The following is a 115,343-nucleotide window of genomic DNA, read 5'->3' as shown; positions in this document are numbered from 1 at the left end:
ATCGCCCAAAGCATCCATAATATACCCGACCAGCGTAATCATCATTTTGGAGTTGTCCCCCGGCGGCCTGTAGGAACCGCCAAACAGAGCAATCACGCTGGCATATGAGCGGAAGGCAAAAATAACGGACGTAACGAAAACGAAGATGGTGGTAGGCGACAGCAGCGGCAGCGTGATTTTGCGGATAACGGTCCATCTGCTTACGCCGTCCAGGCTCGCCGCCTCGTAATACGAGCGGTCGATGTTTTGAAGTCCGCTGAGAAACAACAGGATATGGAGGGACAATCCATCCCACACGCTGTAGAGAAATAAGACGAACAGGCTGCGCATATAAGCTTCATTGTACCGATGCTGCGAGCCTAAAATCCCTTCCCCGCTGATCCAGGCGACCGGCTTCATCCCAAACCATCCAAGGATGGAATTCATAAGCCCAAAATGCGTGTCGAAAATATAAGCAAAAACCATGCCTGCAGCAATCACGTTCGTGACCTGAGGAAGATAAAAGATCGTCAGGAATCCTCCTCTGAGCCGTCTGATTGAATTCAGAGCAAGCGCCAAAGCAAGAGAAACAAGCATCGAGCAAGGGACGCAGACGAAAGCGATAAACAGCGTATTGATGAGCGCTTTACCGAATGTCGGATCATTTGCGACATCCACATATTGCTTGATGCCATAACCCGTATAATCCCCCGTAAGAAACCGGTAGCCCAGCTTGAAAGAGGTAATAAACGTATGCAGAACGGGATAAACCGTGAAGACTCCAAGCAGCAGCAATGCCGGAAGCAGATAGACATAAGCCGAATGGTCGTAACGCGTTTTAGAGGAACTTCGCTTCTGTTTGAACATAGCCGAAATTGATCTCCTTTTTGTTTTTCACTAGGATGGATTCCGGAAGTTCGGCGGACATTCCGCCCTGTTCCCGAATGGTTTGAATGGTGCGGTCACGTAAAAAAATACCTGTGTATCGTCGGTCAATGCCCGACGAGAAATCATAACCCATCTCGTTAGAATCCAGGAATTCATCGACGGCGATTTCATAATAACGGTCCGGCTCCAGCGGCTGGCCATTCTCCAGCAGGACGGATTCGATTCGTGCACCAAACGGTTTGTCATAATCGGCCGTAACCTTAAGCCCGCTAATCGCAATAGGCGAAGCCCGCTCAATGCTCAGCGTGCTGATGCCGTTTTCGATATTTCGGATCAAGTCCTCGCCTCTTAGCTTCATCGTGACGATCTCGTCGTTGAAATAAAACAGCTTGCGGAGCTCGTACAACGTCACTTCGCCTGCCGCAAGCCCCGGACCCATGCGGCCTGAATAAATAAGTGCGACAAGGCAGCACGTTTGTTCTCGCATGACGCCGGTCACGAGTCTCGTCAGCGGCGTTCCTTCCATGTCTACCTCAGCCGTGATCGGAGATTTGTGCACAATCTCCTGCTCCAGCCGTCCGATGACAGCACCCAGCGTACGCTCCGTACGTCTTTTGTATTCTTCCAGTTTTTCCTGTATCACAGGGTCCGGAGTTATTTCGCCAGCTGTCCCGCCGGCATCCAAATAATCAGGGATGACCTTGCTGACCCGATTATCGCGGGAAAATTCAATTGCCAGCCTGGCAAACCCTCGGCCATGGCTGCCTCCTTGAACAACGGGGACGCCATAAATTTCCGCGCTTATGAACTGGTGCCAGTGGGCGGTAAATACCCCCGCCAGCTCGGGAACCTGCCGGCAAAGCTCCAGGACCTCTTCGCCAACAAACCCTGAATGATCCGCCGTATACCGAAGACCAAAATGCGTCAACGCTATGATCGCATCCGGTTTGCCCAGCGGGTCAGCCCCTCTGTTTAAGTAATCCACCCATTTCCTTGCTTCACGAGCCCCGTCCGCAATTTCCAGAATACGCACATCCTGCTCGTATCCATGGCGGTCCAGCCTCTCCCGGGTAGACAAACCCAGCAGTGCAATCTTGGTGCCGGCTTCCTCCACCATGACATAAGGCCTGAAGCCCGAAGCAATCTCGCCGGTCCTGCTGTCCAGGACATTCGCGGCAACAAACGTGAAGGCTCCTTGCGCCGACCAGTTTCCAAGCGCCTTCAGCCCGTATTCGAATTCATGGTTGCCCACAGCCGAAACCTTTGTTCCCAGCTTTTTCATCAGATAGGCAACCGGCTCGCCCGACAGTTCTTCCGACATAGGGTCGCCTTTGAAGTTATCTCCTCCGAAGACAACGATTGTGTGAGGATTGTCCAGCTTCTGACGCTCAACAAGGGTGCACAGCTTGGCAGAGCCGAGTGCATGGCCGGTCTCGAAAAGTTCAGCATGAAAGTCGTTGATTCCGATAATCGATACGGTCTTGGTCACCATGTTGTCTCCGTCACTCCCTTAGTTTGAAATCTCTTAGCTTGCGAAACCGCTGGCCCTCCTGTGTATGCTCCACTTCATACAAATGGAACCCGCACACTTTGAAGGACAAGGGAGAGATCGTGCAGGAAGGGAACGCATCCGAAATGTCGGAGCGGCAGTGAAAAGCAAGAGAAATGTGAGGGTTGAACAAGAAACTCGCCGTTCCGATACCCATATCGGATAACCTGCGATCGACTTCCAGCTGCAAAGCTTGCAGGCGAGGTTCCTCTTGTACATTGCTCCATACTACGTTCCGGTCCGAATGCTCGAACAACCCCAGTTCGTGAAGGGTCAAGCTGAACCCCTCGCATTCGATCTGCTCCATTCTTTCGACAATCGCCCTGACCTCCGGTGATTCACCGATGTAACGCAAGGTGAGATGGAAATTTCCGGCAGGTTCATATGCACCCTTGGGATCAAACAACCGCAGCTGATTTTGCACCCGTTCCAACTCCCTTTTAATAGCTGGCGGAGTATCTAAGCCTATAAAAAGTTCCAACGTCTATCCATCCATTTCAGTCTTTATTAAGTAGCCGGACGTCAGATGATTTTGTAATCATGCAGCGCCTTCCAGATTCCGTCCTCATCGGCGCTCCCGGTCACCAATTCCGCTACCGACTTTAATTCGTCGGTTGCGTTGCCCATCGCAATTCCATGACCGACAGCTAGCAGCATATCCACATCGTTAAAGCCGTCCCCGAACGCAAACGAATGCTCTTGCGGGATTCCGGCTTCAGCCATAAGCCAGCGGATAGCCTGTGATTTGCCTGCCTGTTTCGAGATCAGGTTAACTAAATATTCATGGGACCAATTCGTTAAATAATCGTCTAAATATTCCCCCATATATCGCGCTTCCTCTTTTGTGATATAAAGATGCGCCTGATATAAAGGATAGCTAGCCTCGAACCGGGCCATTTCCTTCGGCAGCGGGGAGCTGAAATCGCTCCAGACAGCTTGCACCCGCTCGTTCACATGGTCTACAATCTCACCGTGCTCGCAGTGCCCTCCATAAGCAAAACCATGGGTTCTCGCTTTTTCCATCATCGATCCGACGGACGGCAGTTGTATAAATCGTTCAAACACTTTCCGGCCCTGGTGAAAGACAAGCTGGCCATTCAGAAAGGTTATGGTTTCGCAGGGAAGAACCAGTTGCTCCTGAATAAAAGCCATCGACTCCGGTCCTCTTCCCGTTGCGATCACCACCCTGTGGCCGAGGGACCGCAGCCTAGCGATCGCTTCGCGGGTACTCTTCGGCACGCTTTTGATCCGGTGACTATAAAGCGTGTCATCAAAATCAAAGAAAAACAGCTTGGATTGCATGGGATCCGCTCCTTTCGCGATAGATAAATCGTATTCCGTTCTATTCGCCCCTTGAGAAAAAGGGCATTACGCCAGCATACAAGAGACAGTTCGGCAGTTTATACAACTTTTCGTTATTTTTTCGTAAAATAAATGTAAAATTATCTGCTCCTTTCGCAATAGAGGAATCATTTGCATGCTGTTCCGCCTTTTGAGAGAAGGGCGATACACAAGCATACAAGAGACGTCCGGACGTTTATACAACTCTTCGTTAAAACTTTGTAAAAAAAACGTAAAACCAGATTGCTTTTTCTCCACGGCAAAAAGCGCAGTCCCCCAAGGGAAGCTGCGCTTTTCATTTTTTCCTATCTTGATTTCCAACAAATTAGCATTCTCTTTATCCAGATCCAAGGAAGGGATCAAAGATCTCTGGCCATTCCTAAAGCGTCAAACTTGACCGCCCTCCTGCGACTCCCCGTTTTTGCGGTACGAAGAAGGCGAGGTGCCTACGTATTTGCGGAATTTGCTGTGGAAATAATCCACGTTCGTGTAGCCGACTTTTTCGGCCACTTGATACACCTTCATTCCTTGCTGCAAATATTGTTTGGCATGCTCGATCCGGACCTTGTCGAGATAGGTGTTAAAATATTCGCCTGTGGCGTTTTTGAACATCTTCCCCAGGTATGCCGTGTTGTAATTAAAAACGCCCGCTAAAGTTTCCAGCTTAAGGTTGTCGCTGAAATTGCGGTGGATAAAATCCAGCAGCGCTTTGATATCCTGCCCCTGCGAACGGCTGCCGAGCGGTTCCATGACCTGGTTTAACAATTCATCCACATGCCGGTAAAGTCCTTGAAGATTGCGCTGCTGGTAAACCAAAGCGATCCGGTCCATATAATCCTTCAGGCAGCTGCCAAGGACGGAATGACTTAAAGACAGCCGGGACAGCAAGCTGCTCAGCAGTTCGGCAAAATAACGTTTGACCTCCGCTTCCGAAGCCCCCGAGACCTCCAGCCATCCCCCCGCCGCGCGGATCAGCGGGCCGATCGCCGGTTTGTTGCCGATATCCATCGCGTAATAAAGCTTGTCTTCAAGCCCTTCGGGCTCTTCATGTCCTTCAGATCCTTTGGCGGACTCCCCCCGGCTCACAGGAGACAGACTTCCATTTTCCAGACTTAATATTCCGTTTTCCTCCGCGAAAAACGAATGCTTTAGCAGCTCCCGCGCCGCTTCATAGGATCCCGTCACCTCATGGAGAGAACGGACCAGCGGCCCCAGCGCTATCGTCGCCTCTACGCCGCTGCCTTCAAGCACAGAAGAAATTTCATGATAAAGCTGCTTGCGCATCTGTTCCCCAAGCACGGACGTTTTCAGCAAAATTCCGGTTTGAAAATGAATGGAAAAAGACCATCCCTTTCCGGTTTGCTCAAAATAATCGTTGATCCGCGCCTCGGCTTCCTCAATCAGGCCGATATCGGCGGCTTTGCCGGCAAGGACATGGAAATCGATCAGCATCACCTGATATTCTTTCCAATTAAGCCCCAGGTTTTCGGCCCTCGCCTCCAAAGCGGTTTTCTCCATCTCGCCCTGCTTCGTCAGCAGGGATTGCACAAAGATATCCCGGTTCCATTTCTCCGATACATCGTCCCACTGCTGCTTCTCGTGGTTATGCTGGTGATCCTCCCGGATTTTCTCGAGATAAGAGACCATTTCTTCCTCGTCTACCGGCTTCAGCAAATAACCGTCCGCCCGGTGGGCAATCGCTTTTTTGGCATAATCAAAGTCCGCATATCCGCTTAAGATCAAGATGTGCAGCCGGCTATCCTTCTCCCTCAGGGTTTGAATCAGCTGCAGGCCGTCCATGCCCGGCATCCGGATGTCGGCAACAACAAGCCCCGGTTTGATTTCTTCATATTTATCTATAGCCTCAAGTCCGTTCGAGGCGGTTCCTGCAACGGTAAAACCGCATTCCTCCCAGGGAATGATCACCTTCAGCCCTTCCCGAACTTTGGGTTCGTCATCCACAATCAGCACTTTAATCAAAGCGGGACCCTCCTTCAGAGCAAACCCTCGGTGTTCTAAACGCGCCTTTGCAGCGCTTTCATATGTAGAGATAAGGCAAACCGCATTTCTATTAGCATTATACTGAGTTTCCCCGCTAAAATCTTTCAAAATATCGTGTCCGGATAACACTATTTTAACCTTGCAAACGTTTTGGCAGAAATCCGTACAAAAAAAGACCGATCCGGACTTCCGTACGCGTATGCTAGGGGGCATTTGCGTCGGGTCCGAAACCGGCACTCAAGAGGTGTATGGGAGGAAATGTCCTTCGGAGCGTTGCACCCACTCTTCCGAACAGTTCTAACAAAGCTTGCGGTCCTGCCGCCGGAGGAAAGAGGGTGGTTCGCATCCGGCAACTTCTGGACCCTACTCTGCTGTTCTTTGGCCGATGAACACAAGCGTTTCTCCTGACGGCCCCAACTTCCCCTTTTCCGGTTTGGAATCAAGGAAGGTCCTGCTTGGGGCGCCAGCCGCCGAATCATCTCCAATCCATTATGTTAGGATTTCTCCCGTCATAGTGAATTTTTTTCTAAAAACCGCTTCGTATGTGTTTAATTATAGCCTTGAAGGAGGTTTAGTCAAGTGTTTTCCATTAAAAAACACGGTTAAACTTAATTTTATGTAATGTTTCCTGACACTAACTAAGGTTTCTTGGTTCTTTCCTTCTTCTTGCTCCTTTATGAAAAAATAGGGCATACTGTTGAAGAATTCCTTGTGCTCGCAGCCGGACAATTGTATGCTTACATGTGCTGTTATTTTTATCGGCTAGAACGAATGGAGGTTTATGTAAGACATGAAACGAAATTGGCTGTCTGAAAGCCTGGGTTTTACCCCTGGCCGGCACAGCATTAGAAAAGAAATCGGCGCGGGGCTGATCTCCTATTTTGCCGTGGTCTATATCGTGATGGTAAACGCCGCGATCCTTAATGACGCGGGCATGCCGCTGCAGGCTGCCATGGTCGGGACACTGCTGACCTCAATGGCAGGTTGTCTGCTGATGGCCTTCTGGGGCAAATCCCCGATTATTGTGGTGCCCGGCATGGGGATCAACGCTTTCTTCACTTATACGCTTGTGCATTCCATGAAACTGAGCTGGCAGGAGGCGCTGGCGGTAACCACAACCGCGGGTCTTTTGTTTGCGGGACTGGCCTTCTCTTCTCTTTATAAAAAGATCAGCGACGCCATTCCGCATAACCTGCAGCACGGGATTACCGTCGGGATCGGCTTGTTCCTGACCTTTATCGGCCTGCAGAAAAGCGGCATCGTGATCGCACACCAGACAACTTTTGTGACCATCGGCCACTTCAGCGATCCCAACGTTATCACGGCCTGTATTACGCTGCTGCTGGCGCTTGTCCTGTTTGTGAAAAAGGTTAAAGGCGATCTGCTGATCGCCATTCTGGTCGGCACGGTGCTGGCCTACGTGCTCGGAGCCACCCACCCCTCCGCTTCCAAAATCGAAGGCAAACCGCTGCAGCAATACGGCGACTTGTTTGCCCATCTGTCCTTCGGCTCCATCGGCACTTTGGCTTTCTGGATTGCGGTGTTCCTGCTGCTGCTCATTATCGTCTTTGAAAATATCGGCCTGATCGGCGCACAGACCCGGATGATCGACCGGCCCGAAACGTTTACGGGCAGCCTTCGCGCCCTGGCGATCTCCAATGTTCTGGCCGGCCTTTTCGGCAGCAGCCCTACCGTGGCGGCGGCGGAAAGCTCCGCCGGTATTGCCGCCGGCGGGCGGACTGGCTTGTCGCCGTTTGTTACCGCCGTATTGTTCGGCGCTACGTTCTTTTTTATTCCGCTGCTGACTTATATTCCGGACAGCGCGATTGCGCCGATCCTGATCATCATCGGCAGCCTGATGGTGCAGAACATCCAGCAGATGGATTTCCGTGATTTTACGGAGGCGTTCCCGTCTTTTCTCGTTATGGTCATGATTCCCTTCACTTACAGTATCATCGACGGCATGGCGTTTGGCTTTATCGCCTACCCGGTTGCGAAGCTGGCTGCAGGACGCGGAAAAGAAGTCAAAGCCGTCATGTACGTCATCACGGTCCTGTTTGTCGCCAACTTTGTGCTGCATGCGCTGATGTAACTCTGCGGGCACCCCAACAGATCTCCAATAAAAAACTAAAGCCCATGCTGCGGAAGCTAAAGGATCTCCTTCCCTTTCGCGCATGGGCTTTTTTTAAAAATTCATCCTGTTTTTTTCTTCTTTAAGGTCAATTCGCTTTCGCTTATTTCTTTCTCTATTACTTCAGTTCACATGGCTTTCTTTCGCTTTGTACCGCCGGTTGTAAAGGAATGCCAGCCCCGCGTTTGTCCTCGGCTTTGGATGCGGCCTGTTTCCGGGATATCAGGTTAGCCGAAAGCAGCATCCCCGCGATTACGATTGCGCCCCCGATCATTTGCGAAAGCAGCAGCTGCTCACCAAACAAAACGGATAATACCGCAGTAAAAACCGGCTGTAAATTCATCGTGATGCTGGCTCTGCTTGCCCCCAGCTCCTTCACGCCCAGATTCCAGAACAGGAAAGAGCCGATGCAGGGGAACAATCCCAGATAAACGATTCCTGTAATTCCAAACGGAGTAACTTTCTCCGGATGAATCGGCTGTATAAACAGCAGGGGAATCATAAATAATACGCCGAGAATTGCCATAATTGCAATGAAGGTGATGGGCGGAAGATGCTGCGCCCGCTTGCTGGTTATGGAGTAAACGGCCCATATAACCATCGCTGCCAGCAGGATAGCATCGCCTGAATTATAAGCCGTACTGAACACTGACAGCAGCTGTCCTTTGGTCAAAACCGTCAAAACGCCGATTAAGGACAGAATTAAACCCGCACCTTGCCGGAAGCCGATTTTTTCTTTCAAAAAGAGAAAAGAAAGCACGCTCACCACGGCCGGAGTCAAGCTGTTGATCAGGCTGCCGTTGGTTGACGAGGTATACTGCAGCGCCGTATAAGTAAGCAGCGTATAAATGGTTATGCCGATCAGCGACATAAACAGCAGAAGGCCCCAGTTTTTTCTCCAGATCTGGATCCACGACGGTTTCTCTATCAGTTGAGCCATTGGAAGCAGCACGGAAGCGGCGATCACCCAGCGCAGAAAAGACGCCCATGCCGGAGGAAAATCCGCCGTAACCGATTTGCCGAACACCAAATTTCCCGCCCAGAATAAATTCGCCATTATTAAAAACAGCCATGCTTTGGTTTTCATGTGGAATCCCCTATCCCAAAAGATTTTGTCTTTATCTCTGCTCACAAAAAATGATACAATAAGCCTCAACATAAATAAAATGAATATAAATCATAAGGGAGATATCAAATTTGTTATGAACAGATCGCTATTGCAGCTGATTGTTGCCATTTCGGAGACCAAAAGCTTCACTGCTGCCGGGGAGAAGCTTAACATGACGCAGCCGGCCGTCAGCCGGGCGGTGACCTCTCTGGAAAAAGAGCTTGGTGTCACGCTGCTGATCCGGGACCGACGCAGCGGCGTTATGCTGACGCCCGTAGGCGAACGGATTGTCCGCATATACCGGGAAATTTTGCAAGGGTATGACAAAGTGGACCAGGAAATCGCCAGCGAAAAAGGGCTCGAAACCGGCAGCGTGCGGATCGGCACTTTTCCGGTTGCGGCTTCTTATTTTGTACCCCAAATCATCAGCCGGATCAAAAAGCAGTATCCGAAGCTGGAATTTTCGATTTCGGAAGGCACGGTAGCGGATATTCACAGCCTGCTCGACAACCGCGAGATCGATGTAGGGCTGGTCATCGCGTCCGGACAAACGGAGCGTCCGTCGATTCCGCTCTACCGGGAGGGGATTTTTGCCGTAATGAGGGAAGATCATCCGCTGACGGCCAAAACGATCATCCGTCCGGAAGATCTGCGGCAGGAACCGATGATGATCTGCAAAGCCGGCTACGAGCCGCCGGTGATGGCCTGGTTCGAGCGCGCCGGGGAGACTCCCCGGATCGAATACGTCTTGTACAACTACAGAACGGCCCTGCAGATGGTGCTTGTAGGCGAAGGCCTGGCCGTCATGTCCGAACTGTCGCTGCTGGACCTCCCTCCAGGCCTGAAGGTGCGCCGATTGTCGCCGGAGGCCTACCGGGATATCCATATCGTCGCCGCTCCTCTGGACGAAAGATCCATCGCCGTAAAGCTGTTTATCGAAACCGCGCAAAAGCTTTTTCCTTTCCGGCCGGAGCATGAACCTCTGATTCGGATATGAGGCGCAGGCATTAAAAAGAAACCGTCCCGGTGTGGGGACGGTTTCTTTTTGGAGTCCAAAACCAAAAGCGGGCTATTTCCCCCTTTTTCCGCAAACCTCCGTTTAGGGGATCGATTAAGCGCTAGGATCACCGTTAGCAAACCGTATTCCGTCATAGCCGCCCTGTCATTCTGTCATTCTGCCATTCTATAAACGTTAAATCCGTTACCGTCTGCGCCAAACCCGCAAATGAACCAGCTGGTATACCAGCCAGGCTGCAGCGGTAATCAGCATCATGTCGAAGCAAACGTTAAACATAAACTGGTGTTTGGCCATATCCGCCTGTCCGTCGCCGAGAATCGGCACCAGAAAGCTGAACAGGCCGACCAGCCCGACCAGCATCAGCAGCTCGTTCCGGATTCGGCTGGCCGAATCGGAATAACGGAAATATTCGAACAAGGCGACGCCGTAATAAAGCACGTAAATTAAAACGACAAACCACAGCGCATGCGGCACATGTTTATTTTTAAATTCGCTCCAGCCGCTGTAGGTATAATCCAAAGCTCTTGGCGGTTTATTTTCGCTTTTGAGGTAGTTGCCCAAATAATAAGGACGGATGCTCATGCCGTTGGAAGCGGCAAACTCCATTTTGCTGACAAACCGGGACGGGTGTTTGAGATAGAACAACAAAACGTCCCCATGGGAAACCCGGCTGTAGAAATCGCCTTGGAGTGAAGGGTCGTTCTGCTTGATCGCCGTTCCCGCCTGAAAATAGTTCGTCCCGGCCAGCACTTCCAGCCGTTCCGGCAATCCCAGCTCTTTCAAATCGCCTTTGACGTCCGGCGAGCCGTTCAAAACCCCGAAAAACACCGTCTGGTACAGGTTGATGTGCTTAAGCTCCTTCGGCGCCGTCACGTACAGCACGATCGAGATGACGCACAGCCCGGCGGACAGCCACAGGGTCAGCCTGCGCCAGCTGAAATCGTCGCGCAGCTTCATAAACCGTAGACCGATCAGTGCGTACGCAATGCCGATCGGAGCATTTTGCAGCTTCGAGGTAGTAAGAACAAACGCGGCGATAAAAAACAGCCACAGCAGTTTCTTCGAAGGGCGCTTCTGTTGGGTGAGCCAAAGCCCCAGCCCGATCGAAAGCAGCATGGACACCATCGAAACCGGTTCCCCGAACAGCGAGTTGAAATAAGCGAGATAACCGATATCGAAAAAAACGAACAGCAGGCAAAGCGCCAAAAATACAGCCAGAATTTGAGAGCGGAATTTGCCGCCGCGCACGAGGATCCAGATGGCCGCAAGCAGCAGAAGACCGTACAAAAGCCCAAGCACACGGATATCGAAGGCATCCGGATGGAATATGGCCGCGACCAGACGCGCAACCGCCACGATCAGGAGCTGCGAAGAAGGATAAAATCCCCGAAAAAAAGTATCATACGCAAAATACTGGTGCGCGAATCCGAAAAATCGGTCGTCGTAACTTTCCGCCCCGTCATAATAATTAAGCCCGATGGAGCTCATGATCCGCTGGAAATCGCCGTTGTCGGCCACGCCCACAAAAGGGCTGCCGATCAGTATGTACAACAAAACACAAAAGCCCGCCAAAACCGCAAAGGTTTCGACGGTGAGCCATTTTCTCATAATAGGCTGGATTCCTCTCTTTCAGGGACACGGGTTTCCGGTTCGGCGGACACAGCGCTTTTTTCCCTGACCGCAGTCCTGTTCGCGCCTGCGCCCTTGCCCGTTCCTTTGTCCATCCCCGTGCCCTTGTCCGCAAAAGTAATTTTCTTCTGGCCGAAGTAATTCAGAATCGTATACAACCCGCTGCCGACCAGGGCAGCCGCGTTGTCCTTAAACCGGCCGCTTGCTTCCGGCAGCACCAGGTCCAGCCCGATATCCGCCGCTTTGCCGGCGATCCAGTAGGCCGCGAAATAGCAGACCGCCGTAACCAGCATAAACTTCCAGACCGTAGCCCCGATGCTCGCCGTGGATCTAAACGTAAAACTTTTGTTCATAAAATAGCTGTTTACGGCTCCCACCGCATTGCCGATGAGCGTGGAGGCCCAATAATTCAGCCCTAAAGCGTTCAGGCAGATAAAGGTTACGGTCAGTCCGATCACGGTATTCGCAACGCCAACGATAATAAAACGGATCAGACCGTTCTGAAACAGCCGTTTCAGTTTAGTGCTCATAACGGGCCACCCGGTCCCCCGCCATTCCTGCCTGAGCGGATGAACCGGAGGCGTTTTGCGCCGGCAGATCGCGTTCGATTAGGTACAGCGGACGGCTTTTGACTTCTTTATAAATTTTGCCTACATATTCTCCGATCAGCCCAAGCGAAATCAGCACCATGCCGCCGATAAACCAGACGGACAACATGAGGGAGGTCCAGCCGGATACGGTATTCCCCATCAGCTTCGAGATCAGCGAATAAATGCCCACGATCAGGCTGATGCCGAAGCAGAGAAAACCGGAGCCGGTCACGAACCGGATCGGTTCGACGCTGAGCGAGGTGATGCCTTCCAGCGCAAAATTGATCATTTTCTTAAGCGGATATTTGGATTCTCCCGCAAAACGTTCCAGCCGGTCGTAATAAACCTCCGCGGTTTTCAAGCCGATCAAAGGCACAAGCCCGCGCAGAAACAGGTTCACCTCCCGGAACTTGGACAGGTGCTCCAGCGCCGTCCGGCTCATCAGCCGGTAATCCGCATGGTTGTAAACCACCTTCAGGCCCATGCTTTTCATTAGCTTGTAGAAACCAACCGCGGAGTTCCTTTTGAACCAAGTATCCGTATCCCTTTTTCGACGAACCCCGTATACGATTTCATAACCTTCCCGGTATTTCAGCACGAAATCGCGGATGACCTTCACGTCGTCCTGCAAATCCGCATCGATGGAGATCGAGCAGTCGCAGCAGTCTTTGACCTGCATCAGCCCTGCCAGCAGGGCGTTCTGATGCCCCACGTTGGCCGCCAGCTTGAGCCCCGACACCCATGGATAACGCTCATGAAGCTGTTCAATCAGCTCCCAGGTCCGGTCCGCGCTTCCGTCGTTCACAAACAGCAGAAAGCTGTCCTGCGAAATCAACTCCTCCCGCATGAGAGAAGTCAGCACTTCGCTCAGCTGCCGTACCGTTTCTTCAATCACAGGTTCCTCATTATAGCAAGGCACCACGATGCCAAGCTTTGGTCTTTGCCGATTCATCCACTAACCACCTTATTTTCTCTTTCTCATGTTTTCTCCTGCGGTCCTTTTCCGGATCACGTTCATAAAAACTCTAGCAAATATGAATATTGTATCATTTTCAGGGGGGACGATAAAGTTCGGCTCCTCCTTCTTTTTCCGGATTGTAACGAAGTCGCTTCGGCGCCCGTCCGGTATGTTTCTAATTGGCGGCGATCTGTCACATGCTGCTTTAGCATAGATAAAAAAAGAGCACAGCGGAACAAGCCCGCCGTGCTTCTTTTCGTTAACTTTTATTGGATTCCGGCCTTCCCGGCCAAAGCCGCCCGGATATCGGTCTCCTTCATCCAGTCAGCGATCGTTTTGAAGTCGGCCGACAAAACGCGGTCTTCGTCCACAAACGGGACGCGGGCGCGGCATTGCTCATACAGCCATCTTGTGCCTTGGCCCAGCTTCAACGGATCACGGAAATCGGCTGCCTGCGCACCGCACAGCAGCTCGATGGCGAGAACGGCATAAGCATTGTCTACGATCTGCGCCGCTTTGCGGGCGGCAATCGTGCCCATGCTGACATGGTCCTCCTGGTTGCCCGAAGAAGGGATGGAATCGACGCTTGCCGGATGGGATAAAGCTTTATTTTCCGAAACTACGGCTGCGGCCGCATACTGGGCAATCATAAATCCCGATTGCAGGCCTCCGTTCACGGCCAGAAACGCCGGCAGCCCTTCGTTCAGATGCGGATTGACCAGCCGCTCAACCCGGCGTTCCGATATGTTGGCCAGCTCCGAAGCGCAGATCGAAAGATGGTCCATCGGCAGCGCAATCGGCTGCCCGTGGAAATTTCCGCCGGAAATGACGCGGTCTTCCTCCACGAAAATCAGCGGATTATCCGTCGCCGAATTAATTTCGATCTCCAGCTTATCCTTAATGTAAGCCAGACCGTCGCGGCTTGCCCCATGCACCTGCGGCGCGCAGCGCAGGGAATAAGCGTCCTGCACGCGGATCTCCCCCTGCCGGGTCATGTGGCGGCTGCCCGCCGTTAAGTGGCGGATATTTTCGGCGGACCGGCTCTGTCCCGGGTGAGGGCGGATCGTATGCGTCAGCGGATCAAACGCATCCTTCACGCCAAGCAGCGCTTCGGCCGTCAACGCGGCCGTGCAATCGGCCCAGCGCGCCAGATTGATCGCGTCATAGCAGGCCAGCACGCCTACGGCGGTCATCACCTGAGTTCCGTTGATGAGCGCCAGCCCTTCTTTGGCCTGCAGCGCGACCGGCGACAGGCCGGCCCGCTGGAGCGCCGTGCCCCCCGGCAGGCGTTCGCCCTCGAAATACGCTTCGCCTTCGCCGACCAGCACCAGCGCCAGATGCGCAAGCGGCGCCAGGTCGCCGCTTGCGCCGAGCGAACCTTTTTCCGGAATGACCGGCGTGACTCCTCTGTTCAGCATCTCGGTCATCAGCACAATGACCTCCGGGCGGATCCCCGATACGCCGATCAGCAGCGCATTGACACGCAGCAGCATAATCGCCCGCGCCACTTCGACCGGAAAAGGGGCCCCGATCCCGCAGGCATGGCTGCGGATTAAATTAAGCTGGAGCTGCTGCACGTCGCTGCCGGAAATGTAGGTGTCGCTGAATTTTCCGAACCCTGTCGTCAGGCCGTAAACCACCTTCTGATCCCTCAGCAGCTGCTCCACATAGACCCGCGACTTGTTGACACGGACCAGACCGGCCGGATCGACTGCAACCTTTTGTCCAAAGCGGGCAACCTCGACCACTTCGTTAATCGTAAGAGAACCTCCGCTTACCGTCAGCATTTTTTCTGCCGTCTGATTCATGTTGTCTCCACCTGTTCTTTTTGGAATAAAAAAAGCCCATACCAAAAAAAAGATTGGTATCGGCTTTCTAAAGAAACTATTCGCTAAACGGCCGCTTCCGCTGCCCTAAAAATGCCCCTTGCCTGACTTACTGAATCAAAAAGGAATTCATTTTCTCCTATTATGTGCCGCCTGATCCGGATATGTGCCAAAACGGCAACAGCGGCAAATCTCATTAAATATGGTTAAATCCAAAACCTACCGCTTCGTGCTCGAACCCTTTTTTCGGAGCGCCGATCGTGCCGTACACGCTGACCGCAATCCATTCGCCTTCGTGTTTGACCGAACCCTCCAGCTTTCCCCGTACAATGGCAAAGGTCAAGCCCACCGTCCGCAAAATCTCCCCGAACTGCGTGACGCCGCGCCCCAACGCCTGGATGGCTTCAATAATCGCATGATAAACGGCGTGAACCTCATGGTAGGAGCTGCTGTCGATGATGTTGTTGTTTTTAGCCGCCGTTTCCATGGCTGCCACAACCTTCGTAATATCCATGGCGCCGACGCGCCCGATCGTATATTTGTAGCCCTGCTCGGTCAGCTGCCTCTCTACTTCCTCCCGCCACTCATGCTCCTGCAGGACGGCCAGCAAAAGGGACAACTTGCCGATTGGAAAAACGTTTGGTGATCCTGCCATTGTCCTGATTCTCCCTTATCCTTAAATAAACCCGATAAAAGCGGGGTTTTGCGCTAAAAAAAATGCGCTAAAAAACAAGAACCTCACGGTTCCTCTTTAAAGCCCATTCTTAAGACTAAATATCTATTCGGGTGATTTTCTATAAGCTTACTCAAATATAACGCGGCGGGAGGTTTAAAGTCAATTGATCTATAGCGCCGCTCACAACCCTTAGATAAACCCCCTAAGCAGGCAGCTAATATCCGGCCGCGATACCACGTAAATTGGAGACATCCCTTTTAACAAGGCCGCCCTCTCCCCTCCTGCAACCTTCAGCGTCCCTTCCCCGTTTAGAACCTGAAGCCGCACAATCAAAGATCCTGCCAAGAAAGGACCTGAAACCATGACTAAACTTACCGTAAAAATATTCGCATTAAGCGCTGCGCTGCTAACCGCAGCCATCCCGGCAAACGCGGGCCTGCCCCCCGCCTATGCTGCCGAATCCAGCGTAATCCAGCAAAACGGCGGTACGCCCGTCGTTAAAACCTTCACTTATACCGGCGGGGCCGGCTCTTCGGTCCAGTTAACCAACCATACGGCTTTAGTGCCGGTCCGCGAGCTCGCCGAAGCGCTGGGCTGGAAAGTGACCTGGAAGCCGGGCGGAGCAACGATGTTGACGAACGGCCGGGATACCCTGACGGTCCAAATCGGCCAGTCCTCCATCGTCAAAAATGCTCAAACCGTTAAGCTGCCCGCCAAGGTGCAGGTTATAAACGGAAAAATTTACGTTCCTGCCCGCCAGACGGCAGAAGCGCTTGACGCTCAAGCCGGCTGGGATGCCCAGGCGAAGTCGGTCGTGATCCGCCAAACATCCGATCACACAGACACGCTGCGCATTCTTTCGACATTCAAGCAAAACGCGGCCGAAGGCTGGTCAGCCGGATTTGCCGATTTGCCGGCGGATCACCGGGATCAGGATTACCAGCTGCAAAGCGGGCCTGCCGCAATTCCGGCAAATTCAGGAGCAAAACCTCAAAACGGCTTCAAGCTCAGCGGCATGAACCGCAGCGACGATCTGTTTATGTTCATTTCCCGAAAATTAGGCCCCGCTGACGGTCTTAAACCGAATACGGCTTATACCGTTAAGCTTGGATTTGACCTGGCCGCTTCCGAAGCGAACGATTCGGTGGGAATCGGCGGTTCGCCGGGACAATCGGTTTACGTAAAAGCCGGTATCACCAATACCGAACCTAAAGCCGTAGAAGTTAAAGAAGACGCTGCTTACTACAGGCTGAACCTGGATAAAGGCAACCAGTCTACCGACGGCAAGGACCTGAAGCTGCTGGGCAATATTGAGCAAGAAAGCGCAGTCGTTTTTGAAGCTGAAGCTGCGCCCGATTCGGGGCCAAGCTTTTATCTCAAGCATTTCGAAAAAACGTTCACCGTCACCAGCAGCGCAAGCGGCGAGCTTTTTGTCATCCTCGGCACCGATTCCGGTTACGAAGGTTTAACGACGGTTTATTACACCAACATCGACTTGAATCTGGTCCCGAGCAAATAGTTCCAATTCAGGAACACCGCCTCCATTCAACCTGACAAAAATAAATGCCTTGACTTTTGGCAGGCTTTCCGCTGGCCCTTGACATCTCTATGCTATAGTGGAATGGACAAAAGGGGGAGTTTCATGTTTCAGCACAGCCACCAGCATTATGAGGAAGTCAACTTCGGCGGACAGGATCTGCGGTACGGCGAGTTGATTTCCTGCACCTTCGTCCGCTGCTCTTTCCAGAACGGATCCCTGGAAGAAATCATCTCCAGCCAATGCCGTTTCGTGGAATGCGACTTCCGCGGCGCGGCCTTGAACGGCTCCATCCATAAAGAATCGGCTTTTGAAAACTGCAGGTTGATTGGCGCCAATCTTTTTGTGTCCAAATTTGAAGCCTGCAAAATGACCGGATCGGACTTCTCGGGAGCCAATCTGGACGGCATCACGATCGAGGATGGCGACTGGTCCTACACGAACCTCAGGCTTGCCAGACTGGCGAAGCAAAACTTGCGCGGAATCAAATTTCATGAAGCCGACCTGTCCGGCGCGGATTTGGAGAAAGCCGATTTAAGGGATTGCGATTTGTCCATGTCGATATTGGCTCAAGCAAACCTGCAGGGGACCGATTTAAGAGGGGCGGACCTGGAAGGCGTCGATTTCAAAACGCTGACCCTTTCCGGCACTAAATTAGACCGGGAGCAGGCCGTTTGGTTTGCACGCTCCTATGGAGCCAAAATTGGTTGATTTGGACCAATTGGCGGAATCAATGAAAAAAGCCCATCCTCCGGGAGCCGAAACAAGGCTGTTTACAGGCCTTGTTCCGGATTCCAGCGATGGGCTTCTTCTATTTTTTACGCAGCCCCGAACAGCTTCATGATGCCGATGATCAGGGTGCCGACGACCCCGAAATCGGAGTCCCCGAAGGTCGTGCCGCCAAAGCCGAGATCGCCCATAAACACGAGCAGGATCGCTGGCAGGAAGCTGATGATCAGGCCGTTGGCGAATGCGCCGAGCGCCGCGCCGCGGCGTCCGCCGGTAGCGTTGCCGAATACGCCCGCTGCGGCACCGGTGAAGAAGTGCGGCACCAGTCCCGGCACGATTACGGCCAGACCGACGGCCGGCAGAATAAACATCGAAATAAGACCTGCCACAAAGCTGGAAATAAACCCGATGATAACCGCGTTAGGCGCAAACGGAAATACGGTCGGGCAGTCGAGCGCCGGTTTGGCATTTGGCGCGATTTTTTCCGCGATGCCTTTGAAGGCCGGAACGATTTCCGCGATCAGCATCCGTACGCCAGCCAAAATGATGTAGACGCCGGCCGCGAATGTAATCGCTTGCATTAAGGAGAAAACAATAAAGTTGGAGCCGCCCGAAAGCTCGCCTTCGATATACGAAGGACCGGCGAACAACGCCACGACCACAAAAAAGATGGCCATGGTCAGCGATACCGCTACCGACGTGTCGCGCAGAAACCCAAGCGATTTCGGCACTTTAATCTGTTCGGTCGTCTTTTCCTTGTTGCCGAATTTACGGCCGATGGCTGCCGAGGTGAAATAACCCAGCGAACCGAAGTGGCCGACGGCAAAATCGTCGCTGCCCGTAATCTGGCGCACGTACGGCTGAAGCAGCGCCGGGGACAGCACCATGCACAAGCCGAGGATGACGGCCCCGATCAGCACCAGCGGCGTTCCGGAAAGACCGGCAACGGACAAGGTTACCGCGATCAGGCAGGCCATAAAGAGCGTATGGTGCCCGGTCAGGAAAATGAATTTGAAGCGGGTAAACCGCGCCAGCAAAATGTTTACGATCATCCCGAGCACCATAATGAGCGCGGTCGAGGTTCCGAATTTGCCCTGTGCCGCAGCCACGATAGCTTCATTGTTCGGAATGACGCCGGAGACGGAGAAGGCATGGTTGAACATTTTGCCGAAAATATCGAGCGCTCCCGTCAAAACGGTGGCCCCTGCCCCCAGGATGACAAACCCCATGATCGTCTTCAACGTGCCCGAAACTACGTTGGCCGCCGATTTTTTTTGCAGCAGAAGCCCTACCAGGGCAAACAGGCCAACCAGAATGGATGGAGTGCCCAAAATATCATTCATGATCAGGTCCAGCATAGCTGCCACCCTCTTTCTTTTTCATAGGATTTAGAATAAAGTTGCGTTTCCATGTTTTAAAGGATCGGTCAGGACAAATGAGGCTCCAGCTTGGATTTGATCTCCGGAATGCTCATCATGTTCTCCAGCGTCACAATCGTGCGTGTGCCGTCGTCCAGCTGGTCCACGATATCGGCCGCGCCGATGTAGATGTCGGCTTTGACCGTTCTGGCCGAGGCCAAGTCGGTGTGATCGACTTCCGCCGTTTGACCCAGCTCATCCAGCGCTTTCTTGACGTTGATCTCCATAATAAAGCTGCTTCCGAGCCCATTTCCGCATACGACCATGATGTTTTTCATTTTGTTTCCTCCTTGGAATATTGATGAATGTATTCTAAGAGCACCGATTTATCGGGGCTTTGCAAAATATCTTCGATATGAGCCGGGTTGCCCAGCAGGGCCGTCAACTGGACAAGCGCTTTGAGATGCGACGAGCGGTCCGCCGCAGCCAGCACGATGATGAGCCGGACCGGCTTATCCGGCCCGAATTGCACCGGTTCATCCAGCCTGAGCAGGCTCATGGACAAGGAATTGACGCCCATGTCCGGCCGGGCATGCGGGATGGCCACCCCCGGCGTAATCACCACGTAAGGCCCGTTGGCTTCAACCGTCTCAATCATGGCATCCACGTAACGTTCTTCGATCGTCCCTTGTTCAAGCAGCGGTACGGCCGCCATCCGAATGCCTTCGCGCCAATCCTCCACCCGGGAGCCGAACTGGATCGTCTGTTCCGTAATTAGTTGTTCCAACACAGGTTTCTCAGCTCCTTCCAATGCATATCTGTTAATGTGCTGGGTTTGTGCATAAAGATGGGATTGCAGCGCCTTCTCGAGCTGCTCCGGTTCACGGATCGTCGCGTGGCCGGCGATGAGCTTCAGCAGGGCGCCCACGTCAAAATGAGGCACCGCATAACCGTACAGCTCCTGCATCACCTGCTGGCGCAGCTTCTGTTTGTCCGGCAGGTCCAAAATCGCCGGAATGACGAACAAAGTTGCATCCGTACGCAGGAAGACGGTGGAGAACACCAGATCATAAGCAAGCGGATAATGCGCCGCTTCCCTGACCGACAGGGCGTCCAGGAACAAAATGTCCGGAAACAGCTCGCGCAGCGTCAGGATCAGGATCCGGCTGATGCCGATCCCGCTCGGGCAAACGACGATCGCCCGCTTGCGGTCGTCCAGCACGGTCTGCTGCCTGCGCAGCCAGCCGCCGAAATGAATCGCAAAATAAGCGGCTTCATTGTCGGGGATCGCCCCGCCTATGGCTCGTTCAACGGCCTGCAGCGATTTTTTCGTCAAATGGAACAGCTCCGGGTACACCTTGCGGATCCGCTCTGTCATCGCATTGGCGACTTCGATTCCGTACAGCAGCCGGTAGTAGGCGGGCCGGAAATGCACATACAGCTGCTCATGAAACAGCTCCTTCTCCTGCAGCTGCACGCAAGCCAATCTTTCAAATTCGGCTACGACCTCCTGCAGCAGTTCCTGGATCACCAGATCCTCCTGAAGCGGAGAGAAATCATCCCGGGTCCGGTTCGTGCCCAGCACATGGAGCGCGGCGTACAAGCATTCCGTCTCGCTCCAGTCCGCGGGAAACGCCATGCGGTCCTCCTGCGTCATCCTGCGCAGCGACTTGAATTCGCGGGTCCTGGTGAGCGGCAGCCAGCTGTCCGTCTCCGGCAGCCCTTCGCCCTTGGCAATCAGCCGGTCGGTGCAGAGCAGCAGATAAGTCAGCTCCTGAAAACGTTCATCGGCAAAAACAGTGCCAAGCTCCCGCTCCAGGCCCTCAAGGTTCTGCCTGATCCGGGCCAGCTGCATCTCCCGGCGGGGATCGCCCCATAACGCGGTTACGACCGGTTCCCGGCTAGTTCCGTGCAGCAGGTCAAACAGCAGACGTTCAACGAAATACCGTTTAGCGCGGCTTTCGCCGGCAATGCCGTAACCTTCCTGCTTCGAATAACGAAGCTGGAGCCCTTCGAGCTGCAAATCCCGTCTGAATTTTTGAAAATCCTTTAATACCGTATTCCTCGAAACGCCCGTCGCCGATTGAAAATGGTAAACGGACAACGGTTCATCGGCCAGGAACAGCATGAAATAAAACAGCTGCTCCCGATCCTGCTCCGAAAATACGTAAGTCCGTTTGGACAGCTTTTCCGGAAAAACCTCCTCCCGGAGCCCTTCGGCCAGGTAATACCCGAGCTTCCGGTCATACTCCACAGGGCGGTAACCCTGAGACTGCAGCCAGTCGTTGGTTTTGCTTATGCCATACTGCACCTGTCTGCGGGTCAATCCCGTCTTGGCTTCAAGCTCCGACATTTGAAGAGAGGACGACTGCTGAAGCAGCTTCAGCAGCACAGCGCTACGTTCGTCTAAAATCATCCTGATATCCCCCTCTGCCCTTAGCATACAAGACTAAAAGGCTTAACGGTATTGTTTATAGGTCCCTTTCTTGTCAGGGAAACTGCACAACAATGTACTCTTACTCTACGAAAAAAGCCGGCGGTCCATTCCGTCTGCCCTTTGTTCGGCAGGCGGAAGGAACCGCTGGCTCTATCTGCATCGATTTTTATACCAAATCGCCCTCTCATTCCTAAAACCAATATCATATTCTATCTTGTATTCTGATATATATCTTGTTTGATGGGAGGGAGTCCATAATGAGTGAAGTCAACAACGTAGGTTGGGGTACTTCCACAGCCGCCATCCTCGTCTTGTTCATTTTGCTGGTCATCATCTCCAAAGCTTTCTGGTATTAATCAGCAGCTTCCAGGTGAGAACCTCTGCATCCCTTGCCAAACAGCGCTGTTCATATAACAGCGCTGTTTACGTCCGATTGAGCCCATTCCCCAATTCCATCAGGGCTCAAATCCCTTTTGGCTGACGAATACCTTGTCCTCGCCAAACGCCTTGCACATCCGTTCATAAACGGTTTTATAGGCGGAGGGGTGATACCAATCCTGTCTGCCGATTTGCGCATACAGCTCAGAGATGCCCAGCCGGCCGGTCCGTTTGCCGCCGCTGCCGTCGCCCATAAAATAGTCGTCCACGCATACCCGGTCCGTTACGCCGGCGAGCAGGCCGGCAAATGCCGGACTGCTCGGCAGCACCGGAGCGACGGTCGCCTGGGTGGCGATCCCGGCCTCTTTCAGCTGCTGAAGCGCTTTAAGACGCGCTGCGATCGGCGGCGCGGAAGGCGTAAAAAGGCGCCGTACCTGCTCCAGATCCGTTTCGACGGTCAGGCTGACCCTGACACGGCTTCCCAGCCGCTCCAGTAAATCGGCGTCCCGGGTCACCAGCGGACTCCGGGTTTGGACAAGCAAAAAATCCGGCGGCTCGGCGGCCATGACCTCCAGCAGCGTCCGCGTGACCCGCTCCTTGTATTCGGCGGGCTGGTAGGGATCGGTGCTGGAAGACATAAAAATCGTCACTTTGCCATTCTTTTTGGCTCTGGCCAGCTCTTTCGCCAGCAGCTCGGCTGCCCCCTGCTTGACATCCACCCAGCTTCCCCATTCCAGAGGCCGGAACAGGGAAACCGGCATCTGCCTTACATAACAATAAGAGCAGGCAAACGAGCAGCCGGTATAAGGATTGAGGGAATGGGTATAACCGGCCAGAAATCCTGTTCCTTTATTTAACAGGCTTTTCGGCTGTTTATACTGCAGTTCTGTTCCCATTGTGTTCCCCCTTTTCACGGCTCCCGTTTGATATTCGGATTATAATCGTCTACGACCAAAATGTCCAAATGTCTGGCAATCCTGAGCAGCTTTCGGGTAGTGATCCCTTCCCGGATCCGGCTCCGCCAATTCCGTCCGTTTGGGCCGATGATCAGCTGCGTCGCCCGGCATTCGTTTGCTTTAGCGAGTAAAACCTCGGCTTCCTGAAAGGGAGAGCCGGAGGTCGCGATTTCGAAAGTTCCGCCCAGACGTTCGGTCAGGCTTTGCAGCGATTCGATTTTTTTCCGCTCCTCTTCCCCGATGCTCCTGCCGGACTGGAGATAAGCGACCTTCCAGCCCGCCTTCAGCCGGTAGGCAATCCGGAATCCTCTGCGGATGAGCTTCTCGGCGCTTGGAGTCAGCTTTACGCAGACAAAAATGAATTCCCTTTTGTTCCACGGGCCGCGAAGCGAGCTTTTTCGTTCCCAGGCCTCCAGCCGTTCGTCCACATCATCCGCGATTTCGCGAAGGGCCAGCTCTCTCAGCGCGATCAGGTTCCCGATCTTGAAGAAATGCTCCAAAGCCTGCTGAATTTTCTCGGAGGCGTAAATTTTCCCGGCTTTCATGCGGGTTTGCAGGGCCTGGGGAGCCACATCGATCAACTCCACCTCGTCGGCCATGCGTAAAATCGAATCCGGCACGGTTTCCCGCACCCGGACGCCTGTAATTTGCTCGACCGAATCGTTAAGGCTTTCCAGATGCTGAACGTTAACCGTGGATATGACGGATATGCCTGCGTTCAAAATGTCCAGAATATCTTCGTAACGCTTGTTATGCTTGCTGCCCGGGACGTTGGTGTGAGCCAGCTCATCGACCAGCACCAGCTCCGGATTCCGCTTGAGGATCGCCGCCGTATCCATCTCGGTGAGATTAGCGCCTCCATAAGAAAGAATCATCCGTTCAATCGTGGGCAGGTCCGAAACCTGCCCGGCGGTTTCCGCCCGGCCGTGGGTTTCCAGGTATCCGATGACGACGTCGGTTCCCTTCTTCAGCAGGTGGTTTCCTTCACGCAGCATCGTGTACGTTTTGCCCACCCCCGGCGCAGCGCCGATATAAACCTTAAACCTGCCTCGGGTCATCCGGCCGATCCGTTCATCGACCTCCCGGCTGCTTAGCCGGTGGTACAAGGAGCCTTGCCGGGAAGCGGCCATTTTGGCCGGCATGATCCGCTCCCCTTGATGCGCGGCCCGGTCGGCCACAATAAAAATGTCCATATTCCGCGATTTTCTAAGAATCTGATAGACGACGGAACCCTGCAGCAGCTCCTGCCAAAACGTTTGTTTCGAATGGCCGATGAGAATGCGGGTCACACTGTGATCGAGGGCATACCGGATGAGCTGATCCGGCAGCCTCCGTCTGGAAAGCAGCGTCAGCTCCGCAAATTGGGCGCCCACCTTGTCGATCAGCTTGGTCATCGACTGTTTAAAGGCAAGCTGCTCCTTGCTCGGCCGCCGGTCCTTACGGACAAAAGTGACTACATGAAGGTCCCCGTTTAACCGTTTGGCCACCTGCTGCCCGCGCCGGATATAAATGGACCCGTTCCAATGGTATTGGGTCGAAACCAAAATGCGCTCGGCGGCTCCGGAAGGCCCCAGCATCCCCATTTCCTCCCGATGTTTCTCCAGGGAATCGTTGACGCCTTCGGCCACGAGCCGCAGGGCAAGCTCACGCAGCACGCCCAGGTTGCCCCGCTCAAACCAGGGAGCAGCCGAGCTGTTCTTCAGGTTGCCTTCCGAAAATCGCTGAAGCAGCGTCTCCGGGGTGACATCGATCAGGCGGACTTCGTCCGCCAGCTCCAGCAGATTGGCCGGGATAGTTTCCTCTACCTTGATATTCACATATTTTTGGGCAAGCTCCCGGACGCCTTCAAGTTCGTAGACGTTGACGGTAGTCATGACGCTGATGCCGCGGGCAAGCAGCTCCTGGATATCGTCCCATCGGGTCGGACGCTCCGCTCCCGGCCGGTTGCGGTGGGCAAGTCCATCCACCAGTACCACTTCCGGATTGCGCTCCAGCAGCGCCTCCATGTTCAGGTCCTTTTTCTTGATCCCATCCGATATCCACGGAATGCTGGGCACCCGCTCCAGCCCCCGCAGCTGCTCCATCGTTTCCGGACGCTGCAGGGTGGATACCGCGCAGATCACCACGTCGATTCCCTGATCCTTTAAGGCAGCGCCCTCCCGGAGCATATGATAAGTTTTTCCGGTGCCGCTCACGGCCCCGATAAAAATTTTCAGCCGGCCGCGATGCAGCTTGGAGATTGACAGCAAAATTTCCTCAGGGCTTTTCCTCCGGTAATTGTCCAAGCGACCATTTCCCCTTTGATCCGCAGCTTGTTCATGATCTGAACTCATTTTGAATGGCGGGCATGGAAGGCCCTTATTTCCCCGCTGCCGCTTTTTGCACATCAAGGTTCAGAAGCAGCACATTAACGACAGGTTCGCTGAACAGCCCAAGGTCTCTGCCCTTCGTATGCCGGTTGACCAGCTCCTGCAGCTGATCCGCCGGTATGCCCGTGTTGGCGCTGACGCGCGGAATCTGAACTTCGGCTGCGGCTACACTGATGTCCGGATCCAGCCCGGAACCGGAGTTAGTGATCAGGTCGATCGGCAGCTCGGAGACGGGAATCTGCGGATTTTCCTTCTCCCATGCCTGTACGGCTTCCTCGGTACGTTTGATCATGTCCGGATTGGACGGCGCGTAATTGGGCGTCCCGGAAGAAGCCGCATTGTAATCGATGCTGGAGATTCTTCCATGGAACAAGGCAGGCGAAGCAAACGATTGTCCGATCAGTTCGGAGCCGATCAATTGATGATTCGCATCATATACAAGACTGCCGTCTGCTTTATCAGGCATAAAAGCCTGGGCAATTCCCGTTACGACAAGCTGGTAAACCACCACAAGGATGATCAGGGCCAAACTTGTTCTTAAGGTTACCGTTAGGGTCTTCATCATTTTTCGCTCTTCCTTCCCTAAACCATGAATTGAACTAGCAGATCAATCAATTTGATGCCGATAAACGGCACGATGACGCCGCCCAGCCCGTAAACCAGCAGATTGCGGCCCAGAAGCCGGGACGAGCTCATCGGTTTATAAGCGACTCCTCTCATGGCCAGCGGAATCAGCAACGGAATAATGACCGCGTTAAAAATCAAAGCGGACAAAATCGCCGACAGCGGCGAATGGAGCCGCATAATATTCAGAGATTCCATCTCCGGAATCGCCATCATAAACATAGCCGGAATAATGGCAAAATATTTGGCGATGTCATTAGCGATGCTGAAGGTCGTCAAGGCCCCGCGCGTCATCAGCAGCTGCTTGCCGATGGAAACCACTTCGATGATCTTTGAAGGATCGGAATCCAGGTCGACCATGTTGGCCGCTTCCTTCGCGGCGACGGTGCCGCTGTTCATCGCAATTCCGACGTCCGCCTGGGCCAGCGCCGGCGCATCGTTGGTTCCGTCGCCGGTCATGGCAACCAGCTTCCCTTCCGCCTGCTCTTTGCGGATCACGGCGATTTTGTCCTCCGGTTTGCTTTCGGCGATAAAGGCGTCGACTCCGGCTTCCGCCGCGATCGTCGCCGCCGTCAGCGGGTTGTCGCCCGTACACATGATCGTTTTGATGCCCATTTTTCTCATCTGGTCAAAACGTTCGCGCATTCCCGGTTTTACCGTATCTTTCAGATAAATGAGGCCCAGTATATGTTGATCGACGGCAACGGCTAACGGCGTGCCGCCTGCCGAAGCGATCGCATCGGATTTCTCCTGCAAATCGCGCGGAATCTGTCCCCCCTGCTCGGCCGCCCACTTTTTGACGGCATCCACAGCGCCTTTGCGGACCTTGCGTCCATCCGTCAAATCCACGCCGCTCATGCGGGTTTCCGCTTTAAATTCTATAAAGGCCGCCCCATCGGCCAATTGCGGCTGATAAGAGAGGTTCAGCTTGTTCAGCAGTTCCAAGACGGATCGTCCTTCCGGGGTTTCGTCTTTCACGGAGCTGAGCGCCGCCCATTCCGCAACCTCGGCCACGCTGCGCTGCCCTGCCGGGACAAACTCGCTGGCCATCCGGTTCCCGTAGGTGATCGTCCCTGTTTTATCCAAAATAATCGTGTTAATATCCCCCGAGGCTTCTACGGCTTTACCGGACATCGCCAGCACATTAAACTGGGTGACCCGGTCCATGCCGGCAATGCCGATAGCGGACAGCAGCCCGCCGATGGTGGTCGGAATCAGGCAGACAAGCAAAGCGATCAGCACCGGAATTTCCAACTGAATGCCCAGATAATCGGACATAAACGGCAGGGTTACTACGACGATCAGAAAAATCAGCGTCATGCTGACCAGCACGGTATTCAGCGCAATTTCATTCGGCGTTTTTTGCCGTTTCGCCCCTTCGACGAGGGAGATCATCCGGTCCAGGAAGGATTCGCCAGGGTCGCTGGAGATGCGGACTTTGATTCTGTCGCTGATCACCTTCGTGCCGCCGGTTACGGAGCTGAAGTCGCCGCCCGCTTCTTTAATGACCGGCGCTGATTCCCCGGTGATGGCCGATTCGTCGACCGAAGCCAATCCCTCGATCACCTCGCCGTCTCCCGGAATCATTTCCCCTTGGGAAACAACAACGACGTCCCCCTTGCGCAGCTCCGTGGAGGGTACCAGCTTGATGCCGCTGCCGTTCACTTTGTTCGCCATAATTTCTTTTTTGGTTTTCTTTAATGAATCGGCCTGCGCTTTCCCCCGGCCTTCGGCCAAAGCTTCCGCAAAGTTGGCGAACAGCACCGTAAACAGCAGGATCAAAGCTACGGCCAGATTAAATCCGGATGAAACCGATCCGTAAAAAGCATCCGGCACAAAAACCAGAAACAAAGTGATCATAAACCCGATTTCAACCACAAACATGACGGGATTCCGGACCATGATCCGGGGATCCAGCTTGATGACGGATTGTTTTACTGCCTGCCGGACGATTTCGCCGGACAATGCACTTTTTTTCGTACTCATTTCTCGACTCCTCCAATATGCGCTAAGGTTTCAAGGTCAAAAATTCAGCAATCGGTCCAAGCGCAAGCGCCGGGAAAAAGGTCAATGCGCCAACAATAACAGCAGCGCCGACAAAGACGGTTCCAAAAAGCGCGTTATCGGTGCGGAAGGTTCCCGAAGATTCAGGCACGGTTTTCTTGACGGCCAGCGATCCGGCGACAGCCAGCATGGCGATGATGGAAAAATACCGTCCGAAGAAAATCACCAGTCCGGTCGATATGTTCCAATACGGCGTTGCGTCTCCCAGGCCTTCGAACCCGGAACCGTTGTTGGCGGCCGAAGAGGTGTACTCATACAAAGCTTGGCTGAGTCCATGGAAACCCGGGTTGGACAGCGTATCGGCATGCGCAAACAAAGCGATCGCGGTCGGCACCAGAACCAGCAGCGGGCTTATGATCAAGTTGACGGCGATGAGCTTCATCTCTTTGCCTTCGATTTTTCTGCCCAGGAATTCCGGTGTTCGTCCGACCATCAGCCCGGACAGGAAAACCGCAATCATCGCGTACATCAAAACGTTTATAAATCCGGCTCCGACGCCTCCGAACACAGTGTTCAGCATCATATTCGCAAAAGCAACCAATCCGCCTATAGGCGTCAAAGAGTCGTGCATCGTATTTACGGCGCCTGTCTCTGATGCGGTCGTCACGACAGCGTAAAGCGTCGATTGCGCCATTCCGAAGCGGGCTTCCTTCCCTTCCATGGAACCCTGGTCATGCTGAATGCCCATCGCATTCAGGACCGGGTTGCCTGCGCTTTCGCTGGCCAGGGCCACGCCGAGCAGCACGATAAACATCATCGCCATGGAGACAAACAACACGCGCCCTTGCTTGGCATTGCCCACCATTTTTCCGTAAGTAAACGGAAGCGCCGTTCCCAGCAGCAGCATGAGCAAAATTTGCAGCAAATTGCTGATGCCGTTCGGGTTCTCAAATGGATGTGCGGAGTTGACTCCAAAAAATCCCCCGCCGTTGTTTCCGAACTCCTTTATCGACAGGAATGAAGCGACAGGCCCGCGGGCAATTTCCTGTTTGGCCCCTTCCAGCGTTGTAGCTACCGCGGTCGGTTCCAGCGTTTGCGGAACGCCCAAAGCCACAAAGACAACCGCCATCACCAGGGATACCGGCAAAAGAATGCGGGTAATGCCCCTGATGAAGTCCACAAAAAAGTTGCCGAGCGGCTTGCCGGAAATGCCCCGGATAAATGCGATCGCCGCAGCCAGTGCGGAAGCCGGAGCGGCAAACATCAAGAAGATGATGGCCACCATTTGCGACAGATAGGAAAGCCCCGTCTCCCCGCTGTAATGCTGGAGGTTTGTATTCGTCATAAAGCTGATCGCCGTATTAAAAGCGAGCGTAGGCTCCATGGAGGCCACATGGCTCGGGTTCAGCGGCAGGCTGCCCTGAAACCGGAAGATCAAGTAGACGATCAGGATCATCACGCAGTTGCTGAGCAGCAAGGACAGTGCATATTGCTTCCAGCCCTGATTGTCCTTGCGTATGCCGCTGACATAATAGATAGGCTTCTCCAGCCAGCCAAAGCCGCGGTCCAGGCCGGTTGGTTCATAATTAAAAGCTTTCGCTATATACAAGCCCGCCGGACGGGCGAGCAATAGCGATATTAGTAATGTGATTGCTATGGCAATCCAGTTTTGGGTAGTCACAGGGAATCCCTCCTGAAATCGTGGCTAAAATTTTTCCGGATGAATAAGCGCATAAGTTAAATAAAGAAACAGCGCGGCTGTCAATGCCAGCAGTACCCAGATCATCGTGGTTCACTTCCTTCATCGACCACGGCCGAAGCCCAGGCCGTGAAGCCGATCAGCGAGAGAGCAATCAGCAGCAGGATCACGATCATATACAGGTCCATCATGGGTTTGGTCCTCCTCTTCAGTCCTTTTAAGCAAAAATGACAGATCATCACTTTGGCTTCGGATGACATAATTTGCCCCCAATGATCGGTAGACCATTGAAGGATAGTGATTACGGGTGATCACAAAAATGGTTGAGTTTCTGTATTTTCCAACAATTTTCAATACTTTACAGCATGTTTCCAAATCCTCCTCAAAAATATAAATCCGCGTCCATTCAGAACAGCCCCCTAAATTCGCCGCTTCGCCACCATTATCGTCAGGCTCCCAAGGTTTTAAAACCGGCTCAGGCTCCTTCCCCGGAATTTCGGAAATGCCGGGGATAGCGGTGTAGCTTTGCTGAAGTTCAGAGAGCCTTCGAACAAAAGCCTCCCCTGCTTTGCTGAACGGAAACACCAGTACTTTTGCTTCCTGCTTGCGCATAACCTTGCCTTCTTTCTCTGCCTTGTAAATCGTATCAGTTCCCCCGTTAACTTGGGATTAGAGTTTAGTTTCGAAGTATTAAGATCCTGTTAAGGCATTCATAGGTTCCTCCCCCTTGCGTTCCCTTTCAAGCTAAGGGTATCATTTCCGCCATTAGCATAGGATTAGAACTCGAACCGCTTAATAAAGATCAAATTAAGATAGCCTGGTTATTTATCTGAAGACATGAAGACAGCAAAAAACCATGCCTTTGGGAAGAAGCATGGTTCCGTTCGCGGATATGGGTATGGGTAAACTTTAGCTTTATTCTGCCTCATTTTATTCCTCGGAAAGCTGGAGCATCCGGTAGCCGACCCCGATATGCGTCTGAATAAATTTGTTCTGTGACGATGTTTTTTCGATCTTTTTGCGCAAGGTGGCCATAAAGACCCGGAGGGCCGGAATGTCATACGAATGACTGCCCCAGATTTCATTGATCATATAATTATACGTCAATACTTTCCCGGAATTTTTGGCCAGCAGGCACAGGATTTTGTATTCGCTTGGCGTCAGGTGCACCTCTTCTCCGGACAGCCAGACGCAGCCTGCGCTGTAATCAATTTTGAGGCTGCCGTTCGTATAGATGGAAGAGTCGCTCAGCAGCTTCGTGCTGTCGTTCCGGATTCTCCGCAGACTGACTCTAAGCCGGGCGAGCAGTTCTTCAACGCTGAACGGTTTGGTCAGATAGTCGTCCGCTCCCGCATCCAGCGCTTCGATTTTGTCGCGGTCTTCACTGCGGGCGCTGACCACAATGATCGGCAAATTGGACCAGGTGCGGATTTTGCGGATGATTTCCACGCCGTCCATATCCGGCAGCCCCAAATCCAGAATTATTAAATCCGGCGCCCTGGACAGCGTCTCCAGAATAGAGGCCTCTCCCGTATGCGCCGTCAAATATTTATAACCCTGGGTTTCCAGTGTCGTCGTAATGAGCTTCCGGATCGGTTTGTCGTCTTCCACGACCAAAATGACCGGTTTATTCATGAATATTCACCTCTTCCGCGTATAAAGTGAAGTAAAAGACGCTCCCGCGGGGCTCATGATCTCTCACCCCGATGGTCCCGCCATGCGCCTGGATAATGGATTGACATAAGGCTAATCCAAGTCCCAGCCCGCGCCGACCGTCAGCCGAGCTATTATTTCCCGTGTAAAACATTTCGAACAACCGTTTTTTGTCGGCATCGGAAATTCCCGGACCATCGTCCGAAACTTCAACGAGAATCCATTTTCCGCTTCTTTTCGCGCTTATTAGGATAACGGATCCGTCCTGCGTGTATTTGACGGCATTGTCTACCAGATTGATCAAAACCTGTACAACAAGCCGCGAATCCATTTTTGCCATTAAAAGCTCATCTTCCAGCTCGGTCTGGATTTCATGCTTCTGGCTGTTCCGAGTTACGTGGCGCATCGCTTCTGAAATGACCTCTTCCATCAGCTCCGCCTGAAGATCCAGCCTCATCGTTCCGTTGTCGATCCGGCTGATCGACAGCAGGTTTTCCACCAGATTGATCAGCCATATGGAATCGTCGTAGATATCCAAATACAGCCCGATCCGCTGTTCTTCATCCAGCACCCTGGAGTTGCTAAGCAAAATGCCGGCGTTGCCTGAAATGCTGGTTAACGGGGTCCGCAAATCATGCGAGATGGAGCGCAGCAGATTTGCGCGCAGCTGCTCCTGGCGAATTTGCATTGAACTTTCTTTCTGCTGCTCGTTTAAACGCTCCTTCTCCAGCGCAAGCGCGCATTCGCCCAGCATGGCGATCACCAGGCTTTTTTCAAAGGAGTCGAGCGGATCCCGTTCATCCATCGCTATGGCCGACACCGCCAGCACTTCCTCGCCTCCCCGGACGGCGTGATAGAGACATTCGGCACCAAAAAAGGTATCCGTCGTTGCGCCTGCTCTTTTATTGTTGGTAAACACCCAATTGGCCACGGCCTTTTCGTTGTCGCCCGTATACAGCGCCAGGTCTGCCGACTCTTCCCCGCCCGGGAACACAATCGGCTCGGACAGCTTGTTCTGATCCACGGGGTAAAAAATAACCGTCCGTCCCAGCAGCCTGACGAGCTGCCGGGCTGTTTCTTCAATAATCGCGGCCGCGTTGCCGGCCTGCTGCAATTTGCGGCTCGTTTCCAGCAAAATTTCGGTACGGTAAGCTTTCTGGGCGGCAAGCCGGGCCTGCTCCCGAACCCGCATCGTCAAGGTGCTGGTCAGGATCGAAGCGGCCAGCATGACCACAAACGTGATCAAATAACCGGAATCATACGTTTTAAGCGAATAATAAGGCTCCGTAAAGAAATAGTTAAACACCACAACGCTAAAAACGGACAAAAGCGCGCTGTACAGCCTGCCTTTGGTGATCATGGCATTCAATAAGACGCCCAGCAAATACACCGTAATGATATTGGCTTCCCGAAAGCCCAAATCTTTAAACCATATGCCCACGACTGTGCAAAAAAGCAAAATACACAGACTTTTTAACAAATCTCTAAAAGACAGCTCGGGAGGTTTAAGCTGGAAACCGAATTTCGCCGGGCCTTCGGTTTCCACGTACGGAATAATGTAAGTCTCTATATTGGGAACTAGCGGGATCAGTTTATCGATCAATGAAGACTTGTGCACCCCACGCTTCCGGTCCGGAGAACGTCCCAAAACCAGCTTGGTCACCCCGCTCATTTTGACGTATTCGGCAATTTGAACCGGGATGTCTTCCCCGTAGACGGTTGCGATCTGTGCCCCAAGCTGCTCGGCCAATTTCAGATTTTCCCGCAGCTGCGTTTTTTTCAAATGTTCAAAATCCCTCGCGCCTTTGTTCTCCCGTTCAGGCGCTTCTACGTATAGGGCTGTAAAGTGACTGTGGAAAACCTCGGCCATTCTCGCCGCTGTGCGGATGACCTTCCGGTTCGAAGGCGCGGAGGAAAGGCACACCAGAACGTGATCCTGGTACCGCTCCTCTTTTTTCGCCTGTTCGTTGATCTGGATCGCTATCCGTCGCAGCTGCTGAGCCGTAATTTTGAGGGCGATTTCCCGCAGCGCCCTTAATTTCTCGCGGACGAAAATCCCGGAGAAATCCCGGCTGTCCTGGGAAAGCTCTTCGGGATGCATCTGGCCTTTGGAGTAACGTTCGGCCAGCTCATCCGGGTCCGCATCCACCAGTTCAACTAGATCAGCGCGTTCAAACACGCTGTCCGGAATCCGCTCTTGGGCAGGGATCCCCGTGATCGAGGTCACGATATCGGTCAAGCTTTCGATCTGCTGGATATCAAGCGTCGTATAAACATGAATGCCCGCCCGGAGCAGCTCCTCCACGTCCTGGTATCTTTTTTTGTGCCGGCAGCCCTCCGCATTGACGTGAGCCAGCTGGTCCAGCACAAGAATATCGGGACTCCGGCGAAGCGCAGCGTCGAGGTCAAATTCCTTAACGGCCGTTTCTTGACCGGTTAAAGACGGAGCGGGCAGCGGCCTGAGCTTTTCAAGCCCGGAGGAAACCTCCAGCATAGGAACGCCGGCGTGGCCGAGAACGACGTCCATCCCGCTGCCTGCATCCCGCTGCGCAGCGCTGAGCATGGCGCTAACCTTGGCCAGACCGGGAGTAAATCCAAGAAAAATCCGCAGCTTGCCCCGTTTCTTTCTGGGTGGGCCCGGCGGCGAGCCCTCTTGCATCGTATCCCTAGGCATAACGGACCCACCTCCTTTAAAAAATGAAGTTAAACCGGAATCGTCTGATTCCTTATTTTACGCTAGTTTCCAAAAAAGACCGGACAACCTGATTAAAAAGGTCCGGCTGACATAAATTGCTTGGGGGCAACGAATCCGCTATCACGCCGAATTGGGCGTTTTGAAGCCGGGCCGCAAAGGCCTCCATTTTATGCCTTTCATATTCGGCGGAGTCTGCCGCCAAGCAAAGGACCGGTTTGCTGAACAGCTCCATAGAGACGGGAAGCTGCGCCAAGGCCATTGCTATTCTTTGTTTATATAATTCCCACGGCCGTTTTTCAAGCATGCACCGACGGATGACCTGATAAGCCGATCTCCAACGCTGATAGGACAAACGCATGGCGGGAAGCACCCATTCGCTGGGCGCGTAATAGGTGACCCAGCTGCAGTAGGCGGCTGCCAGCTGGATTTTTCTAATCGCCGCCGAGGTTTCGACCTCCGGAGCATAGCTGTCTACGAGAACAAGGGCTTTTACCCGGTTGGGGTATTCGGCGGCCAAATGCTGCGCTACGACACCTCCGTAGGAGACTCCGACAAAAACCGCGTCACGGATCTGCAGCTCATTCAGCAAAATAATCAAATCCGCGCATTGCGTCTCCAAAATGTCTTCCCTGGATTGCGACAGTTTGCCTGATTTCCCGTTGCCGCGCAGGTCGCAAAGAACGACGCGGTACCCTTCGGAGAAATAGGCCATCTGATGCTGAAACATCGAATGCGTAAGCCCGTGGCCATGAACAAAAACGATAGGTACGCCGCTCCCCTTCACCTCATAATATAATTTTGTTCCGTTTAGATTGGCTAATGGCATCCTAATCACCTCAGTCCTTCTCGAGCCTTGAAACAAAGCCGGCAAGCCGAATTCATCAAGCCAGTATAACATGCAAGGAATTAATGCCGTATTTGGATGTTGCTCAAAGATATTAAGATCGCATTAAGATTTCCTGCCCGCTCAAAAATGAAATCCGACATCGCCTTTGAGGCGGCATTCGGGAAGCATTAGGGACTTGTTAGAAGGTTTAAACCGAAATAAAGAGTCTGTTAAGATCGGCGAAAATGCAAGAATATACGAGTAAAACAGGGAAAAAGAGAGCTTTCGCGGCCTTTCCCCGTTCTTTTTCCCGGCTTCGCCTGTTGAACTCCGGTTATCGAAATTCCCCGGTTTTACACGCCGGAGGACTCTGTGCCACAATCCTTCCAGATATATATTTCAGGAGGTAGGTAATCTTGGACCGAAACATACTTTCAAAAATAGAGCTGTTCTCTTTTCAAACCCGTCCTTCTTTCTGCCGTCAGCCTCTTCCTCCCGGCCGCTGGTATCTCGTTCTCAGGCTTGAATGCGGGGACTGCGACAGCTATGGGGAATGTCAGCTCCTGCTCCCGCCGGGCCAGGCGCCGGATCTGATTGAATGGGGAATGTACTTACGGTCCTTTCTTTATGTAACGGCAGAAGAGGCGGCGGAATTGCTGCGTATACACGAAGGAGAATGGTCCGTGGAACAACGCGAGTTGCTGCACTCCGCTTTATCGGCGGTCCAGACCTCCTCTTCCCGAAACCTCAAGCTGGCGGCGGGCATATCCTCCGCGGGCTTCAAAAACGTCTCCCTCTACCGGAAAAAACCTCGACTGGTTCTAACCGATACGGCCTGTCTGATTGCAGAGTCTACGGCTTATTTTGCCCCGCTGTCCTAAAAAAAGAAAATGACCTCCGATGAATTCCGTTCATCAGGGGTCATTTCATTGCATACAAATTGTATTAATTTCCATTTAAATTCCCTCTAGTCCGGTTCTTAAACCGCCTCGTTCAAGTCTTTCCGTCTGTCCTTCAGGATGACATGGTCGCTGTAGAGCATCGAATCACTGCTGAGACGGAAGCTCGGGAAGGTTGGATGCCCTTTAAGCCGCACCGTTTGCTCGAAATAAATTTCCTGCTGGGTGTCTACCAGGAACGAAAAAGCTTCCGATTCCAGCGGTTTGTCGGTAGCTCCGGGTTCGCTCAGGATCAAAATGTTAAAAACCCCGCCGGTAGCGCAGCCTTCGTTCTCCGTAATCAGTTTAAAATAACCGGGTTGGCCTTTCAGCGCTTTCTCCAGTTTTTCTTTGGCCATCGAATCCAATTCAACATTTTTCATTTTGATCCTCTCCTTAACGTAAATGAGGTCTGTACCGTTCATGACAAATTTCTAAAAATTATATTGTCTACAATTTAGTTTTACAACATATCATTCGTTTTGTCAATACCTCCGGAGTATTAACCGAAAGTTAAACCTTAATTTACCCTGCCTGCAAAAAAAGAAACAGCCCCACCGGAGGAATCCGAGGGGGCCGTCTGAAATTTTGTCTATCCGATGGCAGCGCGGTCATCTTGAACATGAAGCGGATCTTTATGCGTCAGCTCTTTTGGTGCTAACGGTATTTCTATGGTAAAGCAGGTCAGCTCATCCGTGCTCTCAAGCAGCACCCGTCCGTTGTAGGTAGCCGTAATTTGTTTGACGATGGCCAGACCCAAACCGCTGTTGCTTCTCTTCGGTTTTGTGGAGAAGCCGTGCTCGAAAATTTGCTCCCGAATTTCCTGCGGGATCGCCTCCCCGTTATTCAGCACCTGCATAATGAGCGTTTTCTGCTCTACATAGGCCAATATGGTAACGCGGCGCTGGTTTTCCTCCAGGTTCTGCACCGCGTAAAAAGCGTTGTCGATCAAATTTCCCGCAATCCGCACCAGGTTGGTTATTTTTACGATATCCAGGTTCAGCTGCGCAAAATGGGTGAAGCGGTATTCGAAAGAAATCTTCCGTTCCAATGCCTGCGCCATTTTGGCCTGAATCAGCCCGTTAAAAGCCGGGATTGGAATATCGATAATATCGTTCAGGGACTTGTTAATATGTGACAAGCTTTGCAGATACTGCTCCAGCTCGTTGTATTTCTTGATCTTGGCCAAGCCCGACATGGCAAAAATATGGTTAACGAAGTCATGCCGGTATTCTTTGACTGTCTTGAACAAACTTTCGATATTTTGCAGGTACATGTTTTGCACGTCGTCCACAAGTTCGGTTTGTTTACGAATATAGCGGACTACGGCGACCAGCATCAGCGCGCCGATCAGGACAAATACCAGACCTACGATCGAAATGCGGATTTCCTTATGAATCAGATCGGAGGTCATCTTGTCCATATCTGAGGTAACGATAATCAGCATCCGGTCGAAGCCTTTATTCACGTTGTCCTCAAGCGTAATCGGCGAGTAGGTGCGAAGCACCATCCTTCCGTTGATTTCCATCACTTCATGCACTTTCTCCATCTTGTCGAAAGCCTTCTTGGCCAGCTTCTGATCCTGCGAAGAGGTATAGGTATAGTCGCCGTACAAGACCATCCGCTCCGAATGCCATTCCGGATTGTCGGGATTGGGCGCTTTCCATTCACCCTGCAGAATCTTGTCGTTCAGAATGCCAACCTCCAGCACCAGCGGATTGTTTTTCTCCTGGTCGGCAATATTAAATTCTACGCCCGCCTGATTATGAAAACGATTGATGATGTCCTCCGAAATATAAGGATCAATCAGATAATCCGTGGTTCCGTCATTATAATATCCCCACTTGCTGATCCGGGTCGGATCGGCGGTGGAGGTATCATAGGGGCCGGCCCAGAAATTCGTCAGGTTTTCGCCGAAATTTTCAATCGGGGTGGCCTGGTGTTTCTCCATCAGCTCGGCGAACACCTTGTTCCATTTGCCGCTGCCCCATGTTTCAGTGGTCAATCCGATCTCCTTCGGATCGCTGGATCTGGCGCCGACGAAGTTGTTTTCATCCTTTATATATTTGAACAGGGTAATGCCTTCAATGCCCAATTTATTTTTAACCTGAGTCAGCTGTTCGTTGGTAACGTCCTCCAGTTTATGAGGCAGCATGCCCTGAGCGCTGATGGCCGCGATGCGGAGCTTGTCCGCCAAAGCATCCTCGAACAGCATTTCGCCTTTTTGCGTAATTTCCAGAGACGACTTAATGTGTGAAGTCATGATTTCTATATTTTGCTTCTGGCCGTCCAGCAGAGTGTTTCTCATGGTGTAATAATAAATGCCGTTCAGCAGCAGCAAAAGCACGGCCGTAGCCAGTATATATGTGATCATTAACTTTCTAAACCTTAAATTCATTAAGCGATTCTCCTCTGGTGTTCTCCTCTAAAAATCCTTCTATAACCATCATACAAAATCTGTGTCATAATGACACGGTAAATTTCTGTAATCGGTTAATTTTTTCATAGAATAATAAGGTTCTAATTAAGAAGAAAAAACCTTGAGACTCTCTCCCAAGGTTTTTTCTTCTTAATAGTTTTATGGATTTCAGAGGAACCGATCAGCCTTCCAGACGGTAAAATTTTCCGTCCGGGGCCGCAACGGTCCAGCCCTGGTCGCCAGCCTGCTCCACGGTAAAAACCTTCCGCCAATCCTCAGGCCCGGCTTCCGTCCTGCCCGGCTGCCCGAATACCGCCGACACCAGCCAATGAACCCCCGGTTCCAGGCGGGTCAGCAGGCTGGGAAGAACGGTTCTCGGGTACAGCAGATTGGTGCTCGCATGGGGCTGCACTAGCTGCGGGCCCCCCGCCGCGGCTTCCCCGTTTATTCGTACGATGCCGCTTGTTCCGCCTGTACCGCTGGCCCAAGCCCAGCCCGCCTGCTCCTCCGTCTGCTGGTCCAGCCCCTCTTCCAGCTTCACGGCAAAACCGCCTTCGGCCGCGTCCAGCGGACGGCCCGTCTCGATGCGGTGAACCCTTAAATGCCAGGGCAGTCCGGCAATGATCCACGTCCTGATCTCCACGTTGCCCCAAGGTTTCCAGCGGGCGTAAAGCTTCTGTCCTTCCATCTTCGTTTCTTCGCTGCTGCGCCGGACCCGGAAAAGATTGTCTCCGCTTTCGCTTAGCGCAAGCATCGAATCAAAAGCGCCTTGGGCGAGGCCCCATTCGGCGCGCGGCACGCTGAATCCAAACGAGGTGGAGTAAACGAACTTTTCGTATTTGGCCGAGGCATGCGGGTGATCGTTCGTCGAAGGATGCCCCGTGTTGAACGCTGCCGCATGACCCGTCTGCGGGTCCCGGCAGAGCGCCAGATGCGGTCCCTGCTGCACGGACAGGGCCGGCAGCTCCGGCAAGGGCAGCTCTTCCGCCGCCCAGAACGGATGATCGTCCGGCAGCGCCAGTGGAAGGAACGCTTTCAGCGCCCAATAAGGCGATCCCGGCGCATTATAGTTCTCCGCCATAATCAGGTTGGGGTACGCATAACCGATCGCCAGCACCCCGTCCGGGCCAAAGATCGGCTGCCGGAACCACCAGCGGAGATGGCGGAGCAGCAGCCCCTTCAGCACGCCGTACGGCAAAACCTCCTCACCGGCAAAAGCAAGCGCTCCCCAAAAGGCCCCCTGCGCAAACCGGTAGGTCATGCTTCGCCCGTACGGAACGGCCGCCCCCTCAGGGGTGAACCAGTGAATGAACCGGGCCGCAAACTCGCGGGCCCTTTCCCTGTATTTTTGCGAGCGCACAGGGTCCTCCCGGTGCATAAGCTTGGCGTACAGCAGCCCGTAATATTGCATTCCAAACGGGACGTAGTAGTCGCTGTGCCCGTTTTCCCCGTCTGCGTACCAGCCTTCTCCCAAATAAAAATCATCGAGGCGCCGCAGGCTCTCCTCCATCTGTCCGGCCTCATAAGGAAGCCCGGCCTTGAGGAACCCGATATTGACCAGCACGCGGAAAAACAGCCAGTTGCAGTCATAGACGGGACGGGCATTGATTTGATTCAGCCAGTCATAAAGGTTTCGCCGCTGCTGGTCCGCAAGCGGGAGCCAAAGCCGGTCCGGCGCTAAGGCCAGCGCGTTGCCGATGGCCGCCATCTCCACCAGCCGCTGATCGTAATCGCTTGCCCTTCCCCAATAGCCGGGACTCTCGGGGTCGGTGCCGTTTGCGAGTCCCCGCACATACAGGCGCTGCCATTCCTCCGCTCCTTCGTATCCGCCGGCCCACAGCGGGACAAGGCCCCAAAGCACCCGGGAGAAGCCCTCCATCTGGCTGACCTCCGGCGAATGGCCGGCACCGCTGCCGACCAGCAGCAGCCGGGAGCCATGTTCGCTGTAGTAAGGCTTCAGCGGTTCGATAATCTGCAGCAGCGCCTGCCGGAGATCCTGTTTGGTCTGCAGCGGATTGTCCGCTGCGGCTGGCTTAACGGTTCCATGCATCTTAGCGTCCTCCCGGTTGTTTGACTTGCCCGCTTCCGCAGGTTGATTCATGGCTATAAAGCACATGGCTAAGGGGCCTTATTGCCAAGAAACTCTATTCCCAATAAATCGTCAGGCCGCCCTTCAGCCTTGCCAGGCCTTCCACGAAAAAATAATCGCCGTAAATCAGCGGCACATCGACGTTTTTGCCCTGCGGATAATGACTCGTTCCCCGAAGGATCAAGCCCTCTTCGTCCGGATTGTCCCACGCCCCGTAACGCGTGTACAGGGATTCCAGAATCCGCTCCCCGGCAACGCGGTAGCCCGCTTGTTCCCCGGCCGGCACCGTTTCAGCCAGCAGAAGCAGACCGCAGGCCGCGCAGGCGCCGGCCGAAGAATCCCGCAGGTGTTTGGTGTCCTCAGGCGCCCGGAAGTCCCAATGCGGTACGTGATCCTCCGGCAGCTGGGACAGGAAGAAGTGGGCTACCTGCTTCGCGCCGTCCAGATATTCCTCGCGGCCGGTATGATGATAAGCCAGCGCCAGCCCGTACAGCGCCCATGCCGTGCCTCTCGACCAGGCGGATTCAGGGGCATATCCCTGTCCGCCGATATATTCGGCCACTTCGCCGGTTTCCGGGTCGAAGCGGACAATATGCCGGACCGACCCGTCCGGACGGATAAAATGCTCCAGCACCGTGCGCAGATGGGCATCCGCCACATGGCGGTAACGCACGTCTCCGCTTTCCCGCGATGCCCAGTACAGCAGCTGCACGTTCATCGCGCAGTCGATAATGGCCACCCCGGCATTGTCGGAACGGGAATTCCAGTCGTTCCAGGCCCGGATAAACCGGCCTTGAAGGTTAAAGCGCCCGGCCAAATAATTGGCCGCTTTAAACGCCCGTCTGCGCGAAACCTCCGCTTCGTTCAGCTTATAGTTGGCCAGGCTGGTCAGAATCCACATAAAACCGAGGTCGTGGTCCAGCCGGTCAAAGCCGTCCAGCACCTCGTCCAGCCGCTCCTCGCACGCTTCGGCGATTTGCCGGAACTCTTCCCTGCCGCTTCCTTCATGAAGCAGCCATAGCAGCCCCGGCCAAAATCCGGCCGTCCACCAGGCCGGCTCTTCCAGCTGGTATTCGTCGTTTTGGCTCGCATGCGGGAAATTCGCCCCGATCCGTTTGCTTGTGCGCAGCACTTTGTCCACCGAACGGTTCCAGGCTTCTTCCACCCAGCCCAAACGTTCGTTTTGTTTTTGCTGAATTGTTGTTTCATTCATGTCGGTACACCGCCTTGTTGGAATTAAGATTTGAGGGACCATCGGGCGAATCCTCCTGCCCGGAAAGCTGCTCCCTTTGAATCGGAATTGACATTTGAATCGTGGTGCCTTCCGCCGGCCTGCTTTCGATATCCATGCGGAACGGCTCGCCAAACCGGATGCGGAGACGTTCGGCCACATTCAGCAGACCGATGCCCGATTGCCGTTCTCCGCCCAGAGCGGGACTTTCCCTGATCGTCTCCAGCTCCCGCCGCAAGGAAGCCAGGAGATCCGCCTCTATTCCGCTTCCGTTGTCGGTCACGTCAAGCTGGAGCGTAGAACCCCGGCAGACAGCCGTAACCCTGACGGTTCCCGCCTTTTGATGTAATCCATGGATCAGCGCATTCTCCACGAGCGGCTGCAAAATAAACCTTGGCACGCGGATAAAAAAAGCTTCGGCTTCTATATCCAGCTGCAGGTTTACCCTTTCCTTCTGCCTCAGATTCATCAGGTCCACGTAGTGGCCCAGCAACTCGATCTCTTCATGCAGCGTGATGGCGTCTTCCTCCCTGGAAATCGTCATGCGCAGCAGCTTGGATAAGGAGCCGATCATTTTGGCGCTTTCCTGATCGCCGTGTTTCATCACCTTCATCCGGATCGAATTCAGGACATTAAACAGGAAATGCGGATGAATCTGCGCCTGTAGCATGGCGAGCTCGGCTTTCCGCTTCCGCATCTGGGTGACGGAAATTTCCTCGATCATGCTTTGGACGCGGCCCAGCATCTGATCGAACAAAAAACCAAGCCGTCCGATTTCGTCGGGCCCGCGAATGCCGGTTCGAACCTCGAGATTGCCCCGCTGCACCGTGTTAGCTACCTTTCCCAGCCTTACGAGCGGATACGTCAGCTTCCGGATCATGGCAAGCAGCACCAGCAGTACAGCGGCAAACGAAAGAAGCTGGAACAGAAACACGCGGTTGAAAATCGTGCTGATGTTCACCACCGTGCTTTTATAAGGCTGAACGGAGACCAGGCTCCAATCGTTGGCCGCCAGGTCCGCTTCCGTAATGAGCAGCCTGCGTCCTTCCTTCTTCACGATCAGCGAGCCGGGCTGACGGGCATCCGTCAGCACAGGCCTTCCTTCCCCGAACAGCGTGTGAATGCCGCCGACCTCCGGTCCGGACAGCACCGTGCCCGATGCATTGACCAGCAGCACCTGGCGTTCCCCGGCCAGCTCCTTAAAAATCTGCCTGAATTTGCTCTCCATCATCGTAACGACGACATAACCGTAAATGTTGGAGTTATCCAGGCGGAGCGTACGGGCCATCGAAATCTGATACGGGCTGTCTTTTTGCTCATAAGGAAAAGTGGTCGGCGTCGTTCCGACCCAATAGGTCTGGAAGCCGTTCAAATCCTTAAGCTGCTGAAACCACGGCTCCCGTTCGAAGGAACGGGGATCGTATTCATCCGTGGAATAATTCGTAAAAACGGTTCCGTCCGTCAAAATCACGCTGATGTAGCTTTGCTCGCCGACCGCCGTCAGGCTGTCCAGCTGCTGCAGAATCCGGCTTGTCGCGGTAAATTTCAAATAAGGATCGGGTTCGCCGCCCGTGTGGCTTGCAAATTGCTTAAAATAGCTGTTCATATCGGGGTTGACCTGGATATGGTTGGCGATATTCAGCATTTCCTGCAGCAGATTGTTAACCGAACCGCTCACCAGCTTCATTTCGCTGGCCGAATTGGCAATCGCCTGCTCTTTCACGGCGTTTTCGGTCAGTGCGTTATAAATAAACAAAGTGGATACCGCGGGAATTAAAATGCAAACAACAACCGTCGTCATCAGCTTGCCGCGGATCGTCTGGACGGCTTGGGTCCACTTCATTTTCCTTCGCATGGGCGTCCCCCTCTTTCCTGCCGCCGCCGTCTGCACGGCGCTGCCTGCTGGCCTGCCGGCCTTCTAACCTGCTAGCCCTTTGCCGCCAGCCCGCCGGCCTTTGATCCGGTCGCGGCCGTCCGGTATTCGACCGGCGTTAATCCGCAGCCGGCTTTAAAGGTTTTGATAAAATAGCTCTGGTTATCGTAGCCGAGCTCCTCGCAAATTTCGCCGACGGTGCTGCCCGTCTGCTCCAGCAGCTCCTTGGCCCTGTCCATCTTCCGGCGGGTCACGTATTCGATAAACGTCAGCCCGGTTTCTTTTTTGAACAGCCGGCTGAAATAACTCGGGTTCAGGTGCAGCTCTTCAGCGACCTCCTCCAGGCTGATCCGCCGCTGCAGATGGAGGGAAACGTAACGGCAGGCTTCGATGACCTCCGTCCTGCGCCCGGTCCGGACCGCCGTTTCGCCCGGCAGGGCCAGAGCGGCCAGATGCGAAGCCAGCCACCGTTCCAAATCCCGCAGGGAGTCGATGTCCGCCACCTGTTTATGCAGCACCTCCGCCGAAGGATCGGGCTGTCCGACATGAACGGCATGCAGCTTCAGCTGGAGGTCGAGCAGCAGCTTCAGCGTCCAGTCCTTCACCCGGTTTTCGGGAAAACGGCGGCTGCGGATCCAATCCATCCATTTGCCGGTCCGCTCCCGTATAACGCCCCCATCCTTCCGCACGACCGCTTCCCACAGCTCGCCAGAGGCCTGGCTGTAGACGGCAAACAAATCTTCCTTGCCCGCAAAAAATTCCTTCAAAGGGGTTATCTCCCCCTCATTCAAATAAAACCGCTGCGGTGAGGCCGCCAACAGCTCCTTCAGCTTTTGTTTTAAACCATCCGGGGTTTGCGTTGCCCCGCTGCCGAGCAGAAAGGCCATCCGGATTTTGAGCACCCTGTATAATTCGGACTGAAGCCCTTCCAGCAGCCGCGCCGCCGTTTCATGCAGGCTGTATTTCAAGCCGGGCTGGCAAGAAAGCAGAATAAAATGCTGCCGGGCATTGTAACCCGCATAAACCGCTTGGGGTTCGGTCTGCCGCAGCAGCTCTTCGATCACGTTCCCGACGGCAAAATGGAGCGTTTGCTCGGAATAAAAGCGGGTTTTGATCTCCCGGTAATCCTCCATGCAGCCGAGCACCGGATAACAGGCCGTCCCGTCCGCCAGCACGCCGTATGCCTCCGCTTCCCGGCGCCACTGCTCCTCCCCGAGCAAAGGCTGATGAAGCAATTGGTGAAAAAATTGCTCCCTGCGCAGCTGCTTCGTCTCCTCTACCAGATGGCGGATGCGGGTTTGCTCCCAGTTGGTCTGCTTCTCGGCATCCAGCGATGTCTTGAACTGCAGCAGCAGCTTCTCCAGATCCGCCGGCTCAAACGTGTCCTTCACGATATATTCCTGAATGTTCAGCCTCAGCGCCTGTCTGGCGTATTGGAATTCCGTATGGCAGGACAGCAGCGCGATCCGCACCGAGGGGTTAAGCGTTTTCAAATGACCGGCCAGCACCAGTCCGTCCATCTTGGGCATGCCGATGTCCGTAATCAGGACATCCGGCTGTTCCGTCTGCGCCAGCTCCCACGCTTCGGCGCCGTTTTCGCAGGCCCCGCACAGCCGGAACCCGAGCGCATTCCAGTCCACGGCTTCGGACAGCAGCTCCAGAACCGGGTAATCGTCATCCGCAAGCAAAACCTTATACACGGGGCAACCTCCTCGCTTCAAGATTCCCTTACAAACGGGAAAAGAAGGGGGAGAATCCCCCTTTTTCCGCATCCCTTCCTATTTCTTATTCGCCGCTATGATTTCCTCTACCCGGGACTGAGAATTTTTGACGGTGGTATCGATGTCCTGATTGCCGAGAATCAGCTTTTCGTATTCTTCGTTCAGCGCTTTGTATATCTCCGCCTGATAGGAGACCGGGGCCACGATTTGAGAGGCCTTGGAATTCACCAGCGTGCGGACCAGCGATTCTTTATCGACCATCTCCGGCGTTTGGGTGCCGGCCAGGATCGTATCGATCGTCGAGGCGACTTGTTCCTCCTTAACCCCGTTCCAGGATGGAACGTTGGTGCCCTGCACGACCTGGCCTTCCGTCGTATACCAGCGGACGAATTGGTAAGCCTCCTCCTTATGTTTGGAGGACTGGGATACGATTACGTAATCGGTGGTCACCGGGGCGAGCCCGCTTTCGTCGCCCGGGTTGTTTTTCGGAAACGGAGCCACCGCCACATGGAAGTTCACCGGCACTTTATCGGTCCCGCCGATCTCCGAATTCATCCAGGAGCCGATCGGAATCATGCTGACGGACTGGTTAAAAAACTGATCGCGGTAAGCGAGCTTCTGGGAGATCATGTCGGCGTAAGGCACGGACGATTTGTCCTCCTTCTCCATCCGGAGGCGGAGCTCCAGCGTCTTGCGGAAATTCGGATTGTCCAGATTGGACGTTCCGTCCGCTTTGAGGAAATCGGCGTCCTGCGGCTGATTCTCCATCGCCAGCTTCAAATATTCCATCCAACCGCCGTTTTGGGGGCCGTGGAAATAAACGCCGTACCGTTTGCCGCTTCCTTCGCCTTTGGTCAGCGCTTTGGCGTAATCGGCGAATTCATCCCAGGTCCAATCGGTCGGCACCTTCAAACCTGCTTCGTCCAGATGATCTTTATTGAGCAGCACATACCAGGGGTTGAATTTAGCTGGAAGCGCATACACTTTTCCGTTTAAGCGAGTGTCCACTTTATAATCTTCTTCCTCTTTGTATCCGTCTTTGGCGATGAATTCATCCAGGGGCGCGGCCATGCCAAGCGCCACGCGCTGGGCGTATCCCGCCGCGTCGCTTAACATCAGCACGTCGATCTGCTCGTCGGATGCGACCGCAAGGTCCAGCTTTTTCGCGGCTTCCTGGGTGTCGCCTTTTTCGCTGAGCTGCACCAGCTCAACCGTAATGTTAGGATGGCTCTCTTCGTAAGCGCTTAAGGTTTTGGTCCAGTTGTAAGCTTCTTCCGTTCCGTGCGTGTACAGCCTGAGGTTGATTTTGCCGTCCGCCTGGCCGCCGCTTCCTTTTCCGCCGCTAGAAGCGCTGCCGCAGCCCGCCAGCAGGCCGGACAGCACGAGGGCCGTTAAAAGGCCGGACGACCACTTTTTCATGGATTGCTTCATTCCGTTGACCTCCTCTTGTTCCTCCTAATTTCCGCTTGCCTAAACCTCATTATAGAGATTTGCAAAGGTCCGCCATGCAACTATATTGACTGCATTTGGAACAATTTTTACCTGTTGCCCGGGCCGGGACGGCGGATCTCGTCATCCCTTGACGCCTCCGAGCGCAATGCCTTCGATGACGCTTTTTTGACCGAGGATAAACACGATCAGCAAAGGCACGATGGCGGATACGGCGGCAGCCATGATCAGCGAATAAAACTGCCCGCTCAGCGAGGTAAATTTCTGCATGGCCAGCGGAATCGTGAAGAGCCGGTCGCTCCTCAGGAAGATCAGCGGGTTTTGATAGTCATTCCATGTCCAGATAAAACGCAGGATCGCGTAGGTGGCGATGGCCGGCCTGACCAGCGGCAGCGCAATCGAACCAAAGATCCGCAGATGATGGGCCCCGTCCATTTTGGCGGATTCGATAAATTCCTGATGGATGCCCATAAAAAACTGGCGCAGCATAAACGTGCCAAGCACGCTGAAGCAGCCGAGCAGCACAAGGCCGAAATGGCTGTCGAACAAGCCGATTCTCCGGTACAAAATGAACTGCGGCACCAGAATGGCCTGCCCCGGCACCATATAGGTCGCCAGCACGATCAGGAACAAATAACTTCCGGCCTTGAACTGGACCTTGGAGAATCCGTAAGCGGCCATGCTGGAGAACAGCGCCGAAATCGCCGTCGTCAGCACGGCTACTTTGATCGAATTCACGTAATACAGCCAGAAGGGGTAATCCCCGAACCACACCTCGCGGTAATTTTCCGCGGCATGCCATCTCTTCGGAATCCATTCGATCGGATAAACAAAAACATCCTTTTCCAGCTTAAATGAAGTGATCAGCATCCAGACAAACGGCAGCAGGAACACTATGCTTATAACAAGCATGACGGCGGTTAACGCCCCTTTGCTCCATTTCATTGCGGTGGTTTCACCCATGCTTTTCCTCCTCCTCCGGCGGCAGCCCTTTTAGTAGTTGACCCATTTCTTTTGCGCGGCCCATTGGCCCAGCGTGATCAGCAGCACGAACAGGAACAGCAGGGCGGCAATGGAGGAAGCGTACCCGATTTTCAAATTGACGAAAGCCGTGTCATACAGGTACCACACCATCATGGAGGTCGAGCCGATCGGACCGCCCTGCGTGGTGACCGCAATGATATCAAATACTTTAAAGGTCGAAATGATGCCCGTCACCAGCAGGAAAAAGGAGGTGGGAGACAGCAGCGGAAACGTGATTTTCGTAAACTTCAGCCAGCCGTTCGCCCCGTCGATGTTCGCGGCCTCATACAAATCCTTCGGAATCGACTGAAGGCCCGCCATGTAAATGATCATGTTAAACCCGATGGAGGTCCAGACGACGATCATCATGATCGAAGCCAGAGCATAATGCGGATCGGCCAGCCACTGCGGAGGGCTCTGGACCCCCAGGCTCCGCAGCATCTGGTTCACAGGCCCGTTCGAAGGATGGAACAGCACCTGCCAAACGACCGCCACCGCCACCACATTGGAGATATAAGGCATGAAATAAGCCATTTTAAAAAAGCCCTTGAAATGCACGTGCCGGTCGATCAAAACCGCCAGCACCATGGAAATCAGCATATAAATCGGAACTGTCAGCAGAAAAATCAAATTATTGCGCACGGACCGCAGAAACATCCGGTCGTGAAGCAGACCTTCGAAATTATCGAAGCCGACCCACCGGATGCCGTCCCAGCCCTGCACGAAATTCCAGTCGGCAAAACCTAACGCAAACGTTGCGATAATCGGCAGCAGCACCAGCACCGTCACGCCGAGCAGCATCGGACTGACAAACAGCCAGCCCCATAACTCTTCGCTGTGATGCAGGCGTTTTTTGGACGGCGGCAGAGCGGCCCGGGCGGCAGCCGCTGCCAGCGTAGAGTTGTCCTTCATCTTGGCACCTCGCTTTTTCCCTGAGTGGAAGGGTTTGAGTTGAACTGTTTCCAGTATAAAAAGCCGAGGTGTGCTCCGATGACGGTATTTTGATCTTTTTCACGCCGATTTTGACCTGTTTGCGGTCAGCCGGATTAAATCCCTCCTTAATGTTTGTTTAGGTTTATTTTAGTTCATACTATTGATTTATGCACGAAAAAGTTTTATTTTGTACATATATGAACCTTATATAATTCCATCTACCTTGAAAAGGAGAATGACCCCCATGGATATTCGTTACGCTTCTCATCCAAATGAAGTAAAGCAGTTTGACACCGAACGCCTTCGCCGGGAATTTGTGATTGAAGCCCTGTTCGTCCCAGACAGGCTGACGCTTGTTTATTCCCACGTAGACCGTTTTATTGTCGGCGGCGTCGTGCCGCTCAAAGAAAAAATCGTGCTTGAAGCCGACCCGAAGGAAATCGGGGCCAAGACGTTTTTGGAACGCCGGGAGATCGGCATCATCAACATAGGGGGCCAGGGAAAAATTACGGTGGACGGCACGGATTACCTGCTTGATCCTAAGGAGTGCCTCTATATAGGTCTTGGAGCCGCGGAAGTGACTTTCGAAAGTACGGACGCCTCCCTTCCCGCCCAATTTTATTTGAATTCCACCCCGGCCCACCAATCGTATCCAACGGTTAAAACAGGTCAGACTGACGCGTTTAACGTTCATTTGGGCGCCATCGACCATTCGAATGAACGAACGATTTACCGCTACATTCACGAACAAGGCATTCAGAGCTGCCAGCTAGTGATGGGTTTGACCCAGCTGGAGCACGGAAACATGTGGAACACCATGCCTGCCCATACGCATAACCGCCGTTCCGAGGTTTATTTATATTTTGGCCTGCAGGAGGACGACGTTGTTTTTCATTTGATGGGCGAACCGCAGGAAACGAGACATGTCGTCATGCGGAACGAACAAGCGGTGATCTCGCCGAGCTGGTCGATCCACAGCGGGGTCGGAACCAGCAATTATACCTTCATCTGGGGAATGGCCGGGGAAAACCAGACTTTCGAGGATATGGACGGGGTCGGCATGAAAGAGCTAAAATAAAGGGAATTACACGTATAGAGAAGGATTGAACCAAAATGAACCCCATCCGCAGATATGAAAAAATTATGGAAGCCCTGCTGACTGAACAGGAAGTCACCGTAGCAAGGCTTAGCGAAATGCTGCAGGTTACAGGCAAAACCATACGGGAAGATCTGAGCAAACTGGAGGAGCAAGGACTGGTGCGCCGGGTTCACGGCGGAGCGGTGCTTGCCAACCATGACCAGTTCGGCATCCTTCCGGTGAAGGAACCGCTGACGAAACACGCGGATGAAAAAGGAAAGATTGCGGACAAAGCCTTGCAGGGAATTCAGGCTCAGGATGTCATTGCCCTGGACGGGGGAAGCACGACGCTGGAAATTGCGCGCAGGCTGGATCCCGCCCTGCCCCTGACCGTTATCACCAACGATGTCTACATTATCAGCGAGCTGGCTTCCAAAGAACACATCCGGCTTGTCGTCCCGGGCGGATACCGGGTCCGCAACATGCTGACCGGTCCGGAGGCCGTTTCATACGTTCGCAATCTGAATATCCAGAAGGCGTTTATCTCTTCTACGGGTGTCCATATCGAATACGGGCTGTCCGTTTTTACCGGAGAGCTGATCGATTTCAAAAGGGCCCTGATCGAAACGGCCCGGGAATGTTACGCGGTGGTAGACCATTTCAAATTCGGCCACAGCGCCTTAAGGACTTTTGCCCGTTTCAACGAAATTACCGCAGTGATTACGGACCGCGGCATCCCCGCCGAAACGGCGGCAGCCTTTGAGAAGGCGGGCGTGCGGCTTGAACGGGCAGACTGACGCTCGCCCCTGCTTTTCCAAAGCTGCGGAGAGAATCTAATATAGAAGGAGAATACGGTTATGAACCTGTTTGATCTCAGCGGCAAAACGGCTTTGGTCACCGGCGCGTCCGGCGGTCTTGGCCAGGGCATCGCCCTTGGCCTCGCAGAAGCCGGAGCGGATATTGTAGCGGTGTCCAAGTCCGGCTGTGAAGCTACCCTGAATGGGATTCAAGCGCTGGGCCGCAAAGGCGCCGCCATTTCCGCCGATCTCAGCCTGGCGGACGGACTGGAAGACGTATTTGACGAGGCGCTTGCCTTGAACGGGCGGATTGACATTCTGGTCAACAATGCCGGCACGATCCGCCGGACCCCGGCCGCCGAGCACAGCAGCCGGGACTGGTACGACGTGCTCGATTTGAATCTAAGCTCCGTCTTCCTCTTGTCCCAGCTGGCGGGCAGACACATGCTGGCCAACGGCAGCGGCAAAATCATCAATATCGCCTCCATGCTTTCTTTCCAGGGAGGCATCAACGTACCCGGATATACGGCCAGCAAACACGGCGTGGCCGGTTTGACCAAGGCCTTCGCGAATGAATGGGCCGGAAAAGGCATCCAAATCAACGCCATTGCACCGGGATACATGGAGACAAACAATACGGCGCCGATTTTGCGGGATGAAGAGCGTACGCGTTCAATCACCGAACGGATTCCGGCCGGGCGCTGGGGAACTCCGGATGACCTGAAAGGTCCGGCTGTTTTTCTGGCCTCCGCAGCCTCCGATTACTTAAACGGGCACGTGTTGTGCGTCGATGGAGGCTGGATGGCGCGATAGGCGGAAGACAAGCGGAAGACGGCCGGAAGACATCCCGAAGACGGTCTGGAACCGGCGGAGCGCCGGATAAGTTTTTCTGAAACTTCAGCAAAAAATCCCCGGTTATCGTCGGCGCAGGCCTGACAGACGGGGATTTTTGAGTTTGGCTGCCCGAAGGGCCGGCAAATGGACAATGGATTTATTCGCTTTCCGCCAATTTAAAACGGCTCATCAGCTGGTCCAGCTGGTCCGCCACCTCCTTCAGCTTCCTGGCCGACTCGTCTACATATACCATACTGGCCAGCTGCTGCTGGGTGGCGGCGGAAATCTCCTGGGTTGACGCGCTGGACTGCTCGGCGATCGAAGAGATGTTTTGAATGGCCGCTATAAGTTCATTTTTATCTCCGTTCACCTGGGAGATGCCGGCGTTCAGGGTTTGAATCTCCCAGGTGACGGCGGCGACGGCCTCCGCAATGACCTGAAAAGCGCTGCCCGTTCGGGCCGATACGTCAGCGGTGCGGCCGATGGCCAAAGCCTCCCGCTTCATGTAAACCTGCGTATTCGTGACGGCTTCCCCCAATTCCTGGACAATCCCTTCGATCCGGCCGATAGAACTGGCGGTTTGCTCGGACAGCTTCCGGATTTCCCCGGCCACTACGGCAAAACCTCTGCCCTGCTCCCCGGCTCTTGCGCTCTCGATCATCGCGTTGAGCGCAAGCAACCGGGTTTGCTCGGCAATTTCTTTAATGACCGACGCGAAACCGGCGATATTGGCGGACTTGTCGCCGAGCTCACGGACCTGAACCTCGATTTGCGAGCTGATTTCGGTATTGTCTTCTATCGCCTCCCGCAGCTCGCGAATGCTGTTCAGCCCGGTCTGGTTCGCGCTGTTGGTCTCCTCGATCCGTACTTTCATCTCATCCGCCTGTCCGGCCAGCAGCCGGATTTCGTCCGCCAGCCTGTTCAATCGCTCCAGCCCGTCGCCTGAATGCCGAGCAAGCTCTCCGGCCCCCGCTGCCAGCTCGCCCGCGGCGCTTGAAATGTTTTCCGCCGAACAGGAGGTTTCCTTAATAACGGCCGTAAGCTGTCTGGAGCTTTCCGCTACCTGATGAGTATTATGCCGGATGCCTCTGACGGCCGAATTTAACGTCCGGCGCATGCCGGACAAAGCGGAAGACATTTTTCCGATTTCGTCCCGCCCCGCATATTTGAAATCAACCGTAAAGTCCCCTTCGGCAAAATGCCCCATCTCTCCCGACATCATGGCAAGCGGCCGGACAAGCCTTTTGGCCAGCACGATGCCGGCCAGGATCGAAGCGGCCATGATCAGCAGGGCCATGACCACCGTTTCCTCCACGGAACGCCAAAGCTGCTTGTACATATCCTGCAGGGAAACTCCGATGTTGAGCGTGCCGGACAAATTTTTATTGTAGGTGAAATCCGTCGAAACGTTGTACACGCGATCCCCATCAGGCATGGTCAGCATCTTTCCCGTCGTTTGCTGTCCGCCTGCGGCCACTGCCGTGCCGCCGGCCGCGGAGGCTGCCGAATTGGCATCGGTTGCGCCCGCAGCCGTTCCTGCGTCGCCCGCTTGGTCCGATCCCTTGGCCGGCTTCTGCCCTTGGTCCGACGCGTTGTCGCTGGAGACCAGCAGCCTGGAGTTCTGATCGGAGAGCGACACATAGATCAGGTTGCCTCCGCTTTGCTCTTTAATGGTTTGAAAAATGTGCTGCAGCTCCTGCAAATCCGTAGTTTCCCCCGCCACGATCTCGCGCTTCAAATTGGTGATAAGAGTTGTGCCGTCGTTTTTCATCTGTTCCGTTACCGACCGCTGAAGCTCATAATAGGAAACGCCCGCAAAAGCGACGGTGCATACGGCGACTAATACGGTGATTAAAGCTAAAATTTTTCCGGTTAACGATCTGAACATAAGCCTGCTCCGCCTTTTCGATTGAATTGCCTTTCGTTTTGGAAAACCCGATAGCCGATCTAAACAACCTGTACCCGAAACCTTTTGGATATGTATGTCCTAAGCTTAACAATATCTTCTAATTTTTCAGTGAGAAATGTAACTTACAAGACTGCGAAAGTGTGGTAAATGCTCTCCCGAATATTAAGAGAAGGTAAATTTTTATTCAAATCCTAGAATAGGGCTTGAATCCGGGCTGCCGGCGTGTCAAAATAGACGGGGGCTTTGCAGGTCTTTTTACGTCCAACAAGAAAAAAGTGTTATCGCTTTCAAATAAAATCCAATTTTTGGATCCCGGCCGGAACGATAGGCTTTTTAGCAGTTTAAAGGAACCGTTTGGACCCGCAATCACTCTAATATACGAAATGGAAGGTGAAACCATGAAAACGATCAAACTCGGAACAAGCTCGCTCGAAGTACCTGTTGTAGCCGTAGGCTGCATGCGCATAAACTCTTTGGATAAAAACGAAGCCGAACGCTTCGTGCAATCTTCGCTGGAACTTGGCGCCAATTTCTTCGACCATGCCGACATTTACGGTAACGGTCATTGCGAAGAAATTTTTGCCGATGCCATACATATGAGCCCAGCAGTACGCGAAAACATCATTTTGCAATCCAAATGCGGCATCCGTCCAGGCATCAGCTTTGACTTCTCCAAAGAGCACATCCTGAATTCGGTAGACGGCATTCTGAAAAGACTGAAAACCGACTACCTCGACGTGCTGCTGCTGCATCGTCCGGATGCTTTGGTTGAGCCTGAAGAAGTTGCTGAAGCGTTCGACAAGCTGGAAAGCTCCGGCAAAGTCCGCCATTTCGGCGTATCCAACCAAAAGCCGATGCAGATCGAGCTGCTGAAGAAATTCGTGAAGCAGCCTATCGTGGCTAACCAGCTTCAGCTGAGCATCACCAATGCCAAAATGATTTCCAACGGCGTTAACGTCAACATGGAAGTCGATTCCTCGATCGACCGCGACGGAAGCATCCTCGACTACAGCCGTCTGCATGACATCACGATTCAGCCTTGGTCCCCGTTCCAGTACGGCTTCTTCGAAGGCGTATTCCTGGGCAGCGACAAGTTCCCTGAGCTGAACAAAAAAATTGACGAAATCGCCGCTAAATACGGCGTAAGCAACACTACGATCGCGATTGCCTGGCTACTCCGTCATCCTGCGCAAATGCAGCCGATCATCGGTACAATGAACATTAACCGTCTGACGGATTGCATCAAAGCCGGAGACGTTGTATTGTCCCGCGAAGAGTGGTACGAAATTTACACGGCTGCAGGAAACATTTTGCCGTAAGTGATAGATTCACAGCCTAACAACCTGCAAGATCCGGTCCGCGTTGGCGGCATGCCGTTCCACCGGCCCGATCTGAAGTCAAACAGCCCCGAGTCGATGGACTCGGGGCTGTTTTTCCTTTTTTATAATGTGTTAATAAATTTCAATCTCATAGAGGGATGCAGCTGCTGCAAGCTTCCGAGATCCACATAGATCCATTCCTCCTCCGCCCCCTCAGCCCAGTTGGCTTCCCATCTGGATTACAGGTTGCCGTCCGTGACGACCGCCGGATCAAAAGAATCGTTGGAGCTGGAAGCCGTCACAGGGCGGTGGAGCGCCAGATTCGGGCTTCCATCCCCGCTTCCTCCCGAGCCTTCTCCCCCGCCGGAGGGCAGAACTTCCTGCTTAATGGAAACCTCCGCGTATCCTGCCGCTTTAATCAAAACCGTATAAACTCCAGCTTCATTCAAACTTCCCGCTTTGAGGGTCAGCCTCCCTGCCTGAAGCGAATAGTCTGTATCCTTTTGCAGTTCCTTCCCGTTTAAGGTAACAGAGGTAATCGTCTGCTCCCATAAAGGATCGGCCGTAAAGGTCAAGTCCAGGTCATGGTCCACATAATTGTCATAGGTGTCTGCAGTTACGGCTGGCGGCGCAAGGGGATCCGCTGTTCCCGGGCTGGAATTGCCGCCGTCTTCCCCGGTATCCTCCGGATCTCCCGCAGGAGTGCCGTACACCTCCATCTCCCATAAAGAATAACCGTATTGCGTGCCCCTAGCTGTACCCAATATACGCACATGACGGGCTTCAGCCGGTTCCTCAAAAATCAGGTCCTGACCGCCGTTCCCTGCACTTTCCGTATTCCAGTCGGTCCAGTCGTCATCCCCCGGCTGTTCGGCCCGGGAGATCTGCACTTGATAAGTTTTGCCGTACGCGCCTTCCCAGTTCAAAAGCACCGAATCAATCCGGTAAAGGCCGCCAAGATCCACCGAAAACCACTGCGGGTCTTTAGATTCGGACTCCCAGCGTGTATTCGTATTTCCGTCAACCGCGTAGGCCGCCGCCTGAACGGACGAGGAAGCGGATGCCGTTTTGCCCAGCGCCACGTTAGGCGATGCCGACAGGATCAGCTGGGAAACCTCGTTCCCTGCGTAACCATCGGCCAAAACGGAAACCGTATAGCTGCCCGGGGACAGGAACAGCGAAGGATCCAGCCTGAGGCTGCCCGGTCCAATCGAAACCTTCTCCATAGCCGCCGAGGTTCCGTTGATTTGTACGCCGCTTATCGCTCCGCGCCAGCTTGGATCGTCCGCGAAGGTGAGCTCGATCTCATGGCCTGCCTGGTTCTCCGTCGTATCGGCCGCCAGCTGCGGACCTCCTTTAACTTCCTTCAGTTTGATGTCATCAAAATGAAGAAAGTGTTCGGCATCAGGAGTAGTTTGGCCGCCCGCAATAACATTGCCGAGCAGATACTTCAGCGTAAAAACGGCATTGGCCGAAGGCTTCAGGACAGCCGTATACACTTTTTGCGAATCCCCGGTAATCGAAAAAGGAAGCTGCTGATTGTTGTTATAATCCGTTAACTCAATCAGAATCGGACGGTCTACGGAAGACCATGCCCGGAAGGAGAGCTCATACGTTTTCCCGGCTTCTACCCGGACGCCGGACTGCATCAGCTGGGTATACCAGCTGAAAGGCACACCCCACTGCGGATCCAGGCCCCCGAAGTAATGAATGTTGAGTTCGGCAGCCCCTTCCTTGACGTCAAAGGTAGAATCCCCTTCGTTCGCTACCCAAAGCTCCCAGCCGGTTTTGCCTTGCGCAAATCCTCCGTTGACCAGCAAATTGCCGTCGCTTGCAATCAGCGCCTGCGTGACGCCCGTATCGGCGTACCCTTCAGCTTTGACCGTGATCCGGTAGGTGCCCTCCGAGCCGAAAGCTGAAGGATGGAGGATCAGGACTCCCGGCTGAATCTCATATTCCCCGGCTTCCAGCGCACGGTCATTGACTAAAACCGAGCCTATGGCCGTCCGCCAGGCTTCGTTCTCTTTGAATCCCAATTCTACCGGCTGGCCGAACCGATTATCGATCCCGTCTGCGGCAAGCGCTGGCGGACGTTTCAGCGGCGCGTCCTTCACTTCCAGCACCACGTTGCGGAACGAAATCTCGTGGGCGCCGTTTGGAGCCTCCGGAGTTTTGCCGAGCAGGAACTTCAAGGCCACATTATCGTCCGCTGCCGCTCTAACCGTGTATTCGTAATGCTGCCAATCCGGCTCCAGGGAAATGAAGCCGGAGTCGAAACGGCGGTTGTACGCCGCATCCTCAAGCGTTACTTCCGTGTCCCGGGCAACCGATGACTTGGCGTCAAAAGCGAGCACATAGGTAAAGCCTTTGGTCAAATTCAGGTTGGACTGGTTGAGCATGATGTTCCAGGCTTCCGCGCCCACATTCGTTACAGACACTTTAGCCACGCCGTCAGCCGCGCTGAAGCCGGCGGCCCCTCCCTGCGTAAACGGCTCCCAGCCGGCCAAACCGGCCGAAAAGTCCCCGTTGACCAGCGGGTACAAGCTGACCTTCGAATAATCAACGTTGTTGTTGGTCGTACGGATCAACCGGATATTGTCCAGCGTCAAGGAAGAATTGCCGGACGCGCCGCCCCCAAGGTCAAACACCAGCTGCCCTTCCGGATCATTCACTTGTACCGGCATTGTAAACGAAACCGTTTGCTGCTCTGCCGTCGTCCCGACGGCGAGAGCTTCCGCTTTGCCGTAAAGCGTGGCACCGTCCTTGCTAAGAAATCTTACGCCGATACTGCGCGGCATAGCGGCTTTGGCTTCGAAAGTCAGTTCATAGGTGTCGTTTTGCAGCAGATTGATGCCTTTCTGCAGCAGCCAAACGGCTTGCGGACTGCTTCCGCCGCTGCGGATATCAACGGCAAGCTCCCGGGCGTCCGGGTCGACGGCTGCCGATGCATCCGCGCCGCCATCTGCATGATCCGCTGCAAAATGCCAATATTTCATTCGGTCCATCGTCCCCAGATCAAAAGCGCCGTTATAAACATGATTGCCGTCTTCAAGCGGCGTTTTGGCCCCGTCCGGGTCAGTCACCTGATCGGTTTCCTCCAGGCGGACATTGCCGATCCAAACCGGATTGGTGTTCAGCCCCACGTTAAATTCAAGGCGGGCCGTCAGGTCGGTTTGCGCCCCCATCACAAAACGGTATTCGTAATGGTTAAGGGAAGATTGAAGCTTGACGTCAAAGTTGTCCGAATAAGCCGACCAGCCGTTATCCCCGTCCCCGCCCATCTTCACGGCGATCGAACGTTCCGCGGAGGATTTGGCGTCAAAGCTGAGCTTGTAGACATGGCCTCTGACAAGCGGCGCATACTGGATCATCTGTAGGGAATAGTTTTGATTGCCGGCGCTGGTCGGCAAGATTTTGGCGAAATTTCGCCCATCAATCGGTTCAATCGAAGCCGAACCCGCACCACCGTAATCCGTCGTATGCAGGAAATTCCATTTATCCGCCGCAAGCGGCTGGCTGCCGGTGGCGATGTCCGTCAGTCCTTGCTCGAAATTCGGATCGGCAATGTAGCTGCCGTCTATGGGCTGTCTGGCTTCGGCCGGAATCGGCTCTTTGGCCAGCACAGGTTCTACCGGCGTTTTGTAAGGTTTGCCGTCCAATTCATAGGCTCTTACATAATCGACCTGCATTTCCGCAGGCAGCTTCGAATCGGGAGGCAGCCGGTTGCCGTCGAAATTGCCGCCTACAGCCAAATTCAAAATAATATAGAAAGGCTGATCGAACGGAGCTGGAAATGCGTATTTGTCCGGCTGTCCGATTCCTTCACTGCTCCACTCGTTAGCTTTATGAAACAGATTTCCGTCCACATACCATCTGATTTCCCCCGGCTCCCATTCAACCGCATAGGTATGAAAACCGCTGCTGATCGATTGTCCGGCAGGGAAGTCGAAGTCGCCGCCGTTCGATTTATTATTCGGCCAAGGCTTGCCAAAATGAATCGTGCCGGAGGTCTCGCCCGGCAGGCGGCCCCGGGCTTCCATGATGTCGAGTTCGCCTGATGACGCCCATCCGCCATATACGCTGTCCTTTGGCATCATCCAGAACGCCGGCCAAAATCCCTCTCCTTCAGGCATTTTGATGCTGGCTTCGAAACGGCCGTATTTTTTCGAAAAGGTTGGCGAAGTCCAAAGCCGGCCCGAGGTATAGGGCTTGCCGCCGAGGGACTGTTTCTTGGCCGTAATCGTCAGCTTGCCGTCCTGTACCTTCAGGTTGTCTTTCGTATAATACTGCTGTTCGTTGTTGCCCCAGCCGTCCAGGCCGTATTCGGCTCCGGTGCCGTCCTGGTAGCCCCATTTGTCCAGGTTGACCCCGTTCGTATCCACATGGGTGCCGCTGCCGTCAAATTCGTCGCCCCACACCAGCTCCCATTTACCCATCGGCTGCGTTATGCTTGCATCGGTATAACCGGATGCTTTAATGAGAACGGTTTGATCACCGGTTGCTGTAAAAACGGAAGCCTTCAGCGTAAGCAAACCGGCGCTGAGGAGGTAATCCGCGCTTGGCGTCAGCTTGCGTCCGTTCAGCGAGACCTCCGTGACCGCGTTGCGCCAGGCGGCATTGTCGGCAAAAGCAAGCGCAACGTCCCTGCCGAGCACGTTGTTGACCGTATCCGGCGCCAATACCGGAGCCGTCAGATTTTCGCCGACCGCGCCACCGCCGCCCCCTCCATTTCCGCTGCTACCGCTGCCGGAGGAAGGGACTCCGCTGCCAGAGCCGGCGCCGGGAGTGGCCTCCGGTTTGTCGGCCGCTTTGCCGTTTTGGACCTCCAGCACTTTTCCCTGCTCGAGGATCCCGCCGTTAAGCGTTACGCCGGAAGCCTGAGTCTGAAGTTCACCGACATTTCCTTTCACGTTCAGTTCGGTGCCTAAGGCGCTGTTCTCCACCTGAAGCCGGGCAATTTCGGCCTGCTCGCCTACTTCAACAACCGCCCCGGTTTCAAGGCTCATCTCGCCCACCTTGGAGCTGCCTTCCAGCATAACCCGCACCGGCCCGCCGGTTTTATGGACAACTACCTTTCCCACCTTGGCATCAAGGAGATGAACCGAATGGCTTCCTCCGCCGTTTACATATAAAGTACCGTCAGCCGAAAGTCCGTCCAGTGTCACATCCCCTTCGCCGACGCCTGCCGTAATCAGAACATTGCCTTTCACCTCGGCCCCGGCAAGAATCGTGTCTCCGCTGGCGATCAGCAGACCTCCGGACGATTTCACCCCGTCATAACTTCCCGGCTGACGGATGATTTCGCCGGCCAGCCGGTCCAGCAGCACAACCGCTTCCGCCCGGGTAAGCGGCTGCTGCGGCCGCAGCGTGCCGTCCGCAAACCCTTTGACCGCGCCCGCGGATACCAGATCAGCCAAAGGCTGAACGGCGAACCCGCCGATAGCGGCCCGATCTTTAAAGCCGCTCAGTACGGCGGATGAATCGGCCCGGTCAAGCGGAAATAGCAATGCGGCAATTTTGGCCGCTTCCTGCCGGGTGACTGCGGCTTCCGGTTTGAACAGCCCTCCCGGATAACCTTCCATATATCCGGCCTGAAGGGCGATCGCCACCTGCTCCGCATACCATTTGCCCTGTGCCACGTCTGCGAGGGTTTGCCCGGCTTTGGCACTGAAACCGAACAAGGCATTTACGAGTTTGGCCAATTCCGCCCGCGTGACCGTGTCCCCGGGCCGGAACTGGCCTCCGCTGCCGTTGACAAGGCCAAGTCCGGCCCATTTGCTTATGTCTCCGCCAGCCCAGCTCCCTCGAATATCGCTAAAAGCCGAATCCGGTCCGGCCGGGTCCGCTGAAGCGCTGAGTACACCGGACGAAGCAGAATGGGCTCCGGCCTCCGAAGAAGCCGCCGGAGCGGCCCAGCCTGCCGCCGGCAATTGGCCGGCCAGCAGCACGGTCCCGAACAGTACGGCGGCAAGCTGCCGCCGAAAACGATTGTTTTTTCCCGAAAATAACGTCATTCCTTACATGTCTCCCTTCCTGAAACCAGATTATTAATGCTGTTCTCTTGGCGTTTCTCAAGAAATAGTTAAGACATTTGCAGGACCTGCTCATAAAAAGGAACGCTACAGATTTGTGCAGCGTTCCTTTTCCGTTACATTTGGGACTGGACAGGTTGAAGGGCAAATAGCTTGTGCTTTATTGATTGTTAGCGGATTGATACCATTCGTTTACTTCTTTAGTGATTTGATCACCTCCGGATTTCTTCCAGTTCTCGACCATCTTGTCGAACTGATCGATCGGGCTTTGGCCGTAGATGATTTTGGAGTATGTTTCGTTAACCAGCTTGTTGAGCAGCTCGTTTTTCGATTTCATCGTTTCGGTCAGCGGACCCTGGAAGTAGTTCTTCATACGGATATCCTTCTGATCCATGACGATCTTCATGCCTTCAATATTTTCCGGCTTGCGGATGGCCGCCGTTTGCACTTCATACGGCGTTTCCGGCGTGCCGCCGCCCGCCAGCTTGAGCATCGTATCCGCGTAGAGCGAAGGAATACGCGCGCCCTCAAAGGTCAGCGAATAATAAATCGGTTCTACAAGTTTCGTACGGTCCGCATAACCCGGGAACAGGTCCGGATATTTTTGCGGGTCCTTGGTGATCGTGCCGTCCGGCAATTTCGCCCAGTCGTAGCCTTCGGCAAAGCCGTTTTCAAAGATGCCGCCCTTCTCCGGGTTCGCCCAGTTTTCAAAGAAGAAGTTATAATAGCGCAGCAGCGCTTCCGGATTTTTGGCGTTTTTGTTGATCAGCATCCAGCCGTTAACCGACGGATTGCCGCTTTGCGCGCCGATTTTCCCGTCCGGTCCGACCGGAATCGGATAAGCTTTATATTTAGAGCCCGGCACGTTGTTCAGCAGGTCGCTGAACGGCCAGTCTGGCATCCAGTTTGGGCCTACGATCGCCCCCGCTTTGCCTTTGGTGAACAGCTCGGAACCGGTCGTTTCATCCAAGATGCCGGAATCTTTGGACAGATAACCTTTATCCATCCAGGTTTTCAAAGTCGTCAGCGCTTGTTTGGCAGCCGGATCTATCGAACCGTAGGCCAGCGAACCGTCGGCAGCCTTATTCCATTGGCCTGGCAGCGTGCCATATTCGCCGAATACCCAGCTGATATCGGTCATCCAGTTCAGATACGTATTTTTAAAGCCGGCGGCAAGGCCGATGGTGTCCTTTTTGCCGTTGCCGTCAGGATCTTTGTTCACAAAAGCATCCATAATATTTTCAAAATCGGCCAGCGTCTTCGGCGCTTGCAAGCCCAGCTTCTCCATCCAGTCCTGACGAAGCCAAAGCACCAAGTCGCCGTTGTATGCATAATCCAGCACCGGCAGCGCCATCCGTTTGCCATCGCGCGTTACGGCCAGCCAGGTATCGGGGTTCAAGGCCACGCCTTGTTTGTAGGCGTCATCGGCATATTTATCAAACAGCTCGCCGACATCCATGAACTGTCCCGAATCGATCAGCATGTTCACCGTTTCGATATCGCCGCGGTACGTAATGACGTCCGGCATTTTTTCCCCGGAAGAAAGCATCAGGCGCAGCTTGGTTTTATAAGCGTCGTTTGTATCCGTTACGACCCAGTCGTATTTCACGTCAATGCCCAGATTGTCTTTCATGTACTTCTGCAGCACGTTGTTTTCCATCGTTTCGCCGGTTTTGAAAAAGTAATTCGTGCCCACGCCTTTGACCGTAGTCAGCGTGACCGGCTCCACATATTTCTTGCCGTCCCAGCCCGTTTCATCTACGCCGGAGGCCGCCGTATTCCCGCTGCCGCCGTTATTGCCGCCGCTTTCGCTTTGCGTATTGTTTCCGCCGCTGGCGTTCGGGGAAGCATTGTTTCCTCCCGAGCAGGCCACCAAGCTGAAAGACAATACTGCCGTCAGCGACAGAGCCAGCATTCTTCTCCAAGTGAGTTGCATAATTCCTTATCCCCCCAGAATTTGATTGAGAGCGCTTACTTTTCTCTCCTACCCCACTATAAATCGCGGGATGCCATGGTTGAAATGCCCCAAATTTGATGCCGATGCTAATTTATTGACATCTTGGAGCCTTACTCTTTCACCGCGCCCAGTACAATCCCCTTCACAAAATACTTTTGCAGATACGGATAAACGACCAGTACGGGCAAAATGCCGATAAAGATCTGGGCCGCTTTGACGGTCCGCTGCGAAATATTTTTGAGCTCGTTAATATCCGGATTCAGCTTGCTGAAATCCTGCTGGACAATAATCGTCTGCAGGAACGTGGCCAGCGGATAGTTGCGGTAATCATTGATATACAGCAGCCCGTCAAACCAGGCGTTCCAGTTGCCCACGATCGAGAACAGGGACATAGTCGCGATAGCCGGCATCGCCAGCGGCAAATACACCCGCAGCAAAATCGTAAAATGGCCTGCCCCGTCAATCAGAGCCGCCTCTTCCAGCTCTTTCGGCGTCGCTTTAAAAAAGTTCATCAGCAGGATCATGTTGAACACCTGCACAGCGCCAGGCAGAACAAGGGCCCAGATCGTATTCATCAGATGCAGGTTGCGCACGATGATATAACTCGGGATGATGCCGCCCGTAAACAGCATCGTAAAGACGAAATACCAGGCATAAATATTGCGGCTCTTCAAAACGCCCGAATCTTTGGAAAGCACATAACCGGCAAGCGTGATCACGGTCATCGTAATCGCGGTCCCCAGTAACGTCCGGATCAAGGAAATCACGAAAGCCCGGATAAAATTGGGGTTGTTCATCGTTTTCGTATACGAATCGAAATTAAAGCCCACCGGCCAAAGTCCAACCAGATGCGCGTTGGCCGGGGCGCTGGCGCTGAAACTTACGGCCAGAATATGAACGATCGGCAGGATACACAGCAGGCCTGCGACGATCAGGAACAAATAATTGAATACCGAAAAGATTCTGTATCCCGTTGTTTTATGGTACATGCTCCGCACTCCTTAAAAGATTTTGTAATCCGCCAGTTTGTACGCAATCCGATAGCCGATCACAATGAGTACAAAGCCGACAAGTGACTTGAATACGCCGACCGCCGTACCAAAGCTGTATTGGCCGTTCAATATCCCGGTGCGGTACACGAAGGTATCGATAATATCCCCTTTGTCGTATACGAGAGGGTTATACAAGTTAAAAATCTGGTCAAAACCGGCATTCAAAATGTTGCCGATCGCCAGCGTCCCGACCACGATCACGATCGGGGCAAGCGACGGAATCGTGACGTTCAGCGTTTGCTTCCACCGGCTTGCGCCATCCACCTCGGCCGCTTCATAAAGCGACGGGTTAACGCCCGCCAAGGCAGCCAGATAAACGATGGTGCCAAAGCCGAACTGCTGCCACACGTCGCTGATCACGACTATAATCCGGAACCAGATACCGTTGCCGAGGAACAGGATCGGCTCTATCCCGAACCAGTTTTGCAGCAGGGTGTTGATGATGCCGTCACTCGACAGCATGTCGGTCAAAATCCCGCCGAGGAATACCCAGGAGATAAAATAAGGCAAATAAACGAGCGTCTGCACCGTCCGCTTGAACGAATTGCGGCGCACTTCGTTGAGCAGCAGCGCAAAACAGAAAGGAACCACGATGTTGAAGATGATTTTTAATCCGGCAATTAACGCGGTGTTGATGATCACCTGCTTGCTGTCCGGATACTCAAACATAAACTTGAACTGCTCAAAACCTACCCAAGCGGAACCCCAGATCCCGTCATACGGCTTATAATCTTTGAATGCGATTACAAGTCCGCCCAGCGGCAAATAACCGAATACGAACTGCAGCACGACTGCCGGAAGCAGCATCAGATGCAGGGGCCAGGTCCTCCTCAGGAAACCCTTCATTCCGGATCTCCGAATGGCCGTGCCCGCTTCTACAGCTTTTAATGGTGTCTCCATGCCCAAAAATCCTTTCCTGAAACTCTTTTTTCGGATTGACATCTGCGCCGTCATCCTGCAATAGTAAGTATATAGTTCACCTTTTTTTCCGTCTGCGCCAAACATTTTGGAACGATACCCGATTTTTTGTTTTCTGTATCCGCTTTCCGGAGGAGGCCGTTCTTTCGTGAAATTTCATATGAATACGTTTACAAAAGTAATGGGGCTCATCCTGATGCTGCTTATCCCCATTCTGGTCCTGTACTGGTTCTCCAACCAAACCAGCCTGCACGTCGTCACCAGCGAGGTCGAGAAATCAATGTACAAGGATCTGACCTACTTCGCCGCACAAACCGATAACGGCGCCTCCCAGCTTTCCAAAAGCGGGCTGATGATCAGCGAGGACATGAATGTGCGGACGCTTGAATTTATTGAAATCGCTTCCCTTTATGAACAAACGAACGAAAAGCTCAGAATTGACGAAAAAATGAGGCTGATGATCGCCTCCTCCGCCTGGGATACAACGCTCAGCATTTATGCCCCGGGCACCGATACTTACGTCTCTTCCAACGCCTCCATACCTTACGACAGCGCCCGGATCGGCCGCAATTTTTCGCGGACCTGGCATTACACCGAAGACGTTCCGGGTTATTTTCGCGGCCAACCGCGGTTTATCCGCTACATTACCGACCCGATCGACTCCCCTTTGGACAAAGCCGCGCTGCTTGTGGAAATGAGTTTTCCCGTCACCGATCTGTCCAAGGCGCTGGACCGCTTTAAAAGCGGCGGCAAAGGCGACCCTTTTTTCCTGACTCCGGAAGGCAGAAGAATTGCGGCCCAGGATGCCGATCTTGCCCTGCAGCAGGAGCTGATCGGGCAGCTCGATCCGGAGCATCTGATCCAAAAACCCTTCACCCGCTTTACCCTGTCGGGCAGCGAATATGCAGCCAGCTGCGTATGGATGCCGGAGCTGGGCCTGTATCTCGTGGATTATATGCCGATCCAGGATGTGGTCCGTCCGATCACGTCCAACAGCTATCTGTTCTACGGAAGCATTTTGTTTCTGCTGATCGGCAGCACCATAGCCGCTTACGTCCTCTACAAAAACGTGCAGGTGCCCATACGCGAACTGATCCGGGGCGTACGCCGGCTGCGGCGGGGCGAATACCCTACGCTGAAAGTTTTTCATCCGGGCAATGAATTTCATTTTCTCATGATCAGCTTTAACGATATGGCCAAACAGATTGAACAGCTCATCCAGAACGTTTATCTGGAAGAGATCCGCTCCCGGGATGCCAACCTGAAGCAGCTGCAGTCCCAGATTAATCCGCATTTCCTGTACAACTGCTTTACGCTGATCCGGAGTTTGGCGCGCCTGGGGGAAAAAGAAACGGTGATGCAGCTTACGATGCATCTCAGCAAATATTACCGGTACACGACCCGTTCGGAACGGACGACGGCGCGGCTGGAGGAGGAGCTGGATCTGGTGCGCAGCTATTTGGCGATTCAAGCGATCAAGGTTCAGGATCTTAAATACGATATTCAGGTCGCGGAAGGGTTCGGGCAGCTGGAGCTGCCCCGCCTGATTTTGCAGCCCTTGGTCGAAAATGCCGTTCTGCACGGCATCGAACCGGCAGGCAGCGGAACGATCCTTATTCAAACCGGAATTGAAGACGGCTGCCATTTCATCAAGGTCGCGGATAACGGAATGGGTTTGACCGAAGAGGGGCTCAAAGCGTTGACCTATCAAATTACGATGCCCCCTGTAGAGGACAAGGGCTGCGCCCTTTGGAACACCCGCCAGCGGATGCTGCTGCAGTTCGGGCCGGAGGCGGGGCTTAGAATTAAACGTTTGGAGGAGGGCGGCGTGGAAGCTGCTCTTTATTGGCCGATGGGCAAATCCTCGGAGCTGGATCAGGTTTCTTAACGAGTTGAACCCTGGCCGAGTGGCCGAGGCCCCCTTAGGGACTCTATCCAATCAGACGATGTACAGGAACATCACTGACGGCAACCCCGTCCGGGAGGGAATGACATGCCTCAACTGCTTATTGTCGATGATCAAACCGTTTTGGCCGATGACCTGGCCGACATGCTGCCCTGGGACACGATCGGCATGGACGTCGTGCACAAGGCTTATTCGGGAGCGGAGGCGCTTGAGCTGCTCTATGAACACCCCATCGATGTCGTGGTAACGGATATCCGCATGCCCGGCATGTCCGGCCTTGCGCTTATCGAACAAATCAAAAAAAACTGGAAACACGTCAAGTGTATCCTGCTGACCGGTTATGACGATTTCGAATACACGAAGCAGGCTTTGAAGCTGAGGTCCAGCGATTATCTGCTGAAGCCCGTCGAGGACGAAGAGCTGCTGGAGGCCGTAAACAAGGCGCTCCAGGAGCGGATCCGCGAATGGCAGGAGATTTCGTCGATGCAGAAAGCAATGTATGCGCTGCGCGAACAGCTGCCCAAGCTGCGCGAGTACCTGCTGCTGGATCTGATTAACGGCAAGGAAGCCGGGAACACGGCGGCGTTTGCCAAAAAGCTGGCGATGTACGAGCTGGCCGTACATCCCGGCGCTCCCGGCCGCATGCTGCTGCTGCGGCTCGAGCCCCGGCCGGGCGGCGTGGACGCCGCGGACGAAGCGCTTCTCGAATACGCGCTCACGAACATGGCCGCCGAGCTGTTCGGCGACCGGTTGCGGCTTTGGAGCTGCCGGGACGCAAACGGGTTTATCGTTTGCGTCCTGACGCCAAAGCCGGCGCCCGGCGCGTCTTCCGGCTCCGCCGCGGAAGCCGCGCAAGGGCAGCAGCCGTCGTCCGCCGAGCTGGACGGCTGGGTGGAGACGCAGGCCGTGCAGCTGCAGCACGCGGCCAAAACCTACCTGCGCACGGGCGTATCCGTGCTCGCAAGCCGAAGCGGCCAATTCCCGGAGGACATCGCTTCGATGTACCAGTCGTCCTTGGCCGGCTTCCGGCATTTCATCGGCAGCGACAGCGAGCTGTTTGTGTCGCTGGCCCGCGAGCCCGACCGCGGCCAGCCTCGGCTGCTCGGCGAGCTGTACCGCACGCCGAACCTCGGCACGCTGCTGGAGCTCGGCCAGTGGGAGGCCGCAGAGCAGAAGGTGGAAGCCATTTTTCGGGAACTTGAGGCAGATTGGCTTGGTTCCCAGGAGCACCTTCTCGAAACTTATCTGGCCGTCGCCTCCTCGATCGCGGCCTTGATCCACCGGACCAAAAAATGGCTCGCCGACACGATCGGCGAAGATTTCTACGCTGTGGCCAGCCGCCAGCCGATCCAAACGACGGATGAGCTGCGCCGGTGGACGATGCGGGTCATGGAGCATTACCGGCATTCGGTCAGCGGCGTTGAAAAAGACTCCCGTTCAGCGATTATCCGCAAAGTGCAGGATTTTATCGCGGAGCATCCGGACAGCTCGACGCTGCAGACGATTTCGGCGCATGTCTACCTGAATCCCTCCTATCTCTCCAAAATCTATAAGCTGGAGACCGGGGAGGGCATCAGCGAATATATCCTGCGCATCCGGATGGAAAAAGCGGCCTTGCTGCTCGAACGCTCGCAGGACAAAATCTATGAAATCTCGGAATCGCTGGGCTACCACAAACCCAGCTATTTTATCCAGCTGTTCCGCCGGTACTTCGGGCTGACGCCGCAGGAGTACAGGAATAAGCTGGGGGTTTGAAGGTAAAGCAGCCCTAATAGCACAGCAGAAGGCAAGGACAAGACATAGCAAAAAAAAACGGCCTGACAGTCTAAAAGACGTCAGGTCGTTTCTATACTTTCAGTTAGTTCCAGAAGTTCGTTTAATTGGTATTGGAGAAAATCATCCGGTCAAAATTACCAGGATATTTGCGGTCAGTCGTAGTGGAACCCTTTAGCACTACACAAATGGTTTGTACGCCTGTCAGCGGCAGATCAAGTTGTGCACCCGCTATGGAAAAATGATCCCAGCCTGTACCGGTATTGGGAAGATTGATACGACCTACAAGTTCACCATCTTTATTATTTAGACGGATTTCCGCATAAACATCATTTGGTGTTTTATCAATAGGAGAATCGTATTCTACCTTAACATAATTTTTCCCCTTAGTACCAAAGTCTACATTATTATAAATCAGCCATGCTCCGTCAAAAGTATTGCCTACCGTCACACCTCCATTTTTATTTTCCGTTTTCAAAGGTTCATTATTGAAGGTGTTTTTTGCATCTGACCAGCTGCTTCTGGATTCGAATTCCACCGTCAAATCCGGGTCCGTCTGCGGTGGATCCGTTTGAGGCGGATCGGTTTCCGGCGGAACGGTATTGAGCGTGAAACTCGCATTGTCAAAGTTGCCGATGTACCAATAAGTTCCGTCCGTTGACCCTTTCAAAACAAAGAAAAGATCTTGAACACCCGTTAATGTTTTTGTCAGTCCTCCACTAACCGTAGCATAAGTGTCCCAACCAGAACCGGTTGGCGGCGTCTGCAGGGTTCCCACCAAAGGTCCGTCAACGGCCCCCAAATGCAGCTCTACATGAGCATCCGAAGCTGTATTGGCCTGTTTACCCGTGTATTCTACAGACCATGTGTTCACCCCGGTAGTTCCGAAATCCATCCCTTTGTATGCTAACCATGCATTGTTAAAGGTATTGGCTACCCGCTGGCCGCTTTTTCCGCCTTCTGTGCTGAGCGGTCTGCTGTTGCCGGGATTAGTATCTGTGCTCCATTCATCGTACTTCTCAAGCTCGAGCTTTGCGAAATCGCTTCTAACCGCCTGGTATTCCCAGGTAAAGCGGTCAAAATTGCCGATGTAAGGAAGCGAACTGGTGTCACCTTTCATGACCACATACAGGTTTTGTTTCCCGGTTACCGTTTTGTCAAGGAATCCTGAGGTCGTTTTATAGGATCGAGAATTTTTGTCCGCCCAGTTACTGCCGGTATTCGGCAGGGCCAGTGTCCCTATCAGTTCTCCGTCTACAGCTCCCAAGCGGAATTCCAGCTTGGCGTCAGCCGGAACTTTGTTGTTAGGCGCGTCGTATTCCACCGTCATGCGGTTTGCACCTTCCGTGCCGAAATCAACATTATTATAGGCCAGCCATGCACCGTTAAAGGTATTGCTAACAACAATATTGCCTCCGTTATTCTCTTCTGTACCCAGTGGTTTGCTATTGGGATGATTTACGGCGGTTTTATCGCTGAAGCTTTCAAACTCGATAGTCCGGTGATCCGGTTCCGGCTCAACAATTTCAATCGGCGGCTCCGGAATATCCGGCGTTTTCACCGGTACCGGAATCAGTTCGGGCAGCGGTTCCTCTCCGCCAGGATTGCCCGGGTTTCCAGGCTCTTCTCCCGGATTACCAGGATCAGGCTGTGTTTCCGGCTGGGAAACAATCGGATCAGCTAACCAGACCGCATCATAAATATTACCGTTATATTGATCTACCAGATAAATATTGACCTGATATTTCTTGGCGTTTACGTTAAAACTCTGCTTCAGATCGAAGTCTCCCGTTTGGACAGGAATGGCGCTGGACACATAGGCCTGGTCACCGCCGGCCATCAATTGGATAACGGCTACGGCCGAATCCGCATAAGCCCCTTTCAGTGTGCCCGAAACGTCCACGACCATGTTGCCGGTGCGGTTGACCTTGGCATCCAGATCAAATACGTCCCATTTAATGTCCGAGGTATAAGGAGCGTCCGAAAGCAGCGCTTCGCCGGCCGCTACGTTCAGCTCTTCATTTTCTTTTACTCGCACCTGAACTTTCCCTGCTTCATAAGCGGCTGGCCCTACAATTTGCGGATTGCTTGTCGCCGTGGTCCAGGTTTGTCCTCCGTTTGTGCTGAACTGATAATTCGAGGCTTGTTCAAACCCCGGAACAAACGTCCAGCCAAACGTGTTCGCAGTATCGTCTACCAAAGGTCCCGTCGGCGCTGCCGGTTTCGTCAGCTGCTTCACCGCAACCAGGCCGAAATCAAACGCGATATCCGAACTTGTTCCATTAGCCTGGTGAACTTCAGCGGTCAATACGTTGGTTCCTTTCACAAGCAAAGACGGATCCACGCTAAACGCATTCCAGTCGCGCTCGTCATTTACGGTTACGTTCGCATTGGTTGCGTAGCTGACTTGACCGGTAGGCATATTCGTGCGGACAATTTCATGGCCATTCAAATAAACGACGGCTCCATCGTCGCGAACCAAATTAGCGTTAAGCTCCAAAATATCATCCGTATTCGTTACGTCAAACGTTTTACGGAAATAAGTGGTCGTGTACTTGTTATTCGCATCAGGACCGTAGCTGACAACCGTTTTGGCATATCCTTTGTTATCGTAGCCAAGCGGTGCCGCGCCGGATCTCCAGCTGCTGTCGTCAAAGCTTGCGCCTATCCAGCCTGCATCGACCGACTGGCCTTTGTCGTCATACTTCCAGTCTGAACCTTGGGCGATCAAATCCTGATGGGACAAGGAGGTGTCCACGTCACCGCTGTAATCCGTTGTAGGCGGAGCGGCGGAGGTTTTAGCCCCCCAGGCCATATTCGGCTTGGAGCCCATTTCAAAATTCAAAATGCCGCCGGACATCAGATCTTCGTAGCTGATCCAGGCCTGATCAAACGTTTTTCCGTTCAGCGTGGCCGACTGGATGAAGCGGTTATCGCTGGAAACGTTATTTGCTTTGATGGTAAACGTTTTACCGCCGTCCAGATGCAATTTTACTTCCGAGAAGATCGGCGAGCCGATCAGGAAATCCGCATCCCCCGGGTTGCCCGGAAACAATCCCAATGCGCTGTATACGAACCAGGAAGCCATGGCACCCGCATCATCGTCCATCGAAGACAGATACCCTTCCGGGTCTGCACGGTAAACACGTGATTTTAGCGGATAATTGTATAGGCCGTGGTTGTGGTATTTCTGGGTAACGACCTCCGTTGTGTACTCCCGGGCAAAATACTGAGTCAAATAAGGATAACCCAGATAGTCGAATAAATATGGAGCATCCAAGTCTTCTTCATTGATGGCCATGTATTCATCCCGGTTAAAAAAGTCTACGAGCTGCTTGGCCATCTCGGTTCTGCCACCCATCAGTGCAGCCAAACCGTCCATATCCTGCGTAGCGGACCAACGATACTGCCACAAATTTCCTTGGTAGGCATATTTGTCTACCGCTGCTACGTCGGCTCCGTTAACTGTACTTCCGTTTGGTGTAAAAAATCCAAGCTTCTGGCCTTTTTCATCAACCTGATCTGGATTCCAGAGATTTTTGTAGGACAAGGTCATCTGTTTATATTTCTCATAGGTGACTTTATCCCCAAGGAGCTCGGCCAGCTTCATCGGGAAATAGGCGCTTTTGGCCTTCTCCAGCTGTCCGGACACTTTGTCCTGATCGCCGAAGTTATCCGCATCAACAGCCATGCCTTTAAGCGAGTTGTAAGCGTCGAAGTCTTGGAAGCCCTTCGTATAAGCATCCAGAAGCACAGCCCCGTTAAATTCGTTTCGAACCGTCGGGCTTGGCCAATAACCGTCCCCCCACTGCGTATAAGTACCGCGCGTTTTGTACAGATCCGCCAAAGATTGTACGATGTTATTGTATTCGTTAGGCGTCAGTACCGAGAACAAGGCGTACTTGCGGAAATCGTCCCAGGTTGTCCAGCCGTTATAATATTCGAAATCTGCGCCGAGATCCGACGCTTGACGGATGGTATTTTCGTCCCGGCCCGCCTTAAAGGTTCCGGCGGAGCTCGTTACGTTTTTTGGATGAAGAAACGTATGGTACATTTGCGTATAAAAAACACGTTTGTTTTCTTCATCGGCATCCGTGATATCCACTTTGCCAAGCAAGTCATTCCAGGTATTGCGAAGCTTTTCATGCTGGGCATCGAAATCCCAGCCCGCAATGTCCTGATCGCGTTCTGCTTTTGCTTGCTCCACGCTGATCGGGGAAAGCCCCACTTTCGCTTGGACGACTTTGTTGCCGTCAGTATTGAAGTTCAACCATACCCCGCTGTTGGTCCCGCTGCGCTCCGCAGCCGTACCTGTTGCATCCCCCTGCCAGGAAGTATAGGAATCGAAATTGTGATCGAACTGGATCGAATAATACAGGGTGTAATATCCGTTCCCGCACACGTTTTTCGATTTAATCATGCCGGCAATTTCGTTTCCGTTTTCAACCTTCAGATTAGCGTCGATCATACCGGCGTAGGAATTCGAGAGGTCAACCAGTACCGAACCCGTAGACGCGGAAGCCGGGAAGGTGTAGCGGTGGAAACCTACGTTGTCCGATGCCGTCAGTTCAACCCCAACTCCGGAAGCCAGATTAACGGCGTAATAGCCCGCCGAAGCCTGCTCGCTGCTTTTGTCATACAGCTGTTTGTATTCATTTACGTTTTTGGTAAAAGCTTTTGTTTCCGGCATCATGAGAATGTTGCCGCCCGCACCGCTGCAGCCTACGCCGCTGAAACGCAGATGCGAAAATCCTTTTAAATATTTATCCTGGTAGTAGTAACCGCTGAACGCACCGCCGTCGCTGTCCGGCCCAAGCGAAACAAGGCCGAATGGCGCAGTAGGCCCAGGATTGGTTTGGCCGTTGTCGCCCATCGTGTTAACTAATGGATCCACATAATCGACGGGAGCTAAATTTATCGCCGGATAGGCAGGTGTCTTGCCCTGCTCTACCCCGAAAAGCTCCAGTTCATACAGCCGAACCGTATTGTCGTTAGCCGCGCCTTTACTAATGTATAGACGGACATATTGAGCCGAAAACGGTTCAGGGAGATAACGATCTACAATCGACTGCACATTATTTTGCACGATATCGATATCGGTCCATGTTTTTCCGTCGTCGCTTTTTTGCAGGCGGAAGTTTTGCGTGTTCCAATAAGGACTGTTTTCATTGTTAATACCAGCGTTTTTCACAGTCCATTGATTGATGGTGTACACCTTGCCCAAGTCCAGCTTCAACCATTTGACACCTTGCTTGGGAGTTGTCGCGTCGCACCATTTCGTGTCATTTTTACCGTCGACCGCAAACTTGGGAGCTTCATTGCTGTTGCATTGTCCCGATCCCGTGACCTGAGCATTTAAAGCCACATTTTTTGTCTTCTCGCCTTGCCCTGCGGGTGGGGCCGCAGAGACGGAAACGGTAAAAGTACCCACCGTCAAGGATCCGATCATGCTGAACAAAAGCACCAAAGTCATGAGCGTTCCAAAAAAACACTTTTTCATCGCGTTTGGATCTCCCCTCTCTTCTTATCCTTACAGAGAACTGTCTGTAATCAGTCTTTGAATCATCACGGCAACCTCGGCACGAGTTACTGAACGGTCCGGATTAAATTGGGACCCGTCGCCTTGGATCAGGCCTTTCGTCCAGGCTCTTTCCACGGCCGCTCCCGCCCACACCGAAATGCTGCTTGTATCCGTAAAAGCAGGTTTTCCTTGCTTTACAGTGGCAAGATTAAAATAATCCGCCGCTCTGACCAGAGCGACCACGGCCTCTTCACGGGTAATGGAATCGTTTGGCCGGAATTTGCCGTCGTAACCCGTAATGATATCCAATGCTGCCGCATCCGCTACCTGCTGCGTATAATATTGACCCGACGGAATGTCGGTAAAGGCATCGGCAGGACCTTGCCCAACCAGCGGGTTGCCCGACTGCTCCAGGGCACGCATAACCAAAGTGACGAACTCGGCCCGGGTAATGCTGCGGTTCGGCGCATAATGCTGCTCGTCAATGCCGCGAACGATATGTTTTGCAGTCAGCGATTTAACGGATTCTTCCGCCCAATGTCCAGCCATGTCGGCAAAAGACTTGTTATATTCAAGAATTGCATAGTAGGAAAAATGCTCCGCATTAAACGCAAAGATTCCGTTCTTCAGCGTACCGGGCATATATTCGGCCGTTTTGCCGTCTACGTAATATACGCCGGCCAAATCGGATGAAATGAGCTTTTCCTGTTCTGCCGTCAGTTTGAAAGACACCGTCGCCGGCTTATCCAGCTGGTGAATCTCCGTTACTTTCTCTCCGGTAATAACTTGAATAGCAACGGAAAGGACAATTCCGGTTGGAGCATATTCAGTATTAGAACCCAGCGACTGTTCTACGAAGGACTTGGCCTCATTGCTCCATGCCGCATTTAACACGATGCGAACTCGGGACAAATCATCGTTCCCTGCAGACAGGGAACCGGCCGGAAAGCGTATAGTACGGGCGCCGTTCGTGACAATCAAATCCAGGTTTTTATCCTTGAGCAGACTCATGGATTTAGCTGGATATTCCAAAGTGATTCCGGCATCTCCACTTTCAGCCGGCAGTTCAATCGTGACGGCGTTCTGCGCTTGCTTCACCGCTTCAGCCAACGTATCGCTTCCTACCAGGTAGGTCCCCTCACTGGAAAGTTCAGGTTTCACGTTTGCTCCGGCGGACTGTCCGGCGTCAGCCGGAATACCGGAATCATCCGGAATATCGCTATCTGTTGTCGGTTCCGCCGGAATGGAAGGGGAGGTACCGCCTGTACTCCGGTTTATGACGGAAAAAGTTCTTGTCAACGATTGATCCCCGCTGCCTGCAATCACTGTGTAACTTCCGTATGGAGCCAAGTCCTCCGTAGACGGAATAGTGATATTCCGGGAATAGACGCCCTTTTGGGCTGTAATGATATCAATGTAAAAAACGGTCTCGTTTGGACTCACAATTTTGACTTTAACCTCACCGTTTTCGTCTGCCGCCGTTCCGGAAAGCTTGATGACTCCGCCGCGCTGAACTTCCTTCGCGCTTAATTCAAGCGTGAAGGAAGCTGCGGCGGCGTAGCCTGAAACAGGCGAAAGCATAATCAGCAAAACCATAAGGGCCGCTACATATTTTTTCACCGTACCCGTCCTCTCTTTGTCGATTACTTAAGCACAACCGGCTGCGCCAACTGGAGCGGCACATTAAGAGTGCTGTCAAACGAATCGAATACAAAAACTTTGACGCTGTAATTTTGTCCGCTGACATTAAAATATTGAGAAATTTGATTTTCGTCTTCCTTCAGCGGAATGGCGTTAATCAACACCGGCTTATTTCCATCAAGCAGCTCAAAAATGGCATAAGCTTCGCCGCTGTATTCGGCCAGCCGTTCGTAGGCGAGGTCAACCTGAAGCTGACCCTCTTCCCGTTTCACTGTACCTCCAAGGAAAAAAGTATCCCGCGTACCGTTCACGGTAAACGGCTTGTCGGATGCAAGAGGCATTCCGGCAACCGTGCCTAAGTTCCCGTCTGCTTTTACGCGTACCCTTACAGTTCCCGAAGGATAATCTTGATCCCCTACAGGCAGCGGATTCGCGGTTACGTTCTCCCAGGTTTCGCCGCTGTCCAAACTGTATTCGTAATCGGACAGTTCGTCATATCCTGGCACAAGCGTCCAGCCGAACGTATTGTGCGCATCGTCAACAATCGGATCTGTCGGTGCCGGAGGCGTATTGCCAAGCGAAACGGCTGTTTTGATATCGGAATTATCCCGTTTATCTACGGAACGGACCGCAAACTCGTAGCTGATGCCTGGATCGGCACCTTCCACCGTATATTCATACTCCGTTTTTCCTTGTACGGCCGGAACGTAAACACTCCAGTTTTTGCCCAGCTTGCCGTTAACCTCGTAAATCCGGAAACCCCGGATCACATCATCCGTGCTGACATCCGCAGGTTTCGTCCAGGTAAGAACCGTTTTCCGTTCTTCCGTCTTCTTAACGGACAATTTTTCAACCGGATTAGGTTTGTTGTCGTTCCTGACAATGGAATAAGTATCGAAAGGGGAGTCTTCGCCGGATTTATAAGAATCGATAGTAAAGCTGTCTTCAGTCATTTGAACGCCGGAATAAATGGCTACCCGCGGCTGTTCGAACACATCCGTATAATACCGGTTAACTCCTTCCTTCAGGTCATAGAACTTAGTTGCCGCCGAGTTGTTGATCATGTATAGGGTACCGCCCGGTTCAATCACATTGCCTTTCACGTCAGTTTCGATGTCTTGAACCCGTTGGTCATTGTACATTTGGTAAGATCTCATAAACGTATGATCGTGTCCTTGAAGAACTACGTCGATGCCCAATTCGTCAAATACCGGATAAAGCGTTTGTCTTAGCGCCAAGATGTCGCTGTCCAACGCATGGTTGCCCACGGAATAGATCGCTTTATGGAAAGCGACAATTTTCCATTTCTTATCCGTCTCCGCAACCTCGCGTTTAAGCCATTTGATTTCCTCGTCAAAGGACTTTTTCTGGCGCTCGTCCCAGCCAATATCCATCGTATTCAGGACCATAATATGGGCTTCACCGTAATCAAAGGAATAAACACTTCCCGGAGGCAGCGGGTCAGGAATGGAGTCGTTCGGATAGTTGAAATGGTAATAATAGTTGTCGTTGTAGGGACCTTCATGGTTGCCCACGGCTGCCATAACCGGAAGATTCATGAGCATGTCCTGCGGCTGGCCGAAATAATCGAGCCACTGGGATTCCAAGGAGCCCGCATCCACCTGGTCTCCCGTCATAAGCAGGAATTTGGCATCCGGAAAATCTTCCAACCCGTTTTTCAAAGTGTTTGCCCAAACCGAATAGTCATCTGTATTGGAGCCTTGAGAGTCCGTCATATAGAGAAATTCATACTTATTTTCCCCTTCGGCTTCCGTTGTAAAAGTGCCCGTCTGGCTCCAGCTACCATCGCTGCCGACCCGGTATTTATAAGCCGTTCCTGGCGTCAGGCCGGTGGCCATAGCTTTATGACTGATAAAAGAGCCGGTAGTTGAATCGGTGATTTTGAGATTTGGCAAAACCCGCGTATCGGCAGGGTCGCCCTCGAAACGTTTTACTGCAGCAGAATCAAAATCCTGATTTGCCGGAACAACCTCTACAATGCTGTCCAGAATGTTGGCAGGCGCGCTGTCCGGCATTTCGTAAGAGGTATACCAGGCAAAAGAACGGTTTGTTTGCGGGCTGCCAAACAAAGACATGGCAATCGCAATCGGCGAGTAATTCACATAATGATTCACCGGGCTGAAAGTAAAGCTTCCCACTTTCCCGCCTTCGGAAAATGCCAAATCAGCCTGCCCGTCATAACTGATGTTAATGACTTCCTTGGATACGACGGGTTCTTCCAGTTTAAGTTTCAGCACGGAAGGGGATCCGCCAAGCTCGGCACTTTGGATGTCCGCTTCACGATCGCCGATTTTGGCCGTAAAGTGTTGTGCAAGCCCGTCCGGCAGAGTGCCAAGATCAGCCATCAGGTTAAGCGAGACCGTCAAGCCGTCTGCCGCAACATTGCCCGAAACAGGCCCGCTGTAGCTTTGCGGAAGGAAAAAGGCGTTGCTTGGTACGATTTCCTTAGCAAGATTTGGGGTTGACCAGCGCAAATACAAATGGGAACCGCCAAAATCCTCAAAATATTCAACTTTAAAATTGTATTTTTCTCCGCCTTGCAGGGTAATCGGAACGCTGGCTTGTTCCAGGTCCCAATCATTCGCCCAGTGGTCTATGACAAGCTCGTCATTCATCCACAAGCGGAACCCGTTATCCCCTGTCATGTAAAAGGTGTAATCCCCATCCTCGGGCGGCATAATCCGGCCTGTCCAGCGGACATTGGCATGATCCTCGCTGCCTGTCCATGTTTTAAGAATAGGATTCAGATCCGTAAAGTTAATCTGCGGATCAATAAGGGTCGCTTTGTAATTGCCGAAGCCAAAATCGCTGGCTCCGGCGTAGTACTCGCCAAGAAGCCCATTAGGCTGGTCGCTTGGTGCAAGTTGTCCCTCCGTAACCGTAACAAGAGCGGAAGCTTTTAATCCGTCTTCCGTCGTTGCCGTAATTCCGGTAGTTCCCGGCTTCACTCCAGTCACCAGGCCGCTGTCGCTAACCGTTGCGATGCCCGGATCATCGGAGGACCAGGTATAAGGGACTGGGTCTCCAGATATATCACGTGTTATATTGGCGGTCAGCTGTTCCGTCTCTCCGACGCCAAGCTCCAAAGTTTCTTTATTTAGCGTAATGCTAGCCGGTGTTTCATCGCCCGGTTCTTCATCGCCGGCTTCTTCGGCCAGGGCTCCAAAGGCTTGAAACTCGTAAATATTAGAGGCATACAATCCGGTGTCCGCATCCGCTTCTCCGGGATTTTGAATGTTCAGCTTAAAATATCTGGCCGTAACGGGGACTTCCAAGTTATGCGTGCTAATAGCATAGGTATTGTCCGTTACCGTCACGACAGGCGTCCAATTCTCATCGTCTTCGCTGGTCTCAATCGTAAAAGCCCGGGTATCCGATGTGGGGGAGACACCCGCTGCTCCTGCGTGAGCAATAACAAAACGGTCAACCGTTGCTGCTGCTCCGACATCGATTTCCAACCAGTCGGGATTTTCCGGGTCCGGCAAATCGCCTTGACCTTGGGAAACCCAATTTCCTTCGTTCATTTTGCCGTCAATCGCCTTTTCCGGCGTTTCATCCGCGGACCGGTAACTGCTGGCCGTCGCGGTTACACCCGGGCCTGCAAAAACATTCGTTCCCGACGTTTCGGCAGCTTCGGCGGTTTCGGCAGCTTCTGCTGCAACCGGCTTGTACAATTGCCCTGAGCCCGAAGAAAACAGCGAGGTCACCAGCAATATTCCCGCCAGGATTTGGCTTGTCAGCCTGCTACTCCTTTTCAAATCACTTTCCCTCCTAATTGATGATGATTTTCAATAGGTCATGATACGTTTTAAGGAGGGGGGGTTCAATTCATGAATGGTAAAATTAAAATTAACTTTGTGTTAACGGAATCTAAGCATCCATAGATTTTATCTTTATAAAACAAGTTTGCAATCAGGTTTATCCCTTAACTCACACGGTATGTAATTTAAATAAGAGCCTGGAATACTAAAGATATCGGGCTGTTTTTATTGGTATATCGGTTTATTTCTCTTGTTATCCTATGACCGGGCATCACTCGTATCGAAACTATCCATTTGTTAATTAAGTGTAAAACCAATTGATTTTTTCCCTATTTTTTACTGTTTATTTAGCCGGTCATTTGATGACGATACCACCAGTAAAAGTAAATAAAATCAATAAAAAGGAGATTTGACCACCGGTTATAAAGTGGAAAAATCGCCTTTTCTTCATTTACTCTATGATTCGATTGAATTGAAACGATGCCGGCCGCGCAGTCGCGGCGGCCAAAGCCGCCAGCAAATAAAGCAGGCCGGCGGCTTCGATCACAATCACGACTCCTGCAGTTCCCTTAAATTTGCCCCGCAGGTTTATGGGTAAATCGGACTATTCCGGATTTGGGAACCGCCGCTTCTATCAGCTTATCCCCGATCTCTATGGTGCTTAGGCTCAGGGTTCGTCCGCGGCAGTCCTTAATTTCCATTTCATAGGCTGCCGGGGCAAGGGACGGCTTGATCACTACGTTTCCGGTTGCCGTTCCGTTGACGATAACCAGCTCCCGAAACCCTTCTTTTACCTCGGCAACCATCCGGGTGTACAAAGCGATAATCCGGCGATCGTTCTTATGTGCCGTAACGACCGGGTACAGCAGTTCGGGCAATAACGGAGCGAGTTCTCCCTGCAGCAGCACTTCGCGATACTCGGTGCAAAAAGCAAGCCAGAAACGCAGCATCTCCAGCTGATCGGAGCTGATTTCATCCAGCCGGACGGAAATCTGCGGCACCGAGAACAGAACGTTGATCAGCTGCATAGCGGCATTTTCGGGAGTTTCACCGTGGTTGAACATGATCATATCCGAATGGACGGCCGTGTCTCCGGAAAGCAGCCGCAAATCGAGCGTCCGGACCCGGTTCTGTATAAAATCGTTCGGGCAGTCGCTGGCTCTGAACATGTTGCCGTATTTGCGCATCAGCGGTCCGATATAGGTTTGGCGGAATTCGATCAGAATATCGGGCTTAATCGCCCGCAGCCTGACCATGACATCGGTCAACAGACGGTCGACCGCCTCAGGCACCGAATGGTAATCCTGGCCTTGCCGAAGACCGGTTTGTTGAAGCTCGCGGCTGATTCTGAAGCTGTCGACAAAATCCAGCTTCAATCCGTCGATATCCCATTCGCGGACAGCCTGCTCGTAAACGCCGATCAAATATTCCCTGACTTCGGGATAACGGGGATCGAGCACGCCGGCGTTCAGCTTATCCTCGTACAGCAGCAGCATGTCCTTGAAGCGAGGCCAAATCTGGCTGTGGATACCGGCGAAAGGCACGGAATACCAAAGCATGTATTTTAATCCCAGCCGGTGGATCTCCTTGACGTGGGCTTTCATATCAGGGATTTTTGAGCCGCAGACCTCCCAGTCGCCTGTATAGGCATATCCCCGGCTGTTATCCAGCGTTTGCCAGCCGTCATCAACGATAATGCTGTCGCAGCCGATTTTCTTGGCCAGCCCGGCCTGCCGTTCCAGTTCAGCGGCGGTCAGCTCCTGATGGAAGGAGTACCAGGTGGAATACATAGGACTCAGAGCTACTTCAGGCACCGGTGCAGGCTTGAATCCGGGCAGCGTTTCCCACCAGTCGGACGTGCTTTTGAGCGCTTCGTAATAAGGGATATCCCGGTAGTCGATGCGCAGTGTGCCTTCATATACCTCGATCTGCGGCATCGGTTCTTCAAATAAGGTAATGGAGCAGAGAAAGGAAGAATCCTCCTCATGCAGTCCGGCCTTGAGCGTCAAATGATTCAGCGCATCGGAAAAAGCGAAGGTCATCCGGTTTTGGCCATTCAAATTAAACATGGAGGCCACCGGGGCAAGCGACGTGATCCGGGAATGAAACCCTTCCCCCCAATCGATCTGGAACGCTTTGTTCCGATCCGTTCCCGGATGCCACAGAGAGTGGATATCCACGGACGGCTGAGACCATTCGATCCGGCAAACCGGCGGGTGCGCCGGCCCTCCTTTTGCGCTGATTCGGATATGAAACAAAACGACATGGTCCTCCGGCTGCTCGCGGGTTACCTCCATTTCAAATCCGCTGCCATCAGTCGTTACGGATAATTCCGGTACGAAAGTTTTGATAAAACTTTTCATAATACCTCCTGCAATTAAGTAAAAGTTTTTGGGAATAACATCTCTTGATTCAGTATATAGTTTACGAAACATACAGTAAACAAAAATCTTAATTCGGGTAGTTTTTGGATCCGAATTCCAATTAAATCAGGTTATTGGATTATGAAAGCGATCTCTAAAAAGATATTGTCAAAATAATGATTCTTTGTTATATTGAACACGGAAACAAGTTCGCTAATGTTTACTAAACAAAAGCGAATCTCATTGCCATTTTAGTACCTAAAATATACAATGATTGCGAGGGATGTTTCCCAAAATATGAAGTGAAAAAAGGTGATTGGTTTTGGCAACAATTCGTGACGTAGCCAGTTTGGCTGGCGTGTCTCCGTCAACGGTATCCCGGGTGCTGAACGGAGATCCGTCCCTATCGGTTCAAGAAGAAACGCGCAAGAAAATCCTTTCGGCCGCAGAAGAGCTGAAATACAAAATGGTTCAGCGGCGGTCGGCAGCGGGGAAAGCGGCACAATTAAAAGATTATAAAATCGGGCTGGTTACGTTTTGTTCCGAACAATTCGAGGCCGAAGACCCGTATTATTTATCCATTCGCCTGCAAATTGAAAAAGAATTCAATCAGCTCGGCCTTCTGATTACCCGCACGATCCGCTGGGTTAACCACGAGTCTTATGAAAGCCTTTCCGGACTTGACGGCCTGATTGTAATCGGGAAATTCGAATTTGATCCGTACAATTTATTTTTCAACCGGATTCAAAATGTCGTGTTTGTCGATTATAGCCCGGACGAAAACCGGTTTGACTCGGTCATAGTGGACTTCAACAAAGTGACGACGATGGCGCTCGACCATTTGCTCGAATTGGGTTATACCAAAATCGGCTTGATCAGCTCCCGGGATTTCATCAACCGTTTTGGTTCCAATACAGGGTTTGATTCGGTAGATCAGCGGCAGGCCAGCTTCGAGGCTTATATGAAGCAGAAAGGCCTTTATGCTCCGGAGCATGTTCATATCGGCAACGATTTTTCCATGTCCACCGGATACCGGCTGATGAAAGAAGCGATCGAAGGACGCAGCTTGCCTGAAGCGTTTCTCATCGGCTCCGATCCCATGGCGATTGCCGCCGGACGGGCGCTTAAAGAAGCGGGCCTGAAAGTGCCGAAGGACATTGCGCTCGTGGGCATCGACGATATTGAAATGGCCGCTTATACCGATCCGCCGCTTACGACGGTCAAAATCTATACCGAACAAATGGGTCAAACTGCAGTCCGAATGCTGCTCGAACGAATGAACGGCAGAGAAGTGCCGCTTAAGGTCGTGCTTCCTTCCAGGCTGATCGTCAGAAGCAGCTGCGGGGCGGAGCAAAAGCTGAAATCGACGGACAGCGCATAAGCAATGAGCGGCTTGCAACCGATAGAGCGGCTGTTGTCACGACAGCCGTATATCTACCATTAGGGGGAGATTATATATGAGAAAATGGTCTATCCTGGTTTTGTCTTTACTCGTTGTATGGGGTTTGACGGCATGCGGCAGCGGCTCGAACAATGCTTCGAACGATGCAGCCGGCAATGCAAATGCCAGTAATCAAAGTGGTGCTGGCGGCGCAGGGGCAGGCCCAAAAGGGAACATCACATTTGCCTTCTGGGGAGCCCAGACGGAAGCCGATGCCATCAAGCAGGTTATTGATAATTTTCAAAGCCACAATCCGGGCATCAAAGTGGAAAGCCAGTGGATTCAGCAGGATTATCTGACTAAACTTCAAACGATGATTGCAGGCGGCACAACACCGGATGTTATCTTGGTCTCCGGAGGAGATTTACCTGGATTTGCAAGCGCTTTCCAAGAGCTGCAAATCGATCCTTCCGTGTTCAGCTCCCAGTCCCTCGTTGATGCGATGTCCATTGACGGCAAAACTTATGCCGCGCCATTTATCATCAAACCGAAGGTGATGGCGATCAATACGGATCTGTTCAAAAAGAACAACATTCCCCTTCCAAGCAAAACCGAACCGATGACGACGGATCAGTTTGATGAAATCTCCAAAAAAATTACCAGCGGCGAAGGCTCCTCCAAAATTTACGGCTCCGAACCGCTCTGGATCGGCAACTGGATTTACGCCTTTGGCGGCCAATATTATTCCGATGATTTGAGCAAATCCATGCTGGATTCGCCGGAAGCCATTAAAGCCGGGGAATATATCGTTTCCACGAAACAGGCCGGCACCGTGCCAAGCGATAACGAAAAACAGGGACAGGACATGATGAACTGGTTCCTCTCCGGCCGAATCGGCATGTATACCGACTTTGGTCCTTGGAGCATTCCTCAAATGGCCGAAACCGAAGGTTTTGACTGGGATCTGGTTCCCTTCCCGGGCAACGGCGGCTCCAAAGAGGTCGATGGTCTGGCACTGAGCAAGGACAGCAAAAATCCGGATGCGGCCAAAGCCTTCATCACCTACCTGACGCAAAATGAAGAGGCCCAAAAGATTATTGGCGGAGATAAAAGCGCTTACGGCGTACCCGTGCTCGCAAGCGCCATGGATGCTTTTGAGCAAATCTTTCCGGATAAAAACCTGAACGCGTTTGTTTATGCCGCAGAAAATCAACATATCCAGGAAGCGCAAAAACGCACGAACGAAATCAACAACGAACTGAAAGCCATTGACGATCAGACGCCGATCGGCATCGGCAAGCAGGACGTCAAGGTAGTTTTCCCGCAGGTGGCCGAGAAGATCAACAAAATCCTACAACAATAAAGACAGGAGCGGCCTATGAACGGATTAATTGAAACACTTTACCGGTTTTATGAAAACATGGGGATGCCGGCAGTTCTGCTGCCGCTTCTCCCCTTTCTGACCCTGATCATCATCCTGTACGCGGTTCTGTTTGCGGTTACGCGTTTTTTAGTCAAGAAAAAAGTGATGCGGACCAAAACCGCCAGCTTTTATATGTTTGTGTCGGTGTGGGTCGTAGGTTTCCTTCTGTTTACGCTCGGACCGATGATTTTTTCGCTTTATATCAGCTTTACGCAATGGGAGGTCGTCAACCCGCCGGAGTGGATAGGGACCGATAACTACCGGATGTTGTTTAAGGACAGCATCTTTTACAAATCGCTCGGCGTCACTTTTTACTACACGCTGGTCAGCGTGCCGCTGCAGGTGGCTTTGTCCCTGCTGATCGCCCTGCTGATGAATCTGAAGCTGCGGACGATCTATCTGTTCCGGACCATCTATTATATGCCTACCCTGGTGCAGGGGGTTGCGCAGGTCGTGCTGTTTATCTGGATTTTCAATCCAAACGTAGGTCTGATCAATTCGGTGCTGAGAGTATTCGGCATTGAGGGGCCGGGCTGGCTGACGAGCCCTTCCTGGGCCATGCCGGCAATTATCATCATGAGCTTGTGGACGGTCGGCGGAAATATGATTATTTACCTGGCCGGCTTGACGGATATTCCGCAGAGCCTTTACGAACAAGCGGATATCGACGGCGCCACCGCCTGGCGCAAATTTTGGAACGTTACGCTGCCGCAAATCTCCCCTATTTTGTTCTTTAATACGGTGACCAGCATGATCGGCGCGTTCCAGACGTTTACGCAGGGTTTCCTGACGGCCGGCGGGCCAGATAATTCTTTGCTTTTTTACGCTTATTATTTATACCAAAACGCCTTTATGTGGTTCAAAATGGGCTACGGCTCCGCGCTTGCCTGGGTGCTGTTCGTCATCATCCTGATCTTTACGGCATTGGTCTTCCGCAGCAGCGCGTTATGGGTTTATTACGAAAATGAAGTTGGGGGGAGGAAACGTCGTGTTCGCAAGCAAAAAGCGTAGTACCACCGTCAAGCGTATTTTGGCCTATCTCATTCTGATCGCCGGGAGCGTCGCTTTTTTGTATCCGTTTATCTGGATGATCGCAGCGTCTTTGCGCAGTCTGGAGGAAATCGCGAAATCCGGCATGAACGTGTGGCCTCAGAACTGGCGCTGGGATAACTATTCCAAAGCGTTGTCCTCCTTCCCTTTTGGCCGTTATCTGGTCAATTCCATTATCACCACCGTACTGCCGATTATCGGCACGGTATTCTCCTGTTCGCTGGTCGGATATGCGTTTGCCCGCATGAAGGTAAAAGGCAGCGGTCTGCTGTTTGTGCTGGTGCTGTCGACTATGCTGCTTCCCGGCGAGGTTACGATGATTCCGCAGTTTATCCTGTTCAAAAAGCTGGGGATGCTCGATTCGCTGTACCCGCTTATTGTTCCGACCTTTTTCGCCTCGCCGTTTTACATTTTTCTGTTCCGGCAATTTTATTCCCGGCTTCCGGTCGGGCTTGAAGAGGCGGCGATCATTGACGGCAGCGGTTATTTCAAGATTTGGCGCACCATCTTTCTGCCTTTGTCCAAACCGGCGCTTATGGCTGTAGGCGTTATGGTGTTCATGGGCTCCTGGAACAACTTTATGGGGCCGCTGATTTATGTCAACAGCGATAAATGGAAAACGCTGACGCTCGGGCTGGCCGGATTCCAGGGCACCTATTCGACAGCCACCAACCTGCTGATGGCAGCAGCTGTAGTGATTACATTGCCATGTATCGTTTTGTTCTTCACCGCCCAAAAAGCATTTATGGAAGGTTTGACCTTCTCCGGTTCTAAAGAGAGCTAAATTACAGACAAGGGAGTGGAGTTTAGTGACAGACATTTTGAAGTTGAAAAAAGAAGCCGGCGTTATCGCTTTTCAATCATCGGACGCCGAGCTGAATGAAGGTTTCGTTTGGGCGAAAAACCAAGCTCTGGCTTACGCCCATTTCGGCGAAGACGCCGCCGGGCCTTGGTACGAAGCAGCCCTGCCCGGACGCGGAGCCTTCTGCATCCGGGACGTCATGCACCACAGCGCCGGAGCGGCAGCGCTTGGCCTTACGCCGCACACAAAAAACATGCTGCTGCGTTTCGCCGAAAACATTTCGCCTTCGCGCGATTGGTGCACCTATTGGGAAATTACCAAAGATGGCGAACCCGCCAAAGAGGATTACGACAATGACCAGGATTTCTGGTATAACCTGCCGGCCAACTTCGATATCATCGATGCCTGCTGGCGGATGTATCTCTGGACGGGCGACCAGGATTACCTTGACCATCCGGTTCTTCGGGAATTTTTCCGACTGACCTTAACGGAATATACGAATACGTGGGACAAAGACGGAGACGGCATTCTGGATTACAATCCGGCATACGGCCGCCGCGGCCTCGCTACCTATAATGAAGCCGGCATCCAGCCGCTTGCGGGCGGAGATATGATCGGCACCCAAATCGCGGCTTACCACGCCTATTCCAAGATGGCCGGACTGCGGGGCCGTGAAGAGGAGCAGCAACTTTATGCCGCTAAGGCACACGAGCTGGAACAAGTATATGATCGTCTCTGGTGGAGCGAGGAGCACGGCCGCTTCAGCGGCGCGATGCGTCAGGACCGTTCGTTTGTGACGCAATACAACGCTGAAGGCACTTTTCTGCCGCTTTATTTTGGAGTCGTGACAGATCCCGCCAAGCTGCGGCGGTCTTTGCAAGACGTTAATGTAAATCTTGTAGAAAACGTAGAGGGAAAAACCTATCTGCCGGATATTTTTTACCGCTACGGCATGAACCGTGAAGCTTTCCGCGAACTGAAGGAGCTTGTTGATCCTGACCTGCACCGCCGCGAATATCCGGAAGTGTCTTATTGCGCGGTAGGCGCTGTCGTCACCGGCTTGATGGGCATTTCCGGCGACGGAGGCAGCACGCTGTCGACGCTGCCGAAGCTGAACGGTTCGCTGGAATGGGCGGAAGTGAGCGGGGTGCCCGTTCTGGGCCGCACGGCCAAAGTCCGTCACCTGAAAGAGGAAACAACGAAATTGACCCTTGAGCAAGGGGAAACGCTCCTTTGGAAGGCATCGTTTCCCGGAAAAGCCGATGTTTTATACCATAACGGCGAGGCGGTTCCCGCCCAGACCGTAACTACGCTGCTTGGCGAAACGTTCTCCTCTGTTACCGTTCGGGTTGCCGAGGGAGAAACGCATACCGTATCCGCAGCTGCCCAACCGAAGGGCTGATGCCGATGAAGTTTGATCTGCGCGAACAGTCGTTCAGTACTTATGGCTCTTATCTGGCTTTTTCTTATCCTTTTGATAAAAACAGCCCGTTCGGCCAAAAGGTCTGCCTCCGCATTTTGCATGGGGAATTCGAGCGGCAGGACATGTATCCGCTGCTCCTGGAAGACGAATCGGGTTCCGAGCTTCCTTACGAAGCGACCGGAACACCGGCCGAATGCATGCTAAACGCCGGAGAAAGGCAGCTCCGTTTCTGCTATCAGGATGCCGACAACGTCCATTTTACCGGCAACTGCGGGGTGCAGCTCACGAAAGCGGAGCTCGGCGGATATAACCGCGCCGTGTACCGGCGGGAGGATCTATGGGAGCTGGCAGGGGATACCTCCTCTCTCATGGTGATTGTCCGGGCCGGGCGGGCGGTCAATGAGTCCGTGTGGAGTCCGCGAGGGACCGGGGATGACACGATCCGTCTGCGGATTGTTCCGGATGAGACCGGCCGCGTCGACTTTCAAGTTCAGCGGTTCGATTTGACTTTCCGGCCCAAACCATACCTCCCTTACGAGGATAATCGGGCAGCGAAAGAACAAGCGTTTTCGCAATTTTTGGGGCAGATGCCGAAGCTGCCCGAGGTTTACAGGAAAGCAGCCGAGCTGGCTTTGTACATCAACTGGTCTTCGGTCGTGGAGCCGGAAGGGTATGTCAAAGCCCCGGCCATGCTTATGACCAAATCGTATATGAATTTCATCTGGAGCTGGGATTATGCGTTTAACGCGCTGGCGATGTGCCAGGGCTGGGAGCAGCTCGCTTATGACCAGTTTCTGGCGATGGTGCACGTTCAGGACGAAGACGGGGCGTATCCGGACTGCTTTAATGCCCGGAAGCTGATCCGCGGCTTTGTAAAACCGCCGGTTCAAGGATTCATATTGGACCGCATGCTGGAATTTGCAGTTCCTCCACGGGAGGTTCTGGAAACCTTGTATGGCTCGGTGTCCCGGCTGACCCGCTGGTGGCTTGACTACCGGACCGGCGAAGACGGCCTGCCGCTGTACCACCACGGGAACGATTCCGGCTGGGATAACGGAACGGCGTTTGCGGCCGGCGTGCCGGTCCAATCGCCCGATCTTTGCACCTGGCTGATCCTGCAAATGGATTTCCTGAAACGTATGGCGCTCCGGCTCGGAAGGCCGGACGAGGCAGACGAATGGAACGCGAAAGCGGACAGCCTGCTGGCGGCCATGCTGGATGTTTTGGTGGAAGGAGATCGTTTTACGGCGTTAAAAGTGCCGGAAAACATCCGAACAGGCTCGAACAGCCTGCTCCTGTTCGTCCCGCTGCTGCTTGGCGAAAGGCTGCCGGAAGGGCTGCGGCACAGCATGCTGGAGGATCTGCTTTCGCCGGGGCGCTTCCAGACCGCGTTTGGTTTTGCTTCCGAAGCCGTGGACAGCGTTTATTTCGTGGAGGACGGCTACTGGCGGGGCGCCGTTTGGCCGCCGCTCGCCTATATCCTGTCCGAAATGTTGCGGATCAACGGCCGCGAACAGGAAGCGCGGGAAAATGCCCGCGCGTTTTGCGACAACTGCGTTCGCGCCGGCTTTGCGGAGAACTACAGCGCTTTGGACGGACACCCGCTGAGGGATAACGGCTATACCTGGACCACCAGCGTATTTCTGATCTTTGCCCGCGATTATTTAACCCATTAGGCAAAAGCTTTTTGCCGAATAACGGATAAGATTCGGATAGCAGGCTGTTTGCGACAAACGGCCTGCTATTTTTATGCTCTCCTGCCTCTCCTGCCTCTTCTCCTCACTCTATAACTCTATTGAATTTCTTGGCTCTCCGGTTCCTTTTTATGGCCGGTATACTTCTCCACCATTTTATTTAAATAATCCCGAAATGCTTCAATGTAGGTTTTCGGCTCTACGATTTCCAGATTGGTTCCGAAGCCAGCCAGAAATTGAAAGCCGATATGGTTTTTAGGAACCCGGATGGTGGCTAAAAATTGCCCGGAGCTATAGTTTTCAATGCTTTTTCGGCCGTACCTTTCAATGAATTGATCTTTTTGGCTGAGCGAAACCAACGCTTTTATAACGACTAATTCCGGTTGATAACTAGTTTCTTGTGCTTGTTCCAACAAATAATCTCTAGGGTTAAAGGTTGTTTCATCCACTTGAAGATTTTCGATTCTGGACAATTTAAATGTTCTATATCTCATCCGCTGTAAACAGAACCCTTTCAAATACCAGCTCGTCTCGCTAAAATGAAGCTGGTACGGCTCGACCGTTCTATTTGTACTCACGCCGTTTTTATCCATATAATCAAATGAAATGAACCTTTTTGCCAATATGGCTTCTTGACACTTCTTTAAGGTTTGCCGAATTTCAGAGCGTCCCTCCCAATCATAAAAGGACAGTTGAATGGAAGCTTTTGGAGACAAGGGGTTCACCATGGCTTCTATTTTTTTGATAGTCACTTCAACATCTTCGCTAAATAGAATTTGTTCCAATCCGCCGAGCGCCGTTAAAATATTCTCCAAGTCGGAGCTGCTTAAAAGGCGTTTATCCACCTTGTATTCGTCCATAATCCCGTACCCGCCATGAACGCCGTTTACCGCATAAACAGGGATGTTTGATAAACTCAAGGTTTCCATATCGCGCAGAATCGTTCTTTTGCTAACGTTAAATAATTGAGCGAATTCTCTGGTTGAAACCACATCCTTTTTCAGCAAAATCATGATGATGGATATTAATCTCTCAACCTTTTCCATAGAGTTCCCCTTCTTCTTCGGACTTTATTTTTAAATGATGACAGGCGTATGTCACCTCTTGTTCATTATACTACCTTTATAACAAGAAGGAGGTTTTACTTGATGTCAGCGATTGTTTATTTAAATTTGGATGGAGTCGCAGAACAAGCGATTGATTTTTATGCGGAGGCTTTGAATGCGAAAGAAGTTAAAAAAGTTAAATTTAGGGATTTCCCGCAGGATCCAAATTACCCGTTGCCGGAAAATGAGCTGGATATGATCATGGAGTCTGCAGTGGAATTTGCAGGCGGGAAAATCATGATGTCGGATATTCTGCCTTCGATGAAGGGGGTAACGGGCGAGTTGGTTAAAGGCAATCATGTCCTGATCAGTATCGTTAATGAGGATAAACAGACGCTGGAAAATTACTTTTCCAAATTATCTGTTGGCGGTTTCGTTATTATGCCGTTATCCTCTACGCCTTGGTCTTCGTGTTTTGGAATGCTGGTCGATCAGTTCGGCGTTTCCTGGAAGTTTAATAGTGATGCAGACAAGTTTCTTGATCAAGTCATTTCGAGCAAACCGTAACCGAAGCGAAAATACGCAGGACAGCAAACAGGAGCCGGATCTTATTCCGGCTCCTGTTTTGTGTTCTGGTTTTGTGCTGCTTTCCTTATCGAAGGAATCATAATTTCCTATTCCCGGATCCAAACGAGCATTTCGCCCGGCGTACGGTTGCCCCAAAGCGTGTAAGGCACGGCGGTCAGCTTATGCGGCCTGCCGGCAGCCGGGGTGGACCGATACAAGGCATCCCGGACTACGTTGTTGGTTTCGTTATCGGCTTTGTTGTCGGTTTCCTCCCCGGTTTCCAGGCGCCAGCCGTCCGCTTCGAGCAAAACGGCACCTTCCAGGTACTCCCCGCTGCCGGGAATCTCGCGAATTTCCGCTTCACGCGGCAGGCTCAACGCAGGCAGCAGACACCCGTTGTCGGTTTCCTCGAAGCAATACACAAGGGGGCCTCTCTGCAAAGCTGTTTTTCCGGCTGCCGCTCTCGCCTTAGGATGAGCGTAAAGGCGCTGCGGCCGCATATCCAAAGTGACGGCAAAGCAGTCTCCTTCCCGCCAATCCCGCTCCAAACAGGCGTAACCTCCGCGGGTTTCCGGCGTTACCGGGCTGCCGTTTAAGGTAAACGCCGCGGCTTTGGACCAGGAAGGCACCCGCATCGCCAAAGTGAAACGTCCGCTGCCTTCCCGCTTGCCGACCGTCAGCTTGGCGTCTCCCTGCCAAGGCAGGCTGCTGTCCAGCTTAACAGCAGCTTTGGAGCCGTCCGCAAATGCCGCCTGCGTTTCGCTGCCGATGTAGAGATGCGTGTACAGCGTATCTTTATCCGCCGTAAAGATATACTGGCCCAAGGAAGACAGCAGGCGAGTGATATTGGGCGGGCAGCAGGCGCAGCCGTACCATTTTTGCCGGACCGGCTTCACATGGTGTCTGCCCGGATTTTTGCCGCTGGCTTCGGGCCACACCTCCATCGGATTCACGTAAAAATAATGTTTCCCGTCCCGCGCGATCCCGGCCGTTACCGTATTGTACAAAGCCCTCTCCAGCACGTCGGCATATTCGCTGTTCATCTCCAGTCTCAGCATGCGGCCGGCAAACAGGATCAGGCCGATGGAAGCGCAGGTTTCGGAGTAATTCGTTTCGTTCGGCAGATCATAATCAAACGTAAAGGCTTCGCCATGATGCGTCGAGCCGATGCTCCCGTTAATGTACATCTGCTTATGGACCGTATTGCGCCATAACCGGCGGCAGGCCTGCAGGAGGGTTTCGTCTCCGATATGCCCGGCCAGGTCTGCCATGGCGGTATACATATAAACCGCTCTGACCGCATGACCGACCGCGGCTTCCTGCTCGCGCACCGGCTTATGCGCCTGAAAGTAAGCCAGGTCCGGAGGATCCTGCCGGGCAGCGCCCGGAGCCCAATGCGAGGTCCGGCCGCGCCGCTCCCATTCCTCGCGAAAAAAGCTCGGCTGCCGCCCTCTTTCCTCGATAAAATATAAACTCAGCTTTAAATATCTGTCTTCCCCTGTCGCCTCATAAAGCTTCACAAGCGCAAGCTCGATTTCCTGATGGCCGTCATAACCGCGGATTTGTCCCTCCCCGGTTCCAAACACGGTTTCAATGCAATCGGCCAGCCGTTTTGCCACATGCAGCAGTTTGGTTTTGCCGGTCCCCCGGTAATAGGCGACGGCGGCTTCGATCAGGTGGCCCGCACAATACAGCTCATGGCATTCGGTCAGATTGGTCCACCGCCCTCCCGGCTCGGCTACCGTAAAATACGTATTCAAATACCCGTCCGGCTGCTGGGCCGAAGCGATCAAATCAATCAGTTCGTCCGCCTCGCGTTCCAGACCGGCGTCCGGTTTGACGGCCAGCGAATAACCGACGGCTTCCAGCCATTTGTACAGATCGCTGTCCTGAAAAACCATTCCCCCGAATTTGCCTTCCGCTAATCCCGCCGCAATTCGGAAATTGGCGACCGCATAACTCGGTTCGGCTTCCGGAATCCGGTCGTTAAGCGCTTCCAATTGATAGGGAATCACCGTGTTCCTGACCAGCTCCAAATAAGGAGTCCAGTAAGGATCGTTGATTTGGACGGACCGCAGCTCCAAAGTGGGGCTTAGGTGGCCGGCAGCAGCGGCTGTTACGCGTTTTAATCCGTTGTTCATGACATCACGCTCCATCGTTCGGATTGGGCAGGAACCGCTCTGCGGGGCAAGCTGGGGCAATCCGGCTCTATCCGGTCAAGCTGGATCAAGCGCGGCCCCTCCGTCGATAAACTCCCGGGCAAAGTTCCTTATATCTCCATACTAAAGAAAAAAAGCGAACTTGTCGGTAGAGGTTCCTGTATAATAGGTGTCAAAAAATGACCTTCTATCTGCACTGAAGGAGGATTGTCATGTTTCCTCTGTATTGGGAAAAACCTTATCAGCTCCGCATGGGCGGACAATTCGTGTCCGATGAGCAGTGGTCGCATATGGAACGGACCATAGAGGATTATGAGCTGATTATCGGGGTGTCAGGCGTCGTTTTCCTTGAAGCCGACGGGCTTATGTATGAGGTTAAAGCCGGGGATATGCTTATTCTGGAGCCCGGTGTAAGGCACCGCGGCTACAGGCTTTCGCTGCCCGGGGTTTCTTTTTATTGGTTTCATTTTCTGATTCCGGACGAGGCCAAGCCAGCCAGCGGGAGCCCGGATAGTCAGATCCCGCAATATGCGAGCTGCCCGAACCCCGGGCGAATCCTTATCCTGGCCAGGCAGCTGCTGCATGCCGCAAGCGGCGGAAACCGGATCCGGGCCGCCGGGAACTATTTTCTGACCTCGCTCCTGATCGAGCTGGCCGAACAGCTGCAGGATTCCAGCGGGCTTGCGGCACTTGATCCCCGGCTTCCCAAGCTGCTGGAATGGACCCGCATCCATGCGCTTGACCCTGACATCTCAGTAGAGCAAATCGCGCTGCAAACGGGCTACAACAAAGACTACCTTTCCCGGATGTTCAAGCAGAGGTTCGGCTCGGGGCTGCTCCGCTACATTCACCATATGAAGCTTGAAACGGCCAAGGAGCTGCTGACCGGCAGCCATTTACATGTGAAGGAAATCGCCGTAAAAGTCGGCATTCCGGACGACAAGCAGTTTGCCAAATGGTTTAAACGGCTCGCCGGGGTAACGCCGAGCGAATACCGCAAAGCTTTTCCCCGAACGCGTTTCAATAACAGCTGAGCTTTGGCGAGCATAAAAAATCCCCTGCGGGGCCTGCTTTTGCGCCTGAACGCTGCAGCCTGCCCGAAGGGGATTTATCATTTTTCATACTCTTTTATATTCATTGCCGGATTCCGGGTTCAGATCACACTCCGTCAGGGGAATGACCTTGGTCCGTTTCGTCCATTTGTAGCCCAGCCACAAAGCCAGCACAAGCGGAATGCTCAAATAAGAGGCGACCATTCCCGTCCAGTCGACGGTGCCGTCCGAGATGACCGACATGCTCTGACCGACGATCACCACGGCACAAATCAGGAAAGCCACAATCGGGCCGAACGGAAACCATTTGGCCCGGTAAGGCAGGTCGCTTAAGCTGCGCCCCTGGGCTAAATAAGCTTTGCGGAACCGGTAATGGCAGATCGCGATGCCCAGCCACGTAATGAACCCGCACATGCCGGACGCGTTGAGCAGCCACGTATAAACAATCCCGTCCCCGAAAAAGGATGCCAGGAACGCCAGCATGCCCACGGCGCCCGTCAGCAAAACGGCGTACACCGGAATGCCCCGGCGATTGACCCTTGAGAACAGCTTCGGCGCTTTGCCTTCTTTGGCCAGCCCGTACAGCACCCGGGAGGAAGCATACATGCCCGAGTTGCCCGCCGACAAGACGGAGGACAGGATGACGGCATTCATGACCGATGCGGCAAAAGCCAGGCCGGCTTTTTTGAAGACCAGCGTAAACGGACTAGCGCCGACGCTGCCGATATCCCCTTTCAACAGATCGGGGTTCGTGTAAGGAATCAGCATGCCGATGACGAAAATCGCCAGGATATAAAAGATCAGGATCCGCCAGAAAATTTGCCGTACCGCCTTCGGCACGTTTTTCGCCGGGTTGTCGCTTTCGCCAGCGGCCACGCCGATCAGCTCCGTGCCCTGGAAGGAGAAACCCGCGGCCATAAACACGCCGAGCAAAGCCAGGAAACCTCCGTTAAACGGCGCATCTCCGATCGTGAAATTGCCTAAGCCGGGGGATGTTCCGCCCAAAATCCCGATGATCATCAGAACACCGACCACAAGGAAAATAATAACCGTTACCACTTTAATAATGGCAAACCAATACTCCGATTCGCCGTAGCCCTTAACGGATAAAATATTGAGCCCCAGAATCACGGCCAGGAACAGCAGGCTCCACAGGAACGAGGAGCTTCCGGGGAACCAGTATTTGATGATTAAGGTCGCGGCCGACAGCTCGGCGGCGATCGTAATCGCCCAGTTGTACCAATAATTCCAGCCCAGGGCAAAACCGAGGGCCGGGTCGACGAACCGGCCGGCATACGTGCCAAACGAACCCGATTCCGGCATGTAGGAGGCCAGCTCCGCCAGGCTGGTCATCAGGAAATAGACCATAAAGCCGATAGCCGCATAAGCCACGATGGCCCCGCCCGGACCGGCGGAAGAAATCGCGCCGCCGCTGGCGAGGAACAGCCCGGTGCCGATCGAACCGCCCAAAGCGATCATCGTCATGTGACGGGCCTTCAGGCCGGCTTTCAGACCGGTTGAAGGGGATTGAATTTTGTTCACTTGAAATACACTCCTTTAGGTGAATAGAATGCCCCTAAATTCATGCAGGAAGAACCAGAAAAAGACCGCAGCTATTTCGCGCGGTCTTCGGATCATCAGAAATCATCTGCCTCAAACCTTCATGAAGATAGCACAACACGGCGTTTTTGGCGAAAACGTCCGTGACAGTTCTGCTCCTTTCGGAAACAGCCCCAGCGTCGCTCCCCTTTGAAGCTTGGGAACCACACTTCGGCGGTTTGCCCTTTCCTGCCGGGATCCTCAGCTGCTTCTAACTTACCCCGGCGGTACTCTTCCAAACCGCGACCTCTACCTCATCAAGATCAGATGAGGTTTGCTATTAATTTGTAAGGGAAATACGAGAACTCATTATATACCATTAATCTCCCGCAAACAATGACCTATTTATGGGAATCACTTCTAAACCTGAATAAAATTTAGCAGGATCCTTAAAAAGAAAAAAGGATATCCGCGGGACGGGGGGGCCTCCTTGCGAATATCCTGAAGCTGGGCTTATGATCAGCTATTTATACGGCGTTTCGGTCAGGCCGTATGTTTCATGTTTCTTGGCGCTGGCGCCCCGGGCTGTTCTTCGTTTCTTTCCCGGTTGAACAGGCCGCGAAGGTAAGGCATTACCCAACGGTCCAGACCGATTTTACCGGCATTGGCAGCGGCGACTACAAGGAAGATTTCAAGAATCAGCATTTGTGCGTTCGTGCTTACGGTACCCGAGAAGAGGAACGCGGTGTTCATCACGACGGCCATCAAAGCGGCGAAGGTGGTGAAGGTGCCCAGGATTAGGCCCAAGCCTACCAGGAGTTCGCCAAGCGGGATCAGGACGTTGAAGAAGTTGACGCCCGGCAGCGCGGCATGTTCCAGGAAAGCGGCCCACCAGCCTTGCACGGCTGGATTTTCGCCGGTGCTTTTAGCGATCGCGCCCTGCAGGAAACCGCCGGCGTCAAAGCCGCCCGTCAATTTTTCAATGCCGTGCGTCATCCATTGGTACCCCAGGTAAACCCGCAGGATCGTCAACAGCCACATAGCCGCTTTGTTGTTTCTCAACCAATTGTTAAACATATAAATCTCTCCTTTTGGTTTCTCTCCATTTGTGATTTTGTTTATTGCTTTTTGTTTTTGTTTGATGATCATCTCTTATGGCTTTATTATAAGTGAAATATTTCACAATAGGTGTGACATAAATCACACTTTTAGCTTTTATTTAAAATTTTATCAGCCGCGCTGTTCCCCGCAAAAAATAGACCGGGACGCAAAATCTGCGCCACCGGCCTGTTCGTCCACTGCCCTGCCCTATTTTTCTTTGAAGCGACGTTAAATGCCGCCGATCAGGCTAAAGAGCCGTTTAAACGATTCGTAGCTGTCGTACCTTTTTCCGCGCTCCAGGCTTTTTCGGCCATTGCCCGCAGCGGCTCATGAAGGCCTTCGGCTACCTGCTGTTCGGTTTGAGCCTCCGGTTTGTCGCTCCAGACGGAGAAAGAGCAGCCGACCAGGCTGGACGGATAAGGCTTGTCATACTCCTGGGGTTCCGTATCGCTGATTTTCGGCAGCAGGCCCGGATGCCAGTCCCCGTAGATCTTTGCTCCGGTCGGGTATTTGTAGCCGGCATGTTCACCCAATACGTAGTAGAAATAAGCGTCGTTGAAATTGATGAGCTCATACCCTTTATCGATAAAGGTTTGCGCGGTCGCCATATTTTTATGCCACTTGGTCCAGTAGGTCATTTGAATCGATAAATTCATCCCCGCTAATGTGAAAATAAGGGCTTTCTGCAAATAGTTCCGCATACTCGTCGATCAAATCCCGAACAAAACGTTTGGCCTCTTCATTCGTAAGCCAGGAAAGCTCCTTGATGCGGTCCATGATCCATGCCTTGGTGAAAAATTTCCGGCCGATATCGATATGCAGCGCCCTTTCCTTGACGGCCGGATAGTCCACCACGTGCCGTACACCAGGGAACCTTGCGTCAGAAGCTGCTGCAGGACGGTACGCAGTCCGTACATGACGGCCCGTTCCGCTGCCGCCGTTATTTTCACGCAGCTGCCGAGCTCAATGACGTAAATTTCACTGCCGGCGGTTTCGAAGGCCGGAACTGTCCCGCCTAGCCCCATAGAGTCAACGAGCGTTTTAAGCTTCTCCAAACGGGTAAGCTCCACGGCCAACCCTTAATCTGCTTCCTTCGTTAAGAGCTCGCAAACTTGGATTTCCATAATCCGGTCTTCTTGATTGGCGGTAGGGAAGGCTTCGGCAAAACCAAGCCGTTTATAATACGGGATCAGGTTGGCAGGATCTCTCATAAGGCCGGGAAGGCCGGGCTGTTTTTCCAATCGAGGTTCGGCGATTAAAAACACCATCCCCTTGTTTTTGCTAATCAGGGTTTGAAAAGTGAAGGCAATAAGCTGGAGCCCCAGCTTTTTCCCTCTGAAAAAGGGATGTACGTTCAATTGCTGAATGTAAAACAGACTGCCTTGATCAAAAGGATTCCTGCCCACTTGTTGAGCGAGAATTTCATCGGCGCGGGCACCAATCACGGAATGTTCCCCGTCTACGGCGTCCAGCCAGTCAAACCAGGTTTCCCCCATGCGCTCCTTCCAGGCTGCCGGAAATTCCGAGACCGCCAGATTGGCGGCAAGCAGCCGCCCCCGATCCTCCTCCGCCTTTTCCTTCTGAAAACTTGAAAGCAGCTTATCCCGGCTAAGTCCAAGCCTTCGTTCGGCTTCATCAAGGGAAACCATCAATCGGATTTGATGGAAGATAGGCTGGGTATCCTGATGAAAGGTTTTCCCTGAAAAAGCCAATAAACCGGCCGCTTCATAGCGGACATAGGGCCTCATCAAGTTTATACCTGCAGGCTTCAGCCGAAGATCCGTAAATTCGATACACATCCCGATACTCCCCCTGTCCCCACTGGGCTTCCCCCATTTAGGTTTTGGTCCTTTATAACCTGCGGTTATTCTTCCTGTATGGATTTCCTAAAATAAAAAGGTCAGCCAAGCTATTCCCATGGAAAAAACGACCGAGGTAAGCAGCTGTCTGCCCGCCAGCGACAACGCCGTCCGGATGCCCATTTCTTTGCGTACGGTCCACAAAGTGACCAGACAGGCCGTCAAAGTCGAAGCCAGCAGCACCAGCACAAAAATTTGCGAAGGCTGAAGGCCGGCCAGGAAAGCTCCGCCGTCCTGATTCAGCGTTAGCAATCCATCCTTGCGCAGGATGGAGAAAATGATGCCGTTCGCGGCTTCCGCAGGCAGCCGGAAGAGAGTCAGAACCGGGCCGGCCAAAGCGGATAAAGCCTTTAAAACGCCCGAATCGTCAAGCAGCGTGGCCGCAAAACAAATCAGCAGAAAAATCGGCATCGCCTGGGTCAAAAATTGCTTAACGACGCTGCGCAGCCTCCAATACACAGCTCTTGCCGAGGGGACTTGCAAATACGTTTTGGCTTCATAAGCCGCTTCAGGCAAGGCGTTCATGTTCCGGTTCCAAATCCGGGTGTGAACGGCTCCCGCGATAAACAGGACAAACAGGTACGGAAAAAAATACCCCAAATGGCCGGATGCGCCAAAGATCGATAAGGAAGCTCCGATCTGGTAGCTGCAGGCCGAACCAAAAGCAATAAGAGAGACGCAGGACTTGCGGGTGCAGGCACTGCAGGACCTGCTCTGAAAGACGGCCACAACGTTGCATCCGAAACCCGAAATAACGGGGATCAAATCCCGGCCCGTCAGTCCGATGATTCGCAGCCACCCGTCCAACGAATCCGTTATCCGGTCCTTTAACCCGCTTTCTTCCACAAGAGCCAGGCTGAAGCCGAGCAGAACCACCACCGGGAATGCCCACACAAAAGAATACAAACCCAATGTAATCAGCCCATAGCTGCCAATAAATAAAGTTTGCAGAAGAGAAGGCGCCGGCAGAAACCACTGCTTGACCGGTTGAATGACGGCGGCGTCCAGAATCGGCTGCAGCCAGGCCGATAAGCCGTAAGCCAATGCAACAGGCAGGGCAAACATCAATAACAGCGTGCAAAGGGATACCCATTTTCCCCATAAGGCATGTTCGAACCAGGTTTCCTGCGGTTTTACGGCTTCCATAGCCTGCGAAAACGGATCAGTACCTGCGTCCTCTGCGGCCGGCTTCCACTCCTCAATCGGATTAAAAGGCCTGGCCAGCTTTAATGCCGCTTGAATCTGCCGGATTTTCCCTTCCGTCAGATGACGGGTATCCACGGTAACTACCGGAACGCCAAGCCGGTTCTTAAAACGTTCGGCAAGCTCATAAATGCGGTGGGTCGTTTTATCTTCAAAGGTTAAGACCAATACCCCTTGCTTCGACGCTAAAGGAACTGCTTCCATAAGCTTCGGCAATTCTTCGGCGGCATGGGTTCCGCGGACCACCAGGATAACCCGGTCCGAATCCGCCGTCCGTTTCAGGGCGAGCCGCGTAGTCAGGCTGTCATCCATCAGCCTGATGCCCGGCAGATCGATCAAATCGGTCCCCTCCATCCACCCGGCTTGCCGCGCCATGATGGTTGAACCTTTGAAATTGGCTTCCTCCCCGGTATCTTCTCCGGTCAATCCCCGGAACAAGGAAGATTTGCCCGAGGATTCAAACCCCACCAGCACGGCATGCCGCTTCCTTTCCAGCGGTTCGGACAGAGCATTCAGCATTGGCAATCTTCCTCGCAGCAGGATAAGTCATCCAGCAGCATCGTCTTTTTTCTGTAACCCTCCAGAACCTCTGTCGAAAGCCCCAGCCGTTCGGCAATCGCACCGCCCACGACCGCAAATCTTTGCCGGAACTTGTAAATAAAACAAAGTTTCAGATGCTGATGAACCACGCCGGGACCGGCAACAAAAAGCCCCGGTGCAAGCGTAGACTCATCGATCGTGCTCAGCAGAAGTTCGCCTTCTTCTCCCCGTTCCAGCAAGGACTCTATCAAACCTAAACTTCCCTTAAAACCCGTCGCCAATATGGGCGGCACAGCGGTTTTGAATAATCGGGTCTCCCCTTCCGGGCTTTCCGCGTAAACCACAAATCCCCCCTGCTCCTCAGGCTCCACCCATTTGACCTCCAGCCCGCCGGCAAAATCAATCCGGGCCCGGGCATCCAATTCCATGATCCGGTCTTTGGTATAAGGGGAAAGCTCGACGCTCGGATCGCTGCTGTCTTTCTCCAGCCATTTGACTCCGCGGTCGATAAGCGTTACTTTCGTCCCGAGCCTGCTCAAATGAATGGCTGAGTCGGCCCCGCTTTCATAACCGCCGATGACGATTCTTTCTTCAGCGGCGAGGTCCGTCCAGCGCGGAACCAGGCTGTTATGAATGCAGTGTTCGACTCCCGGGAACCCGTCCAGGTTCGGGTATTGGAACTCGCCCGCCGCCCAGATGACAAATCGGCTCTCCAGGGATCCCTCCGACGTATGCACAAGGAAGCCGTCCCCGGCCGGTTCTACCCTCAAAACATCCACGCCGGTGCGGACCGGCAGCTTTTTATAAGCGGCAACGGCATCGAGATAGTCGGCATAAGCCCGGCCTGAAGGGTGTTCGGTTCCCAGCGTATAGGCCGGCGACGTATCCATCGATATCGTATTTAAATCAAGCAAACCGTAAGCATTCCCTGTAAAAGAGGGCGTAATCATACGCATTTCTTCCGGCCATAACCGGAAGGAGGCTCCTACCGAGCTACGCTCCAGAATACAAAAGTTTTCTATTTTCAAATCCTGCAAAACGATCCCTAATCCGATGCCGGAGGGCCCTCCGCCTACGATTATGCAATCCACTTTCTCCATGGGTCTTCCTCCAGTTTAACGTTATTAAATGACGGTTAAGCTCTGACTTCCTATGCGGCTCGTCTTATTCCGGCCAAAAAATCCCCTGCGGGTCGAGCTCCACCTGCTCCAATTGGTTCTCAAAATCCGAAGAGGGATGGATGGCATCCACACATGTCCATCTGCAGGTTTCAGGCTCCAGCGCGTAAACCCGCCAGCCTCCTTGTTCCCAGCAAAACCTGGCAACGTCGGCCTTCTCCCATTGATAACGCTCATGGGAAGGACGTTCCTCGGTTAATATGAGCTCATCCTGATTCATCCTGTAGGTCAGCCGGACGGATACTCTCATTTCGGCGGGCACTTTTTGCGTAATATATCCGTCCAAAATGGCTCCCACTCTTCTTAGCGTAAAAGGATCCAGCATGGTTTGTACCCTCCACTCGCCATTTAATCGTAATTATTACGATTAAACAATACCAGACTTATCCCCTTTTGAAAAGAAAAAATTGATTGCTCCTCGGCTCGGCGTTCTCCAGTTCGCCTTCCAGCTCCATAATCCGGTTATAGAGCCGGTTGAGCTCTTCCTCTGAAGCCCTCCAGTACTGCCGCTGATGGCTTTCCAGCAAAGTCTCCAGCATATGATGGTAGGACCAGCGGTTGTTCCTCTCCAATTCTCTGCTGCGCTGCTCGTCCGCTACATAGGTTTCGTGCAGGGCCGAAAACATCCATGATTCTACCTGGTTCGTGGTGGCCGCCAGGCCTATCATATTTTCGAACCGGTCCGCTATCTTTTGAACGCCGTGATAGGCATGCTCCAGCAGTCCTTCCACCCATTTAGGGTTAAGCAGCCGGGTTTGCAGTCCTCTCTGAATGGAGGCCTTCACACCCTCCGTAAGCACATTTTGACCCGTCGTGTCCGAAATATAAATGGGTGCCCGCGCCCCCTTCGATATTTCCACCGCTTTGGCCAGACCGCCGAAATATTCGTAATAATGGTCCAAATCCGTGACCTCATGCTCATGATTGCTCCGGACCTGCGAGACGATATCCACAGCCTTCAGATTGACGCTGAAAAGCTCACCCGCCGCTTTTCCCCGGCTTCGCTGACTATAAACATGCTTTAAGCTGTCCATGTAACTTTTCCCCAGCTCCGACTCGCTGCCCCAGGCCTTGGTTTCAACCAGTTTGCTGATGCGTGTACCGTATTCGCCTGGCGCGGGCCCAAAAATCCGGGCGCAAGCCAAATCCCAGGCTTCGGATGGATCCAGCCCTTCCTTCAAAAGCTGTTCGTAAATCCGATGGGTCTGTTTCTTGAACTCATTGTCCGCATCGTCTTCATCCAGCATGGAAACCTGCTCGAACAACCGGTTCAGGTCCTCGAGCAAATTGGGGAACATGTCCCGGAAGAAACCGCAAATTTGAATAACTACGTTGATTCTGGGTCTGCCAAGATCTTCGACGGGAATAAAATCATAGACGGGCTGATTAAAAGAATTCCGCTCCGTTAGGCGGACCCCCAAATAACTTAAAATCTGGCCGAAGGTTTCGCCTTGGGTCCGGGAGGTTTCGAGTCCCCACAGAACCACCGCTACCGTGGAAGGCGGCTGGCCTTCTTCCTTCCGGTACAGGGACAGCGTGTTTTCAGCGATGGCCTTTCCGCGTTTGACCGCCGTATCGCCCGGCACGGACCTTGGATCAAACTGGAACAGATTATAGCCGGACGGCAAAATATCTGGATGGCGCAGCGCGTCCCCGGCCAGCTTGGCCGGAACGTACCGGCCGTCCAGTGCGGAAATCAGCTGCTCCAGCTCCATGTTGTTCTTAACGCGTTCAAACGCCTGTTTTCCGAACGCCCAGGTTCTATTCCACTCTTTCTCCCATTCCCCCGTATCCGCCTGCGGGAAAGGAGCTTTACCGCTGCGGACAAACTGTTCCAGGAGCGCCTCCGCCTCCCTGTCCAGCGTCTCCAGCGCTTCGATCCGGTTTTCTTTTAGCATCTGCTCGTAGTCCCATTGCTTTCTTAAAGCCAGCAAGGAGACCAGCGAGCGGGCCTCCGCTCTGTCCTGGCGCAGAACCTCTGTCATGTAGCCGGCTGCCTGCTGCCTGCTGCTTCTGCGGCCCAATATATGAAGCCCATACGGAATCAAGGAACGGCGCATCCGGTACAACTCCGCCTCCACCTGCTCCAGGTCTTCGCCGTTTAAATGCACGGCTTCGGCCGCCAGCCTGATTTGGGAAGCAATTTCCTCGCATTGGCCGGGACTGAGGCGTTTGGCCTGATAATAGCTGTGAAGCAGATCATCCAGCCTGGATAAATCGCCATAAAGCCCGCCTTTAATAAAAGAAGGGGACTGATAGCTGATCAGAACCGCATGGCTTCTCCGTTTGGCGATCATAGCTTCCGAAGGATTCCCCAGATAATAGTAATAGAAATGCGGAAGCTCTCCTATAAGCTCATCCGGGAGGCAGTTTTCGGACATGCCCGCTTCCTTGCCTTCCATAAATTCAAGCGTCCCGTGAGTCCCGATATGAAGCAGAGCGTCGGCCTGAAAGCCCTCCCGGAGATATTGGTAGAAAGCCAAATATTGATGATGGGGTAGCTGGGATTTATCATGATAGGATTTGGAAGGATCTTCATGAATGCCCCTGGTCGGCTGCAGCCCGATAAACACATGGCCGTTTATAAAGCCGGGAATGAGAAAATCCCGGTCCTTCGCCATGATTTCGCCCGGAGGCTGCCCCCATCGTTCAAGCATCTCCGCTGCCCGGTTTGGATTGCGGGAGCCTGCATATGCCCCTGCGGGATAACGGATAAGCGCTGACGGAGAGGCCTCGTCGGCCCAAACCGCAGAGTTGACCAACCCCTCGTTCAGCATCTTTTGCCTGATTTCTTCCCCGGTCATTTCCTGGACCAGGTATCCTTCTTTTTTCAGGACGGATAAAAGGTTGGCCAGGGATTCAAACGTGTCCAAAAAGGATCCGCCGAACATCGTCCCTTCGCCCGGAGGGTAGTTGTAGCCGATAAGCGCTATTTTTTTCTCGTTTCGCGGCTTGCTCTGCAGGGCCAGGTACCGGCTGATTCGTCTGACCAAACGTCCAATCCGGTCCGGAATGCCGGAAAGCTCATTCCAGCTTGAACGCAGCCCGGCATCGGCTCCCCCCGGCTCCATGGTCGCTACGGGCAGCATTTCAGTGGCCCCGTCCAGTTCCGGCAGCATCATTTGAACCAGAAACTCGGAAGGCCCCAGCCCTTCGGGGGAAGTCTCCCAGTTCGTCCGCCGTTTGCGCGTAAGGAAAAAAGGATGCAGCAGAGGAACGCGAAGCTCCTCAAGCAGTTCCATAACCTGAGCCGAATCTCCGCCAACCGGCCCAGAGCCTAAACGGAATGGAATGAAATTAACGATGAGCCGGACTGCCGAGCCGTCTGCGGCCCCTTTTAAAAGAAATCCCCTTAATTTCCCGATATCAAGGCCCGCAATCGACGCAAACCCGATTTGCAGCACGTTGGCTGCAGCTTCCTCCCGGATTCTCTCAACAATGGAAGCCACAACGGCGTGAGTGTCCAAAGGATAAGCGTAACCCATAAACAGGACGGCAACGGTTGGTTTGGAAGCCTCTCCCTCCAAGGCCTCCCAATAGGAATCCGTCGATTCGAAGATTCGGGAAGAAGCCGCATCCAGCAGCGCCATCCCGTCGATCAGCACCGGGGCAGGCGGAACCGTCCGCCGGTTCGGGCCGCTGCCGGATCGATGCAGGATATAGAATAAAAGATGCTTCAGGTTTTGAGCGCCCGCCCCCTGCCAGTAATCCCGAATTTGCTGCACCGCTTCCGGATCCCAGGGACTCCTGCTCCTTTCTCCGGAGGAAAACAATTCGGCCAATTGGCGCTGATTGCCGCCCACCGGCACCTGAAACGCTTGTATATCCTTGCAGCTTTCCAGGATCACCCGCAAATGTTCGGGCGAAGCACCGTGCGCGTCATGAAGAATCAGATCGGCTTCGGCCGCTGCCGCCCGGATTTCCTTGAATCGGCCGGTATCGACCGGAATGCCCAGATTAAACACGGTCAAGGCAAGCTCCTCTTTCTCTGCCTCCCCCATCTCCGCATATACGTTTGAAAGGTCGCGAACCGCGGCCTGCGAGGCTGTGAACAGAACCAGCTTCAGCTTCATTTCTTATCCCCTCCTTTTAGCCATCATTCGTACAAAATTCCTCTAACCGCGGAAGTCACCTCGGCTTGTTCGAGCTGCTCCAGCTTGTAATAAACAGCCCCCATCGCATCTGCGAGCTTCCGTGCCTGCCCCAGCCGGATAAAACCTTGTTCCGTATCCAGGACCAGCGTCTGTATGTCCGGTCTGCGGTAAAGCCCGGCTAGGGCCATGCCTTCCATCATAATGTCCTCAATAGACATGCCCGGCCTGGAGCCTTCGTTTGCTTTCCCGTCCGTAACCAGGATAACCACCGGATGAAAGGGCTGATTCCCGCGCATTTTTCTGTTCAGGATTTCCCAGGCCAGCCGGAGTCCCTGACCCATAGGGGTCCGCCCCCCGGTCGCCAGCTCCCGCAGCTCTTTTGCGGCAAACGCGGCGCTGCGAGTAAAGGGCAAAACGAGCTCCGCTTTATTTTTGCGGAAGGCGATCATGCCGATTTCCTCTCTTTTTACATAAGCCTCTTTCAGCAGCGAAAAGACGGCGCCTTTTACGGCTTCCATTCTTTTTCGCGCCGACATCGAACCGCTTGCGTCCACAACAAAAAGAATAGAGGTCCCGCTTCTGGCGAAACGGACCTTTTGCTTTAAATCCTGGGGTTCCAGCCGGAACGCCAGCTCCCCTTTGGAGCGGCGGAACGCCTGGTAGGGGGCGGCAGCTCTCAAAGTGGCGTCCAGCGCCAAATCCGTCACCTTCCCCCGGGGGGAAACATAATCCGCGTATCTCCCTTTTTGGCCTATTGATCGGACAAGATCCCTTTTGCCTTTCCCGCTCTGCTTCATGCTGCTCTTGCTCCGAAATTCGAAGGCTTCCGCTGCAATGGAGCGGCCAATCCCGTGAATGTTTTCCGTTTCCGTTCGCGGCTCGGAGGAATCGCCGCCGTCTTTCCGGTCTTGAGGCCCTTGCGGCGGATGATGAGTCCCTTCCCCTTCCGGGGAGAGATCTCCGATGGGGTTCAAGAACGGCGCTGCCGTGGGGCCCGCCCCCTCATCGTGTCCCGGCCCTGGTCCGGACTCCGGCACAAATTCGTGCTCTGACTCCGGCCCGGGTTCAAGCCCCGGCTCTTTTCCCGGATCCGTTTCCTTGGAAGACTCTTCCTGTGAACGGCTGTTCTCGTCCGATTCCCTTTGCCCTGCTGACACCAGGCTTTCAACCGAACGGAGAGCCTTCATCCGGTGGGGAAGCACCCACCGGGCTGCCAGGCCGATATCCGCTTCCGTGATGACCCGGCGGTTGTCCCAGGCGGCTAAGGCACGCGCGCTTTCGATCAGAAAATATTCGGCGCGCTGACCGCCGCAGCCTGCTTCATGGGCTACCTCGGCCGCCAGCCGCAGATGTTCGTTTTTGGCGAGAACTTCTGGAAGGAGAGCTTGGGCCTGCTCCAGCTTTCGGCGAAGCTCCTGTCTGTCTTGTTGATAACCCTCCGTAAAAGCGTCAGGGTCCCGTTCAAAAGCCAAGGCCCGTCTCATCACCTCCATGCGGCGGTCTGCATCCTCCTCATTTGTGAGATAAAGACAAAGACCAAAGCCGTCCAGAATTCCTGGAGACAGCTCTCCCTCCTCAGGGTCCATGGCGGCGAATAACCGAAACGAGCAGGGGAACGATTTCGAAAAACCCTCCCGCTCGATCCGCAGCATTTTGGATTTGGCGCATTCCATAAGGGCATAAACCCTTTCGGCGGGAAGCAGATTGATTGGATCGACCAATAACAGCCCCTGGTCGGCTTCGGCCAGCAGCCCTTCCTTAAACGGACCGCCTCCGGCACTTGTCAGGCCGCTAAGATCTAAACCTCCGAACAAGCGGTCTTCGGTGACTCCGACCGGGACAACGGTCACTTTCATCGGGGAGCAAAGCTCCCGCAATCCCTGAAGCCAGACGGATTTGCCCGTTCCCTTGGGACCGGACAGCAAAACGCCGCCTAACCCGGGATGAATCAAATGCAGGAGCAGCGCCGTCTCCGTTTCGTTATCGCCTACTCTTGCCTTGAAAGGGAATAAGTGAGGGTTCATAAGAAGGCCGCCCCGGCTTCCTGAATCGCCTTCCGCACCTTCTCCGCATTCCCGGCCGGATCGTCGAAAGGCGATTGCTTGAGCCTATGCGGCAGAACCAGCATCGCCGCCTTGTACAAATCCTCGGCTTCCGCGTTTGTCCGGCCTTCAAACGCGGCCAGCGTCAGGGCCGTTTTGATCATCGTAATGTCCGAACGATGGCCATCCACCTTTAAGGCAATGGCAATTTCAGCCGCCTGACGCAAAATGGACTCCCTTGGTTCAAGCGCCGGCAGCAGCTGCCGAGCCTGAAGGATTTTGTCCCTTAACCGGTCTTGTTCAGGCCGGTAATGCTCCGCAAAAGCCGGAGGATCCGCTTCAAAAGCCATTCTCCGGCGAATGACCTCTACCCGCTGCTCCATGCTTTTCTCCCCGGCCACTTCTACGGACAAAGCAAATCGATCCAGCAGCTGGGGTCTCAAATCCCCTTCCTCGGGGTTCATCGTTCCGATCAGGATAAACCGCGCCGGATGGGAAAACGATATGCCTTCGCGTTCCACCGTATTGATGCCTGAAGCCGCGGCGTCCAACAAGACGTCCACGATCTGATCGTCAAGCAGATTAATTTCATCCACATACAGCATCTGACGGTCGGCCTGAGCCAGCAGGCCCGGGTCAAACTTTTTCTCGCCGAACCGGATCGCATGTTCAATATCCAGCGTCCCGACGACACGGTCTTCCGTAGCGCTGATCGGCAAATTTACGACTTTCAGGTCCTCCAGCAGTTCGGATGCGGCCCGTACGGCGGTTGACTTGGCCGTCCCCTTCTCGCCTTTGATCAAAATGCCTCCGAGTCTCGGATTAACCAGATTCAGCAGGATCGCCGTTTTCATGTTTTCCTGCCCGACGATGGCCGTAAACGGATAAACCGTTTGGTGTTGGTGTTTAGTCAATTTCATCCATCCTTTATCTCCAGCAAATCAGGTTTGTACTTTTCCTGTAATCCGGCAAAAGGGTCTGCCGGTATCTTTATCCGGTTGAATGTCCGCATGCACCCCGAATACTTCTTGGATCAGCCTGGCGTCCACGACTTCCCCGGGTGCTCCCTGCGCATAAATCCTGCCTTCCTGCATCACGATTAATTCGTCGCTGAACTGGCAGGCCTGATTGAGGTCATGCAGCACCAGAATCACCGTTATGGACATTTCCCGGTTTAACTGCCGCGCAAGCTCTAGAACCTCCATCTGGTGACGGATATCCAAATACGTAGTAGGTTCATCCAGCAGCAAAACATCCGTTTTTTGGGCCAGCGACATCGCAATCCAGGCCCGCTGCCGCTCTCCGCCGCTCAGCTCGTTCAGGTGCCGGTGCTCCAGCGGCTTGAGCGAAGCGGACTGCAGCGCCCATTCCACCAGACGCGCATCCTCTTCTTGATCCGGCCTGAACAGCGATTGGTGGGGCGAACGTCCGTAAGCTACGAGCTCCCGCACCGTCAAATCGGCCGATTCCTGGGATTGCGCCAGATAAGAGAGCTTTTGCGCCACTTCTCTAGGTTTCATCTGCAGCATGTTTTGTTCCTGGAAAAAAACCTGGCCGCCCGTTGCTTTCAGCTGCCTGGCTAGCGCTTTAAGCAGCGTGCTTTTTCCGCAGCCGTTTGGCCCGATGATGCCGTACATTTTTCCCGCCTCTATGGATAAAGTCAAGCCCTGCAGCACGGCCGATTTCCCGGCATACTTGTGCGAAAGATCCCGGGTCGATAACATCCTCATGGCTTGTTCCTCCTTAATAAATACAGGAAAAACGGCGCGCCTAACGCGCCCATAATAATTCCGACCGGGAGTTCGGTCGGCGCCCAAACGATTCTGGCGAACGTGTCGCAGAAAAGGACGACGGCCGCTCCAAGCAGTGCCGAGGCGGGCAGCAGCAGACGGTAATCATTTCCTATAAGCAGCCGCGCCGCATGGGGGACGATCAGGCCAACAAATCCAAGCAAACCGGCGACGCTGACCGCGCTTGCCGCAAGCAGCGTCGCCACGGCCGTCATCAGCAGCCTTACCCGTTCGACGCGTACGCCCAGATTACGCGCCGCCGCATCCCCCAGCATCAGCAAATTCATTTTGTTGGCGCCTAATCCGGCAGCCAGCAGACCTAATACCGCATACGGCAAAATAATGCGGACATGCGGCCAGCTTTTGGCCGCCAAACCTCCAACCATAAAAACCAGCGCGCCTTGAACGCGGTCGCTGTAGAAAATCAGCAACCCCGAGATGCCCGCTCCCAGAAACGCCGAAACGGCGACGCCCGAAAGGGCGATGCGCACCGGCTGGATGCCGTCCTTCCAGGCGAGCAGATAAATGACCGCAGCGGCAGCCGTGGCCCCGATAAAAGCGATGGGCGGCAGCAAATATTCGTACGCCGGCCACACCAGCATGACCAGGATGCCAAATAATCCCGCTCCGCTGGATACCCCGATAATATGCGGATCCGCGAGAGGGTTGCGCATAATGCCCTGGAGCAGCGAGCCGGATACGGCCAGACATGCGCCGACCAGCAGACCGACCAGAATCCGGGGAAGCCGTATGTTCCAAACAATCTCCCGAAGAGGCCCATGGAAACCGGAATCAAACAAATAACGAACCAAATCGGCTGCGGGCACTTTGACGGCTCCGACGCAAATGCTAAAAACAGCCGCCCCCAATGCCGCAGCGGCAAAGAGGGTCAGCATGAAGATGCGGTACGTCGCTTGTTCTTTTAAACGGGGGGAAAAGTTACTTCCCATGGCCTTGTCCCGAACCGGCGGATTCCTTTGCCGCAGGCGGCGCCCCAAAAATGTCCGGATAAACGTATTGAGCCAAATAAGTCATCGATTCATCGTATTTCAGTCCCGGATTCGTCAGGAACAGGGAGGAAGGCACGATGATGACGTGTTTCTCCTTCACGGCTGTCAAAGCGTTCCAGGCCGGGTTGCTTTCCATATCCGTTTTGATTTTCTTTTCTCCCACTGCCCGGCTGCCATGAATGATTAAGAAAAGGTAATCCGGGTTTTGCTCCACCAGCTTCTCGAGGCTGTAAGGAACGGTGGTCGGACTTTTCTGATCCGGCTCAAGCTGCTCGGCTACGTTGGTCATGTTCATCGTTTTGGCGATATCCAGTCCAATCGTTCCTGTCCGCTGGATCGAAACCGATGCCGGCGTCACGTTTAAATTGGCAAACGTCAGCTTTTTATCCGGCAGTTTGGCCTTAATCGCATCCACGCGCTGCTGGAGCTCCTCCAGTTTCTGTTTGGCTTCGGTTTCTTTCCCCGTGATTTTCCCCAGCAGGTTCACTGTATCGGCAATTTCGTCATAAGAAGAAACCTGCATGAGAGCAAACGGAATAGAGCTGCTTTCAAAGGTTTGGACCAAATCTTTATGGAAACGGGGCTGGCCGATAACCAGATCCGGTTGAAGGGCCAGTATTTTTTCGCTGCTGACCTCGGAAACCTGTCCCACGCTTTCGGCTTTTTCGGCTCCCGGAGGGAGTTCGATATCCGTTGCATCCGCCCGGCCCGTCACCTCTCCTCCAATGGCATAAATCATACTCAGAATTTCAGGAGACAAAACTACAATTCGCTGAGGCTGATGGTCTAAGGTAATTTCCCTGCCTTCGTTATCTTTGAAGGATAGAAACGGTGCACCGGCCTCAATATCAGAAGAAGCTGAAGCGGTGGCTGCAGTTGAACCTGAAGGCTCCGTTTGGTTCGATGCAGATGCAGATGCAGATGCAGATGAACCGGCCGAATTTACGGCCTGCCCCTGATTCGAAGAGCCGGATTGTCCGCATGCGGTCAAAGCTAAAGCCAGCAGCAAAACGGCAAAAATAACGCTGGATTTGGAACTTGCAAATTTCATATCTCCATTCTCCCTTTGTATGTAATGAACAATTAAGCTAAGCGGTTTGAACAAGCCGGGAGCTCCCCGTTTCCCTCCTTCCCCCAAACTTACGGAATAAAACACGGCTTCTTTCGTCATTTCCGCTATTCCAAATGCTTAATCGTAATTATTACGATTATAGCACAAGCTTCATTTTTGAAAAGTCATAAAAAACCGCCGCTTAAAAGTAAATTTTTTGTCATTTAATCGAAACATTTACGATTTATTGTCCGTTTAAATATATAGCTAATCAGGATTCAACAACTTCTGGAACTTTACAACATACAAGAATGGTGGGTACATCGTGAAAAAATGGTTACTTTTCGGCTTCGTTTTCCTTTTTATGCTCTTCTGGGTTCAAAATCAGTCGGTTTCGGCCAAAGAAAACACGCATCTTTTTCTGAACGATAAAGAAATCCTTCTCTCCAATGCCGAACAAATACGGGTGTCCAACAACCACGTGCTTGTTCCCCTTAGAATCCTGACCGAAGAAATGGCCTATACCGTGGACTGGAATCAGAAGGACAAAACCATCACTATACATAATGCGCAAACGACGCTTCAACTGACCCTTAACAGCAGTCTCGCTGTGTCGAATGGACAAGAGCTTCGTTTAAGCGCGGCTCCTTCCCTTTATAACAACAAAGCCTATGTGCCTCTGAGATTTGTAAGCGAACAGCTCGGGAGCACCGTCGATTGGGATCAGCAGACCCAATCCGTCAAGGTCAAAACCTCATCGGCCTCGCCGGCCGGCAGTGCCTCAGCCTTGCTTCAGGATATGAACTTTGCAAACGGGCAATTAACGCTGAGCCTCCAAGGTTCTGCCGATCCCGGGACAGCGCTCCTGACGAATCCGGACCGGCTTCAAATCGATTTGCCTGGCGCGGCTTTTGATCCCGGTTTCGCGGATACCCTCCAATTGGATGCGAGCGGTCATGGAGATCTTCTGTTTACCGACGATCCGGATCTGAGCGAAATCGAAGTTTCGCAGCTAAACAATACAAATGCCCCCTCTTCCATAGAAATCGTTATGGTTCTTAAAGGCTCGAGAACCTACCAGCTGCAAAAATCCCCGGGGGCCATTAGGGTCCAATTGCAGACCACGGATTCCGGTACGGGTTCGGGCCCGGATTCCGGTTCAAGCTCAAATCCGGGCGCCAATTTACCAGGCTCAAACGTGATGGGACTTGACGTTTCGCACCATAATGGAACCATTGATTGGACGCAGGTTGCCAGCGCCGGTTACTCCTTTGTGTTTATTAAAGCTTCCGAAGGCAAAACGGTTCGGGATAACCAGTTTGCGGTCAACCTGGCCGGCGCCAAATCGGCGGGTCTGCTGGTGGGCGCTTATCATTTCCTCGATGCAACCAGCGTTGGCAATGCAAAACTGGAGGCGGATAATTTCGTACAAGCCCTGCAGGCCGCGGGGGGAATTCAGCTGCTGGATCTGCCGCCCGTCCTGGATTATGAAAATAATCCCGGCGGATTGACCCCGGCGCAGATCAACGAAGTAGCCAAAGCTTTTTTGGCCGAATTCGAAAACGCCACCGGCATTACGCCCATGATTTACACGGGGAATGTTTTTGCCGCCAACTTTGACGCTACCTTCTCTTCCTACAAGCTTTGGGTGGCCAAATACAGCACTCAATCGCCGACTCCCGTCCCGGCCTGGAGCAGCTGGTCCGTTTGGCAGTTTTCGCAAACCGGCAGCATTCCCGGCATTATCGGCAAGGTGGATATGAACCAGTTTAACGGTTCTCTGGATGATCTCTTGTCATCACTGGTTCATCGGGAGGAATAAATATGAACAGGAGATTCCCTGCGGTCCTGATTCTGATCCTGTTCCTCTCCCTGTCGGGCCTCCTCGAAACCCGAACGTATGCGCATGCTTACAGCGTTGCGTTCACGCGCATCGAATCTGCCGGCGGTCAAACCACGATCCAGTATTCGATCGACGATCTTTCCGTCCTTGAATCCATCAGCCAGCTGGACGCCAATGAGGACAGCTATTTGGACCTGCAGGAGGTTCAAGCCCGGCGAGCTCAGATTCTTCAGTGGGTAAACCAGCATCTCGATATTGAAGTCAACGGAAAAAGAATGGCCCTGCTGAGCGGAAATCTCGAATTAAACAAAGAATTGCCGGACAAAACCGGCTTTCAAATGGACACCGGAACCTACAGCGACTTTGTCCTGCCGGACGCCAAAATCGTCACCTTTTCGCTTACGTTCCCTTTGGAGCCAGGCGATTCGCTTGTCCTCAAGGACGACTTTCATTCAATTATCCAGGGGCAATACGTCAATTTCATCAATGTTTTAAAGGATGGGCAGATCCAAACGACTTCGGCGCTGTTTCAAAACGTGTGGAGCTACACCGTGCAGAGCGGAGACCCTGCTGCAGGCAAACCGGCCTCCGGCGCGGAATGGCTCGCTTTTTTTAAAACTGGGCTCCCTTCATATTTTGACCGGCATCGATCATTTGCTGTTTCTGCTTACCCTGATCGCCCTGAAAATGAAGGTCCGGGACGTTATCAAAATTATCACCGCCTTTACCCTGGCCCATAGTTTGACGCTGGCTTTGTCCGTGCTCGGCCTCGTCAGCTTGCCCTCCAGGTTCGTCGAATCGATGATCGCGGCCAGCATTATTTACGTGGCTTTGGAAAATTTATTTTTCCCGCGGAACGCCAAAAACCGCTGGTGGGTCACCTTTTTATTTGGCCTAATTCATGGCCTGGGGTTCGCCGATTTGCTGATGGATATGCATTTGCCGAAAAATCAGCTTGTGCCGGCCCTGCTGAGCTTTAACCTTGGCATCGAACTCACGCAGCTCGCCTTGCTCGGCTTGGCCTCACCTTTATTGTGGTATTGGTACCGGCTTAAAGGTTATAGGATAAGCTTCCGGGCGTTAAATGCCGGGATTACGGTCATCGCCCTTATTTGGCTTATACAACGGGTTACCGGGTAACAGCGGCGGGAAGCCAAGATTCGCTTAAGACAACAAAAGAGAGTGATCCTTATGCAAAAGAAAGAATCCTTCATTAAACTGGTACCCATAGACTGGACACTTTGAAAAAAAGGTGTCTGGGCTATGGGTACTTTTTGTATACTGGAAGAGGCAATGGAGGGGATGACATGAGTAAGAAACATTTTAACCAAGCAGAGCGCAAGGCTTTATCTAAAAATCCATATATCGCTAAGGTTAGCGAAAAATCATTAACATACACAGATGAATTTAAACGCCTTTTCATCGATCAGTATTTGTCAGGGAAAACACCTAGAGAAATCTTTGAGACGGCTGGATTTGACGTGTCTCTCATCGGCATGACGCGGGTGGAGCAGTGCGCAGATCGTTGGAAGAAGGCCTACGAACGGGATGGGATTATCGGACTCACCGACTCCAGAAGAGGGGCTTCAGGACGTCCACGGCAAAGAGAGCTTACACCTGCTGAAATCATGGCCAAACAAGAAGCGAAAATCAAACTTCTCGAGTCGCAGATTGACTTGCTAAAAAAGTTCGACAAGAACGAAAGGAGGCTATGCTTAGAGAAAAACAATCCAAGCGAAAGTCATAGATTTGAATGGATTCATCAAGCAATGAGCCAGGGATTTAAGCGGATGACCCGGTATTTTTGTGAGCTCCTAGGGGTCTCAAGATCTGGCTACTATCATTACCTGCAAACTGCGGATGTACGCATCAAACGAGCTCAAAAAGATGAGGAAAGCGTAAAGTGGGTGAAGAAAGCCTTTGATCGCCGAGGTTTCAAGAAAGGAGCTCGCTCCATCAAGATGACCTTAGAGAATGAG

82 protein-coding genes and 1 riboswitch (1 of these 83 running past the window's edge) are annotated in these 115,343 nt (G+C 53.1%); of the genes, 24 read left to right on the top strand and 58 right to left on the bottom strand.

What is annotated here, in order from left to right:
- From AC3ZPD_RS12885 to AC3ZPD_RS12865, 5 genes are all read right to left on the bottom strand, one after another.
- Positions 1 to 846 carry the 5' portion of a carbohydrate ABC transporter permease gene (locus AC3ZPD_RS12885; protein WP_490984694.1) on the bottom strand. It extends 120 nt beyond the left edge of the window, so 846 of the gene's 966 nt are visible here — the first part of the coding sequence; it begins with the start codon at positions 844 to 846; its stop codon lies off the left edge, out of view.
- Positions 818 to 2,359, bottom strand: a complete 1,542-nt coding sequence (locus AC3ZPD_RS12880; RefSeq protein ID WP_490984693.1) for a bifunctional metallophosphatase/5'-nucleotidase — start codon at positions 2,357 to 2,359, stop codon at positions 818 to 820. The genes AC3ZPD_RS12885 and AC3ZPD_RS12880 overlap by 29 nt, the downstream gene beginning before the upstream one ends.
- Before the next feature lie 10 nt (positions 2,360 to 2,369).
- Positions 2,370 to 2,897: an RNA 2',3'-cyclic phosphodiesterase gene (gene thpR / locus AC3ZPD_RS12875; RefSeq protein WP_490984692.1), complete on the bottom strand. Its 528-nt coding sequence runs from the start codon at positions 2,895 to 2,897 to the stop codon at positions 2,370 to 2,372.
- Positions 2,898 to 2,938: 41 nt separating this feature from the next.
- The gene (locus tag AC3ZPD_RS12870) at positions 2,939 to 3,718 is read right to left on the bottom strand and encodes an HAD family hydrolase (RefSeq protein WP_490984691.1); all 780 of its coding nucleotides are present in this window, start codon (positions 3,716 to 3,718) and stop codon (positions 2,939 to 2,941) included.
- Between the two features lie 426 nt (positions 3,719 to 4,144).
- A complete protein-coding gene (locus AC3ZPD_RS12865) occupies positions 4,145 to 5,728 on the bottom strand; it encodes a response regulator (protein WP_490984884.1) in 1,584 nt (527 codons plus the stop codon).
- Between the two features lie 820 nt (positions 5,729 to 6,548).
- On the opposite strand from AC3ZPD_RS12865, the gene AC3ZPD_RS12860 reads away from it, so the two are divergent.
- Positions 6,549 to 7,850 carry an NCS2 family permease gene (locus tag AC3ZPD_RS12860; protein ID WP_490984690.1) on the top strand — a complete coding sequence of 434 codons (1,302 nt, stop codon included), beginning with the start codon at positions 6,549 to 6,551 and terminating at the stop codon, positions 7,848 to 7,850.
- Between the two features lie 157 nt (positions 7,851 to 8,007).
- Here the strand turns inward: AC3ZPD_RS12860 and AC3ZPD_RS12855 are convergent, their stop codons facing one another.
- Entirely contained in the window at positions 8,008 to 8,976 is a 969-nt protein-coding gene (locus AC3ZPD_RS12855) for a DMT family transporter (protein WP_490984689.1), read from the bottom strand.
- A 115-nt stretch (positions 8,977 to 9,091) separates the two neighbouring features.
- On the opposite strand from AC3ZPD_RS12855, the gene AC3ZPD_RS12850 reads away from it, so the two are divergent.
- Entirely contained in the window at positions 9,092 to 9,994 is a 903-nt protein-coding gene (locus tag AC3ZPD_RS12850; RefSeq protein WP_490984688.1) for a LysR family transcriptional regulator, read from the top strand.
- A 204-nt stretch (positions 9,995 to 10,198) separates the two neighbouring features.
- Here AC3ZPD_RS12850 and wsfD read toward each other — a convergent pair whose 3' ends face one another.
- The 5 genes from wsfD to hutP form a co-directional block, all read right to left on the bottom strand.
- Entirely contained in the window at positions 10,199 to 11,623 is a 1,425-nt protein-coding gene (gene wsfD / locus AC3ZPD_RS12845; RefSeq protein WP_490984687.1) for a glycan biosynthesis hexose transferase WsfD, read from the bottom strand.
- Positions 11,620 to 12,174 (bottom strand): GtrA family protein, encoded by a 555-nt coding sequence (locus AC3ZPD_RS12840; protein WP_490984686.1) that lies wholly within the window; start codon positions 12,172 to 12,174, stop codon positions 11,620 to 11,622. Before AC3ZPD_RS12840 ends, wsfD begins: the two co-directional genes overlap by 4 nt.
- A complete protein-coding gene (locus tag AC3ZPD_RS12835; protein ID WP_490984685.1) occupies positions 12,164 to 13,186 on the bottom strand; it encodes a glycosyltransferase family 2 protein in 1,023 nt (340 codons plus the stop codon). Before AC3ZPD_RS12835 ends, AC3ZPD_RS12840 begins: the two co-directional genes overlap by 11 nt.
- Positions 13,187 to 13,458: 272 nt before the next feature.
- Positions 13,459 to 15,000, bottom strand: a complete 1,542-nt coding sequence (gene hutH, locus AC3ZPD_RS12830; RefSeq protein ID WP_490984684.1) for a histidine ammonia-lyase — start codon at positions 14,998 to 15,000, stop codon at positions 13,459 to 13,461.
- A gap of 214 nt (positions 15,001 to 15,214) precedes the next feature.
- Complete coding sequence (hutP, locus tag AC3ZPD_RS12825) at positions 15,215 to 15,673, bottom strand: histidine utilization transcription antiterminator HutP (RefSeq protein ID WP_490984683.1); 459 nt, start codon at positions 15,671 to 15,673, stop codon at positions 15,215 to 15,217.
- Positions 15,674 to 16,055: 382 nt separating this feature from the next.
- On the opposite strand from hutP, the gene AC3ZPD_RS12820 reads away from it, so the two are divergent.
- Positions 16,056 to 17,213 (top strand): copper amine oxidase N-terminal domain-containing protein, encoded by a 1,158-nt coding sequence (locus AC3ZPD_RS12820; protein ID WP_490984682.1) that lies wholly within the window; start codon positions 16,056 to 16,058, stop codon positions 17,211 to 17,213.
- 123 nt (positions 17,214 to 17,336) lie between these two features.
- Positions 17,337 to 17,942, top strand: a complete 606-nt coding sequence (locus AC3ZPD_RS12815; protein ID WP_490984681.1) for a pentapeptide repeat-containing protein — start codon at positions 17,337 to 17,339, stop codon at positions 17,940 to 17,942.
- A gap of 107 nt (positions 17,943 to 18,049) precedes the next feature.
- Here AC3ZPD_RS12815 and ulaA read toward each other — a convergent pair whose 3' ends face one another.
- The 3 genes from ulaA to AC3ZPD_RS12800 form a co-directional block, all read right to left on the bottom strand.
- On the bottom strand, positions 18,050 to 19,318 hold the full coding sequence (ulaA, locus tag AC3ZPD_RS12810) for a PTS ascorbate transporter subunit IIC (protein WP_490984680.1): 1,269 nt from the start codon (positions 19,316 to 19,318) through the stop codon (positions 18,050 to 18,052).
- 68 nt (positions 19,319 to 19,386) lie between these two features.
- Entirely contained in the window at positions 19,387 to 19,656 is a 270-nt protein-coding gene (locus AC3ZPD_RS12805; RefSeq protein WP_490984679.1) for a PTS sugar transporter subunit IIB, read from the bottom strand.
- On the bottom strand, positions 19,653 to 21,734 hold the full coding sequence (locus AC3ZPD_RS12800) for a BglG family transcription antiterminator (RefSeq protein ID WP_490984678.1): 2,082 nt from the start codon (positions 21,732 to 21,734) through the stop codon (positions 19,653 to 19,655). Before AC3ZPD_RS12800 ends, AC3ZPD_RS12805 begins: the two co-directional genes overlap by 4 nt.
- Positions 21,735 to 22,012: 278 nt before the next feature.
- Between AC3ZPD_RS12800 and AC3ZPD_RS12795 the strand changes: the two genes are divergently transcribed.
- Positions 22,013 to 22,111 (top strand): YjcZ family sporulation protein, encoded by a 99-nt coding sequence (locus AC3ZPD_RS12795; protein WP_490984677.1) that lies wholly within the window; start codon positions 22,013 to 22,015, stop codon positions 22,109 to 22,111.
- Between the two features lie 99 nt (positions 22,112 to 22,210).
- Here AC3ZPD_RS12795 and AC3ZPD_RS12790 read toward each other — a convergent pair whose 3' ends face one another.
- The 10 genes from AC3ZPD_RS12790 to AC3ZPD_RS12745 form a co-directional block, all read right to left on the bottom strand.
- Complete coding sequence (locus AC3ZPD_RS12790; RefSeq protein WP_490984676.1) at positions 22,211 to 23,029, bottom strand: SPL family radical SAM protein; 819 nt, start codon at positions 23,027 to 23,029, stop codon at positions 22,211 to 22,213.
- 14 nt (positions 23,030 to 23,043) lie between these two features.
- Entirely contained in the window at positions 23,044 to 25,374 is a 2,331-nt protein-coding gene (locus AC3ZPD_RS12785; protein WP_490984675.1) for a histidine kinase, read from the bottom strand.
- A 73-nt stretch (positions 25,375 to 25,447) separates the two neighbouring features.
- Positions 25,448 to 26,023 carry a potassium-transporting ATPase subunit KdpC gene (kdpC, locus tag AC3ZPD_RS12780; protein ID WP_490984674.1) on the bottom strand — a complete coding sequence of 192 codons (576 nt, stop codon included), beginning with the start codon at positions 26,021 to 26,023 and terminating at the stop codon, positions 25,448 to 25,450.
- A 17-nt stretch (positions 26,024 to 26,040) separates the two neighbouring features.
- On the bottom strand, positions 26,041 to 28,068 hold the full coding sequence (gene kdpB, locus AC3ZPD_RS12775; RefSeq protein WP_490984673.1) for a potassium-transporting ATPase subunit KdpB: 2,028 nt from the start codon (positions 28,066 to 28,068) through the stop codon (positions 26,041 to 26,043).
- Positions 28,069 to 28,090: 22 nt separating this feature from the next.
- Positions 28,091 to 29,767: a potassium-transporting ATPase subunit KdpA gene (gene kdpA / locus AC3ZPD_RS12770; RefSeq protein WP_490984672.1), complete on the bottom strand. Its 1,677-nt coding sequence runs from the start codon at positions 29,765 to 29,767 to the stop codon at positions 28,091 to 28,093.
- A 24-nt stretch (positions 29,768 to 29,791) separates the two neighbouring features.
- Positions 29,792 to 29,872 carry a K(+)-transporting ATPase subunit F gene (kdpF, locus tag AC3ZPD_RS12765; protein WP_490984883.1) on the bottom strand — a complete coding sequence of 27 codons (81 nt, stop codon included), beginning with the start codon at positions 29,870 to 29,872 and terminating at the stop codon, positions 29,792 to 29,794.
- Positions 29,873 to 29,887: 15 nt separating this feature from the next.
- Positions 29,888 to 30,397, bottom strand: a complete 510-nt coding sequence (locus AC3ZPD_RS12760) for a hypothetical protein (protein WP_490984671.1) — start codon at positions 30,395 to 30,397, stop codon at positions 29,888 to 29,890.
- A 318-nt stretch (positions 30,398 to 30,715) separates the two neighbouring features.
- Entirely contained in the window at positions 30,716 to 31,420 is a 705-nt protein-coding gene (locus AC3ZPD_RS12755; protein WP_490984670.1) for a response regulator, read from the bottom strand.
- A complete protein-coding gene (locus AC3ZPD_RS12750) occupies positions 31,413 to 34,112 on the bottom strand; it encodes an ATP-binding protein (RefSeq protein ID WP_490984669.1) in 2,700 nt (899 codons plus the stop codon). Before AC3ZPD_RS12750 ends, AC3ZPD_RS12755 begins: the two co-directional genes overlap by 8 nt.
- A 52-nt stretch (positions 34,113 to 34,164) precedes the next feature.
- Entirely contained in the window at positions 34,165 to 34,959 is a 795-nt protein-coding gene (locus tag AC3ZPD_RS12745) for an alpha/beta fold hydrolase (protein WP_490984668.1), read from the bottom strand.
- 416 nt (positions 34,960 to 35,375) lie between these two features.
- Here AC3ZPD_RS12745 and AC3ZPD_RS12740 point away from each other — a divergent pair, with 416 nt between their 5' ends.
- Complete coding sequence (locus AC3ZPD_RS12740) at positions 35,376 to 35,840, top strand: hypothetical protein (protein ID WP_490984667.1); 465 nt, start codon at positions 35,376 to 35,378, stop codon at positions 35,838 to 35,840.
- Between the two features lie 98 nt (positions 35,841 to 35,938).
- Here the strand turns inward: AC3ZPD_RS12740 and AC3ZPD_RS12735 are convergent, their stop codons facing one another.
- The 9 genes from AC3ZPD_RS12735 to AC3ZPD_RS12695 all read right to left on the bottom strand — a co-directional run bounded on the left by AC3ZPD_RS12735 (position 35,939) and on the right by AC3ZPD_RS12695 (position 48,614).
- Positions 35,939 to 36,280, bottom strand: a complete 342-nt coding sequence (locus tag AC3ZPD_RS12735) for an iron-sulfur cluster biosynthesis family protein (RefSeq protein ID WP_490984666.1) — start codon at positions 36,278 to 36,280, stop codon at positions 35,939 to 35,941.
- Positions 36,281 to 36,489: 209 nt separating this feature from the next.
- Positions 36,490 to 38,295 (bottom strand): sensor histidine kinase, encoded by a 1,806-nt coding sequence (locus AC3ZPD_RS12730; protein WP_490984665.1) that lies wholly within the window; start codon positions 38,293 to 38,295, stop codon positions 36,490 to 36,492.
- Positions 38,296 to 38,497: 202 nt separating this feature from the next.
- Positions 38,498 to 40,366: a DUF2264 domain-containing protein gene (locus AC3ZPD_RS12725; protein ID WP_490984664.1), complete on the bottom strand. Its 1,869-nt coding sequence runs from the start codon at positions 40,364 to 40,366 to the stop codon at positions 38,498 to 38,500.
- 94 nt (positions 40,367 to 40,460) lie between these two features.
- A complete protein-coding gene (locus AC3ZPD_RS12720; RefSeq protein ID WP_490984663.1) occupies positions 40,461 to 41,618 on the bottom strand; it encodes a glycoside hydrolase family protein in 1,158 nt (385 codons plus the stop codon).
- Entirely contained in the window at positions 41,611 to 43,491 is a 1,881-nt protein-coding gene (locus AC3ZPD_RS12715; protein WP_490984662.1) for a cache domain-containing sensor histidine kinase, read from the bottom strand. Before AC3ZPD_RS12715 ends, AC3ZPD_RS12720 begins: the two co-directional genes overlap by 8 nt.
- A gap of 71 nt (positions 43,492 to 43,562) precedes the next feature.
- Entirely contained in the window at positions 43,563 to 45,209 is a 1,647-nt protein-coding gene (locus AC3ZPD_RS12710) for a response regulator transcription factor (protein ID WP_490984661.1), read from the bottom strand.
- Between the two features lie 78 nt (positions 45,210 to 45,287).
- Positions 45,288 to 46,661, bottom strand: a complete 1,374-nt coding sequence (locus AC3ZPD_RS12705) for an ABC transporter substrate-binding protein (RefSeq protein ID WP_490984660.1) — start codon at positions 46,659 to 46,661, stop codon at positions 45,288 to 45,290.
- Between the two features lie 141 nt (positions 46,662 to 46,802).
- Complete coding sequence (locus tag AC3ZPD_RS12700; protein WP_490984659.1) at positions 46,803 to 47,642, bottom strand: carbohydrate ABC transporter permease; 840 nt, start codon at positions 47,640 to 47,642, stop codon at positions 46,803 to 46,805.
- 30 nt (positions 47,643 to 47,672) lie between these two features.
- A complete protein-coding gene (locus AC3ZPD_RS12695; protein WP_490984658.1) occupies positions 47,673 to 48,614 on the bottom strand; it encodes a carbohydrate ABC transporter permease in 942 nt (313 codons plus the stop codon).
- 265 nt (positions 48,615 to 48,879) lie between these two features.
- On the opposite strand from AC3ZPD_RS12695, the gene kduI reads away from it, so the two are divergent.
- From kduI to kduD, 3 genes are read left to right on the top strand one after another with little or no spacing between them, the layout of a single operon-like run.
- Positions 48,880 to 49,713: a 5-dehydro-4-deoxy-D-glucuronate isomerase gene (kduI, locus tag AC3ZPD_RS12690; RefSeq protein ID WP_490984657.1), complete on the top strand. Its 834-nt coding sequence runs from the start codon at positions 48,880 to 48,882 to the stop codon at positions 49,711 to 49,713.
- 35 nt (positions 49,714 to 49,748) lie between these two features.
- The gene (locus AC3ZPD_RS12685; RefSeq protein WP_490984656.1) at positions 49,749 to 50,510 is read left to right on the top strand and encodes a DeoR/GlpR family DNA-binding transcription regulator; all 762 of its coding nucleotides are present in this window, start codon (positions 49,749 to 49,751) and stop codon (positions 50,508 to 50,510) included.
- 60 nt (positions 50,511 to 50,570) lie between these two features.
- Positions 50,571 to 51,323: a 2-dehydro-3-deoxy-D-gluconate 5-dehydrogenase KduD gene (gene kduD / locus AC3ZPD_RS12680; RefSeq protein WP_490984655.1), complete on the top strand. Its 753-nt coding sequence runs from the start codon at positions 50,571 to 50,573 to the stop codon at positions 51,321 to 51,323.
- A gap of 178 nt (positions 51,324 to 51,501) precedes the next feature.
- Here kduD and AC3ZPD_RS12675 read toward each other — a convergent pair whose 3' ends face one another.
- Positions 51,502 to 53,232, bottom strand: coding sequence for a methyl-accepting chemotaxis protein (locus tag AC3ZPD_RS12675; RefSeq protein WP_490984654.1), 1,731 nt, complete (start codon positions 53,230 to 53,232; stop codon positions 51,502 to 51,504).
- A 419-nt stretch (positions 53,233 to 53,651) separates the two neighbouring features.
- Here AC3ZPD_RS12675 and AC3ZPD_RS12670 point away from each other — a divergent pair, with 419 nt between their 5' ends.
- Complete coding sequence (locus tag AC3ZPD_RS12670; protein WP_490984653.1) at positions 53,652 to 54,572, top strand: aldo/keto reductase; 921 nt, start codon at positions 53,652 to 53,654, stop codon at positions 54,570 to 54,572.
- A gap of 239 nt (positions 54,573 to 54,811) precedes the next feature.
- On the opposite strand, the gene AC3ZPD_RS12665 is transcribed toward AC3ZPD_RS12670, so the two are convergent.
- The 4 genes from AC3ZPD_RS12665 to AC3ZPD_RS12650 all read right to left on the bottom strand — a co-directional run bounded on the left by AC3ZPD_RS12665 (position 54,812) and on the right by AC3ZPD_RS12650 (position 64,459).
- Positions 54,812 to 60,586, bottom strand: a complete 5,775-nt coding sequence (locus AC3ZPD_RS12665; protein WP_490984652.1) for a hemoblobin-interacting domain-containing protein — start codon at positions 60,584 to 60,586, stop codon at positions 54,812 to 54,814.
- Between the two features lie 178 nt (positions 60,587 to 60,764).
- Positions 60,765 to 62,540: an extracellular solute-binding protein gene (locus AC3ZPD_RS12660; RefSeq protein WP_490984651.1), complete on the bottom strand. Its 1,776-nt coding sequence runs from the start codon at positions 62,538 to 62,540 to the stop codon at positions 60,765 to 60,767.
- A gap of 131 nt (positions 62,541 to 62,671) precedes the next feature.
- Complete coding sequence (locus AC3ZPD_RS12655; protein ID WP_490984650.1) at positions 62,672 to 63,550, bottom strand: carbohydrate ABC transporter permease; 879 nt, start codon at positions 63,548 to 63,550, stop codon at positions 62,672 to 62,674.
- Positions 63,551 to 63,562: 12 nt separating this feature from the next.
- Positions 63,563 to 64,459 carry an ABC transporter permease gene (locus AC3ZPD_RS12650; protein WP_490984882.1) on the bottom strand — a complete coding sequence of 299 codons (897 nt, stop codon included), beginning with the start codon at positions 64,457 to 64,459 and terminating at the stop codon, positions 63,563 to 63,565.
- 220 nt (positions 64,460 to 64,679) lie between these two features.
- Here AC3ZPD_RS12650 and AC3ZPD_RS12645 point away from each other — a divergent pair, with 220 nt between their 5' ends.
- Together AC3ZPD_RS12645 and AC3ZPD_RS12640 are read left to right on the top strand one after the other, a co-directional pair.
- Entirely contained in the window at positions 64,680 to 66,419 is a 1,740-nt protein-coding gene (locus AC3ZPD_RS12645) for a sensor histidine kinase (RefSeq protein ID WP_490984649.1), read from the top strand.
- 105 nt (positions 66,420 to 66,524) lie between these two features.
- On the top strand, positions 66,525 to 68,192 hold the full coding sequence (locus AC3ZPD_RS12640; protein WP_490984648.1) for a response regulator transcription factor: 1,668 nt from the start codon (positions 66,525 to 66,527) through the stop codon (positions 68,190 to 68,192).
- A gap of 121 nt (positions 68,193 to 68,313) precedes the next feature.
- On the opposite strand, the gene AC3ZPD_RS12635 is transcribed toward AC3ZPD_RS12640, so the two are convergent.
- From AC3ZPD_RS12635 to AC3ZPD_RS12620, 4 genes are all read right to left on the bottom strand, one after another.
- On the bottom strand, positions 68,314 to 73,710 hold the full coding sequence (locus tag AC3ZPD_RS12635) for a glycoside hydrolase domain-containing protein (protein ID WP_490984647.1): 5,397 nt from the start codon (positions 73,708 to 73,710) through the stop codon (positions 68,314 to 68,316).
- 30 nt (positions 73,711 to 73,740) lie between these two features.
- Complete coding sequence (locus tag AC3ZPD_RS12630) at positions 73,741 to 75,351, bottom strand: S-layer homology domain-containing protein (RefSeq protein ID WP_490984646.1); 1,611 nt, start codon at positions 75,349 to 75,351, stop codon at positions 73,741 to 73,743.
- A gap of 23 nt (positions 75,352 to 75,374) precedes the next feature.
- Positions 75,375 to 79,151, bottom strand: coding sequence for a PA14 domain-containing protein (locus AC3ZPD_RS12625; RefSeq protein WP_490984645.1), 3,777 nt, complete (start codon positions 79,149 to 79,151; stop codon positions 75,375 to 75,377).
- A 572-nt stretch (positions 79,152 to 79,723) separates the two neighbouring features.
- Positions 79,724 to 81,517 carry a glycoside hydrolase family 36 protein gene (locus AC3ZPD_RS12620; protein ID WP_490984644.1) on the bottom strand — a complete coding sequence of 598 codons (1,794 nt, stop codon included), beginning with the start codon at positions 81,515 to 81,517 and terminating at the stop codon, positions 79,724 to 79,726.
- A 322-nt stretch (positions 81,518 to 81,839) separates the two neighbouring features.
- Here AC3ZPD_RS12620 and AC3ZPD_RS12615 point away from each other — a divergent pair, with 322 nt between their 5' ends.
- The 6 genes from AC3ZPD_RS12615 (at position 81,840) to AC3ZPD_RS12590 (ending at position 89,272) form a co-directional block, all read left to right on the top strand.
- Positions 81,840 to 82,898, top strand: a complete 1,059-nt coding sequence (locus tag AC3ZPD_RS12615; RefSeq protein WP_490984643.1) for a LacI family DNA-binding transcriptional regulator — start codon at positions 81,840 to 81,842, stop codon at positions 82,896 to 82,898.
- 76 nt (positions 82,899 to 82,974) lie between these two features.
- Entirely contained in the window at positions 82,975 to 84,261 is a 1,287-nt protein-coding gene (locus tag AC3ZPD_RS12610; protein WP_490984642.1) for an ABC transporter substrate-binding protein, read from the top strand.
- Between the two features lie 15 nt (positions 84,262 to 84,276).
- The gene (locus AC3ZPD_RS12605) at positions 84,277 to 85,332 is read left to right on the top strand and encodes a carbohydrate ABC transporter permease (protein ID WP_490984641.1); all 1,056 of its coding nucleotides are present in this window, start codon (positions 84,277 to 84,279) and stop codon (positions 85,330 to 85,332) included.
- Entirely contained in the window at positions 85,310 to 86,155 is an 846-nt protein-coding gene (locus AC3ZPD_RS12600) for a carbohydrate ABC transporter permease (protein WP_157739490.1), read from the top strand. The genes AC3ZPD_RS12605 and AC3ZPD_RS12600 overlap by 23 nt, the downstream gene beginning before the upstream one ends.
- 25 nt (positions 86,156 to 86,180) lie before the next feature.
- Positions 86,181 to 87,575 (top strand): alpha-L-rhamnosidase-related protein, encoded by a 1,395-nt coding sequence (locus AC3ZPD_RS12595; protein ID WP_490984640.1) that lies wholly within the window; start codon positions 86,181 to 86,183, stop codon positions 87,573 to 87,575.
- Between the two features lie 5 nt (positions 87,576 to 87,580).
- On the top strand, positions 87,581 to 89,272 hold the full coding sequence (locus AC3ZPD_RS12590) for an MGH1-like glycoside hydrolase domain-containing protein (protein WP_490984639.1): 1,692 nt from the start codon (positions 87,581 to 87,583) through the stop codon (positions 89,270 to 89,272).
- Positions 89,273 to 89,388: 116 nt separating this feature from the next.
- Here AC3ZPD_RS12590 and AC3ZPD_RS12585 read toward each other — a convergent pair whose 3' ends face one another.
- Positions 89,389 to 90,336: a helix-turn-helix transcriptional regulator gene (locus tag AC3ZPD_RS12585; protein WP_490984638.1), complete on the bottom strand. Its 948-nt coding sequence runs from the start codon at positions 90,334 to 90,336 to the stop codon at positions 89,389 to 89,391.
- A 102-nt stretch (positions 90,337 to 90,438) separates the two neighbouring features.
- Between AC3ZPD_RS12585 and AC3ZPD_RS12580 the strand changes: the two genes are divergently transcribed.
- Positions 90,439 to 90,903, top strand: coding sequence for a VOC family protein (locus AC3ZPD_RS12580; protein WP_490984637.1), 465 nt, complete (start codon positions 90,439 to 90,441; stop codon positions 90,901 to 90,903).
- Positions 90,904 to 91,010: 107 nt separating this feature from the next.
- Here the strand turns inward: AC3ZPD_RS12580 and AC3ZPD_RS12575 are convergent, their stop codons facing one another.
- The gene (locus AC3ZPD_RS12575) at positions 91,011 to 93,044 is read right to left on the bottom strand and encodes a glycoside hydrolase family 127 protein (protein ID WP_490984636.1); all 2,034 of its coding nucleotides are present in this window, start codon (positions 93,042 to 93,044) and stop codon (positions 91,011 to 91,013) included.
- Positions 93,045 to 93,274: 230 nt separating this feature from the next.
- Between AC3ZPD_RS12575 and AC3ZPD_RS12570 the strand changes: the two genes are divergently transcribed.
- A complete protein-coding gene (locus AC3ZPD_RS12570) occupies positions 93,275 to 94,096 on the top strand; it encodes an AraC family transcriptional regulator (RefSeq protein WP_490984635.1) in 822 nt (273 codons plus the stop codon).
- An 84-nt stretch (positions 94,097 to 94,180) separates the two neighbouring features.
- Here the strand turns inward: AC3ZPD_RS12570 and AC3ZPD_RS12565 are convergent, their stop codons facing one another.
- The 14 genes from AC3ZPD_RS12565 to AC3ZPD_RS12500 form a co-directional block, all read right to left on the bottom strand.
- The gene (locus AC3ZPD_RS12565; protein WP_490984881.1) at positions 94,181 to 95,599 is read right to left on the bottom strand and encodes an amino acid permease; all 1,419 of its coding nucleotides are present in this window, start codon (positions 95,597 to 95,599) and stop codon (positions 94,181 to 94,183) included.
- Between the two features lie 177 nt (positions 95,600 to 95,776).
- Positions 95,777 to 95,973: riboswitch (Lysine riboswitch) on the bottom strand.
- 223 nt (positions 95,974 to 96,196) lie between these two features.
- Positions 96,197 to 96,730, bottom strand: coding sequence for a DoxX family membrane protein (locus tag AC3ZPD_RS12560; RefSeq protein WP_490984634.1), 534 nt, complete (start codon positions 96,728 to 96,730; stop codon positions 96,197 to 96,199).
- Positions 96,731 to 96,996: 266 nt separating this feature from the next.
- Positions 96,997 to 97,362, bottom strand: coding sequence for a hypothetical protein (locus AC3ZPD_RS12555; protein ID WP_490984633.1), 366 nt, complete (start codon positions 97,360 to 97,362; stop codon positions 96,997 to 96,999).
- 4 nt (positions 97,363 to 97,366) lie between these two features.
- A complete protein-coding gene (locus AC3ZPD_RS12550; RefSeq protein ID WP_490984632.1) occupies positions 97,367 to 97,609 on the bottom strand; it encodes a hypothetical protein in 243 nt (80 codons plus the stop codon).
- A 224-nt stretch (positions 97,610 to 97,833) separates the two neighbouring features.
- A complete protein-coding gene (locus AC3ZPD_RS12545) occupies positions 97,834 to 98,553 on the bottom strand; it encodes a GNAT family N-acetyltransferase (protein ID WP_490984631.1) in 720 nt (239 codons plus the stop codon).
- An 87-nt stretch (positions 98,554 to 98,640) separates the two neighbouring features.
- Positions 98,641 to 100,335 carry a nucleoside recognition domain-containing protein gene (locus tag AC3ZPD_RS12540; protein WP_490984630.1) on the bottom strand — a complete coding sequence of 565 codons (1,695 nt, stop codon included), beginning with the start codon at positions 100,333 to 100,335 and terminating at the stop codon, positions 98,641 to 98,643.
- Positions 100,329 to 101,456: an NAD(P)/FAD-dependent oxidoreductase gene (locus AC3ZPD_RS12535; protein WP_490984629.1), complete on the bottom strand. Its 1,128-nt coding sequence runs from the start codon at positions 101,454 to 101,456 to the stop codon at positions 100,329 to 100,331. The genes AC3ZPD_RS12540 and AC3ZPD_RS12535 overlap by 7 nt, the downstream gene beginning before the upstream one ends.
- Before the next feature lie 64 nt (positions 101,457 to 101,520).
- Positions 101,521 to 101,859, bottom strand: a complete 339-nt coding sequence (locus tag AC3ZPD_RS12530; RefSeq protein ID WP_490984628.1) for a DUF3024 domain-containing protein — start codon at positions 101,857 to 101,859, stop codon at positions 101,521 to 101,523.
- A gap of 58 nt (positions 101,860 to 101,917) precedes the next feature.
- Positions 101,918 to 105,607 (bottom strand): cobaltochelatase subunit CobN, encoded by a 3,690-nt coding sequence (locus tag AC3ZPD_RS12525; RefSeq protein WP_490984627.1) that lies wholly within the window; start codon positions 105,605 to 105,607, stop codon positions 101,918 to 101,920.
- A 23-nt stretch (positions 105,608 to 105,630) separates the two neighbouring features.
- Positions 105,631 to 107,652 carry a VWA domain-containing protein gene (locus AC3ZPD_RS12520; protein WP_490984626.1) on the bottom strand — a complete coding sequence of 674 codons (2,022 nt, stop codon included), beginning with the start codon at positions 107,650 to 107,652 and terminating at the stop codon, positions 105,631 to 105,633.
- Positions 107,649 to 108,590 (bottom strand): magnesium chelatase ATPase subunit I, encoded by a 942-nt coding sequence (locus AC3ZPD_RS12515; RefSeq protein ID WP_490984625.1) that lies wholly within the window; start codon positions 108,588 to 108,590, stop codon positions 107,649 to 107,651. The genes AC3ZPD_RS12520 and AC3ZPD_RS12515 overlap by 4 nt, the downstream gene beginning before the upstream one ends.
- A 21-nt stretch (positions 108,591 to 108,611) precedes the next feature.
- Positions 108,612 to 109,400: an ABC transporter ATP-binding protein gene (locus AC3ZPD_RS12510; RefSeq protein WP_490984624.1), complete on the bottom strand. Its 789-nt coding sequence runs from the start codon at positions 109,398 to 109,400 to the stop codon at positions 108,612 to 108,614.
- Positions 109,397 to 110,410, bottom strand: coding sequence for a FecCD family ABC transporter permease (locus AC3ZPD_RS12505; protein WP_490984623.1), 1,014 nt, complete (start codon positions 110,408 to 110,410; stop codon positions 109,397 to 109,399). Before AC3ZPD_RS12505 ends, AC3ZPD_RS12510 begins: the two co-directional genes overlap by 4 nt.
- Positions 110,400 to 111,521, bottom strand: coding sequence for an ABC transporter substrate-binding protein (locus AC3ZPD_RS12500; protein WP_490984622.1), 1,122 nt, complete (start codon positions 111,519 to 111,521; stop codon positions 110,400 to 110,402). Before AC3ZPD_RS12500 ends, AC3ZPD_RS12505 begins: the two co-directional genes overlap by 11 nt.
- A 325-nt stretch (positions 111,522 to 111,846) precedes the next feature.
- Here AC3ZPD_RS12500 and AC3ZPD_RS12495 point away from each other — a divergent pair, with 325 nt between their 5' ends.
- The 4 genes from AC3ZPD_RS12495 to AC3ZPD_RS12480 form a co-directional block, all read left to right on the top strand.
- Positions 111,847 to 113,343, top strand: a complete 1,497-nt coding sequence (locus AC3ZPD_RS12495; RefSeq protein ID WP_490984621.1) for a GH25 family lysozyme — start codon at positions 111,847 to 111,849, stop codon at positions 113,341 to 113,343.
- Positions 113,344 to 113,345: 2 nt separating this feature from the next.
- Positions 113,346 to 114,104: a hypothetical protein gene (locus AC3ZPD_RS12490; protein ID WP_490984620.1), complete on the top strand. Its 759-nt coding sequence runs from the start codon at positions 113,346 to 113,348 to the stop codon at positions 114,102 to 114,104.
- A complete protein-coding gene (locus AC3ZPD_RS12485) occupies positions 114,001 to 114,504 on the top strand; it encodes a HupE/UreJ family protein (RefSeq protein WP_490984619.1) in 504 nt (167 codons plus the stop codon). The genes AC3ZPD_RS12490 and AC3ZPD_RS12485 overlap by 104 nt, the downstream gene beginning before the upstream one ends.
- A 167-nt stretch (positions 114,505 to 114,671) precedes the next feature.
- On the top strand, positions 114,672 to 115,343 hold a 672-nt coding region (locus tag AC3ZPD_RS12480; RefSeq protein ID WP_490984618.1), incomplete at its 3' end, for an HTH domain-containing protein.

Source organism: Paenibacillus mobilis, assembly GCF_058267595.1.
This window is presented reverse-complemented; position numbering and strand designations above follow the sequence as displayed.

What these genes read in the sequence shown, in the direction of transcription:
- AC3ZPD_RS12590 (WP_490984639.1), top strand. Translation starts at nt 87,581, where the DNA reads ATGAAGTTTGATCTGCGCGAACAGTCGTTCAGTACTTATGGCTCTTAT.
- AC3ZPD_RS12575 (WP_490984636.1), bottom strand. Translation starts at nt 93,044, where the DNA reads ATGAACAACGGATTAAAACGCGTAACAGCCGCTGCTGCCGGCCACCTA.
- AC3ZPD_RS12565 (WP_490984881.1), bottom strand. Translation starts at nt 95,599, where the DNA reads ATGACGATGATCGCTTTGGGCGGTTCGATCGGCACCGGGCTGTTCCTC.
- AC3ZPD_RS12655 (WP_490984650.1), bottom strand. Translation starts at nt 63,550, where the DNA reads ATGTACCATAAAACAACGGGATACAGAATCTTTTCGGTATTCAATTAT.
- AC3ZPD_RS12790 (WP_490984676.1), bottom strand. Translation starts at nt 23,029, where the DNA reads ATGGGAACAGAACTGCAGTATAAACAGCCGAAAAGCCTGTTAAATAAA.
- AC3ZPD_RS12520 (WP_490984626.1), bottom strand. Translation starts at nt 107,652, where the DNA reads ATGAACCCTCACTTATTCCCTTTCAAGGCAAGAGTAGGCGATAACGAA.
- AC3ZPD_RS12870 (WP_490984691.1), bottom strand. Translation starts at nt 3,718, where the DNA reads ATGCAATCCAAGCTGTTTTTCTTTGATTTTGATGACACGCTTTATAGT.
- AC3ZPD_RS12715 (WP_490984662.1), bottom strand. Translation starts at nt 43,491, where the DNA reads ATGCGAAGGAAAATGAAGTGGACCCAAGCCGTCCAGACGATCCGCGGC.
- AC3ZPD_RS12725 (WP_490984664.1), bottom strand. Translation starts at nt 40,366, where the DNA reads ATGCATGGAACCGTTAAGCCAGCCGCAGCGGACAATCCGCTGCAGACC.
- AC3ZPD_RS12800 (WP_490984678.1), bottom strand. Translation starts at nt 21,734, where the DNA reads ATGATTTTAGACGAACGTAGCGCTGTGCTGCTGAAGCTGCTTCAGCAG.
- AC3ZPD_RS12860 (WP_490984690.1), top strand. Translation starts at nt 6,549, where the DNA reads ATGAAACGAAATTGGCTGTCTGAAAGCCTGGGTTTTACCCCTGGCCGG.
- AC3ZPD_RS12700 (WP_490984659.1), bottom strand. Translation starts at nt 47,642, where the DNA reads ATGGGTGAAACCACCGCAATGAAATGGAGCAAAGGGGCGTTAACCGCC.
- AC3ZPD_RS12535 (WP_490984629.1), bottom strand. Translation starts at nt 101,456, where the DNA reads ATGGAGAAAGTGGATTGCATAATCGTAGGCGGAGGGCCCTCCGGCATC.
- kdpF (WP_490984883.1), bottom strand. Translation starts at nt 29,872, where the DNA reads ATGATCTGGGTACTGCTGGCATTGACAGCCGCGCTGTTTCTTTATTTA.
- AC3ZPD_RS12545 (WP_490984631.1), bottom strand. Translation starts at nt 98,553, where the DNA reads ATGTGTATCGAATTTACGGATCTTCGGCTGAAGCCTGCAGGTATAAAC.
- AC3ZPD_RS12805 (WP_490984679.1), bottom strand. Translation starts at nt 19,656, where the DNA reads ATGAAAAACATCATGGTCGTATGCGGAAATGGGCTCGGAAGCAGCTTT.
- AC3ZPD_RS12570 (WP_490984635.1), top strand. Translation starts at nt 93,275, where the DNA reads ATGTTTCCTCTGTATTGGGAAAAACCTTATCAGCTCCGCATGGGCGGA.
- AC3ZPD_RS12580 (WP_490984637.1), top strand. Translation starts at nt 90,439, where the DNA reads ATGTCAGCGATTGTTTATTTAAATTTGGATGGAGTCGCAGAACAAGCG.
- AC3ZPD_RS12735 (WP_490984666.1), bottom strand. Translation starts at nt 36,280, where the DNA reads ATGAAAAATGTTGAATTGGATTCGATGGCCAAAGAAAAACTGGAGAAA.
- AC3ZPD_RS12695 (WP_490984658.1), bottom strand. Translation starts at nt 48,614, where the DNA reads ATGAAGGACAACTCTACGCTGGCAGCGGCTGCCGCCCGGGCCGCTCTG.
- kduD (WP_490984655.1), top strand. Translation starts at nt 50,571, where the DNA reads ATGAACCTGTTTGATCTCAGCGGCAAAACGGCTTTGGTCACCGGCGCG.
- AC3ZPD_RS12650 (WP_490984882.1), bottom strand. Translation starts at nt 64,459, where the DNA reads ATGAAGGGTTTCCTGAGGAGGACCTGGCCCCTGCATCTGATGCTGCTT.
- AC3ZPD_RS12750 (WP_490984669.1), bottom strand. Translation starts at nt 34,112, where the DNA reads ATGCCTAGGGATACGATGCAAGAGGGCTCGCCGCCGGGCCCACCCAGA.
- AC3ZPD_RS12675 (WP_490984654.1), bottom strand. Translation starts at nt 53,232, where the DNA reads ATGTTCAGATCGTTAACCGGAAAAATTTTAGCTTTAATCACCGTATTA.
- AC3ZPD_RS12665 (WP_490984652.1), bottom strand. Translation starts at nt 60,586, where the DNA reads ATGACGTTATTTTCGGGAAAAAACAATCGTTTTCGGCGGCAGCTTGCC.
- AC3ZPD_RS12705 (WP_490984660.1), bottom strand. Translation starts at nt 46,661, where the DNA reads ATGAAGCAATCCATGAAAAAGTGGTCGTCCGGCCTTTTAACGGCCCTC.
- kdpC (WP_490984674.1), bottom strand. Translation starts at nt 26,023, where the DNA reads ATGATGAAGACCCTAACGGTAACCTTAAGAACAAGTTTGGCCCTGATC.
- AC3ZPD_RS12560 (WP_490984634.1), bottom strand. Translation starts at nt 96,730, where the DNA reads ATGTTTAACAATTGGTTGAGAAACAACAAAGCGGCTATGTGGCTGTTG.
- AC3ZPD_RS12880 (WP_490984693.1), bottom strand. Translation starts at nt 2,359, where the DNA reads ATGGTGACCAAGACCGTATCGATTATCGGAATCAACGACTTTCATGCT.
- AC3ZPD_RS12530 (WP_490984628.1), bottom strand. Translation starts at nt 101,859, where the DNA reads ATGCTGGATCCTTTTACGCTAAGAAGAGTGGGAGCCATTTTGGACGGA.
- AC3ZPD_RS12835 (WP_490984685.1), bottom strand. Translation starts at nt 13,186, where the DNA reads ATGAATCGGCAAAGACCAAAGCTTGGCATCGTGGTGCCTTGCTATAAT.
- AC3ZPD_RS12730 (WP_490984665.1), bottom strand. Translation starts at nt 38,295, where the DNA reads ATGAATTTAAGGTTTAGAAAGTTAATGATCACATATATACTGGCTACG.
- AC3ZPD_RS12685 (WP_490984656.1), top strand. Translation starts at nt 49,749, where the DNA reads ATGAACCCCATCCGCAGATATGAAAAAATTATGGAAGCCCTGCTGACT.
- hutH (WP_490984684.1), bottom strand. Translation starts at nt 15,000, where the DNA reads ATGAATCAGACGGCAGAAAAAATGCTGACGGTAAGCGGAGGTTCTCTT.
- kduI (WP_490984657.1), top strand. Translation starts at nt 48,880, where the DNA reads ATGGATATTCGTTACGCTTCTCATCCAAATGAAGTAAAGCAGTTTGAC.
- AC3ZPD_RS12490 (WP_490984620.1), top strand. Translation starts at nt 113,346, where the DNA reads ATGAACAGGAGATTCCCTGCGGTCCTGATTCTGATCCTGTTCCTCTCC.
- ulaA (WP_490984680.1), bottom strand. Translation starts at nt 19,318, where the DNA reads ATGCTGGACCTGATCATGAATGATATTTTGGGCACTCCATCCATTCTG.
- AC3ZPD_RS12510 (WP_490984624.1), bottom strand. Translation starts at nt 109,400, where the DNA reads ATGAGGATGTTATCGACCCGGGATCTTTCGCACAAGTATGCCGGGAAA.
- kdpB (WP_490984673.1), bottom strand. Translation starts at nt 28,068, where the DNA reads ATGAGTACGAAAAAAAGTGCATTGTCCGGCGAAATCGTCCGGCAGGCA.
- AC3ZPD_RS12820 (WP_490984682.1), top strand. Translation starts at nt 16,056, where the DNA reads ATGACTAAACTTACCGTAAAAATATTCGCATTAAGCGCTGCGCTGCTA.
- AC3ZPD_RS12760 (WP_490984671.1), bottom strand. Translation starts at nt 30,397, where the DNA reads ATGCGCAAGCAGGAAGCAAAAGTACTGGTGTTTCCGTTCAGCAAAGCA.
- AC3ZPD_RS12555 (WP_490984633.1), bottom strand. Translation starts at nt 97,362, where the DNA reads ATGGCGACCGCGCAAACCTTTATCGATAAAGGGTATGAGCTCATCAAT.
- AC3ZPD_RS12840 (WP_490984686.1), bottom strand. Translation starts at nt 12,174, where the DNA reads ATGAGCACTAAACTGAAACGGCTGTTTCAGAACGGTCTGATCCGTTTT.
- AC3ZPD_RS12855 (WP_490984689.1), bottom strand. Translation starts at nt 8,976, where the DNA reads ATGAAAACCAAAGCATGGCTGTTTTTAATAATGGCGAATTTATTCTGG.
- AC3ZPD_RS12660 (WP_490984651.1), bottom strand. Translation starts at nt 62,540, where the DNA reads ATGCAACTCACTTGGAGAAGAATGCTGGCTCTGTCGCTGACGGCAGTA.
- AC3ZPD_RS12670 (WP_490984653.1), top strand. Translation starts at nt 53,652, where the DNA reads ATGAAAACGATCAAACTCGGAACAAGCTCGCTCGAAGTACCTGTTGTA.
- AC3ZPD_RS12500 (WP_490984622.1), bottom strand. Translation starts at nt 111,521, where the DNA reads ATGAAATTTGCAAGTTCCAAATCCAGCGTTATTTTTGCCGTTTTGCTG.
- AC3ZPD_RS12610 (WP_490984642.1), top strand. Translation starts at nt 82,975, where the DNA reads ATGAGAAAATGGTCTATCCTGGTTTTGTCTTTACTCGTTGTATGGGGT.
- wsfD (WP_490984687.1), bottom strand. Translation starts at nt 11,623, where the DNA reads ATGAGAAAATGGCTCACCGTCGAAACCTTTGCGGTTTTGGCGGGCTTT.
- AC3ZPD_RS12505 (WP_490984623.1), bottom strand. Translation starts at nt 110,410, where the DNA reads ATGGGAAGTAACTTTTCCCCCCGTTTAAAAGAACAAGCGACGTACCGC.
- hutP (WP_490984683.1), bottom strand. Translation starts at nt 15,673, where the DNA reads ATGGCAGGATCACCAAACGTTTTTCCAATCGGCAAGTTGTCCCTTTTG.
- AC3ZPD_RS12640 (WP_490984648.1), top strand. Translation starts at nt 66,525, where the DNA reads ATGCCTCAACTGCTTATTGTCGATGATCAAACCGTTTTGGCCGATGAC.
- AC3ZPD_RS12540 (WP_490984630.1), bottom strand. Translation starts at nt 100,335, where the DNA reads ATGCTGAATGCTCTGTCCGAACCGCTGGAAAGGAAGCGGCATGCCGTG.
- AC3ZPD_RS12720 (WP_490984663.1), bottom strand. Translation starts at nt 41,618, where the DNA reads ATGAATGAAACAACAATTCAGCAAAAACAAAACGAACGTTTGGGCTGG.
- AC3ZPD_RS12815 (WP_490984681.1), top strand. Translation starts at nt 17,337, where the DNA reads ATGTTTCAGCACAGCCACCAGCATTATGAGGAAGTCAACTTCGGCGGA.
- AC3ZPD_RS12525 (WP_490984627.1), bottom strand. Translation starts at nt 105,607, where the DNA reads ATGAAGCTGAAGCTGGTTCTGTTCACAGCCTCGCAGGCCGCGGTTCGC.
- AC3ZPD_RS12795 (WP_490984677.1), top strand. Translation starts at nt 22,013, where the DNA reads ATGAGTGAAGTCAACAACGTAGGTTGGGGTACTTCCACAGCCGCCATC.
- AC3ZPD_RS12585 (WP_490984638.1), bottom strand. Translation starts at nt 90,336, where the DNA reads ATGGAAAAGGTTGAGAGATTAATATCCATCATCATGATTTTGCTGAAA.
- AC3ZPD_RS12745 (WP_490984668.1), bottom strand. Translation starts at nt 34,959, where the DNA reads ATGCCATTAGCCAATCTAAACGGAACAAAATTATATTATGAGGTGAAG.
- AC3ZPD_RS12850 (WP_490984688.1), top strand. Translation starts at nt 9,092, where the DNA reads ATGAACAGATCGCTATTGCAGCTGATTGTTGCCATTTCGGAGACCAAA.
- AC3ZPD_RS12515 (WP_490984625.1), bottom strand. Translation starts at nt 108,590, where the DNA reads ATGAAATTGACTAAACACCAACACCAAACGGTTTATCCGTTTACGGCC.
- AC3ZPD_RS12620 (WP_490984644.1), bottom strand. Translation starts at nt 81,517, where the DNA reads ATGAAAAGTTTTATCAAAACTTTCGTACCGGAATTATCCGTAACGACT.
- AC3ZPD_RS12605 (WP_490984641.1), top strand. Translation starts at nt 84,277, where the DNA reads ATGAACGGATTAATTGAAACACTTTACCGGTTTTATGAAAACATGGGG.
- AC3ZPD_RS12635 (WP_490984647.1), bottom strand. Translation starts at nt 73,710, where the DNA reads ATGAAAAAGTGTTTTTTTGGAACGCTCATGACTTTGGTGCTTTTGTTC.
- AC3ZPD_RS12755 (WP_490984670.1), bottom strand. Translation starts at nt 31,420, where the DNA reads ATGAATAAACCGGTCATTTTGGTCGTGGAAGACGACAAACCGATCCGG.